This window comes from Candidatus Accumulibacter sp. ACC003, from assembly GCF_907163085.1.
Classification (GTDB): domain Bacteria; phylum Pseudomonadota; class Gammaproteobacteria; order Burkholderiales; family Rhodocyclaceae; genus Accumulibacter.
In genome coordinates this window covers 1-112,865 of sequence record NZ_CAJQTX010000011.1, presented here as the reverse complement: position 1 = coordinate 112,865, position 112,865 = coordinate 1, and the positions used below count along the sequence as shown (strand labels likewise).

Annotated in this window: 105 protein-coding genes, 1 tRNA gene, 8 pseudogenes and 1 CRISPR repeat array (1 of these 115 running past the window's edge); of the genes and pseudogenes, 57 read left to right on the top strand and 57 right to left on the bottom strand. The window is 63.7% G+C overall.

Annotated features, from left to right (window positions below; all coding sequences use genetic code 11):
* Positions 1–111 carry the 3' portion of a hypothetical protein gene (locus QZ656_RS22395; RefSeq protein WP_291991885.1) on the top strand. 90 nt of this gene lie to the left of the window's left edge, so only the last 111 of its 201 coding nucleotides appear in the window; the start codon falls outside the window, past its left edge; it ends in the stop codon at positions 109–111.
* 65 nt (positions 112–176) lie between these two features.
* Here the strand turns inward: QZ656_RS22395 and QZ656_RS22390 are convergent, their stop codons facing one another.
* A complete protein-coding gene (locus tag QZ656_RS22390; RefSeq protein WP_291995469.1) occupies positions 177–998 on the bottom strand; it encodes a ParB/RepB/Spo0J family partition protein in 822 nt (273 codons plus the stop codon).
* Between the two features lie 86 nt (positions 999–1,084).
* Positions 1,085–1,516 (bottom strand): hypothetical protein, encoded by a 432-nt coding sequence (locus QZ656_RS22385; protein ID WP_291995468.1) that lies wholly within the window; start codon positions 1,514–1,516, stop codon positions 1,085–1,087.
* A gap of 467 nt (positions 1,517–1,983) precedes the next feature.
* Here QZ656_RS22385 and QZ656_RS22380 point away from each other — a divergent pair, with 467 nt between their 5' ends.
* Positions 1,984–2,544 (top strand): hypothetical protein, encoded by a 561-nt coding sequence (locus QZ656_RS22380; RefSeq protein ID WP_291995467.1) that lies wholly within the window; start codon positions 1,984–1,986, stop codon positions 2,542–2,544.
* Positions 2,545–3,249: 705 nt separating this feature from the next.
* On the opposite strand, the gene QZ656_RS22375 is transcribed toward QZ656_RS22380, so the two are convergent.
* Together QZ656_RS22375 and QZ656_RS22370 are read right to left on the bottom strand one after the other, a co-directional pair.
* Positions 3,250–3,340, bottom strand: a tRNA-Ser gene (locus QZ656_RS22375).
* Positions 3,341–3,514: 174 nt separating this feature from the next.
* The gene (locus QZ656_RS22370; RefSeq protein WP_291995466.1) at positions 3,515–4,246 is read right to left on the bottom strand and encodes an SDR family oxidoreductase; all 732 of its coding nucleotides are present in this window, start codon (positions 4,244–4,246) and stop codon (positions 3,515–3,517) included.
* 137 nt (positions 4,247–4,383) lie between these two features.
* Here QZ656_RS22370 and QZ656_RS22365 point away from each other — a divergent pair, with 137 nt between their 5' ends.
* The gene (locus QZ656_RS22365) at positions 4,384–4,863 is read left to right on the top strand and encodes an OsmC family protein (protein WP_291995465.1); all 480 of its coding nucleotides are present in this window, start codon (positions 4,384–4,386) and stop codon (positions 4,861–4,863) included.
* A 49-nt stretch (positions 4,864–4,912) separates the two neighbouring features.
* Here the strand turns inward: QZ656_RS22365 and QZ656_RS22360 are convergent, their stop codons facing one another.
* The 3 genes from QZ656_RS22360 to ccsA all read right to left on the bottom strand — a co-directional run bounded on the left by QZ656_RS22360 (position 4,913) and on the right by ccsA (position 6,937).
* Positions 4,913–5,551 (bottom strand): SGNH/GDSL hydrolase family protein, encoded by a 639-nt coding sequence (locus QZ656_RS22360; protein ID WP_291995464.1) that lies wholly within the window; start codon positions 5,549–5,551, stop codon positions 4,913–4,915.
* A 51-nt stretch (positions 5,552–5,602) separates the two neighbouring features.
* The gene (locus QZ656_RS22355; protein ID WP_291995463.1) at positions 5,603–5,986 is read right to left on the bottom strand and encodes a VOC family protein; all 384 of its coding nucleotides are present in this window, start codon (positions 5,984–5,986) and stop codon (positions 5,603–5,605) included.
* Positions 5,987–6,097: 111 nt separating this feature from the next.
* Positions 6,098–6,937 (bottom strand): cytochrome c biogenesis protein CcsA, encoded by an 840-nt coding sequence (gene ccsA / locus QZ656_RS22350; protein ID WP_291995462.1) that lies wholly within the window; start codon positions 6,935–6,937, stop codon positions 6,098–6,100.
* A 30-nt stretch (positions 6,938–6,967) separates the two neighbouring features.
* Between ccsA and ffh the strand changes: the two genes are divergently transcribed.
* Positions 6,968–8,323, top strand: a complete 1,356-nt coding sequence (gene ffh, locus QZ656_RS22345) for a signal recognition particle protein (protein ID WP_291995461.1) — start codon at positions 6,968–6,970, stop codon at positions 8,321–8,323.
* Between the two features lie 33 nt (positions 8,324–8,356).
* Here ffh and QZ656_RS22340 read toward each other — a convergent pair whose 3' ends face one another.
* Both QZ656_RS22340 and QZ656_RS22335 read right to left on the bottom strand, forming a co-directional pair.
* Positions 8,357–8,965: a lytic transglycosylase domain-containing protein gene (locus QZ656_RS22340; RefSeq protein ID WP_291995460.1), complete on the bottom strand. Its 609-nt coding sequence runs from the start codon at positions 8,963–8,965 to the stop codon at positions 8,357–8,359.
* Positions 8,950–10,674: a proline--tRNA ligase gene (locus QZ656_RS22335; RefSeq protein WP_291995459.1), complete on the bottom strand. Its 1,725-nt coding sequence runs from the start codon at positions 10,672–10,674 to the stop codon at positions 8,950–8,952. Before QZ656_RS22335 ends, QZ656_RS22340 begins: the two co-directional genes overlap by 16 nt.
* A 222-nt stretch (positions 10,675–10,896) precedes the next feature.
* On the opposite strand from QZ656_RS22335, the gene QZ656_RS22330 reads away from it, so the two are divergent.
* The 3 genes from QZ656_RS22330 to coq7 all read left to right on the top strand — a co-directional run bounded on the left by QZ656_RS22330 (position 10,897) and on the right by coq7 (position 12,742).
* Positions 10,897–11,442 carry an RNA pyrophosphohydrolase gene (locus tag QZ656_RS22330; RefSeq protein ID WP_291995458.1) on the top strand — a complete coding sequence of 182 codons (546 nt, stop codon included), beginning with the start codon at positions 10,897–10,899 and terminating at the stop codon, positions 11,440–11,442.
* Entirely contained in the window at positions 11,439–12,059 is a 621-nt protein-coding gene (locus tag QZ656_RS22325) for a CNP1-like family protein (protein ID WP_291995457.1), read from the top strand. Before QZ656_RS22330 ends, QZ656_RS22325 begins: the two co-directional genes overlap by 4 nt.
* A 62-nt stretch (positions 12,060–12,121) precedes the next feature.
* On the top strand, positions 12,122–12,742 hold the full coding sequence (coq7, locus tag QZ656_RS22320) for a 2-polyprenyl-3-methyl-6-methoxy-1,4-benzoquinone monooxygenase (protein WP_291995665.1): 621 nt from the start codon (positions 12,122–12,124) through the stop codon (positions 12,740–12,742).
* Between the two features lie 485 nt (positions 12,743–13,227).
* Here coq7 and QZ656_RS22315 read toward each other — a convergent pair whose 3' ends face one another.
* The 3 genes and pseudogenes from QZ656_RS22315 to QZ656_RS22305 form a co-directional block, all read right to left on the bottom strand.
* Positions 13,228–14,334 carry a transposase gene (locus tag QZ656_RS22315; protein ID WP_291991620.1) on the bottom strand — a complete coding sequence of 369 codons (1,107 nt, stop codon included), beginning with the start codon at positions 14,332–14,334 and terminating at the stop codon, positions 13,228–13,230.
* Positions 14,331–15,238: pseudogene (locus tag QZ656_RS22310) on the bottom strand (site-specific integrase). Before QZ656_RS22310 ends, QZ656_RS22315 begins: the two are co-directional and overlap by 4 nt.
* Before the next feature lie 180 nt (positions 15,239–15,418).
* On the bottom strand, positions 15,419–15,838 hold the full coding sequence (locus QZ656_RS22305) for an OsmC family protein (protein ID WP_291995664.1): 420 nt from the start codon (positions 15,836–15,838) through the stop codon (positions 15,419–15,421).
* Between the two features lie 755 nt (positions 15,839–16,593).
* Here QZ656_RS22305 and rplM point away from each other — a divergent pair.
* The 4 genes from rplM to erpA all read left to right on the top strand — a co-directional run bounded on the left by rplM (position 16,594) and on the right by erpA (position 19,387).
* Positions 16,594–17,022 carry a 50S ribosomal protein L13 gene (gene rplM, locus QZ656_RS22300; protein ID WP_291995456.1) on the top strand — a complete coding sequence of 143 codons (429 nt, stop codon included), beginning with the start codon at positions 16,594–16,596 and terminating at the stop codon, positions 17,020–17,022.
* 9 nt (positions 17,023–17,031) lie between these two features.
* Entirely contained in the window at positions 17,032–17,424 is a 393-nt protein-coding gene (gene rpsI, locus QZ656_RS22295) for a 30S ribosomal protein S9 (protein WP_291995455.1), read from the top strand.
* Positions 17,425–17,516: 92 nt separating this feature from the next.
* Positions 17,517–18,545 (top strand): N-acetyl-gamma-glutamyl-phosphate reductase, encoded by a 1,029-nt coding sequence (argC, locus tag QZ656_RS22290; protein ID WP_291995454.1) that lies wholly within the window; start codon positions 17,517–17,519, stop codon positions 18,543–18,545.
* Between the two features lie 491 nt (positions 18,546–19,036).
* A complete protein-coding gene (erpA, locus tag QZ656_RS22285; RefSeq protein WP_291995453.1) occupies positions 19,037–19,387 on the top strand; it encodes an iron-sulfur cluster insertion protein ErpA in 351 nt (116 codons plus the stop codon).
* Between the two features lie 191 nt (positions 19,388–19,578).
* Here the strand turns inward: erpA and QZ656_RS22280 are convergent, their stop codons facing one another.
* The 4 genes from QZ656_RS22280 to QZ656_RS22265 form a co-directional block, all read right to left on the bottom strand.
* On the bottom strand, positions 19,579–21,285 hold the full coding sequence (locus QZ656_RS22280; protein WP_291995452.1) for an NAD-binding protein: 1,707 nt from the start codon (positions 21,283–21,285) through the stop codon (positions 19,579–19,581).
* A gap of 12 nt (positions 21,286–21,297) precedes the next feature.
* Positions 21,298–21,681, bottom strand: coding sequence for a DUF6394 family protein (locus QZ656_RS22275; RefSeq protein ID WP_291995451.1), 384 nt, complete (start codon positions 21,679–21,681; stop codon positions 21,298–21,300).
* 154 nt (positions 21,682–21,835) lie between these two features.
* Positions 21,836–24,913 carry an efflux RND transporter permease subunit gene (locus QZ656_RS22270; RefSeq protein ID WP_291995450.1) on the bottom strand — a complete coding sequence of 1,026 codons (3,078 nt, stop codon included), beginning with the start codon at positions 24,911–24,913 and terminating at the stop codon, positions 21,836–21,838.
* Positions 24,910–26,106: an efflux RND transporter periplasmic adaptor subunit gene (locus QZ656_RS22265; RefSeq protein ID WP_291995449.1), complete on the bottom strand. Its 1,197-nt coding sequence runs from the start codon at positions 26,104–26,106 to the stop codon at positions 24,910–24,912. The genes QZ656_RS22270 and QZ656_RS22265 overlap by 4 nt, the downstream gene beginning before the upstream one ends.
* A 499-nt stretch (positions 26,107–26,605) precedes the next feature.
* On the opposite strand from QZ656_RS22265, the gene QZ656_RS22260 reads away from it, so the two are divergent.
* Positions 26,606–26,944, top strand: a complete 339-nt coding sequence (locus tag QZ656_RS22260; RefSeq protein ID WP_291995448.1) for a hypothetical protein — start codon at positions 26,606–26,608, stop codon at positions 26,942–26,944.
* 334 nt (positions 26,945–27,278) lie between these two features.
* On the opposite strand, the gene purM is transcribed toward QZ656_RS22260, so the two are convergent.
* On the bottom strand, positions 27,279–28,316 hold the full coding sequence (gene purM / locus QZ656_RS22255) for a phosphoribosylformylglycinamidine cyclo-ligase (protein WP_291995447.1): 1,038 nt from the start codon (positions 28,314–28,316) through the stop codon (positions 27,279–27,281).
* A gap of 143 nt (positions 28,317–28,459) precedes the next feature.
* Here purM and hda point away from each other — a divergent pair, with 143 nt between their 5' ends.
* The 5 genes from hda to QZ656_RS22230 all read left to right on the top strand — a co-directional run bounded on the left by hda (position 28,460) and on the right by QZ656_RS22230 (position 32,886).
* Positions 28,460–29,116, top strand: a complete 657-nt coding sequence (gene hda, locus QZ656_RS22250; RefSeq protein WP_291995446.1) for a DnaA regulatory inactivator Hda — start codon at positions 28,460–28,462, stop codon at positions 29,114–29,116.
* A 19-nt stretch (positions 29,117–29,135) separates the two neighbouring features.
* Positions 29,136–29,801, top strand: a complete 666-nt coding sequence (locus QZ656_RS22245) for an HAD family hydrolase (RefSeq protein WP_291995445.1) — start codon at positions 29,136–29,138, stop codon at positions 29,799–29,801.
* Positions 29,802–29,907: 106 nt separating this feature from the next.
* Positions 29,908–31,263 (top strand): polynucleotide adenylyltransferase PcnB, encoded by a 1,356-nt coding sequence (pcnB, locus tag QZ656_RS22240; protein ID WP_291995444.1) that lies wholly within the window; start codon positions 29,908–29,910, stop codon positions 31,261–31,263.
* Positions 31,260–31,847 (top strand): 2-amino-4-hydroxy-6-hydroxymethyldihydropteridine diphosphokinase, encoded by a 588-nt coding sequence (gene folK / locus QZ656_RS22235; protein ID WP_291995443.1) that lies wholly within the window; start codon positions 31,260–31,262, stop codon positions 31,845–31,847. Before pcnB ends, folK begins: the two co-directional genes overlap by 4 nt.
* Before the next feature lie 163 nt (positions 31,848–32,010).
* Positions 32,011–32,886: a dienelactone hydrolase family protein gene (locus QZ656_RS22230; protein ID WP_291995442.1), complete on the top strand. Its 876-nt coding sequence runs from the start codon at positions 32,011–32,013 to the stop codon at positions 32,884–32,886.
* Positions 32,887–32,955: 69 nt separating this feature from the next.
* Here QZ656_RS22230 and QZ656_RS22225 read toward each other — a convergent pair whose 3' ends face one another.
* Positions 32,956–34,407 (bottom strand): NAD-dependent succinate-semialdehyde dehydrogenase, encoded by a 1,452-nt coding sequence (locus QZ656_RS22225; RefSeq protein ID WP_291995441.1) that lies wholly within the window; start codon positions 34,405–34,407, stop codon positions 32,956–32,958.
* Positions 34,408–34,451: 44 nt separating this feature from the next.
* Between QZ656_RS22225 and QZ656_RS22220 the strand changes: the two genes are divergently transcribed.
* Positions 34,452–34,937 (top strand): C40 family peptidase, encoded by a 486-nt coding sequence (locus QZ656_RS22220; protein ID WP_291995440.1) that lies wholly within the window; start codon positions 34,452–34,454, stop codon positions 34,935–34,937.
* A gap of 149 nt (positions 34,938–35,086) precedes the next feature.
* Here the strand turns inward: QZ656_RS22220 and QZ656_RS22215 are convergent, their stop codons facing one another.
* Positions 35,087–35,548, bottom strand: coding sequence for a hypothetical protein (locus QZ656_RS22215; RefSeq protein ID WP_291995439.1), 462 nt, complete (start codon positions 35,546–35,548; stop codon positions 35,087–35,089).
* Between the two features lie 160 nt (positions 35,549–35,708).
* Between QZ656_RS22215 and QZ656_RS22210 the strand changes: the two genes are divergently transcribed.
* The 4 genes from QZ656_RS22210 (at position 35,709) to QZ656_RS22195 (ending at position 40,809) form a co-directional block, all read left to right on the top strand.
* On the top strand, positions 35,709–37,454 hold the full coding sequence (locus QZ656_RS22210; protein WP_291995438.1) for a cation:proton antiporter: 1,746 nt from the start codon (positions 35,709–35,711) through the stop codon (positions 37,452–37,454).
* An 88-nt stretch (positions 37,455–37,542) separates the two neighbouring features.
* Entirely contained in the window at positions 37,543–38,442 is a 900-nt protein-coding gene (locus QZ656_RS22205; RefSeq protein WP_291995437.1) for a radical SAM protein, read from the top strand.
* Entirely contained in the window at positions 38,443–39,282 is an 840-nt protein-coding gene (locus QZ656_RS22200) for a Sir2 family NAD-dependent protein deacetylase (protein ID WP_291995436.1), read from the top strand. It begins immediately after the preceding gene.
* Between the two features lie 24 nt (positions 39,283–39,306).
* On the top strand, positions 39,307–40,809 hold the full coding sequence (locus QZ656_RS22195; protein ID WP_291995435.1) for a metallophosphoesterase: 1,503 nt from the start codon (positions 39,307–39,309) through the stop codon (positions 40,807–40,809).
* Between the two features lie 238 nt (positions 40,810–41,047).
* Here the strand turns inward: QZ656_RS22195 and QZ656_RS22190 are convergent, their stop codons facing one another.
* The 5 genes and pseudogenes from QZ656_RS22190 to QZ656_RS22170 form a co-directional block, all read right to left on the bottom strand.
* Positions 41,048–41,392, bottom strand: coding sequence for a hypothetical protein (locus QZ656_RS22190; protein WP_291995434.1), 345 nt, complete (start codon positions 41,390–41,392; stop codon positions 41,048–41,050).
* A gap of 353 nt (positions 41,393–41,745) precedes the next feature.
* Positions 41,746–41,934 (bottom strand): PLD nuclease N-terminal domain-containing protein, encoded by a 189-nt coding sequence (locus QZ656_RS22185; protein ID WP_291995663.1) that lies wholly within the window; start codon positions 41,932–41,934, stop codon positions 41,746–41,748.
* Positions 41,935–42,019: 85 nt separating this feature from the next.
* Positions 42,020–43,282 (bottom strand): DUF2254 domain-containing protein, encoded by a 1,263-nt coding sequence (locus tag QZ656_RS22180; protein WP_291995433.1) that lies wholly within the window; start codon positions 43,280–43,282, stop codon positions 42,020–42,022.
* Positions 43,283–43,529: 247 nt separating this feature from the next.
* Positions 43,530–43,907 (bottom strand): annotated as a pseudogene (locus QZ656_RS22175) (DUF2391 family protein).
* 574 nt (positions 43,908–44,481) lie between these two features.
* Complete coding sequence (locus QZ656_RS22170) at positions 44,482–45,633, bottom strand: GNAT family N-acetyltransferase (RefSeq protein ID WP_291995432.1); 1,152 nt, start codon at positions 45,631–45,633, stop codon at positions 44,482–44,484.
* 339 nt (positions 45,634–45,972) lie between these two features.
* Between QZ656_RS22170 and QZ656_RS22165 the strand changes: the two genes are divergently transcribed.
* Together QZ656_RS22165 and nhaD are read left to right on the top strand one after the other, a co-directional pair.
* Positions 45,973–47,040: an IS630 family transposase gene (locus QZ656_RS22165; protein WP_291991544.1), complete on the top strand. Its 1,068-nt coding sequence runs from the start codon at positions 45,973–45,975 to the stop codon at positions 47,038–47,040.
* A 151-nt stretch (positions 47,041–47,191) separates the two neighbouring features.
* Positions 47,192–48,655, top strand: coding sequence for a sodium:proton antiporter NhaD (nhaD, locus tag QZ656_RS22160; protein WP_291995431.1), 1,464 nt, complete (start codon positions 47,192–47,194; stop codon positions 48,653–48,655).
* Positions 48,656–48,662: 7 nt separating this feature from the next.
* Here the strand turns inward: nhaD and QZ656_RS22155 are convergent, their stop codons facing one another.
* Positions 48,663–50,024: a sigma-54-dependent Fis family transcriptional regulator gene (locus tag QZ656_RS22155; RefSeq protein WP_291995430.1), complete on the bottom strand. Its 1,362-nt coding sequence runs from the start codon at positions 50,022–50,024 to the stop codon at positions 48,663–48,665.
* Between the two features lie 236 nt (positions 50,025–50,260).
* Between QZ656_RS22155 and QZ656_RS22150 the strand changes: the two genes are divergently transcribed.
* Positions 50,261–50,617, top strand: coding sequence for a NifB/NifX family molybdenum-iron cluster-binding protein (locus QZ656_RS22150; RefSeq protein WP_291995429.1), 357 nt, complete (start codon positions 50,261–50,263; stop codon positions 50,615–50,617).
* A 46-nt stretch (positions 50,618–50,663) separates the two neighbouring features.
* Positions 50,664–51,599 (top strand): MBL fold metallo-hydrolase, encoded by a 936-nt coding sequence (locus QZ656_RS22145; protein WP_291995428.1) that lies wholly within the window; start codon positions 50,664–50,666, stop codon positions 51,597–51,599.
* A 23-nt stretch (positions 51,600–51,622) separates the two neighbouring features.
* Here QZ656_RS22145 and ybaK read toward each other — a convergent pair whose 3' ends face one another.
* Positions 51,623–52,105, bottom strand: coding sequence for a Cys-tRNA(Pro) deacylase (gene ybaK, locus QZ656_RS22140; protein WP_291995427.1), 483 nt, complete (start codon positions 52,103–52,105; stop codon positions 51,623–51,625).
* Positions 52,106–52,382: 277 nt separating this feature from the next.
* On the opposite strand from ybaK, the gene istA reads away from it, so the two are divergent.
* The 5 genes from istA to QZ656_RS22115 all read left to right on the top strand — a co-directional run bounded on the left by istA (position 52,383) and on the right by QZ656_RS22115 (position 58,928).
* A complete protein-coding gene (gene istA, locus QZ656_RS22135; RefSeq protein ID WP_291995426.1) occupies positions 52,383–53,921 on the top strand; it encodes an IS21 family transposase in 1,539 nt (512 codons plus the stop codon).
* Between the two features lie 12 nt (positions 53,922–53,933).
* On the top strand, positions 53,934–54,668 hold the full coding sequence (istB, locus tag QZ656_RS22130; RefSeq protein ID WP_291991633.1) for an IS21-like element helper ATPase IstB: 735 nt from the start codon (positions 53,934–53,936) through the stop codon (positions 54,666–54,668).
* A gap of 160 nt (positions 54,669–54,828) precedes the next feature.
* Positions 54,829–55,164 carry a hypothetical protein gene (locus tag QZ656_RS22125; RefSeq protein ID WP_291991634.1) on the top strand — a complete coding sequence of 112 codons (336 nt, stop codon included), beginning with the start codon at positions 54,829–54,831 and terminating at the stop codon, positions 55,162–55,164.
* Between the two features lie 180 nt (positions 55,165–55,344).
* Positions 55,345–56,109: direct repeats of the CRISPR family, unit length 37 nt; unit sequence GTTTCAATCCTCGCTCCCCGTCGCCGGGGAGCGTGTC.
* Between the two features lie 264 nt (positions 56,110–56,373).
* On the top strand, positions 56,374–58,074 hold the full coding sequence (locus QZ656_RS22120) for an IS66 family transposase (protein WP_291991655.1): 1,701 nt from the start codon (positions 56,374–56,376) through the stop codon (positions 58,072–58,074).
* Positions 58,071–58,928: a DUF4338 domain-containing protein gene (locus QZ656_RS22115; RefSeq protein WP_291991654.1), complete on the top strand. Its 858-nt coding sequence runs from the start codon at positions 58,071–58,073 to the stop codon at positions 58,926–58,928. Before QZ656_RS22120 ends, QZ656_RS22115 begins: the two co-directional genes overlap by 4 nt.
* A 97-nt stretch (positions 58,929–59,025) precedes the next feature.
* On the opposite strand, the gene cas2 is transcribed toward QZ656_RS22115, so the two are convergent.
* From cas2 to QZ656_RS22100, 3 genes and pseudogenes are all read right to left on the bottom strand, one after another.
* Positions 59,026–59,316: a CRISPR-associated endonuclease Cas2 gene (gene cas2, locus QZ656_RS22110; RefSeq protein WP_291995425.1), complete on the bottom strand. Its 291-nt coding sequence runs from the start codon at positions 59,314–59,316 to the stop codon at positions 59,026–59,028.
* Between the two features lie 5 nt (positions 59,317–59,321).
* Positions 59,322–60,353, bottom strand: a complete 1,032-nt coding sequence (gene cas1c, locus QZ656_RS22105) for a type I-C CRISPR-associated endonuclease Cas1c (RefSeq protein ID WP_291995424.1) — start codon at positions 60,351–60,353, stop codon at positions 59,322–59,324.
* Positions 60,354–60,355: 2 nt separating this feature from the next.
* Positions 60,356–60,649 (bottom strand): annotated as a pseudogene (locus tag QZ656_RS22100) (Dna2/Cas4 domain-containing protein); the annotation flags it as partial.
* A 101-nt stretch (positions 60,650–60,750) separates the two neighbouring features.
* Between QZ656_RS22100 and QZ656_RS22095 the strand changes: the two are divergent.
* The 3 genes and pseudogenes from QZ656_RS22095 (at position 60,751) to QZ656_RS22080 (ending at position 63,529) form a co-directional block, all read left to right on the top strand.
* Positions 60,751–61,685: pseudogene (locus tag QZ656_RS22095) on the top strand (site-specific integrase).
* On the top strand, positions 61,682–62,788 hold the full coding sequence (locus QZ656_RS22085; RefSeq protein WP_291991620.1) for a transposase: 1,107 nt from the start codon (positions 61,682–61,684) through the stop codon (positions 62,786–62,788). Before QZ656_RS22095 ends, QZ656_RS22085 begins: the two are co-directional and overlap by 4 nt.
* A 63-nt stretch (positions 62,789–62,851) precedes the next feature.
* On the top strand, positions 62,852–63,529 hold the full coding sequence (locus QZ656_RS22080; protein WP_291994115.1) for a transposase: 678 nt from the start codon (positions 62,852–62,854) through the stop codon (positions 63,527–63,529).
* Positions 63,530–63,847: 318 nt separating this feature from the next.
* Here the strand turns inward: QZ656_RS22080 and QZ656_RS22075 are convergent.
* From QZ656_RS22075 to cas5c (QZ656_RS22050), 6 genes and pseudogenes are all read right to left on the bottom strand, one after another.
* Positions 63,848–64,156 (bottom strand): annotated as a pseudogene (locus tag QZ656_RS22075) (Dna2/Cas4 domain-containing protein); the annotation flags it as partial.
* Entirely contained in the window at positions 64,149–64,520 is a 372-nt protein-coding gene (locus QZ656_RS22070) for a DUF5615 family PIN-like protein (protein ID WP_291995423.1), read from the bottom strand. The gene QZ656_RS22070 and the pseudogene QZ656_RS22075, both read right to left, overlap by 8 nt.
* Positions 64,517–64,771 (bottom strand): DUF433 domain-containing protein, encoded by a 255-nt coding sequence (locus tag QZ656_RS22065; RefSeq protein ID WP_291995422.1) that lies wholly within the window; start codon positions 64,769–64,771, stop codon positions 64,517–64,519. Before QZ656_RS22065 ends, QZ656_RS22070 begins: the two co-directional genes overlap by 4 nt.
* Positions 64,772–64,904: 133 nt before the next feature.
* A complete protein-coding gene (gene cas7c, locus QZ656_RS22060) occupies positions 64,905–65,807 on the bottom strand; it encodes a type I-C CRISPR-associated protein Cas7/Csd2 (protein ID WP_291995421.1) in 903 nt (300 codons plus the stop codon).
* A gap of 9 nt (positions 65,808–65,816) precedes the next feature.
* A complete protein-coding gene (gene cas8c / locus QZ656_RS22055) occupies positions 65,817–67,568 on the bottom strand; it encodes a type I-C CRISPR-associated protein Cas8c/Csd1 (RefSeq protein WP_291995420.1) in 1,752 nt (583 codons plus the stop codon).
* Entirely contained in the window at positions 67,565–68,077 is a 513-nt protein-coding gene (gene cas5c, locus QZ656_RS22050) for a type I-C CRISPR-associated protein Cas5c (protein WP_366522218.1), read from the bottom strand. Before cas5c (QZ656_RS22050) ends, cas8c begins: the two co-directional genes overlap by 4 nt.
* Positions 68,078–68,291: 214 nt before the next feature.
* Here cas5c (QZ656_RS22050) and QZ656_RS22045 point away from each other — a divergent pair, with 214 nt between their 5' ends.
* From QZ656_RS22045 to QZ656_RS22030, 4 genes are all read left to right on the top strand, one after another.
* Positions 68,292–69,827: a helix-turn-helix domain-containing protein gene (locus tag QZ656_RS22045; protein WP_291995419.1), complete on the top strand. Its 1,536-nt coding sequence runs from the start codon at positions 68,292–68,294 to the stop codon at positions 69,825–69,827.
* 97 nt (positions 69,828–69,924) lie between these two features.
* On the top strand, positions 69,925–71,625 hold the full coding sequence (locus QZ656_RS22040) for an IS66 family transposase (protein WP_291991655.1): 1,701 nt from the start codon (positions 69,925–69,927) through the stop codon (positions 71,623–71,625).
* A complete protein-coding gene (locus QZ656_RS22035) occupies positions 71,622–72,479 on the top strand; it encodes a DUF4338 domain-containing protein (protein WP_291991654.1) in 858 nt (285 codons plus the stop codon). Before QZ656_RS22040 ends, QZ656_RS22035 begins: the two co-directional genes overlap by 4 nt.
* A 33-nt stretch (positions 72,480–72,512) precedes the next feature.
* Complete coding sequence (locus QZ656_RS22030; RefSeq protein WP_291995418.1) at positions 72,513–73,169, top strand: putative transposase; 657 nt, start codon at positions 72,513–72,515, stop codon at positions 73,167–73,169.
* Between the two features lie 34 nt (positions 73,170–73,203).
* On the opposite strand, the pseudogene cas5c (QZ656_RS22025) reads toward QZ656_RS22030, so the two are convergent.
* The 10 genes and pseudogenes from cas5c (QZ656_RS22025) to QZ656_RS21980 all read right to left on the bottom strand — a co-directional run.
* Positions 73,204–73,404: pseudogene (gene cas5c / locus QZ656_RS22025) on the bottom strand (type I-C CRISPR-associated protein Cas5c); the annotation flags it as partial.
* An 11-nt stretch (positions 73,405–73,415) separates the two neighbouring features.
* Entirely contained in the window at positions 73,416–75,638 is a 2,223-nt protein-coding gene (gene cas3 / locus QZ656_RS22020; protein ID WP_291995417.1) for a CRISPR-associated helicase Cas3', read from the bottom strand.
* 463 nt (positions 75,639–76,101) lie between these two features.
* Positions 76,102–77,790 carry an AMP-binding protein gene (locus QZ656_RS22015; protein ID WP_291995416.1) on the bottom strand — a complete coding sequence of 563 codons (1,689 nt, stop codon included), beginning with the start codon at positions 77,788–77,790 and terminating at the stop codon, positions 76,102–76,104.
* A 241-nt stretch (positions 77,791–78,031) separates the two neighbouring features.
* Positions 78,032–78,619: a GNAT family N-acetyltransferase gene (locus tag QZ656_RS22010; RefSeq protein WP_291995415.1), complete on the bottom strand. Its 588-nt coding sequence runs from the start codon at positions 78,617–78,619 to the stop codon at positions 78,032–78,034.
* 70 nt (positions 78,620–78,689) lie between these two features.
* Positions 78,690–79,160 carry a YbaK/EbsC family protein gene (locus QZ656_RS22005; RefSeq protein ID WP_291995414.1) on the bottom strand — a complete coding sequence of 157 codons (471 nt, stop codon included), beginning with the start codon at positions 79,158–79,160 and terminating at the stop codon, positions 78,690–78,692.
* Between the two features lie 12 nt (positions 79,161–79,172).
* Positions 79,173–80,297 (bottom strand): PAS-domain containing protein, encoded by a 1,125-nt coding sequence (locus tag QZ656_RS22000; protein ID WP_291995413.1) that lies wholly within the window; start codon positions 80,295–80,297, stop codon positions 79,173–79,175.
* Positions 80,298–80,516: 219 nt separating this feature from the next.
* Positions 80,517–81,374, bottom strand: coding sequence for an amino acid ABC transporter substrate-binding protein (locus QZ656_RS21995; RefSeq protein WP_291995412.1), 858 nt, complete (start codon positions 81,372–81,374; stop codon positions 80,517–80,519).
* Positions 81,375–81,540: 166 nt separating this feature from the next.
* Positions 81,541–82,182: a hypothetical protein gene (locus tag QZ656_RS21990; RefSeq protein ID WP_291995411.1), complete on the bottom strand. Its 642-nt coding sequence runs from the start codon at positions 82,180–82,182 to the stop codon at positions 81,541–81,543.
* Positions 82,183–82,271: 89 nt separating this feature from the next.
* Entirely contained in the window at positions 82,272–83,108 is an 837-nt protein-coding gene (locus QZ656_RS21985; RefSeq protein WP_291995410.1) for a PA4780 family RIO1-like protein kinase, read from the bottom strand.
* Between the two features lie 512 nt (positions 83,109–83,620).
* Positions 83,621–84,031, bottom strand: a complete 411-nt coding sequence (locus QZ656_RS21980; protein WP_291995409.1) for a universal stress protein — start codon at positions 84,029–84,031, stop codon at positions 83,621–83,623.
* A gap of 351 nt (positions 84,032–84,382) precedes the next feature.
* Between QZ656_RS21980 and QZ656_RS21975 the strand changes: the two genes are divergently transcribed.
* The 12 genes from QZ656_RS21975 (at position 84,383) to QZ656_RS21920 (ending at position 95,948) form a co-directional block, all read left to right on the top strand.
* Positions 84,383–84,640, top strand: coding sequence for a hypothetical protein (locus QZ656_RS21975; RefSeq protein ID WP_291995408.1), 258 nt, complete (start codon positions 84,383–84,385; stop codon positions 84,638–84,640).
* A 38-nt stretch (positions 84,641–84,678) separates the two neighbouring features.
* On the top strand, positions 84,679–85,587 hold the full coding sequence (locus tag QZ656_RS21970) for a DUF4338 domain-containing protein (RefSeq protein ID WP_291992915.1): 909 nt from the start codon (positions 84,679–84,681) through the stop codon (positions 85,585–85,587).
* Positions 85,584–87,104: a transposase family protein gene (locus QZ656_RS21965; protein WP_291991619.1), complete on the top strand. Its 1,521-nt coding sequence runs from the start codon at positions 85,584–85,586 to the stop codon at positions 87,102–87,104. The genes QZ656_RS21970 and QZ656_RS21965 overlap by 4 nt, the downstream gene beginning before the upstream one ends.
* Positions 87,105–87,462: 358 nt before the next feature.
* On the top strand, positions 87,463–87,657 hold the full coding sequence (locus QZ656_RS21960) for a YjfB family protein (RefSeq protein WP_291995407.1): 195 nt from the start codon (positions 87,463–87,465) through the stop codon (positions 87,655–87,657).
* Between the two features lie 535 nt (positions 87,658–88,192).
* Positions 88,193–89,950, top strand: coding sequence for a glycosyltransferase family 39 protein (locus QZ656_RS21955; protein ID WP_291995406.1), 1,758 nt, complete (start codon positions 88,193–88,195; stop codon positions 89,948–89,950).
* Complete coding sequence (locus tag QZ656_RS21950; RefSeq protein ID WP_291995405.1) at positions 89,947–90,318, top strand: SMR family transporter; 372 nt, start codon at positions 89,947–89,949, stop codon at positions 90,316–90,318. The genes QZ656_RS21955 and QZ656_RS21950 overlap by 4 nt, the downstream gene beginning before the upstream one ends.
* A complete protein-coding gene (locus QZ656_RS21945; protein WP_291995404.1) occupies positions 90,315–91,442 on the top strand; it encodes a DegT/DnrJ/EryC1/StrS aminotransferase family protein in 1,128 nt (375 codons plus the stop codon). Before QZ656_RS21950 ends, QZ656_RS21945 begins: the two co-directional genes overlap by 4 nt.
* Before the next feature lie 10 nt (positions 91,443–91,452).
* Complete coding sequence (locus QZ656_RS21940; RefSeq protein ID WP_291995403.1) at positions 91,453–92,391, top strand: glycosyltransferase; 939 nt, start codon at positions 91,453–91,455, stop codon at positions 92,389–92,391.
* Entirely contained in the window at positions 92,388–93,353 is a 966-nt protein-coding gene (locus QZ656_RS21935; RefSeq protein ID WP_291995402.1) for a formyltransferase, read from the top strand. The genes QZ656_RS21940 and QZ656_RS21935 overlap by 4 nt, the downstream gene beginning before the upstream one ends.
* Before the next feature lie 11 nt (positions 93,354–93,364).
* Positions 93,365–94,408 carry a bifunctional UDP-4-keto-pentose/UDP-xylose synthase gene (locus tag QZ656_RS21930; RefSeq protein ID WP_291994846.1) on the top strand — a complete coding sequence of 348 codons (1,044 nt, stop codon included), beginning with the start codon at positions 93,365–93,367 and terminating at the stop codon, positions 94,406–94,408.
* A gap of 19 nt (positions 94,409–94,427) precedes the next feature.
* Positions 94,428–95,351: a polysaccharide deacetylase family protein gene (locus tag QZ656_RS21925; RefSeq protein ID WP_291995401.1), complete on the top strand. Its 924-nt coding sequence runs from the start codon at positions 94,428–94,430 to the stop codon at positions 95,349–95,351.
* Positions 95,352–95,369: 18 nt separating this feature from the next.
* Positions 95,370–95,948 (top strand): DedA family protein, encoded by a 579-nt coding sequence (locus QZ656_RS21920; RefSeq protein ID WP_291995400.1) that lies wholly within the window; start codon positions 95,370–95,372, stop codon positions 95,946–95,948.
* A 58-nt stretch (positions 95,949–96,006) separates the two neighbouring features.
* Here QZ656_RS21920 and QZ656_RS21915 read toward each other — a convergent pair whose 3' ends face one another.
* The 3 genes from QZ656_RS21915 to QZ656_RS21905 form a co-directional block, all read right to left on the bottom strand.
* Positions 96,007–96,930 carry a hypothetical protein gene (locus QZ656_RS21915; protein ID WP_291995399.1) on the bottom strand — a complete coding sequence of 308 codons (924 nt, stop codon included), beginning with the start codon at positions 96,928–96,930 and terminating at the stop codon, positions 96,007–96,009.
* Between the two features lie 23 nt (positions 96,931–96,953).
* A complete protein-coding gene (locus tag QZ656_RS21910) occupies positions 96,954–98,126 on the bottom strand; it encodes an SEFIR domain-containing protein (RefSeq protein WP_291995398.1) in 1,173 nt (390 codons plus the stop codon).
* A gap of 540 nt (positions 98,127–98,666) precedes the next feature.
* The gene (locus tag QZ656_RS21905) at positions 98,667–99,467 is read right to left on the bottom strand and encodes a hypothetical protein (RefSeq protein WP_291995397.1); all 801 of its coding nucleotides are present in this window, start codon (positions 99,465–99,467) and stop codon (positions 98,667–98,669) included.
* A gap of 79 nt (positions 99,468–99,546) precedes the next feature.
* On the opposite strand from QZ656_RS21905, the gene QZ656_RS21900 reads away from it, so the two are divergent.
* From QZ656_RS21900 to QZ656_RS21875, 6 genes are all read left to right on the top strand, one after another.
* On the top strand, positions 99,547–99,846 hold the full coding sequence (locus QZ656_RS21900) for a hypothetical protein (RefSeq protein WP_291995396.1): 300 nt from the start codon (positions 99,547–99,549) through the stop codon (positions 99,844–99,846).
* Positions 99,847–100,270: 424 nt separating this feature from the next.
* Positions 100,271–100,927: a hypothetical protein gene (locus tag QZ656_RS21895; RefSeq protein WP_291995395.1), complete on the top strand. Its 657-nt coding sequence runs from the start codon at positions 100,271–100,273 to the stop codon at positions 100,925–100,927.
* Between the two features lie 93 nt (positions 100,928–101,020).
* Complete coding sequence (locus QZ656_RS21890) at positions 101,021–101,194, top strand: hypothetical protein (RefSeq protein ID WP_291995394.1); 174 nt, start codon at positions 101,021–101,023, stop codon at positions 101,192–101,194.
* A gap of 241 nt (positions 101,195–101,435) precedes the next feature.
* Positions 101,436–102,416: a PEP-CTERM sorting domain-containing protein gene (locus tag QZ656_RS21885; RefSeq protein WP_291995393.1), complete on the top strand. Its 981-nt coding sequence runs from the start codon at positions 101,436–101,438 to the stop codon at positions 102,414–102,416.
* 304 nt (positions 102,417–102,720) lie between these two features.
* Positions 102,721–103,065, top strand: coding sequence for a hypothetical protein (locus QZ656_RS21880; RefSeq protein ID WP_291994758.1), 345 nt, complete (start codon positions 102,721–102,723; stop codon positions 103,063–103,065).
* Between the two features lie 268 nt (positions 103,066–103,333).
* Positions 103,334–104,164, top strand: a complete 831-nt coding sequence (locus QZ656_RS21875) for a c-type cytochrome (protein ID WP_291994757.1) — start codon at positions 103,334–103,336, stop codon at positions 104,162–104,164.
* 28 nt (positions 104,165–104,192) lie between these two features.
* Here QZ656_RS21875 and QZ656_RS21870 read toward each other — a convergent pair whose 3' ends face one another.
* The gene (locus QZ656_RS21870; protein WP_291995392.1) at positions 104,193–105,617 is read right to left on the bottom strand and encodes a sodium:solute symporter; all 1,425 of its coding nucleotides are present in this window, start codon (positions 105,615–105,617) and stop codon (positions 104,193–104,195) included.
* A gap of 2 nt (positions 105,618–105,619) precedes the next feature.
* Positions 105,620–105,937, bottom strand: a complete 318-nt coding sequence (locus QZ656_RS21865) for a hypothetical protein (RefSeq protein ID WP_291994756.1) — start codon at positions 105,935–105,937, stop codon at positions 105,620–105,622.
* Between the two features lie 154 nt (positions 105,938–106,091).
* Here QZ656_RS21865 and QZ656_RS21860 point away from each other — a divergent pair, with 154 nt between their 5' ends.
* A complete protein-coding gene (locus QZ656_RS21860) occupies positions 106,092–106,667 on the top strand; it encodes a VTT domain-containing protein (protein ID WP_291994755.1) in 576 nt (191 codons plus the stop codon).
* On the opposite strand, the gene QZ656_RS21855 is transcribed toward QZ656_RS21860, so the two are convergent.
* The 7 genes and pseudogenes from QZ656_RS21855 to QZ656_RS21825 form a co-directional block, all read right to left on the bottom strand.
* Positions 106,664–107,350 carry an alpha/beta fold hydrolase gene (locus QZ656_RS21855; protein ID WP_291995391.1) on the bottom strand — a complete coding sequence of 229 codons (687 nt, stop codon included), beginning with the start codon at positions 107,348–107,350 and terminating at the stop codon, positions 106,664–106,666. The genes QZ656_RS21860 and QZ656_RS21855 overlap by 4 nt on opposite strands.
* Before the next feature lie 318 nt (positions 107,351–107,668).
* Positions 107,669–109,279, bottom strand: coding sequence for a GMC family oxidoreductase (locus QZ656_RS21850; RefSeq protein ID WP_291994753.1), 1,611 nt, complete (start codon positions 109,277–109,279; stop codon positions 107,669–107,671).
* On the bottom strand, positions 109,279–110,286 hold the full coding sequence (locus QZ656_RS21845) for an aldehyde dehydrogenase family protein (protein ID WP_291995390.1): 1,008 nt from the start codon (positions 110,284–110,286) through the stop codon (positions 109,279–109,281). The genes QZ656_RS21850 and QZ656_RS21845 overlap by 1 nt, the downstream gene beginning before the upstream one ends.
* Before the next feature lie 67 nt (positions 110,287–110,353).
* A pseudogene (locus QZ656_RS21840) lies at positions 110,354–110,599 on the bottom strand (aldehyde dehydrogenase family protein); the annotation flags it as partial.
* Positions 110,600–110,732: 133 nt separating this feature from the next.
* Positions 110,733–110,945 (bottom strand): annotated as a pseudogene (locus tag QZ656_RS21835) (aldehyde dehydrogenase family protein); the annotation flags it as partial.
* A gap of 95 nt (positions 110,946–111,040) precedes the next feature.
* Positions 111,041–111,202, bottom strand: a complete 162-nt coding sequence (locus QZ656_RS21830; RefSeq protein ID WP_291995389.1) for a hypothetical protein — start codon at positions 111,200–111,202, stop codon at positions 111,041–111,043.
* A gap of 147 nt (positions 111,203–111,349) precedes the next feature.
* Positions 111,350–111,799 (bottom strand): hypothetical protein, encoded by a 450-nt coding sequence (locus QZ656_RS21825; RefSeq protein ID WP_291995388.1) that lies wholly within the window; start codon positions 111,797–111,799, stop codon positions 111,350–111,352.
* Positions 111,800–112,865 lie beyond the last annotated feature (1,066 nt).

The following is a 112,865-nucleotide window of genomic DNA, read 5'->3' as shown; positions in this document are numbered from 1 at the left end:
GTCGCTTGCGAAAGCCGCTATGCCGTACAGCTACGCCGCTACCACCAGCGGCAGATGAATCTGTACGACCCCGAAGAGCCTTGGCGGTTGCCGCTGCTGCCGCCTCGGTAGGGCCTTCATCCCACGTTGCCGCCGGGATCACTCTTCCGGTTGCAGCATGGGACTCGGCCATCGTTTCAACCTCGAAAAGCTTGGGCCGAGGAGTCTGGATTAGGGCCGGACGTAACAGCGCCCACCGCGTCGAGAATGCGGATGTCGGCCAGGACTTCGCCTTCCGGACCCTCGCGCAGGCTCTCGGCGCTCTTCTCGTCGGCTTTGGCGGTCAGCGAATTGAGCAACAGCTGTGGGGCCTCGACCATCCGCTCGCGCACCGTCCGCGAAGCGCCTTGATAGTGCGCGAACCAGGTCGCCAGCTGGCGGGTCGTCAGCGGCGTCGTGCGCAGGCTGGCCAGTAGTTGTTCGGCGTGGGCGCTGTTGGCGCGCGCCAACGGGCCGAGAATCCGGACCGCCGCCCAGGTGGAGACCTTTCCCTGGCGTACCGCCGTCAACACCGCATCCGAGAGCACCGTCACCAGTTGCAGGCGGCGACTGACCCAGCTCACGTCGCGGCCGCAGCGGCGGGCGATTTCATGCTGGCTCAGGGGGCCGCTGGCGATCAGTTCGCGCAGCAGCAGCGCTTCTTCGATCGGCGCAAACGCGCGGCTGCGGGTTCGTGCCAACACGCCCAGCAGGCCTTGCACCGGATCGCCGTCCCAGCATTCGACCTCGGCCGTATCCCGGCCGAGTTGCCGTAACGCGGCGACGCGTCGATAGCCGTCGAGCAGGATCGCCGAGTTGCCCTCGCCGGCGACCGCGATGCACGGGACGAGCTGGCCATTGACCGCGATCGACTGGGCCAGACGCGTGATCGCCGCCGTATCCAGCACGCGAAGCTCAGCGTAGCGCAACTCCAGGCGGTGCAAATCCAGAGTCTGAGCCGTAGCGGCCGTGTGATCCATGCGCTTGACCTCCTATGGCATCCAGCCTAGCGAGGCGACCGCCGCAAGGCGATCGAGTCCTCTCTTTGCAAGCCGCGGCAGGGGCCTCAGGGCGAGGCGCAAGCGGCTGAAATAACGGTGATTTCAACCATCCACGCGTCCATCTTTGCAAACGACGCGTCCACCACCGGTGACAAACGGTAAGTGCCTGAGCGCAGCGGGATTTCCGGCTTTGACGCGTCCATCTTTGCAACGCCGGCCGGGGTGGGCGCGCGTTCCCGCTGCCGAGCCCGATTGCGTGCGACGTACTCCGGATGCTGCTCTCGATACGCCCGCCAGTAGTCGGGGTGACGCTCCGCCCAGGCCTTCTGCGCACGCTTCTGGTTATCGCGATAGTCGGGATCGTTCTGGCGCTTGGCCGCCTGCCAACGCCGTCGCCGTTCGCGCTGGCAGGCGGCGGCCGAACAGAAGCATTGGTCGGGGTTCTGCGGACGCGGCCGGAACGACTGATGACACGCCTCGCACTGTCGGAATTCCATGACGGTTTCTCCCCACACGACGTCGTGCGGGAAGAATGGGCCCGTGCCGGGCTTCCTGTCGCGGAGCCGGAGAGCTGGCGAGGCTTGATCGCAACCTGGCGGCGGGCGGACTCGGCGAACGCGACGAGCTTGGCGAAGGGGCTTGACCGCGCAATCAGAAGGTCGGGCAGCCGGAGCGACGCGCGCTGCCGCGTTGCCAACGGGCGATGCCTGCCGAACCAAGCTTGGGGAGTTACGAAGTTCGCTTCCCGGGAACCACTACGGGCCTCAACACGGGCTCAATGGGTCACGCTTGATGGGTCAGCTTTGGTGAGCAAAGGCGGGTCAGTTCCGGGGAGCGTCAAGGATACGCTGGGCTTGATCGATACTCCGGGAGACGGCAGATGGCACAGCGACAGAGGAACGGTTCGACGCACATTCCATCGGTCCGGCAGGACAACAGCCGGCCCTTCCTGACGCAGAAGGCCTTGCTCAATTCGCTACACGCGCAGCAAATCTTCGACCGTGGCTACGAGATGTGCGCCAACGCGCTGTTCTCGTTGAGTGTGGTCTTGCGATTCATCGGGAGCGAAGAGCAGGCGCAGGAAGTCGATGCCTTGGTCGATACTCAGATCGACCAGACCCTGGAGGAGATTCGCAAGGAGTCGCTGCGGCTGAAGGAAGTGGCCGAGGGCAATGGCATCGAGACCGCGATCGGCTACACCAGTGCAAAGACCATCGATGTGCAGATCACCTCGCCGCGGTCGATAAAGTACCTGGCGATCATCCGCGAGTTCGACGGGATGATGACCCACCTGGATGCGCTCTGGCTGTCATGCGTCATCACCGACAGCCAATACGCGCGCGGGGTCTATGAATGGAAGCGGCGGATTTTGCGGCTGGCGGGGCAGATCCGGCAGATGGCCACGCGCGCGGTGCTGGCGGCACGGCGGAAGGAAACGGTTGCTGAAGAAACCGATGGCCCGGTGGTGGGGGTTGAGAATTCTGCGACGGAAGACGCCACCAAGGAACGCGCCGAAAGCGAGTAGAAAGCCCCCAGCCGGTTTCTGCAGGAAGCGGTTATGTTGTCCCTCTTCCAACGCTCAGTGCCCGTGTACACGTCAAGCCGAAGCTGCTTGCTTTTTTGCCCTCGGCCGCGACCTTATACAGGCACAAGCACCTCGAGCGCCAGCCAAAAACTGAGTCGACAGCCGTTGCGCCGCATGCGGCTCTGGCTCAAGCGTCCTCTGCCCGTCATCCATCGGCACACGCGGAAGGAGATCGACGCAGCAAGCCCTGGGTAGGGTTTAGCCTCCGTTCGTCGCTGAACAACTGCGGGCCTTGTGCCACCCGGTCAGCGTCACCTATGCGAACAGTCACATGCGCGTTGGCAACTAAACCGCCGGAGAATCATTGCCGGATCGCGATCATTCCCGCCTTGGCCTCGATACGCTCTGTTGTCTTCGTAGCTCACCGACGAACCAAAAACGTATTCTTTGCCGAAGATCTCGACCACCCGGCTCTTCATGGCGCCCTGTCGTTGCAGGACAAGAGCCGACCTCTGGGCTCTGCAACCTCGCACGCATCTCCGTCCGAGTCACCCTGGCAAGCTACGTACAGAATCAGACTACGTAGCCACCGTTTCCCGGCAGGGGAGCATTCGTTGGCACATGTTACTTTGTGGGTTGTTTTGTGGGTCGCCTTTGGCCACTATTCCTATTATTTTTATTTTTCAGACACTTGCTAGGCAATACTGGCGGAGAGAGCGGGATTCGAACCCGCGTTAGGATATTATCCTAAACACGCTTTCCAGGCGTGCGACTTAAACCACTCATCCATCTCTCCGCAAGACCGCGGATTCTAGCAGAAGGCAAGGCGAACACCAAACCGAAATTCCACTTCGGAGCTCGCCTGCACTTGGATCGGGCGCCGTGGGCCGGTGGCCGGCAATGCGTCCTGGACGCGGGCGGCGCCTGCGTTTCCGCCCAGGCATTTCGCCGCCTCGCCAATCGCTCGCCGTCAACGGCAATCGCTGAGATCAACGACCGGCTCCGCGCCAAATTTAGCGCTCAACAGGTATGCCACCAGACGCTCGGCACAGTCTGCCGCGTCGGCAAGTTGGCCCTTGCGCTGCAGCGCTTCGAACTGGGGGCGAAGCGGAAAACTGGCTAGCGGCGTGGCGCGGATTTCGCTCTGCATGGCGGTATCAATGACGCCCGGGGCGACACTGGCGATGCGCACGCCGGCGACGGCGTCGAGCGCTACCGAGCGGGCGTGCTGATCGAGCGCCGCTTTGCTCGCGCAATAGACGCTCCAGCCAGAGAAAGCGCTGCGCGCCGCGCCACTGGAGACGTGCAGGATGCGCTTTTCAGGCACCCCGGGTGCCAATGCGATCAGCGCGTTGGCCAAGATCAGCGGCGTCGCGACGTTCACCGTCAACGCCGCGACGATCGCTGCGCTCTGCTGACTGCCGAGCGGACCGACGGGTTGTACCGTGCCGGCGTTGTTGATCAACAGCAGCGACGAGCCAGCGGCGACGAATTCGGCCAGAGCGCCAGCGGCGAGCCAGCCTTGCACCGCGGCGCTATCGCCGAGGTCGATCGGCACCTCGCCGAGCAAGCGCGGATAGCGCTGCCGCAGAGCGGCGTTCCCCTGCCTGGCCAGCCCGAGGACGGCAATACCGCGCGCCAGGAGGTCTTCTGCAACAGCCGCGCCAAGCCCGCGGCTATGTCCGGTAACGATTGCTTTCATGTCGCTCTCCTTGATTTGGTGTTGCACGCCAACGATTGTCGCTGTGGTGGGCGAGATCCGAAAAGAGCGCCGACGCCAAGCACCGGCTGTGCTATTACTGGCGGCTGCCGATCACGCTCACTGCCGGGAGACTCGCCATGGCCGAATATTTTGCACACCTTCTCTGGCGCCGTGGTGACGAGGATTTCCTCGGCAACCGCTACAGCCGCAAACACCTGCTGCGCTTCGATGGCGGGCTCGAGATCGCCGCGTCGTCGTCGCCGCACGTCGTGCCGGTGCCGATGTCCGATCCGGCCGCGGTCGATCCCGAAGAGGCTTTTGTCGCCTCGCTGGCGAGTTGCCACATGCTGTGGTTTCTTTCGATCGCCGCCCGCCGCGGCTTCTGCGTCGATCGCTACGCCGACGACCCGGTCGGCGTCATGGCCAGGAACAGCGACGGCAAGCTGGCCATTACCGTCGTCACGCTCCGACCTGCCGTCGCCTTCTCGGGCGATCACCTGCCCGGTCGCGACGAGATCGAGCAAATGCACGACAAGGCGCACCAGGAGTGCTTTATTGCCAACTCGGTGAAGTCCGAACTGCGCTGCGAACCGGTTTTCGATCCGCCGCCTGCCTGAGCAGCTCGCCCGCCGCCAAAGCGGCCGGGCGCGCCAGCGTCCACGCCGCTCAGCGCAGGAGTCCGGCGACCACTGCTGCCAGCGCTTCGCCCAGGCGCGCGTGCTGGTCGGCGTCGAGGTGCACGCCGTCGATCGGGCTGACGGTAGCCACCGTGCCGGCGTCAGAATAGTCGCAAAAAAGGGTGGTAGCGACTTCTCGGCACGCGGCAGCGAGGCCGTGGCACTTCTGCTCGCCACCGACGAACTTCGGCGCAATTGCACCGCGCGGTGTCGCCTGCGCCGGCGGCACGACGATCAGGATCGGCGGCACCGGCATTTCGGGCTCAATCGGCGCCTGGCGGATGGCATTGACCAGGACCGCGATGCCCTGCGCCGAATGCCAGGCATTGTGCGCATGCATCGACTGAAAGTCGTTGCTCCCGAGCATCACGATCACCAGCGCCAGCGGCGAATTGATTTCGATGCGCTGGGCGAGCCCGTCGATGCCCTTGCGACCTGGCTTGAAGGGATCGTCCCAGACCGTCCGGCGGCCGTTCAGGCAGTCCTCGACGACGCGCACGCGCCGGCCTGCGGCGGTGAGGGCGTTTTCCATGACTCCCGGCCAGCGTTGGTCGAAAGACAAGCGGCGTCGCGCCTCGGGAATGAGTCCCCAGGACAGCGAATCGCCATAGAGCAGAATGTGCTGCATCGCAAGCGCTCCTCAATGGTTGCGGCGGCGCTTGGCCAACGGCCGCGTCTATTACTGCAGCGAGTGCAGGCCGATGATATTGCCTTCGCTATCTTCGACCAGCGCGATGTGACCATACTGACCGATGGCCATCTTCGGCTGGACGATCCGTCCGCCCGCCTGCGCGGCGCGCTGGGCTTCGTCGGCGGCGTCGTCGCATGCGAAATAGACCAGCGTGCCGCCCTTCCCCGGTCCCCCCATGGCGTGCCGGACGAGAGCTCCGGCAGCGCCGGCGCCACCCTCGACCCATGGAAAGGCGTACATTTCGCCACCGTCGTCAGAGTCGGGCAGAGCGATCAATTCGCGACCGAAGACCGCCGTGTAGAAGGCCCTGGCGCGTGCCATGTCGACCACGTAGATCTCGAACCAGCCGACCGGGTTGGCCGATTTTTCCATACTCGTGCTCCTCTGTGAGGTGAAAGTGGCCAACGGCCGCCCGTTGGCAGGGGCAGAGCGCCAAGTGCGCTTCTCCAGCGTGCGCGTCGACACGGCGCACGCCGCGCCGGCTCACAAGCGATGCAGCAGGACTTCGGCGACGAAGCGGCTACCGATGTAGGCCAGTAGCAGCACCAGGAATCCGGCCAGCGTCCAGCGCAGCGCGACCCGCCCACGCCAGCCGTAAATCCGCCGGCCGACGAGCAAGGCGGCGAAGATTCCCCACGAAGCGAAGGCGAACAGTGTCTTGTGATCGAGAGCCATCGCTTTGCCGAAGATCGCTTCGGAAAACATCACGCCGCTGACCAGCGCGACGGTGAGCAGGCAGAAGGCGACTGTAATCATCCGAAACAGCAAGGCTTCCATGGTCAGAATCGGTGGCAGGCTGGTCAGGCTCTTGGTGATCGCCCGCTGATGCAGCTTGCGCTCGGCAAAACCCATGAAAATGGCGTGCAGCGCCGACAGCGTGAACAGGCTGTAGGCGAGCATCGCCGTCAGAAAATGGAGCTGAAAACCCCAGGCGCCGGCGTGCGCGACGACGCGCAGTTGCGGGAACAGTGCCGGCGCGATGGCGGCCAGCGCGGCCAGCGGCAGGACCATCGGCTGCAGACCGTCCATGCGCGAACGAAAACTCTCCAGCCAGTAGATCAGCACCGCCAGCCAGAGCATCAGCGAGAGCGCGAGACTGAATGAAAAGCGCATGCCACCGGCACTGAACAGGTTTTCGTATAAACCGAAGCCCTGAACTGCCAGTGCGCCAAATAGCGCGGCACGCTCCCACTGTTGCATCGGCAGGGTGACCAGCGGGCGGTCGCTTTCGCGCCAGCGGGTATGCCAGAAATGAGCGCCCAGAGCCGCGTAGAGCAGCGACGAAACGACGTGTGGGAGAAGGTGCAGTAGAATGTCCGGCATATTTTGAGTTTACACCAAGCCGGAATCCAAATGCTCGACAACCTGACCCAACGCCTTGCCCGCGTCATGAAGACGCTGCGCGGTGAAGCGCGGCTGACCGAAGCCAATATCGGCGACGCCTTACGCGAAGTTCGCCTCGCCCTGCTCGAGGCCGATGTCGCCTTGCCGGCCATCAAGGAACTGATCGCCGCAGTCAGGGAAAAGGCCGTCGGCGAGGAAGTAATTGGCTCGCTGAGCCCGGGGCAGGCGCTGATCGGCGTCGTGCACCGTGAGCTGACCAAGCTGATGGGCGAAGCACATACCGGTCTCAATCTCGCCACGCAGCCACCGGCGGTGGTCCTGATGGCCGGCTTGCAGGGCGCCGGCAAGACGACCACCGTCGGCAAGCTGGCCAAACTGCTGCGCGAAACCCAGAAGAAGAAGGTGCTGGTCGTTTCCTGCGACGTCTACCGGCCGGCAGCTATCGAGCAGCTGAAGACCGTCGCGGCGCAAGCGGGCGTCGATTTCCTGCCCTCGACGCCGACCGAGAAGCCGCTCGACATCGCGCGCAACGCGCTCGACTGGGCGAAGCGGCACTTCCACGACGTGCTGCTGGTGGACACCGCCGGCCGCCTGGCGATCGACGAAGCGATGATGAAGGAAATCGCCGAACTGCACGCGGCGCTCAAGCCGATCGAGACGCTGTTCGTCGTCGATGCGATGCTCGGCCAGGATGCCATCAACACGGCCAAGGCGTTCAGCGAGGCGCTGCCGCTGACCGGCATCATCCTCACCAAACTCGATGGTGACGCGCGCGGCGGCGCCGCGCTGTCGGTTCGGCACGTCACCGGTCGACCAATCAAGTACGCGGGCGTCGGCGAAAAACTCACCGGTATCGAGGCCTTTCATCCGGAGCGGATGGCGTCGAGAATTCTCGGTATGGGTGACGTGCTGTCGCTGATCGAGGACGCGAAAAAAGGAATCGACGAGCAGAAAGCTGTCGAGTTCGCCAGGAAGTTGAAGTCCGGCAAGGGCTTCGATCTGAATGACTTCAAGGAGCAGATCGGCCAGGTGCGCAAGATGGGCGGACTGTCGTCGATGATGGAAAAACTGCCGGCGCAGTTTTCGCAAGCGGCCGGGCAGCTACCGGCCGGCGGCGAGGAGAAGGCGGTCGCCCGCATCGAAGGAATCATCAATTCGATGACGCCGACCGAGCGCATTCATCCGGATCTGATCAAGGCCGCCCGCAAGCGTCGCATCGCGGTCGGTGCCGGCGTTCAGGTACAGGAAGTCAATCGCCTGCTGAAGCAGTTCGAACAGACCCAGAAGATGATGAAGCAGTTCTCGCGAGGCGGTATCGCGCAGCTGATGCGTGGCGTCAAGGGGATGTTGCCGGGAATGCGTTGAGCGCTCCGCTCGGCGCGCTGTTTAGCGCGCCGTCTATCGTAATGCCAGCGCACTCCTGCTGTTATAGGTCCACTGCTTGTCCCACGCGGCACGCACCATGTTCGGGTACGCCGCCTGCCCCAGGCTGCCGTTGTAGCGGCCAAGCGCACGGTAGAGGTCACCGCGTTCGATGTCGAGGTAGTGGCGAAGGATGGTGCAGCCGTAGCGCAAATTGGTGCGCAGATGGAACAGGTTGTCGTCGCTGCGGCCGACCAGCTTGACCCAGAAGGGCATCACCTGCATGAAGCCGCGCGCGCCGGCAGTAGACACCGCGTACTTCTTGAAGCCACTTTCGACCTGAATCAGGCCGAGCACCAACTGTGGGTCGAGACCCGCGCGCGTCGCTTCGTAATGCACCGAGCGCAGGAAGTCGAGGCGCGACTCGCGGTCCGGGATGCGCTTGGTGAGGCGCGCCGACATCTCGGTCAACCAGTCGATGGCGACTGCCGAATCCTGAAACGAGCTGTTCTGCGGCGCCCGATCGGAAACCGCTCGCGACAGCGCGCCATGAACGCTGGCCGACAGCGGCTCGTACTTCTGCGCACCGGCGTACGCCATAGCGGGCGCCAGCACGAGAAGAGCAAGCGCTATTGCTCGGCGCATAGGCGGGCTCCCAGGAACTGGCCAAGTTCGCCAAGCGGCAACATCTGCGACTCGGCGTCGCCACGGCCCTTGTATTCGAGTTTACCTTCGGCAAGACCGCGCTCGCCGACGACTACCCGGTGCGGGATGCCAATCAGCTCCATTTCGGCGAACATCACACCCGGGCGCTCGTTGCGGTCGTCGAGCAAAACGTCGATGCCGGCGCTCGTCAGCTCGCCGTAAAGCGCATCGGCTGCCGCTCTTACCGCCTCGCTCTTGGCGTAGCCCATCGGCACGATAACCACCTCGAAGGGGGCGATCGCCGCCGGAAAAGTGATGCCGCGCTGATCGTGTCCTTGTTCGATGGCCGCGCCGACGATGCGCGTCACACCAATACCGTAGCAACCCATTTCCATGATCTGGCTCTGACCGCTTTCGTCGAGAAAGCTGCACTTCAGCGCCTCGGCGTACTTACGACGCAACTGGAAGATGTGGCCGACCTCGATGCCACGGCACAGCTCCAGGCGGCCCTTGCCATCGGGAGACGCGTCGCCGACGACGACATTGCGCAGGTCGGCGACGATCGTCGGCTCGGCCAGATCGCGCACGAAGTTGACGCCGGCCAGGTGAAACCCGGCTTCGTTGGCGCCACAGACGAAGTCGCTCATCACCGCCACGCTGCGATCGGCAACGACTTGCACGTCGGCTACACCGACCGGGCCGATGTAGCCCGGCTGACAAGCCAGGGCGGCGACGATCTCGTCCTCGCGCGCAAAGCGAAACTCACCAAGCGTCTTCTCGGCCTTGACTTCATTGAGGTTGTGGTCACCACGCAGCAGGATCAGCGTGAACTGCCCGGCCGCTTCCGGTGCGCCGATCACGACGGCGATCGCCTTGACCGTGCTGGTCAGTGGCGTCCCGAGCAGTGCCGCGACGTCCTCGCAGGTCGAACGTCCCGGCGTCGCAAGCTTCTCCAAGGCAGCGGACGCCGGCGCGCGTGCGACAGTCGGCGCCAGCGCCTCGGCCAATTCGACATTGGCGGCGAAATCAGAGTCCGGACAATACGCCAGCGCGTCCTCACCGGAGTCGGCGAGAACGTGAAACTCGTGCGATCCAGTACCACCGATCGAGCCGGTGTCGGCGGCGACGGCGCGGAATTTCAGGCCAAGACGAGTAAAGATGCGCGTGTAGGTTTCGAACATGTTGCGGTATTCGCGCTGCAGGTCGGCGAAACTGCTGTGGAAAGAGTAGCCGTCCTTCATCAAGAATTCGCGACCACGCATGATCCCGAAACGCGGCCGGATCTCGTCACGAAACTTCACCTGCACCTGATAGAAGTGCAGCGGCAGCTGCCGGTAGCTCTTGACGTCCTTGCGCACGACGTCGGTGATTACTTCCTCGTGCGTCGGGCCAATGACGAAATCGCGCTGGTGCCTGTCCTTGCAGCGCAGCAGCTCAGGGCCGTACTTGTCCCAGCGCCCGGATTCCTGCCACAGCTCAGCGGGCTGAACGGCCGGCATCGACAGCTCGATTGCCCCGGCTCGATCCATCTCCTCGCGGACAATCTTCTCCACCTTGCGCACGACGCGCAGCCCGATCGGCATCCACGTGTAAATGCCGCCAGCCAGTCGCTTGATCATGCCAGCGCGCAGCATCAGCTGGTGGCTGATGATTTCCGCGTCGGATGGCGCCTCTCTGAGCGTCGACAGGAAGAAGCGGGAAGTGCGCATGGGATTCAACTTGGCAACAATGGAAGCCCTGATTTTACGCGACAGATCGTCATAAGGTGCGGGCAATTGAGCTCAAGGTCCGCGCTCAAGCGCCGTTCGGCATGTCCGGCAGGACGCCGAGACGCCATCGAACACGCTACGCAACAAGGGTTATACGCCGCTTTGCAAGGACATTGAATTGTGAAAAAATGAAGGCAATCAATCGAATTGCAGGTTATAACAATGCTTGACCGTGAAGGCTATCGCCCGAACGTCGGCATCATTCTTTGCAACACCAGGAACGAGGTCTTCTGGGGCAAGCGCATCCGAGAGCATTCATGGCAGTTTCCGCAGGGTGGCATCAAGCGGGGCGAAACGCCCGAACAGGCGATGTACCGTGAGTTGCACGAAGAGGTCGGCTTGCTTCCCGAGCATGTGTTCATCCTTGGTCGCACCAAAGACTGGTTGCGTTACGACGTCCCCACGCACTGGGTAAGACGCGAATGGCGCGGCAGCTACCGGGGGCAAAAACAGATCTGGTTTTTGCTTCGACTCCTCGGCCGCGACACCGACGTTTCCTTGCGCGCCTGCGACCATCCCGAGTTTGATGCGTGGCGATGGAACCAATACTGGGTGTCTCTCGACGCCGTAATCGAGTTCAAACGCCGGGTTTACGAAGAGGCGTTGAATGAACTCGCCCGCTTTCTCGATGCCGATCATCGGCGCCCTCGTCGCCCGGCGAAGCCACCAGCAATCACTCCACCAATCGCACTGGAGGCCAAGAAATGAATACTCCGCCGCCGGCACCGGCGCAGCGCGCGTCAGATGAGTTCCGCTTGACGACCCGAACTCCGGCACGCTGTTCGCTGTCGATGCGAGGCCTTGTCCGCCGCGCCCTTATCCGCGCCGTCTTTCCACTGCTGCTGCTTGCTCCGTCCGCCGCACCGGCGGCCAGTGCCGAGCGCGATCTTGAAGCCGCCAGCGACAAGGAAACCGACGTTCAACTACCACCGTTTCCGCAGGATGAGAATCTCATCCCCTTCATCGTCAGCGCGAACACCGACAACAAGTTCCTGATCGACGGCGAGTCGCTGTCGGTAAGCCCCGACCGCGTCCTGCGCTTCACCCTGGTGATCGTCAGCTCGGCCGGTGCGCAGACCATAAGCTACGAGGCGATGCGCTGCGCCACCGCCGAACGCCGCGCCTACGCCTTTGGCCGCTCCGACAGGACTTGGTCGAAGGCGCGCAGCGATCAGTGGACGCGCATCCAGGAAAGCACTGTCAATCGACATTATGCCGCGCTGTTTGGCGACTATTTCTGCGCCATCGGCGTGACGCTGCGCGATGCCGAGGACGCCCGCCGTATCCTCCGTGCCGGCGGCGATCGCTCCAGATTGCGCCCTTAGGCCTGGCGTCACTGCCGCCTTGACGCCGACCGGAAAAACAACCATCACAGAGGCCAGAAATGATTAGCGACCGCTTGGTCATCGAGTTCGACAAGGCTCTGCGCACGCTTTTTGTGCCAGCGACAACTGCCCGTGAAGTGCCAGGAAGCAAGCACGCTGAAGCGCAGCTGTCCGATGACGAGCGAAACCATGCCGCTGCGCTGATGCGCGTCAACCACGTCGGCGAAGTCTGCGCGCAGGCGCTTTACCAGGGACAGGCGCTGACTTGCCGTAATCCCGAACTTCGCGACGCTCTACAGCAAGCGGCGTCCGAAGAAACCGAGCATCTGGCCTGGACCGAGCGCCGCCTGGTCGAACTGCGCGGACGCAAGAGCCTCTTGAACCCTTTGTGGTACATCGGCGCGCTGACCATCGGCATCGGCGCCGGCAAGCTTGGCGACCCATGGAGCCTTGGCTTTCTCGCCGAGACCGAGCGACAGGTCGAAGCGCACCTCGACCATCACCTCAGCGATCTACCATGGCAAGACCGTAAATCCAGAGCGATCGTCGAGCAGATGCGAGTCGACGAGATTTCGCATGCGGCGACGGCCGTCCGCCTGGGTGCGCGCGAACTGCCTGCTGCGGCACGACTGGGTATGCAGCTGGCGTCGCGAACAATGACCCGCACCGCCTACTACGTCTAGGACTTGCAGCGCCCGCTGCGCCGGCGGCCGCTCGCCACGGCGACCGTATAACTGGCGGCGCCGACCAAAACCCCGGAACGGAACGCTCCCCGAACCGCCACACCCATCAGGCTGTCGGCCGGAGACGACGGCGCTTGCCCGATGGCCAGACCAGCAGGCGCACCCCTAACGAATAAGGATAGATCGTGCAACGAATAAGGATAGATCGTGCGAAGCCACGATCTGATCCGTTTGTTGGACGAGCCCGGGCCGGAGCGCTGGGCGCGCCCTCTGCAAATATCTTTTTTGGATTTACCCCGCAGGCATGAATGCCGAAGGGCGGGGAGCGGGCCGTCGCCGCGCGCTGCGGCACCGTCAGCGAAGATCGCGCAAATCCGGCCGTTTTGGCGTCCCGGCCACTGAACTCCGGGCGACCCCGTCACTCAGCTTGGGGAAACTGAAGTCCCAAAGGCGGCCGGACAGCGCTGTGAAGGCGGCTTACACGATCAGGCAGCGATCGCGACGAGCGGTGGAGCAGCGACGAAGGCGGGCGATGTTGATCGAATACGCGTCCGGACAATTGACATCACGGAGCCACAGCACGGGCAAAGCATCGCTGGCCGCTCCTTGCGCGGCGGCGTGAAGCGGCTGGGATCGAACTTCAGCAAGCGGTGCAGCAAACTGATCAGGCGCTTGCAGTTGGCGTGCAGGAAGCCGAAATTGCGGGCGCGGCGAAAGCCCTTGGGTAGCACGTGCTGGAGGATCAGCCAGAGGAAATCGGCGCCGGCTAGCGAGCGCTTTTCCGACTTGCCGGTTTGTGCGTTGCGGTAGCGGAAGCTCACCCGCCCATCCTTACAAGCGAGGATGTCCTGTTCACGGATGACGCCGCGGTAGAGGTAACGACCGAGGTAGATCAGGGCCTTCTCGCCGCTGCCCACCGATTTGCAGTGCGCTACCCATTCCCGCGGATAGGACGCCGGCAGGCAAATGCCGGCCGCCTCGATCGCCGCCAGCATTTTGGCCCGGAAGACCTTGGCCATCGCCTTCTCGTTGAACAGGTAGGTGCCGTTCTTGCCGCGCCGCTTGCGTCGCCAGCGCTGCTTCGCGGCATCGATCGCTGCCGCGGGGACGACGAGATGGACATGCGGGTGGAAGTCGAGCCGACGCGAGTGCGTGTGCAGGACCGCGATGGCGCCGGGCGTGCCCTGCAACTGCCGGTCGTTCTGACTGAAGCGGTGCACCGTTTCCCAGGCACAGCGCATCAAGCCATCGAAGACGACGTCGGCGTGCGCCGCAGCGAGCCCGCGCAATTCGGCCGGCAGCGTGAAGGTCAGCAGAAAGTAGTCGGCCGGGACGAGGCGCTCTATCTGACGTTCCAGCCATTGCTGGCTCTCGTGGTGCTGGCAGTGCGGGCAAAGGCGATGGCCGCAGGAATGCGGAACGAGTTTTTGCTGATCGCAGCCTTCGCACTGGAGCTGCATCATCGGGCTGGCCGGGCCGCGGCAATCGCGCATCGCCGAGAGTGCCCGAAGCTGATCGAAGCTCAGGCGGTGGCGAAATTGCGTCATGAAGTCCGCTTCGAATTCGGCAATGACAGAGCCGAGGCGGATCATCGCGGCGTCCCCTTGCTCAGACAAAAGCGGTCCATCAGCGCGTTGATGCGGTCGATGGCGTGATGCCGGGTTTGATCCGTCAGATGGGTGTAGCGAACCGTCGTGAGAATCGAGTGATGGCCGAGAATGCTCTGCACCTCGGTGAGCTCGACGCCCGCCTCGATCAGGTGCGTGGCATAGGCGTGACGCAAACTGTGCGGCGAAATGTTTTTTTTAGCCCGCAGGATTCGACCACCGCCCGCAGTGCCTTCTGAACGCCGCTGCGATTGAGCGGTGTCCTGGCGCTGCTCGCACCTGGCAAGCCGCCGCGGCGATTGGGAAACAGCAGAACGGGATTACGGTGGCGCTGCCAGAAACAACGCAGGAGTCGGTAGGTGGCCGTCGGCAGCGGCACCAGGCGATCCTTGTTGCCCTTGGCATCGCGGATATGCACCCGCCCGCGCGCGCCGTCGATGTCGGCGACCGTCAGCCGTAAGCCTTCGCCCAGGCGCAGGCCGAGACTGTAGAGGGTGAAGAAGAAAACGCGGTAACTGAGCACCTGCGTGGCCAGAAAAATCCGCTCGGTCTCCTCGACCGTGACGATGTCCGGCAGGCGCAGCGAGCGCGGCGGCTTGATCAGACCGGGCGCCACCCAGGGTTTCTTCAGCACGTGCTCGTAGTAAAACTTGAGCCCGTACAGATCGAGCTTGAGCGAACTCCAGGAGTGCGTCTCACGCAGGTCGGCGAAGTAATCCAACAGGTCGGCCTCGCTCAGATCGTCGATCTGATGAGCGAAGTAATCTCCCACCCGGCGGACGGCGCGCGAATACGCGTCGATCGTCTTCGGCTGCAAGCCCTTGAGCTTCAGGTGCTTCTGGTGCAGCTCGTAGTTCGTGTCAAAAATCGTCGTTGCGACAGCGGACATCTCTTCCATCTTGCGGTAACCTCGCATTCGTCATGAACGTCCCTCGGATGAGGGGCGAGGTCACATCTTGAGTCAACGCGACGACAGCACCGGGGTTTCCTCCGCGTAGCGGCTTCGTCCAACACCTCGCGAGTGAGTCTTTCGGCAGACGGCGCGAGGTGTCAGCAGTAGCGCCCGCCTTCAAGCCTCGACGATCTCGAAGTCGTGCGTGATCACCGCCGTCTTGCTGAGCATGCTGGTCGCCGAGCAATACTTGTCGTGTGACAGCTCGATGGCTCGCGCCACGTGCTCCGGCTTCAGTTGCTTGCCGGCAACGCGGAAGTGGAAATGGATGCGCGTAAAGACCCTTGGCTCGACCTCCGCGCGCTCGGCCTGCAGGCTCACTTCACAGCCCTTGACGGTGTGCCGCCCTTTTTTCAGGATCAGGACGACGTCGAACGCGGCGCAGCCGCCGGCCCCGGCCAGCATCAGCTCCATCGGGCGCGGCGCCAGATTGCGCCCCCCGGCCTCGACGGCACCGTCCATCACCAGCGCGTGATTGGTCCCCGTTTCGGCGATAAAGGACATTCCGTCACCGGTCCACTTCACTTTACATTCCATGCCCTGCTCTCCCTCTGTTCTCCAATGGGCATGACAGACGTCAAAGCCCAATGATCAAAACCTGCGTACGCAACAATGATCGTACGCCGCGCTTGCACGGCACGTCGCCAAAGAGTGCTCGACGCCTTCCCGCAGAAGCAGCGGTAACTACACCATGCCCTGTCATTGTAGACGCAAGAGCGCGCACGCGAACGCCAAGAACCCCTGCTGCACCGCAGCATTTTAAGTACGCAGTCATCTTTACACGACGCTCTACAGCGTTGCTTATTGTGAAATCTATGTCTTGCTATGATTGTATACTATTGTTTTAGAGTATTTTTGTATGATAGATACGCACATGCAATCGACCAAGCAAAAAAATATGGCGCAACGCACCAAAAATACTTGACCTATGCACTAGGTCGAGGCATAATGTTTGCACCGTAAGCACTTAGCTGTTCCGCTTCACCGATGTCTCCTCCACCCTCCTCCTTTGGTGTGGATTTAGCGCGGCTCCAACGAGCCGCGCTTTTTTTTGCCCGCTATTCAGACTGAGCGTCGCTTGGCAGCGGCGACGACCAACGGCGAAAACAGCTCCCTTGCAAGGCCACTCCCCAGAGCGCCGGATGAGCGGCCGGGGTAGCCCGCCGGCGCTTTCCGAATGCGCTCCACAAGGGCTCGTCGAGCGAACAGCCAAACAGCGATTGACACGCCTTGGATACTTGCCATAAGATGCTGGGCTTTCCGTGATCAGGCAAATAAGGACGGCGTTTTAAATGAAGACTTTCTCCGCCAAGTCGCATGAAGTGCAACGCGAGTGGCTAGTTGTTGATGCCACGGACAAGGTGCTGGGTCGCCTTGCAACCGAAATCGCTCGCCGCCTACGCGGCAAACACAAGCCTGAGTTCACCCCGCACGTGGACACTGGCGACTACATCGTCGTTACCAATGTCGAAAAGCTGCGCGTCACCGGCAACAAGGCCGAAGACAAGAAATACTATCGGCACTCGGGCTACCCGGGCGGCATCTACGAGACGAACTTCACCAAGATGCAGCAGCGCTTTCCCGGGCGAGTTCTTGAACATGCCGTAAAAGGCATGCTCCCCAAGGGGCCCCTCGGTTATGCGATGCTGAAGAAGATGAAGTGCTACGCAGGCACAACGCATCCGCACGCTGCCCAGCAGCCGAAAGTTCTGGAACTCTAAGAGGTCACAATGGCTGATAACTATTTCTATGGCACGGGTCGGCGAAAAAGCGCCGTAGCTCGCGTTTTCATGAAACGTGGAAGCGGCAATTTTGTCGTCAACGGCAAACCGGTAGATGAGTTCTTCTCTCGCGAAACCGGACGGATGATTGTCCGCCAACCGCTCACCCTCGTCGAACAGCTGACCGGCTTTGACATCCTGGTCAATGTCGGCGGTGGCGGCGAGTCCGGACAAGCCGGTGCCGTGCGGCACGGGATCACCCGCGCCCTGATCGCCTACGACGCCTCGCTCAAGCCGACGCTATCCAAGGCCGGCTTCGTTACTCGCGATGCGCGTGAAGTAGAGCGCAAGAAGGTCGGTTTCCACAAAGCACGTCGCCGCAAGCAGTTCTCGAAGCGCTAAGCGAAGACTGTCTGCCAGCGAAGCCGCCTCCGGGCGGCTTTGCCGTTTTCGTGACATCGGAACCCTGATTCCGGGCTATCCAGGAGTCTCTCATGATCAAGGTTGGAATCGTCGGCGGTACCGGTTACACCGGCGTCGAGTTGTTGCGTTTGCTGGCTCAGCATCCGCAGGTTGAGATCATCGCCATTACTTCTCGTGGCGACGCTGGCACGTCTGTCGCCAGCATGTTTCCGAGCTTGCGGCGAAGGCTGGACCTGAAGTTCGAGGATCCAGCCAGCGCCAACCTCACAGGCTGTGATCTGGTGTTCTTCGCCACCCCCAACGGCGTGGCGATGACGCAGGCGCCGGCACTACTCGAAGCAGGCGTCCGGGTGATCGACCTGGCGGCCGATTTCCGTATCAAGGACCTTGCGGTGTGGGAAAAATGGTACGGGATGCGGCACGCCAGTCCAGAATGGGTGGCGAAGGCCGTCTACGGACTCCCGGAACACGATCGAGCCAGCATCCGCGACGCTCAGCTGGTGGCCAACCCGGGCTGTTACCCGACCGCCGTACAACTGGGCTTCATGCCTCTCGTCGAAGCCGGCCTGGTCAAGCTCGACGAACTGATTGCCGACGCCAAATCGGGCGTCTCGGGGGCTGGGCGCAAGGCCGAGGTCGCCGCCCTGTTCTCGGAAGCGTCGGACAATTTCAAAGCCTACGCCGCTCCCGGACACCGGCACTTGCCGGAAATTCAGCAGGGCTTGTCGGCAATGGCAGCGCAAGCGGTCACCCTGACCTTCGTGCCGCATTTGACGCCGATGATTCGGGGTATCCACGCAACGCTTTACGCCCGCGTCAACAGCGATGCCGATTTTCAGCAACTCTTCGAAGAGCGCTACAGCGGCGAACCATTCGTCGACGTCCTGCCGCCAGGGTCGCATCCCGACACACGCAGTGTACGAGCCGCCAATAGCTGCCGCATCGCCGTACACCGCCCACAGGGAGGCAAGGTTCTGGTCGTCCTGTCGGTGATCGACAATCTGGTCAAGGGCGCAGCCGGGCAGGCGGTGCAGAACATGAACATCATGTTCGGAGTGCCGGAGACCGAAGGCCTGTGGCAACTGGCGGTGCTTCCGTAAGCGTCGAATGGCTGCTTCGGGATCAATGCGCCGAAGCCGACATTCCGTACGCTGCTTCCCGGGCATCGTCGCGCCGCGACGGGGCTCGCCAGCAGGCCTGATCCCTCACGGCAAGGCTCGATCAACGGCTTGAGCTACGGCAGCGAAACAAAAATGTTATCATCGGCCTGCCATGCAGGCAGGCGCAGAATTCCCGAAGCTTCATGATAGAAATCAAGCACCATCAGCGGATTGAACGACCTTTTTCGCTACCCCCGCAGCGACGCTGAAGGCGTGGAGGCGCGATCATGACCACCGACGCGCAGGAACTCCTTCCCGGCGCACGTGTCTCAGGGGACGTTGAACACCGCCCGATCGCAACTCGGCTGCAGCGGTCGTTGAAGGATCTCTGGTGTGTCAGGCTGGCGCCAGGGCGCTAGAGATCAAACAGGCTTAAAGTGGCTGGCCTCGTTGTCAGCAATCTCAGATATCAGGTTCAAGAGGAAAAACCAATGAATGCAGAAACCGAAATGCCGATGCCTTTTGTCTTTACCGACAACGCGGCCGGCAAGGTGAAGGAATTGATCGAGGACGAAGGTAACCCGGAATTGAAACTGCGCGTCTTCGTGACCGGTGGCGGATGCTCCGGGTTTCAGTACGGATTCACTTTCGACGAGGTCGCCAACGAAGACGACACGGCGCTGCAAAAGAACGGCGTGACCTTGCTGGTAGACCCCATGAGCTACCAGTATCTGGTTGGCGCCGAAATCGACTACACCGAAGGACTCGAGGGATCACAATTCGTGATCAAGAACCCGAATGCGTCATCGACCTGCGGTTGCGGGTCGTCGTTCTCGGTTTAGCGCCCGCGGCCCGATCCGGCGAGCGCCGATCCGCGAGTCAACACGGCGCAGGCCGATGGTCGCGGCGAGGCTCTTGCCGGTACAATAATCAGCCTGGCCGGTGATAGTCGCCGTCAAAGGCGCGCAGCCAGAGTCACCCGGTACGCGAGCCGACGATCGCTACTCATACAGGCTGGCGGGCATATCCCCGGCTACTTGCAGCGCCCTCGTCTGGCGCTGAACAAGCGCCACAGCCAGCCTTGTGCGTCGTCGCCGGTCAACACATAGTCGAGCACATTGCGATTGTCGAGCGTCAGGCTCTGCGCCAGTTTTGCCGCTCGCGTGCCCGCGAAAAGCAGTTCATCGCCGGCCTCCAGCTCGATTTCATCGCCGGGCATTTCCTGGTCGCGGCCGTTACGCACCAGCAGCAAGGTCAATACCGGCAGAAGTTCCTGGCGAGCGCCAGGATTACGCCGCAAAATCCCGATGTCCATCACGGCCTGCTCGAAGCTCAGCAACTTGTGCGCTGCCGGCGCGTCCGTTGCGTTCAATCGAACGCCCCAGACCAGCGGCACGCGATGGCCACAGAGGTCCTCGAGCACCCTGGCAACGCTGCCCGCGTGTGCATCTGGCCAGGCACGAACGTGACGAAGGAATCTCGGCAACAGCGGTGAAGTGATTAGTGCCATGCACTCACGTGCCACGATCCGTGAGGGAACCATCGTGAAGTCGGCGTCGTAGGCGTCAAACAAGACCTCATTGGCGACCCGGTTCTGACGGACGACGACGAACAAATCCGGGTTGAGTTCCTTGGCCGTCATGGCCGTCGACAGGTTGTTGGTGTCGTTATCGCTACCAGCGACGATGCCCACCGCGCTTTCGATACCGGCCTGTCGGAGCGGCTCCGCCTCCATGCCGTGACCAACGATATGACGGACATTGACCGGTAGATCAGGCTCCGGCGCGATGACCGTCAGGCTCACCCCCTGGCGATCCAGATTGCGCACGACCGCCTGCCCGAAAAGGCCGTAGCCACAGACCACCCAGTCGCCAACCGGCGGATCCTTGCGCTCGGGAACGGCCTGACCCGGCAGCCGCGTCAGCAGGTCGACCAGGCGGAACCAGCTTGGCGACTGAATTGCCTGTGCCAGATAGTCAGCAAATTTCTCGAAATGATTGACGACGTAGTGGGTGCCGAAAGACATCATGTTGCGTTCGATCGATGGATTGGCGACGCGAGCGACGATCATCAGCTCCGGATTGACCAGTCGGCTGGCGATCGCCACCGCAAGATTGGCCGAATCGTCGTCGGTGATCGCCAGGACGCCACGACAGCTGCGATGTTTCAAGCCCGCCATCAACAGGTTTTGTGGCTGCGCCGCATCGGCACACATCACCAGAATGTCGGCGTCGAAATCTTCGAGTTCGATTTCCTGAACGCGCGCGTCGTCGCGTTCGAGCGCAACGACGCGGATACGGCTCCGATCGAGCGCACGCGCGATCAGCAGTCCGGTTTCGCCGCAGCCACAGACGATGTAAAAGGGCTCGCCGAGATGCTTGACGCGGCGCGCAAAGCGGCCGCTGAGCAAGACCTGCTGGAAACCTTGGTCCTGGACCAGGCCGAGCAGGCTGATGATCGAGTACGACCAGCCAATCACCGAGAGAAAGATGCACACCGTGACCCACATCCGCTGGGCGTCCGAGAAAGCACTCGGAATCTCGCCAAAACCGATCGTGCTGGCGGTGTAGCTGACGAAATAGAAGGCGTGAAAGAAGCTCATCGCAGGCGCCGGCCGACCCTGCGCGTCGATGCCGGGAATCAGCGTCAGCCCGAGCGTAGACACGGCGTAGATGACGATCAGCACGATCAGCGGCACACGCACTCGCCGCAGGGCCAGAAAGAAGACGCTGGTGTTCATCCCGCCGCGCCGTCAGCGCCGCAACATGACGGTTTCCGCAATCAACAGAACAACCGAAACGACGTTGGCGAACAGCGCGCCGCCGCTCAGCGAAACGACGCTGGTAGTAACGTCAGGCGACATTCCCTCGCCGGTCACATGCACGGCGATGCCCCACACGCAGGCCGCCGCAACCAACTGCAGGTCGGCGACCAGACTGGTCGACAAATGGACGGCGCCGATCTGTGTCCGATCACCGAACTTGAGCACCGTGGCAATGAGGTTGACGACGATGGCGGCAAACAACTCGTAGATGTGATGATGAACCGGGTTGTCGATATTGCCGATGAAAAAGCCGAAATTCAGCGTTGCCGCGAGAACAATAAAGAAACCGAAAACGACTTTTTCAAGGTTCATGAGGACCGTCTCCAGGGCCGGCGAAGGCGCCGCGCGATCGGCGACGGCATAGCGCGGAAGCATACTCGCGTGCGCGGCGAAAGGGAACCTGGCGGCGTCCTAAGGCAGCCCCTGAAGCGCCTTGACGCGACGCTCGCAACCCGCCCTCAAGTGCTCAGCCGGCCTCGACAAGCGGCTGCACGGTCGCCGTCTCCGATGTCTTGCGCCGGGCAAGCAGCGTGTAAACGGTCGGCACCACAAACAGCGTGAAGAAGGTGCCGAGCAGCAAGCCACCGACGATAACCCAACCGATCTGCTGCCGACTCTCGGCGCCGGCGCCGCTGGCCAGGGCCAGCGGAATCGTTCCCAGGACCATCGCCCCGGTGGTCATCAGGATCGGCCGCAGCCGCAATTCGGAGGCGTCGATCACCGCCTGCCTGATTTCCTTCCCCTGCTCCTGCAGCTGGTTGGCGAACTCGACGATCAGGATGCCGTGCTTGGTGATCAGCCCGACCAGCGTCACCAGCCCGATCTGGCTATAAACGTTGAGCGTGCCGCCACTGAGCAGCAACGCCAGCAACGCGCCGGTCATCGACAGGGGCACCGTCAGCATGATGATGAACGGATCGCGGAAACTCTCGAACTGGGCGGCGAGGACCAGATAGATGAAAGCCAGCGCGAGCACGAAGGTCAGGGCCAACGACGACGACGAAAGTTTGAACTCACGCGACTGGCCGGCGTAATCGATCGCGTAGCCCGCTGGCAGAACGCTGCCGGCGGTTTGCTCCAGAAAGCTCAGCGCCTCACCCATGGTGTAGCCCGGCGTCAGGTTGGCGGTTATGGTGACCGCCCGGCGCTGCCCGAAGTGGTTGAGTTCGCGCGGGCTGACCGTTTCGTTGACGGTCAACAGGTTGGCCAGCGGGATCATGCTGCCGTCCCTGGCACGGACAAAGATGTCGCGGATGTCGGAAGGCGTTGCCCGATCGCTGTCGGCGACCTGCACGATCACGTCGTACTGCTCGCCTTCGCGCTTGAAGCGCGTGACCTGGCGACCGCCGAGCATCGTTTCCAGCGTCCGGCCGACGGTCTCGATCTGCACACCGGTATCGGACGATTTGTCACGATTGACGAGCACCGACAGCTCGGGCTTGTTGAGCTTGAGATCGATATCGACGTTGCTGAAACCCGAATTCTTGGCGACCTCGTCGAGAATCTTGCGAGTCATCTGTTCAAGTTCGGCGTACGACGCCGAGGTCAGGATGACGAAGTTGATCGGCCGCTCACGCGGGCTCTGACCCAGCGAAGGCGGCTGTACGGGGAAGGCCAGCACGCCGGGAATTCCCATGAAGCGGGGGAACAACTCCTTGACCACGTCGCCGGAGCTGCGCTGGCGTTCCTTCCAGTCGGCGAGGCCGACAAAGGAGATGCCCTGGCTGACCGTCGGGTTACCGGCGACGACGAAGTAACGCTCGACGTCTTTGGTATGGGCGTAAATGTCCTCGAGCTGCCGCGCGTACTTGTCGGTATAGTCCAGCGTCGCGCCTTCCGGCGCCAGGAAGACGCCGAGAATGATGCCGCGATCCTCGATCGGCGCCAGTTCGGACTTCAAAGCCTTGAGCAGGAAGACATTCGAGCCGGCGACGACGACGAAGACCAGCATCACCAACCAGCGCCGCGCCAGCGCCAGCGTCAGCACCCGGCGATAGCCGCGCGTCAGCCCATTCAGGACATTCTCGACCCAGACGTAGGCTTTGCCGTGCCGGGTTTCGTGTTTCAGCAGCAAGGAACACATCATCGGCGACAGCGTCAGCGCGACGAAGCCCGAAACCAGGACGGCGCCAGCCAGCGTCAGCGCGAACTCGACGAACAGCTTGCCGGTACGACCGGTCATGAAGGCCACCGGCGCATAGACCGCGGCCAGCGTGATGGTCATCGCGACGACCGCAAAGCCAATCTCCTGCGCGCCCTGCAGCGCCGCCTGCCGCCGCGGCATGCCTTGTTCGATGTGCCGATAGATATTCTCGAGGACGACGATCGCGTCGTCGACCACCAGGCCGATGGCCAGGACCAGCGCCAGTAGCGTCAGCGTGTTGATCGTGAAGCCGAGCATCAGCATCAGCGCAAAAGAGCCGATCAGCGACACCGGGATGGTCACCAGCGGGATCAAAGTCGCCCGGAAGTTACGCAGAAACAGGAAGATGATCAGTAGCACCAGCAACATCGCCTCGCCGATGGTCTCGAATACCGCATCGATCGAGCGCGCGATGAACACCGACGAGTCGTACGCGATGTTCACCGTCATCCCCGCCGGCAATTCGCCGATCACTTTCGGGAGCTCGGCGCGCAAGGCCTTCGACAACTCGAGTGGATTGGCCGTCGCCTGCTTGATCACTCCCAGGGCAACCGCCGGCCGGCCGTTGAAACGAACGCTGCTGCGCTCCGACGCCGCACCGAGCTCGACACGGCCAATATCAGCGATGCGCACCGGGTAGCTGCCCTGGCCGTCGCTGGTCTGCTTGACGATGATCTCGGCGAACTGTTTCGGCTCGGACAGATCGGTCCGGGCGACCACCGAGAACTCGCGACTCTGGCTTTCGATACGGCCTGCCGGCACCTCGACGTTCTGCCGCCGCAAGGCATCCTCGACGTCCTGCGGTGTCAGTTTGAAAGCCGCCAGCCGATCGCGATCGAGCCAGATGCGCATCGCGTAGCGGCGTTCGCCGAAGACGCGCACGTCGGCGGCGCCGGGCAGCGTCTGCAGGCGCGGTTTGACGATGCGATTGGCGACGTCGGTGACTTCCAGCGCCGAGTGCTGGTCGGACGAGAAAGCCAGCCAGATGATCGGATTGGCGTCGGCCTCGACCTTGGCAATCACTGGCTCGTCGATGTCCGTCGGCAGCTTGGCGCGGACCCGGGAAACACGGTCGCGGACGTCGGCGGCCGCCGAGTCGGGGTTGCGTTCGAGCTTGAAGCGCACCGAGATCTGGCTGTTCTCCTGCCGCGAGATCGAGGTGATCACGTCAACCCCCTCGATGCCGGCCAGAGAATCCTCGAGTGGTTTGCTGATCTGCGACTCGACGATCTCGGCCGACGCGCCGCGATAGGTGGTGTCTACGGTCACCACCGGCTCGTCGATTTTCGGGTATTCGCGGACCGGCAAACGCGTGTACGAGACCAGCCCGACGAGCATGATCGCCAGCGACAGCACCGTCGCGAAGACCGGCCGACGGATGCACAGATCGGAAATCTTCATTTGGCCTGCCCTGGCGATCCGGCGGCCTGGCCGGCCGCCGCCGGCGTATCGGCGGCAGGTGGCGCCTGGCCAAGGCCGTCGCCGACGGCGCGCACCGGCGCGCCGTCACGCAGCTTCAGCTGGCCAGCGGTCACGATCTCGTCACCGACCTGCAAACCCTCGATCACCTCGACCTGCGCGCCGCGCCGCAAGCCGGTCTTGATTGGCGCGCGTTTCGCCTGGCCATCGACGACGCGATAGACGTAGGGCGTTTTGCTGTCCGGGACCACCGCCTGTTCCGGAATCAACAGCACATTGTTGCGGTGCTCGAAGATCAGGCGAACGCGGACGAACATGCCGGGACGCAGCCGGCCCTCGCCGTTTGCCAGACTGGCGCGCAGCGAGATGGCACGACCGCTGGCCTCGACCAGCGGATTGACCGCCTCCAGAACGGCCGCGAAGACGTGGCCCGGCAGCGCGTCGCTCGACACCTCGAGGGCCTGCCCGGGTCTGAGCCGCGCGAGGTAAGACTCGGGCAAGCGAAAATCGACCTTGAGGGTAGCGATGTCCTCAAGGTTGACCAACTCCTGCCCTTCCTTGACGTAATCACCGACGCTGACGCTGCGAATCCCGACGACCCCTGAAAACGGCGCCCGCAGACGCGTCTTGTCAAAGCGCGCCTGCGCCAGAGCCAGCGCGGCTTCCTGAACTTTGAGCGCGGCCTGCGTGTTGTCAAGCGCCTGGCCGCTGATGAATTTCCTGGCGAAGAGATCCTGCGTACGTTGGTAGTTGGCCTGCGCCAGAGCCAGACTGGCCTGCGCCTGATCGACTTCGGCCGCCTGCGTCGCGGCGTCGAGCGCCACCAGTAGAGCGCCCTTGCCGACCGCGACGCCGTCCTTGAAGTGGATCGACGCAATACGCCCAGCGATCTCCGGGCGCAGAACGACCGACTCGTTCGAACGCAGCGAGCCGACGGCGGTCGCGTCGACAGCGACTTCGGAGGCCTCGACGCGGGCCGTTTCCACCGGCAAGGGAAAAACACCCGGCGCCCCGGTTGGCGCTGCGGCGCCGGGCTTGGCAGCGCCAGCGGCGGGCGCCGCGGCGATCTTCGGGCCGCCTGGCGCGCGGAAGCCTGTATAAGCCAGGTAGCCGAGAACGACCAGACCGACGATCGCCGCGGCCACTACGAGAAAACGATTATTTGTGCTCGACATGAGGATCCACATCTCCCGCCGCGGCGAGTAAGTAGTTAGGCGATTTCTGTCAAAGAACATACCATCTTGCTTGTCTTTTCACCCGTCTTCGGTGTTGCGACAACAGTTACATAGTTGGACTATGCGCCTGTTGTCGCGCCTTGAAGACGACCGAAAATCCGGCGCAATCTGGTACGTCCTTTTCCGGCAATCGCCTTAAAGCGTTCAACCGGCAGCGACCGGCAGGCCAGCGCAGTGTATCGAAGGCCGCGCAAATCGCAAACTCGACGAGCGGCCGACGCGGCGAAGCGCCCCGGCAGCGCCTTCGCTAGGCTCGCCAATCGACACCGCCGACAGTTCAGGAGCGGGCGAGAACGGCGTGCAATTGGCAGCGAGCGTCCGGCCTTTCCCGCCGCGATGCTAAAGTTTGGCCGGCAGTTTGCCGTCAACCCGTTATCTGCCGATTTCCCGGCAGCCGGCGCTTTCTTTCTCTGACGGTCCCTTGCGCAGGAGTAGGACAATGAGGATTCCAGCTGAAGTCGTACCGCTGGTCAGCAATGTCGGCAAACCAGAGACCGACGAAGTCAGGAAAACAGAACCGGTCACCAGTTCGAACAGAGTTGGCGACGAGCTGTCAGCCGCCGCGCACGATCAGTCGTTGCCGGTGACCGAACGCCAGCCGCGACCGCAGCATGAAACAGCCACCCCGGACGTCCCCGAGCCGGCAGGGCAAACCGTCGCCATCGAGCGCCGGCAAGTCGAGCGGCGCTCGGAAAAACTCCCGGTGTTGCTCGACACGCGCTCGCAAAGAGGGCGGCGGAAAGCCGGCGACGACGTCAAGATCAACATCAAGGTCTGAGCCAGCGCCTGCGGAGCAGGTGCAGCACTGCGGCCCCGGCGGCACTCCTGGCACTCCTGGCACTCCTGGCACTCCTGGCACTCCTGGCACTCCTGGCACTCCTGGCACTCCTGGCACTCCTGGCACTCCTGGCACTCCTGGCACTCCTGGCACTCCTGGCACTCCTGGCACTCCTGGCACTCCTGGCACTCCTGGCACTCCTGGCACTCCTGGCACTCCTGGCACTCCTGGCACTCCTGGCACTCCTGGCACTCCTGGCACTCCTGGCACTCCTGGCACTCCTGGCGCTGCTGCAGAGTGCCCGGCCTGGCGCCGCAGCCTGGACGACCAAAGACTAGGTGACGATGGTCGGCGCTTCGCCGTCGCGGCGCGGCGTGATGCTGCCGATGACCAGCGCTGGCTCGCCCGCGTCGTGCAGGACCTGCAAGGCCTGTTGCACGCTCTCGCGGGCGACGACGACGACCATCCCGATGCCGCAGTTGAAGACCCGGTGCATCTCGCTGTCGGCAACGCCGCCTTCGCTTTGCAGCCAGTCGAACAGCGGCGGGCGCTGCCACGCCGTCTGCACGATCTCGGCCTTGACGCCGGCCGGCAGGACACGCGGCACGTTGCCGGTCAAGCCACCGCCGGTAATGTGCGCCATGCCCTTCACCGGCAGCGTCCGCAGCAAGGCCAGCAGCGGCTTGACGTAGATCCGCGTCGGCGCCATTAGCGCGTCGGCCAGCGTCTGCTCGGCGTCGAACGACGCGTTCAGATCAGCACCCGAGCGGGCGACGATCTTGCGCAGCAAGGAGTAGCCGTTGGAATGCGCTCCCGATGACGGCAGGCCGAGCACGACGTCACCGGCAATGATCGTCGACCCGTCGATGATCGCCGACTTTTCGACGACACCGACGGCGAAGCCGGCGAGGTCGTATTCGCCTTCGGGATACATCCCCGGCATTTCGGCCGTCTCGCCACCGATCAGCGCGCAGCCCGCCAGCTCGCAGCCGCTGGCGATCCCTTTCACGACGCGCGCCGCGGTCACCACATCGAGCTTGCCGCAAGCCAGATAGTCGAGGAAGAACAGCGGCTCGGCGCCTTGCACGAGGATGTCGTTGACGCTCATCGCCACCAGGTCGATGCCGATGGTGTCATGCCGCTGCAACTGGAAGGCCAGCTTGAGTTTGGTGCCGACGCCGTCGGTACCCGAGACCAGCACCGGTTCGCGATAGCGCTTCGGCACTTCGAACAAGGCGCCAAAGCCGCCGATACCACCGAGTACGCCTTCGCGATGCGTTTTTCGCGCAAAGGGCTTGATTCGTTCGACGAGTTCATCGCCGGCATCGATATCGACACCGGCGTCGCGATAGGAGAGAGATTCCTGAGTCATCTTGGAGCGCATCCCGAGCAAGGCTGGCGAACGCCGGGTAGTGCTAGAATGCGCCACTCCGACCGCCTGATGCCGAATTTTATCCGAAATGGTCCTCCCGCGTGTTGATCGCACCGCCAACCCCCAAGCCTGAACCACCCCCGATGCGCCAGCTGATCCTTGACCTGCTGCCCGAGGCCAGCCCCAGCCTGGAGAATTTCGTCGCCGGTAGCAACGCCGAGGTGCTGACCGGACTGGCGGACTGGCTGGCACCGACCAGGCACGAGCCGCTGTTCTTTCTCTGGGGCGACGCCGGCGCCGGCAAGTCGCATCTGTTGCAGGCCTGCCAGGCAAGCTACCTGGACGCACAGCTCGATGCCGATCTGTCCGGCATCTCGCCCGACAGTAGCTGGCACGCGGTCGACAACGTCGAAGCCCTCAGTGAGATTGGCCAGATCGCGCTCTTTAACCTGATCAATCGCTTGCCCGCTCACGCTGGCCGCCTGCTCGCGGCGGCCAGCGTACCGCCGCTGCGCCTGGCGATGCGCGAAGACCTGCGCACGCGGCTGGCCAGCGGCTTGCTCTACCGACTGCAGCCACTGAGCGACGCCGAAAAGCTGGCGGCGCTCGCCGAACAGGCGCGCGCCCGCGGTCTGGTCCTGCCGCCGGACGCTTTCAACTACCTTTTTTCGCGGGCGCCGCGCGACATGCGCAGCCTGGCGGCCTTGCTGGCGACGATCGACCGCTACTCGCTCGAACACAAGCGCCCGGTCACCCTGCCGCTGCTGCGTGAAATCCTGCAGACTTCGCTGAATATCTGACCTGCCCGAAAGAACAACGATGGATCTTGTCCTCTTTGACCTCGACAACACCTTGATCGCTGGTGACAGCGATTTTGAATGGGCGCAGTTTCTGATCGCCAAGGGCGTTCTCGAGCGCGGCGTGTACGAAACACGGAATATCGAGTTTTATGAGCAATACAAGGCTGGCACCCTCGATATCAACGCCTTTCTCGATTTCCAGCTGCGGCCCCTGGCACGCCACCCGCGCAGCGTCCTCGACGCCTGGCTCGGCGAGTTCATGACTCGACACATCGTGCCGATTGTCGGCGCCAAGGCACGTGCACTGGTTCGGCAACACCTCGACAGCGGCGCGCTGTGCGCCATCGTCACCGCGACCAATAGCTTCGTCACCGCACCGCTGCTCCGCGAACTCGGTGTCGCGCATCTGATCGCCACCATCCCGGCACACGAAAACGGCCAGTTCACGGGCTTTGCTCGCGGCACGCCGTCGTTCCGGGAAGGCAAGGTCAAACGCGTGGACGACTGGCTTGAAGCGATGGGGATGTGGTGGGGAAGTTTCGAGCGCAGCTGGTTCTACAGCGACTCGCAAAACGACCTACCCTTGCTGTCCAGGGTCAGCAACCCGGTCGCGGTAGACCCCGACCCGACGCTGCGGGCGCGTGCCGAAGCGGCCGGCTGGCCGATCCTGAGCCTCCTGAGCTGAAGCCGATCAGCGGACGATCAGCGCTGGCGGGCGCCATATCGGCTATCATGCGGCGCCTGACGCACGATATAACCCACAGAGTAGACTCAGGAAGTACACACCAGCGATGATCCGCAAGTTCATATCCCGCGTTCTCCGCCGAAAACCTGCCAGCACCGCCAACGAGCCGGCGATCCTCGCCGTCGCCCAACACGGTCTTCGGCGTGAGCAGATCAGCCGCGGCGGCCAGAATACCGTCACGACGCTGCAGGAAAACGGCTATCAAGCGTACATCGTCGGCGGCGCCGTTCGCGACCTCCTGGCCGGTCTGACACCGAAAGACTTCGACATCGCGACCAACGCTACGCCCGAGCAGGTGCGCCACTGCTTCCGCCGCGCACGGATCATTGGCCGCCGCTTCCAGATCGTGCACGTCAGCATCGGCGCGGAGACCCTCGAGGTCACCACTTTCCGCGGCCATCACGGCGAACACACCGGCAACAAGGCGCAAACCGACGAACAAGGTCGGGTGCTGCGCGACAACGTCTTCGGAAGCCAGGAGGAGGACGCCGCGCGCCGCGATTTCACGGTCAACGCGCTGTACTACGACCCCAGCTCCGAGATCATTACCGATTACCACCATGGCGTTGCCGACCTGCGGCAAAAGACGCTGCGCATGATCGGCGACCCGAAGACGCGTTACCGGGAAGACCCGGTGCGCATGCTGCGGGCTGTACGCCTGGCGGCCAAGCTCGGACTGACCATCGATCCGGCGGCCAGCCGACCGATCCGCGAGATGTCCGAGTTGATCGACAACGTGCCGCCGTCGCGCCTGTTCGACGAGATGTTGAAGCTCCTCACCTCCGGGCACGCGCTGCGCTGTGTCGCGCAATTGCGCGAAGAGGGATTGCACAAGGGCCTGCTGCCGCTCCTCGACGTCATTCTCGAACAGCCGCTCGGCGAACGCTTCGTGCTGCTCGCCCTGGCAGCGACCGATCGGCGCGTCGAAGAGGGCAAGCCAATCTCACCCGGCTTCCTTTTCGCGACGCTGCTGTGGCACGAGGTGCTGGCCAAATGGACTCTGTTCAAGAGCCGCGGCGAACCCGCGACGCTCGCACTCTTCCTGGCCATGGACGAGGTCCTCGATGTCCAGGCCGGCAAGCTCGCGATCACCCGCCGCATTGCCGGCGACATCAAGGACATCTGGGCCTTGCAGCCACGCTTCGAACAACGCTCCGGCAAGCGGCCCTACGGCATCCTCGAGCAACCCCGCTTCAAGGCTGGCTACGACTTTCTGCTGCTGCGCGCCGAATCCGGTGAAGTCGAGCAGGAGATCAGCGTCTGGTGGAGCGATTTTCTGCACGCCAACGACGAGGGCCGGGCGGCGATGCTGTTGCCGCCAGCGGCCGGCGAAACCAAAAAACGCCGCCGTCGTCGGCGCACGCCAGCGGCCACCCGGCAATACCCGAACGCGCCACAATGACGCGCGGCCACGCCAGCGCATCAGCCACGGCGGCGAATGCCGACCGCCAGGCGAGCGAACGGCGTGTCGATGCGTCGCCGCTGCGCGCGCTGCCGGAAGTTTCGCATCTGGCCTATATCGCACTCGGTGCCAACCTCGCCGACCCGCTGGCACAGGTCCGCGCCGCGGCAACGGCGCTGGCCAGCCTGCCGGCATCGCGACTGTTATCGGTTTCTTCGCTTTATCGCACCGCCCCGGTTGGCATCCGTGGCCAGTCCGACTTCATCAACGCCGTTGCCGCGCTGGCCACCGGGCTTGGCGCGCTGCAGCTGCTCGACGCGCTGTTCGCCATCGAACGTCTTTTTGGCCGCCACCGCGAGTATCTCAACGCCCCACGCACACTTGACCTCGACCTGCTGCTCTACGACGATGCGCTCATCGACAGCCCGCGCCTGCGCGTCCCGCACCCGCGCATGCACCTGCGCGCCTTCGTCATCGCACCCTTGCTCGAAATCGCGCCGCAGGCGAGCATTCCGGGTCGCGGCCAAGCGGCCGCGTGGCTGCCGGCGGTCAGCATGCAACGCATCGCCAGGCTACCTGACTAGCGTTCGCGCGCGAACCCGCGTGCCGAGCGTGCCAAGCGTGCCAAGCGTGCCAAGCGTGCCAAGCGTGCCAATCGTCGACGGGTGAATTGATCGCGCTGGCGACGGTCAGAGAACGCTGATTTGCGGCATCATGGCCGATCAACAATCCCGCCAGGAGACTTCCGTGACCACCAACACCGACTTCGACCGCCTGCCCCCCCTTCCCTACAGCCGCCGCAGCTTCATCGTCACCGCTCTCGGCGCCGGCTTCGCGCTGGCGGTGCAGCCGGTCGCCGCCCAGACGCTGATCACCACCGACAGCGACGGCCTGACCGCCGGCGCGATCACGATCGACAAAGCCGATGGCGCAATGCCGGCCTATCGAGCGCAGCCGGCCAAAGGTAGCGGCTGGCCGGTGATTCTCGTCGTGCAGGAGATTTTCGGCGTTCACGAACACATCAAGGACGTCTGCCGCCGCCTGGCCAAGCTCGGCTACCAGGCGATTGCGCCTGAACTCTACGCGCGTCACGGCAATCCGCAGCAGTACAGTGACGTGCAGGAGCTGCTCAAGCAGGTGGTCAGCAAGGTGCCCGATGCGCAGGTGATGGCCGACCTCGACGCCTGCGTCGCCTGGGCGCAGGCCAATGGCGGCGACACCGGCAGGCTGGGGATCACCGGTTTTTGCTGGGGCGGGCGAATCACCTGGCTGTACGCGGCGCACAACCCGCGGCTAAAGGCCGGCGTCGCCTGGTACGGCAAGCTCGTTGGCCAGGTCAACGAGCTGACCCCCAGGCAGCCGCTCGACGTCGCCGGCGAACTGCACGGGCCGGTTCTGGGGCTCTACGGCGGCGCCGACGCAAGCATCCCGCTGGCGAGCATCGAAGAGATGCGCAAAGCGCTTGCGCTGGCGCCCAGCGCCGCCAGCCGGGCGTCGACGATCCGGGTTTATGACGGTGCACCGCACGCCTTTCACGCCGACTACCGACCGAGCTACCGCAAGGACGCCGCCGACGATGGCTGGCGGCGCCTGCAGGCGTGGTTCAAGGAGCACGGCGTCTGATCGTGACGGCGGCGGCTGATCGCCGCCGCCGTCACTACAGCCGTCGCCCGCAGAGTCACCGCCGGCGTGTCAAGCGGTACTGAAGCACAGGTATTTGAGCTCGAGATACTCGTCGAGCCCGTGCTTCGATCCCTCGCGGCCCAGCCCGGACTGCTTGACGCCGCCGAACGGCGCCACCTCGTTCGAGATCAGCCCGGTATTGATGCCGATCATGCCGTATTCGAGCGCTTCGCCGACGCGCAGACAGCGCCCGACGTCACGCGAATAGAAGTAGGCGGCGAGTCCGAACTCGGTGTCGTTGGCCATCAGCACCGCCTCCGCCTCGTCGGTGAATCGAAAAACAGGCGCCACCGGCCCGAAGGTTTCTTCGCGCGCGACACGCATTTCCGGCGTCACGTCGGCGAGCACCGTCGGCTCGAAAAAGCTGCCGCCGAGCGCATGCCGGCTACCACCGGTGACCACCCGCGCGCCCTTGTTGAGCGCGTCGGCGATGTGCTCCTCAACCTTGGCCAGCGCCGCCGCATCGATCAGTGGCCCTTGCGTCACCCCTTCGTCGCTGCCTGGCCCGACCCTGAACGACTGCACCCGCCTGGCGAGGCGGGCGACGAAGCTGTCGTACACGCCGTCCTGAACCAGCAAGCGGTTGGCGCAGACGCAGGTCTGGCCGGTATTGCGATACTTGGCGATCAGCGCGCCTTCGACGGCGGCGTCGACGTCGGCGTCGTCGAAAACGATGAACGGCGCATTACCGCCAAGCTCGAGCGAGAGTTTCTTGATGGTCGGTGCGCACTGCGCCATCAGCAAGCGGCCAATTTCGGTCGAACCGGTAAACGACAGCTTGCGAACCACCGGGCTGGCGGTCAGGGTGCCGCCAATGGCCACCGGATCGCCGGTCAGCACGTTGAGCACGCCGGCCGGCAAATCGGCGTCATGCGCCAGCCGGGCCAGCGCCAGCGCCGTCAAGGGCGTCTGCTCGGCCGGCTTGACGACCACCGTACAGCCGGCCGCCAGCGCCGGCGCGACCTTGCGGGTGATCATCGCCAGCGGGAAGTTCCAGGGCGTGATCGCCGCACAGACGCCGACCGGCTGGCGGATCGTCAACAGCCGCCGATCAGCCGCCGGAGTCGGGATGGTTTCGCCATAGGCGCGCTTGCCTTCCTCGGCAAACCACTCGATAAAAGACGCGCCATAGGCCACTTCACCGCGTGCTTCGGCGATCGGCTTGCCGCATTCGGCGGTCATCAACTGCGCCAGGTCCTCGGCATTGGCGAGGATCAGGTCGTACCAGCGACGCAAGACAGCCGCGCGCTCCTTGGCCGTCCTCGCCTGCCACGCCGGCAGCGCGGCTTCGGCGGCGGCGATCGCGCGCGCCGTCTCGCCTGCGGCCATTAGCGGCACCTCGGCCAGGGTCGCGCCGCTTGCCGGATCGACGACCAGCAGCGTCCGACCGTCGTCGGCGGCTTCCCAACGCCCGTCTATGTAACAGTTGGAGCGCAGCAGGCGCGGATCACTAAGATGCATGTCAACCTCCGAAATTCCGAAAGCCGCAGTTTATACTGTGCGCCATGCGTGTACTACAGTTCCTCATCGCTGCAGCGCTGTCGCTCCTCGTCGCCGCCTGTGGCAGCACCAGCGAGCGGCGATCCGAGCTTCGCGAGCGACCCGTGCTTAGCGAGAAAAGCAGCAACGTCGTGATCTTCGCACTGGGCCTGATCGATACCGGCTACCGCTTCGGCGGCAAGAATCCCGAAGCCGGTTTCGATTGCAGCGGCATGGTCGCCTACATCTACGGACACGCCGCGGGCGTCAAGGTCGGCGGCAGCGCCGCCGACATCGCCCGCGCCGGTCGGCCGGTGCCACGCGACGACCTGCACCCCGGCGACCTGCTGTTCTTCAACACGCGCAGCTCTTCTTTTTCGCATGTCGGGATCTACATCGGCGATGGCCGTTTCGTCCATGCCCCATCTACCCGCGGCAAGGTGCGTATCGATTACCTGGCTACCGAGTACTACGCGCAGCGCTTCGAGACCGCGCGCTCGTACTTCGAGTAGCGGCGACCCGCTCGCCGCTCCGGCATCGTCACAGCGGCGAGCGGCCGTGCTCTGCGGAAAGTCACGACACCAGTGCAGCAGCGCCCTGCAGCCGCCGACACGTCATTGCCAGGAGGCGTAACCGACGCGGCAATCCAGATCTTTTTACATCAGTCGTTGCGCAGTTCGACGCGGCCGTCGACCACCCGCACGCGGTCGCCCTTGTGAACCAGCGGCGGCTCGCTCTGGGTGATGGAGGCAAAGCTGCCATCTTCGTAGCGGATCGTGAGTTCGTAGCTGCGCACCGGCGCGCGCGCCTGGCGGTCGTCCTTGACCGTACTGCCGGTGCCGATGATCGGCGCGGTCACCATATGCGCGTCGGCGGCGCCGACGTTACGCCTGGCGGCAGCGGCCGGGTCGCGCCGCCCGCTGCCCGCAGCAGTCAGCGTGCGAATCGCAAAGACGACACCGCAGAGCTGGCAAGGACCGCTGCGCTGCTCCTGCTGCAGCTGGCGATAGTCCTCATCGCCGCTCGGCAACTGCAGCGCGGTTTGCGCCACCACCAGTTGCGGCCAGGACAGGGCCAGCGATAGCGCCACTGATACGGCGCCGACGATCGTCTTGCGTTGCATGACAAGTACTCCTCTCGAAGCATGGTAACGGCCGCCGCGGCAAACGCCCAGGCCGGGCCAGAGCGGCCATCTTAGCACTGCCCGAGCCGGCGCCAGGGCGGCCAAAGCGCGCTAGTATGTGCCTGTCAGCTCACCTTGACGAGATCTCGGAAACCGTCCCATGGACCCCAAGTCCTTCGTTGACTCCGCCGTACTGCTACTGGTCGTCGCCTCGATCGCCGTCGCCGTCTTCCGGCATTTCGGCCTCGGTTCGGTGCTCGGCCTGCTGGTCACCGGCGTCGTCGTCGGGCCGCATACGATGGGCCCTTTCGTCACCGCCAACGTCGACGACGTGCGCCAGTTCACCGAACTCGGCGTCGTGCTGCTGCTGTTCCTGATCGGTCTGGAGATGAAGCCACGCCACCTGTGGGATCTGCGGCGAACGCTGTTCGGCCTCGGTTCGCTGCAGATTGTCGTTTCGGCGCTCCTGATCGCCGGCTATTTCAGACTCTTCCAGTACAACTGGGGAACGGCGCTGCTGATCGGCAGCAGTTTCGCGCTCTCGTCCACCGCTTTCGTCGTGCAAATGCTCAGGGACCAGGGCGAAATCGCCAGCCATCACGGACAGACGGCTTTCGCCGTGCTCTTGATGCAGGATCTGGCGGTCGTGCCTCTGCTGGCGCTGGTGCCGGTCCTCGCCGACGTCGGGCCGCTGGCCAGAGACACGCCCTTGTCGGAACAGATCGGCCTGGCGGCGGCGATGGTCGCGCTGGTGGTCCTCGGCGGTCGCTACCTGGTGCCACGGATTCTCGACCACCTGGCGCGCCAGAACAATCGCGAAGCCTTCCTGCTGGCGGCGATGGGCGCGGTCTTCGTCGCCGCCTGGGCGATGCACCACGCCGGCATGTCGATGGCGCTGGGCGCCTTCCTGATGGGCATGATGCTGTCGACCTCGCGTTACAGCCTGCAGATCGAGGCCGGCATGGAGCCGCACAAGGGCCTGCTGATGAGCCTCTTCTTCGTCGCCGTCGGCATGTCGCTGGACCTGCGTGCGTTGCTCCAGCACCCCTTCGAGTTCACCTCGCACGTCCTGGCGATCGTGGCCATAAAGGTCGGCGTCCTCTACCTGCTATGCCTGGCCTTCGGAACGGGTCGCCGCATCGCCTTGCGCGTCGCCTTCCTGTTGGCGCAGGGTGGTGAGTTCGGTTTCGTGCTCTTTGGCGCCGCCAAGGCGCTGGGCCTGATCGACGATCTCGTTTTCGTGATGGGCGCGGCGATCATTTCGGTGACCATGTTGCTGACGCCGCTGCTGGTGAAACTCGGCAATCACCTGGCACGGCGCGCTACCGAGGCACCGAGCGGCGTTCATCAGAGCTTCCGCTACGCTGGCCAGGGCAACGAAGCGGCCGTGCGCGTGGTGGTCGGCGGCTACGGCCGCGTCGGCCACACCGTCGGCACCATCCTGGCCAGCAAAGGAATTCCCTACGTGGCCTTCGACAGCGACGCCGTACTGGTCGCCAGATGGAACGCCGAAGGCCACCCGGTCTTCTACGGCGACCTCGCTGACCCGCAGTTGCTGATTGCCGGCTCTCTCCAGAACGTTGACCTGGTGGTGTTGACCATCGACCAGCGACCTACCGCCGTGCGTGCCGTGTCGCTGATTCGCACGCAACTGCCGCAGGTGAGCATCGTCGCCCGCGCCCGCGACCTGGCGAGCTGCGACGCGCTGCTGCGCGCCGGCGCCAGCAAGGCCTATCCCGAGACGCTCGAAGCCAGCTTGCGACTGGCCGCCGAAACCCTCGAGGCGCTGGGCGTCAGTGACAGCGAAACCGATATGTTGCTGCGCGAGGTGCGCAGCGCCGACTACGCCATGGTGCGCTCGGGCCCGGAGGGTCGACCGGCGGCGACGCGCGACGAGCAGCGCTGAGCGCGCCGTCGGCGCGGCGCGGCCACCGCCAAGAGCACCAAAGCGCTAATATGAGCTTGTTGAATCGTCACGCCGAGCGTCCGAAAACATGTCATCCGTCATCCCGATCCGTTACATCGAACCCGTCTACCGCCCACCCAGCGAGGCGGCGTCGCTGATTCTGCCAATTACCGACGGCTGTTCGTGGAATCACTGCACCTTCTGCGAGATGTACACCGCGCCGCAGAAGCGCTTTCGCGCGCGCGCCGAGGCCGAGGTGCTGGAAAGCATCGCGCGCACCGGCGAACGCTTCGGCAGCGAGATTCGCCGCGTCTTCCTGGCCGACGGCGATGCCCTGGTGCTGCCGACGAGCCGCCTGCTGACGGTGCTGCAGGCGATCCGCGAGCAGCTACCGGCGGTTCGCCGGGTGTCGACCTACTGCCTGCCGCGCAACCTGCGCCGCAAGTCGGTCGACGAACTGCACGAGTTGGCCGCCGCCGGCTTGTCGATCGCCTACGTCGGCGCCGAATCCGGCGACGATGAAGTTCTCGAACGCGTCAACAAGGGCGAGACCTTCGCCTCGACCTGTGACGCGCTCGACAAGCTCGGCGCCGCCGGCATCAAGCGCTCGGTGATGATTCTCAATGGCCTCGCCGGCCCGCAGCTGTCGCTACGGCACGCCGAAAACTCGGCGCGCCTGCTCAACGCCACGCAACCCGAGTATGTCGCAACGCTGGTCGTCAGCTTTCCGCTTGGCGAGCAGCGCTTCCGAGGCGCCTTCCCCACCTGGCGGCCACTCAGCCAGCACCAACTGTTTGTCGAAATGGAGCACTTTCTCGAACAACTGCAGCTCAAGCGTACGGTCTTTCGCAGCGACCACGCGTCGAACTGGTTGATCCTCAAGGGCACCCTGGGCGCCGACAAGCAGCGCCTGCTGCAACAGGTGCGGCAGGCAATCGCCTGCCCGGAGAACGCCGATCTGCGGTCGGCGTCGGCGCGAGGCCTGTAAGTGAGCAACGATTACGCGCGCTGCGCACAACTGATCCGCCAGGCCGACGGCCTGCTGATCACCGCCGGCGCCGGCATCGGCGTCGACTCGGGGATGCCCGACTTTCGCGGCCCGCACGGCTTCTGGGGCGCGTATCCGGCGCTCGGCAGGGCGCGCCTGGCCTTCGAGCAGATCGCCAATCCGGCCGCTTTCGCCAGCCAGCCACGCCTGGCCTGGGGCTTCTACGGCCATCGCTTGCAGCTCTACCGGCGAACGCAGCCGCACCAGGGCTTCGAGATTCTGCGGCGCATCGGCGAACAAATGCCGCACGGCGCCTTCGTGTTCACCAGCAACGTCGACGGACAATTCCAGAAAGCGGCCTTCGCCGCAGAGCGCATCAGCGAGTGTCACGGTTCGATTCACTACCTGCAGTGCAGCGACGGCTGCGACGCTTACGAAGGCTGCGACGCCGACCGGGACGGCATCTGGCCGGCCGACGACTTCGACCCCGAGGTCGACGAGGAGCAATGCCTGCTGCGCTCCGACTTGCCGCTGTGCCCGCATTGCCAGCAAATCGCCCGACCGAACATCCTGATGTTCGGCGACTGGCGATGGCGGAGCGAACGCAGCGACGCGCAGGACGACCGGCGGCGAACCTGGCTACGCCAGGTGACCAACCTGCTGACCATCGAAGTCGGCGCCGGCACCGACATCCCGACCGCCCGCCTGCTCGGCGAACGCGTCAAGGGACCGCTGATCCGCATCAATCCGGGTGCGCCGCAATTGCCGCCAGGCAAAGGCGTATCGATCGCCGCCGGCGGCCTGGTCGCGCTGCGCGCGATCGCCGCGGCGCTGGACTAGACACCGCTGAAACGGAGCGCCGCGATGCCCTCTTCCCTATTGATAGCCGAGCGGGCGGGCGCGACGAGCGTGTCGCTGAGAGCCACCTTGCTGATGGCCGTGCTGACGACGATTGCCGGCTGTGCGACACCGCCAGCGAGCCCGCACGCGCCGCTCAATCGCTGGAGCCAGCTGGGCCCGGATGGCGTCGTCAGCCTGCGGGCGATCGTTACCGCCGACGACGACTGCCCGACGGCGACCGTCGACGGCAACGCGCAGCGCCTGCAGCGCCGCGCCGAGGCGACCGCAGCGGCAAAGCCCGCTACCTCGCCCAGCAATCCGGCGTATCGACCCGAGTTTCTGGTCACCGCCTGCGAGCTCATTGTGCCAGCGAGCACGCGCCAGGCGAGCATCGCCGGCCAGCCGGTTAACTTGCCGCACGGCCACCCGCAACGCATCGTCGTGATTGGCGACACCGGCTGCCGGATCAAGGTCGCCGCGCCCAGCACCAATCCGCCGATCCAGGATTGCGCGAGCAGCAGCGCCTGGCCCTGGCAGCGCATCGCGGCGGCCGCCGCGCGCACCAAGCCTGACCTGGTAATGCACGTCGGCGACTATCACTACCGCGAATACTGCGACAACCCCACAGTGTGTGCACCAATCAGGGAGCAGCAGGTCGTCGTCGGCTACGGCTGGCCCGGCTGGAACGCCGACTTCTTCGCACCGGCGGCACCCCTGTTGACCGCCGCGCCGTGGATCATGGTGCGCGGCAACCACGAGAACTGTGACCGTGCCGGCGATGGCTGGATGCGCTTTCTCTCGCCGCTGCCCTACCAGACTTGCGACGACCAGTTGTACCGCACGGCGACGGCCTCGGTACTGGCCAACAATCGCACGGCCAACGCCTACCGCGTTGACCTCGACGAGCAACTGACGCTGGTCGTCGCCGACAACGCAGGTCAGCAGGACTACCGGCCCGCGGCGGCCACCAGCGGCGATGTCGATCTATTCAGAGACCAGTTGCGCGTTCTCCAGGAGATTCCCGAAAGCAGGCAGGTGTGGCTGCTGACGCACCGGCCGCTGTGGTACGACCTGCTCGCCACGTCGTCGCAGCCGAACGCCCTGCAGGTGGCGCTGCGCAAGACGCTCCCGAAGAACGTGCAGATGATCGTCTCGGGCCACGAACACGCCTTCGAAACGATCAATTTCGCGGCCACCGCCGACCCCGCCAGCTATCCGACGGGCCGGCCGGCGCAGCTGATCGTCGGCGTCGGCGGCACCGAGCTTGAAGCCACCGATCCGCAGTCACCGTTCTACGAAGGGAAAACCGGTGCCGGCAGCGCCGAAAGAGCGCGACCCGGCAAGCAGCTGTACGACGGCGTCGCCGCCAGCAGCGGCATCGTCCTCAACCGCTACAGCTTCCTCTTGCTCGAACGCGGCAGCGCGGGCTGGTCCGGCACGCTACTCGACGCCGACGGGCTGCCGCTCAGCCACTGCCAGTTGAACGGCAAGCGCAAGGAAATCGCTTGCGGCGTCCCTGCTCCTTGATTCGGCAAGGCAGCACGCGCACGAGTCGGAAAAGAAACAGGTCGCGATCAGGCCCTTGCCGACGGCACTTCGCCGGACGACATCCGACAGCGTCGAGGCAAAGGGTGTTTGCGGTTTGAGGCTTGCCATAAGAACGGAAGATCGGCTTAGGCCTTGGTCATGTTGTGGGCTCGGCTTTCCAGCCAGAAAAGCTCGCCACGAGCGCCGTCCCTTCGAATAGTAGGCTTCCGCTGAGAAATCACCGGGTTCGGGCGCCTTTTACGAACTCAAGTGAAGCCCGAAATAATTCGAGATCTTGCTCGTAGTCTGCTGCGTCGGCCCTATCGATTTGAATCCACTCCCTCGAACTTGCCATCCCACCGGGTTGAAATGGAACGACGTTGTTTCTCGAGAATTGCAACTCGGACGCAGTGGAGGCCGGCACACGTAGTCCGACGCCATTTCCACTTATACAAGCAAACATCTTGTCGTTGACGAAGAAGGCGTCAAGGTCGCTAATTTTTCTTGCGCTGACGCCTGGAAATTTAAGAAAAAGGGTATCGATCTGCGCCTTGCGGCTTGTTTTTTGGATACGGGTGTTCAAAGGTGCTCCATCGAGTGTGCCATGATAAAGGCGATTAAATTTTATAGTGAAATACGCTGGAGTAATTGAGGCTGCAAAAGACCGATGTCAAGGTCTGGTTTTATTGGCCGCGCCCTGTCGATTTCTTCAGTGTCGCTGTCTAACGGCTGCTTTCCAAGATTGTCAATGCGGACTCCCGACCCAGGGGCGACCTTCGTCGTCGCTGGGAGCGGACCTCCAAAAAACGGATCAGATGGTGGCCTCGCGCGGTCTATTCTCCTTCGTTAGGGAGCGCGACGCCATGCTCGTTTTCAAGTACAGACTCACTCGCAACTCCCGGCAGGACGCCTCGCAGCCAAGTGCACCTTGGCACGCTACGCGCCTCGATTACGCGGTCCAAGGAAGAACCAGAGGATCAAGCCCAGCACGGGCAGCAGCACCACTGCGACTATCCAAATCAGCTTCTTCTCGTTCGAAGCAGAGCCTTGAAAAATATTGATAATTGCCCAGATATCTCCGATCAGTATCAGGAGGCCTAAGACGCCGCTGTATTCGAAGTTCATCATTTGGGTTCCTTCCTTATTCAGTGAGAGCTGTCATTCCCTGACGCCCGCCAGGTGCACGCCTAATCGTGCAGAACTCATTCGGCTAAACAGAACTGGCGAATTTCGCCAATTTTCGCACAACCTCCAGGTCTTCAGGAATTGCCAGCACATTTTCTGCTCTAGCAAGTGCCAAGCGGGAATGGTGTATCGCGGCGCCCCGAATCTCGGCATCTCCGATCGATGCCAGCGACTCAAACGCTTTTTGTAGCCGCCCCGCGACTTCAATGGCACCCGCTCCGTCACGAGCAATCGCTGTGAAGGCATCATCAAACATGTCCCGCAAACATATTTTCGGCACCTCCACACGATCACATTCAGAAATGCGTGTGTCGTCCTCCTTGACAGGCTCACTCCAAAGCGCAAAAAGTCGCACGAACGTTCCAATAATTCCGATTGCTGTACCGGGATCATTGACAGCAGGTGACAACGCTCGACTTGCGATTTCAGAAAGAACGATAAGACCGAATCGAGGATCTTCGTCGAATTGTCTGCCATTACCGAGTATGAATGCCTGTGCTACCCGTCTTGCATCGATGTCAGACAAATCACCTGAGTCTGCAGTCACATAGGCAAGCGCTCGGCCCGGCGCAGAAAAAGTACCGGGCAAGGCTGCTACGGTGATTCGTGCTCGCGATTCTTCCGCATACGTCTGCAGCGCGGTGACATCGACGCGCTGCACATACCCGATTGACCCGCCGTAAATGGCCTGACCCTCATTCTGACACGGTCCTGCAGGGACACCGCGAAGTGTAGGGGCGCATCGCCTTCGCTGTAAAGCAGCAGCAGTCGCTGCCTCAACCTTATCGATGGTTCCCCCGAGGCGCCCAAGGCGTGCGATTCGATCCACCCAGCTCACGAACGTAATAACAACCATGGCAAGAATCATTAACGTTAGAGAAAATAACGCGAAACGACCTGCTCTATCGTAATAGCCATTTTGTAAGGCGATAAGCGCGACGATGCTGAAGATGAAGGCACCAATAAAAGTCGAGAGAGCGTTCTGGGAAACGTCGTCGGAGATGACCAGGGAAAAAGAGCGCGGCGTTGCGGTGCTGCTGGCCGACGCATAGGCCGAGACCATCGATGCGACAGCAAAGGTGGAGATCACCAACATGCTTGCGGCAATAATGTTAAGCAGGGTCTCTATCGAGCCTGGAGTAATCGCCGGAACAAGTGGGCCGATTCCGGTATTGTCCGCCGTCTTCGCAAGGAACACTACCGCCGTTGACAGCACGCACATCGCGAGAGGCCTGACCCACAGCCGCTCGCCGATGCGGTTTAGAAGGAACCTCAATCGATCACCCATTACTTCATTCCCCAGTAGTTCGGCATGACGAGCCGCTACGAAGCCCTCTTCCGGTGGTCAAATCTCCCGGCAGAAAACTTTTTTGCGTGTAGAGTTCCACAGTGCATGTTGTTTATTACGAACATCTGTTTAGGTCGGAAGCAAACTTTTTCCACTATTGACGCCAAACGCTTACATAACCGGAAACCTTACCAAAGGCTTGCTTTTTAAGCCGTAACTCAAGGTTGCCTTGCTGATTTTAGATTTACTATTTATCAACACCATCCACAATGATAACACCCATAGAAGCAGGCATGGCAATCACTATTAGGCGTTTAAATGCGACGAGCGTGTCTGTAAGCACCGGAATTTATTTAATTAAAACAGCACTAACACAACAACTATTTCCGTAATCGTATAAGCAATTGCTATACGCCACAAAAAAACAGAAATTCTGTACTTTCTATCACCTTGGAATACACTTTCATATGCGACAATTCCTAAAAATAAACAGTATCAGCAGGTTATGTGCAGGGAGTGTATCGCCTGGTTTCCAGGCCTCTTCAGAGAACGCAATTGGAACGGCCAAGGCAAAAGCACCAATATCGACTTGACTTGCGTCCTCTAAGTTAAAGCTAACGGTCATGACATGTCGAGATACCCCAGATCATGAAAGTCATGACCGCCCCCCTCTCACTTGCAGTGCGCATTCCGGCTTGCACGCCGGAATCGTTCGCCGGGCAGGGAGCGTGCTCCCTGAATTCCCCGCCTCACCCCTGGCCCTTCTCTCGCAAGGGGAGACGGGAGTTTCGAGAGTCGCGTACGCTACTTTCACATTAAAGTTCATTTCCTTTGCCTTGCTTTGTATTACGGTGCCAGATTTTCTGCATAACTTCGCCCTAAGTCGGACGCCGGAAGCCTCCCGCAGCAGGCTCGGAGCCCTATGAGCGCTGATGCCATACCGACTAGAGAATCGTGAAAGCCGGCACTTGCCAGCCTAGGGCGACAGCCTACACCCAGACCGCGTCAACGGCTGCTTTCGGCAGACTTCTTGACGGTCGGCTACTGGCCGGCTGCCGCCTGTCGCTGCAGGGTGTCCCATGGGCCAGGATGCGACTACGGCGTCATCTGCAATGCTCTCCGAATTGAGCACCATCATGACGCACAATGTGCCGCAGCACTGCTCTGCACCGCAAACTCGCGTTGAGAAGCTGCGGCAGCTAATCGTCGCGGCGGAAGGGCAGATGCGCGGCCGCTTCGTCGCGGTACTCGGCGAGCGCCTGGCCTTGCAGCGCCAGGTGGCGGCCGAGCAACTCACGCATGCCGGGATCGGCGATCCAGTGCGCCGAATGCACGACGGTCGGCGTGAAGCCGCGCGAAACCTTGTGTTCGCCGCCGGCACCGGGTTCGAAACGCCGTAATCCGTTCTGCAGGCAATACGCGATTCCCTGGTAGAAACACAATTCGAAGTGCAGGCTGTGGTAATTCCCGCGGCAACCCCAATAGCGCCCATAGAGCACCTCGTCGCTGCGAAAACAGAGCGCGACGGCGACCGGCAAGCCGCGCTCTCTGGCGATGAAGGCGACCATCCGACGACCCAGCGCCGCCGCCAGATCGGCAAAACACGCCGCCGAGAAAACGGCATGGTTGTTGAATCTGGCGAAGGTGTCGGCGTAGAGCGCGTGCAACAATGGCCACTCGGCGGCGTCGATCTGATCGCCGTGCAGCGTTTCGATGCACAGGCCGCTAGCCTGCACTCGCCGCCGCTCGGCCCTGACCTTGCGGCGCTTGGCGGCGCTGAAAGTGGCCAGATAGCCGTCGAAGTCGCCAGCGCCGCCGTCGTTCCAGTGGAACTGGACGTCATGGCTGATCAACAGGCCGGCGCCTCGCAGGAGTTCGATTTCGGCGCCGGCGGGTAATGCCACGTGCCATGACGAAACGCCCAGCCGGCTGGCCAGCGCCTGCGCGCCGTCGACCAGCGCCTGGCGAATCGTCGCCGCTTGCGGCCCTTCGGCGACCAGCAGGCGCGGCCCGGCCGCTGGCGTATACGGCAGGCAACTCATCAGCTTCGGATAGTACTGGCGACCCAGTTGCCGATAAGCCGAGGCCCACGACCAGTCGTAGATGAAGTCGCCATGCGAATGCGTCTTGACGTAGAGCGGCAGCAGACCGACGACCGAACCGTCATCGTCGCTGGCCAGCAGATGGCGAGCGGTCCACCCGCCGGCGCTCGCCGCGGCTCCGTGGCGCTCGATGATCGCCAGGAAATCGGCGTTCAGAAAAGGGTCGCCGGGCGGACAGAGCTCGCCCCACAGCGCACGCGGAAGCGCGCTGGCCGCCGAAACAATGCTGATCGAGACGCGAGACGGCAAGAGAGGCCTCCGGGTTGCCAGTGGAAATCATCATCAAGGAAACACACGCGCAGCGAGCTTCTTCTCGCATCGGCAAGAGACGCTCGCGCCGCTTGATCTTGCCACAGCGCGAGGCCTGGTGAACATCCGCACGCGCCGCCGCTGTGCTCTGTCGATCGTCGTGCTTCACCATGCTGCGCCACGACATGCCAATCGCGGTGCGTCTGTGCCGCCTATTGGGTTACTATTTCTCCCTCTGGCAAGAGCACGCGGCGTTTTTTTTGAAGCTAATGTCTAATTGCATTATTAACCGGTAGTAACTATCATGCTTCTCCATTGCTTCGTGGTGGAGGAGATGTGGTGGGACGTGTGGCGGTGGCGCTGTCTTGCACAGCGGAGGTGAAGGAGGAATTGGAGCGTATGTCACGGAGTCGCAGTGGCGAGGTTCGCTTGGCCGAGCGAGCGAGAATCGTGCTGGGTTGTTTGGAGGGTCTGCGAAACGACGAGGTTGCCCGCGCAGTTGGCGTACGTGCGAACACGGTGGGGCTGTGGCGTCGGCGCTTTGCCGAGCATGGTTTGTCGGGCTTGCGTGATGCTGCGCGGCCGGGCAAGCCGGCGAAGTACGGGCAGGATCTGCGTGACCGCATTCTGGCGCAACTCGAACGGACACCGCCGGAAGGTATGGCAAGTTGGGATGGTGGTTCGCTGGCGAAGGCGCTGGAAGTATCGGACGATGCCGTGTGGCGCGTGTTGCGTCGGGAGGGCATCCAGCTGCAGCGGCATCGCTCCTGGTGCGTGAGCACGGACCCAGAGTTCGCCGCCAAAGCAGCGGATGTCATCGGGTTGTACCTTAACCCACCTGAAAACGCGCTGGTCCTGAGCGTCGACGAGAAACCCTCGATCCAGGCTCTGGAGCGTCGGCGCGGCTATGTCCAAACCAGTAGCGGAAAGGTGGTTCAGGGACTGAAAAGCACCTACAAACGCCATGGCACGGTCAACCTGTTCGCCGCCCTCGAAGTGGCCACCGGCGTCATTCGAGGCAAGACTACCCTAACCAAGAAGCGCGCTGATTTCCAGGCCTTCATGGAGGAGACCATCGCTGATGAACCCGTCGACCGTGAGATCCACGTCATCTTGGACAACCTCAACACGCACAAGAAAAACGACGAGTGGCTCGCCGCTCACCCCAACGTCACCTTTCACTTCACGCCCACCAGCGCCAGTTGGCTAAACCAAGTGGAGATTTGGTTCGGCATCTTCCAGCGCAAGACCCTGAGAAACGCCAGCTTCTCGAGCCTGGATCAACTCGTTGCCGCCATTCACAGCTTCACCGCGGCTTACAACCAGAACGCCGCCCCATTCGCCTGGCGAAAGCGAGAGGTCAAGGGCGCGCAGCTGCGGAATACTATCGTTAATCTATGCAATTAAACACTAAGGGTCATCACACGTCGAGATACCCGAGATCATGAAAGCCATGACCGTCCCCCTCTTTCCCGGCCCCTCTCCCGCGGTGGGGAGAGGGGCGAGGGGAGATTCGGGAGTCGCGTGCGCGGCTTTCACATTTACAGGAAGGCGATCGATGATACAGCTGTCCCCCCGGGTGTTCCTGGCCATCGCGGCCGCCCTTTTGCCGTTTTCGGTTCTCGCTTCCGACGCCGCCCTGTCGACGACGCTCGACCTGACCGGCCACTGGGCCGGCTTCGCCGCGCTGGCCGTGTTCTTTATCGCTTACGGCCTGGTCATTGCCGAGGAAACACTACACCTGCGCAAGTCCAAACCGGTGATGGTCGGCGCGGGAATCATCTGGGTGCTGGTGGCGTTCGTCTACGCCCAGCATGGTGACACGCATACCGCCGAGACGGCGGTACGCCACAATCTGCTTGAATTCGCCGAACTGTTCCTGTTCCTGCTGGCGGCGATGACCTACATCAACGCCATGGACGAACGCGGCGTGTTCGACCTGCTGCGCGTCAAACTGGTGACGCGGGGCTACTCGCTGCGAACCATCTTCTGGATCACCGGCGCGCTGTCGTTCTCGATTTCGCCGGTCGCCGACAACCTGACCACCGCCTTGTTGCTGTCGACCGTGGCCATTGCCGTCGGTGGTCAGAACAAGAAATTCGTCGGTGTCGCGTGTATCAACATCGTCATAGCCGCCAACGCTGGCGGCGCCTTCTCGCCGTTCGGCGACATCACGACGCTGATGGTCTGGCAGAAAGGCCTGGTCGACTTCGCGCAGTTCTTCCATCTGTTCATCCCTGCGGTAGTCAACTGGCTGGTGCCCGCGGCAATCATGAGCCTGACCATCGGCAAAGGCGCACCTGACCCCGTTCACGAAGAAGCGACTCTCCAGCACGGCGCCTGGGTGATCGTCGGCCTGTTTCTTCTGACCATCGTCATGGCGGTCTGCGCGCACAACTTCCTGCACCTGCCACCGGTGATGGGCATGATGACCGGCCTCGGCCTGCTGAAATTCTTCGGCTACTACCTCAAGCGGCGCGCTCACTTCTTCCCGGCGTCCGAGCAACAGCTGATGAGCGACAGGGCATTGGCACTGGACGGCGCGTCGTCGACCCAGAAAATCAACGACGGTGCCAAGCAGTACAACATCTTCAAGTCGCTGGAGCGTGCCGAGTGGGATACGCTGATGTTCTTCTACGGAGTCATTCTCTGCGTCGGCGGGCTCGGCACCATGGGCTACCTGGCGCTGGGCTCGCAGCTGATGTACGGCCAACTCGGCCCGACCACGGCCAACATCCTGATCGGCTTTCTTTCCGCAGTTGTCGACAACATTCCGGTGATGTTCGCCGTCCTGGCGATGCGCCCGGATATGGACCACGGCCAGTGGATGCTGGTGACGCTGACCGCCGGCGTAGGCGGCTCGCTGCTGTCGGTGGGTTCCGCCGCAGGCGTCGCCGTGATGGGCCAGGCCCGCGGCGTCTACACCTTCTTTTCGCACCTCAAGTGGACCTGGGCGATCTTGCTCGGCTACGCCGCCAGTATCTGGGTGCACTTCCTGGTCAACGCCAGTTTGTTCCACTGAACACCGCTCAGCGCTGGCGGCTGGCCAGCGCTTGCAGGCGGCGGTAGAGCGTCCGCTCCGACAGACCGAGCTGGCTGGCCAGCTCTTTTCGGTTGCCGGAAAAGCTTTCGACCGTCTCGGCGAACGACGAAGCGTGCCGATCAGCGAGGCCGCCTCCCGCTCGCGGCATGCGTTCGGGTGCGCTGGCAAGCGGCTTGGCGTCAGCAGCCAACCCAGACTCCAAGCCAGACTGCAAAGCCAACTCCAGCGGCAGGTGCTGCAGGCGAATTTCATCGCCGTCGCAGAGCAGGCAGGCACGCTCAAGGATGTTGCGCAGTTCGCGCACGTTTCCCGGGTAGTGATAGCGGCTCAGCCAGGCGGCCGCCGCCGGCGCCAGGTGGCTGGCAGAATGCCCGGCTGAGACCCGACCGAGCAGGCTTTCGGCGAGCAGCAAGACGTCGGTACCGCGCTGGCGCAAGGGCGGCAGCCGTATCGGAAAAACATTCAGCCGGTAGAACAAGTCCTGCCGAAACTGCCCGCCGGCGACCATTTCGGCGAGTGGGCGATGCGTCGCCGAAACGACCCGGACGTCGGCCTTGAGCAGTTCCGACGAGCCGACCCGGCGATAGGTAGCGGTTTCCAGCAAGCGCAGAAGCTTGATCTGGATCGACAGCGGGATATCGCCGAGTTCATCGAGAAACAGCGTGCCACCCGCCGCTGCCTCGATCAGGCCGGTGCTGCGGCTCGTCGCGCCGGTGAAGGCGCCGCGCTCATGGCCAAACAAGCTGCTCTCGAACAGCGTTTCCGGCAGGCCCGAACAATCAACGGCAACGAAGGGCCGTGCAACGCGCCGGCTGAGCTGATGTATGGCATTGGCGACGAGTTCCTTGCCGGTACCCGATTCGCCCTGCAGCAACACCGATGCCTCCGACGGCGCCACCCGCGCGACCAGCCCCATCATCTCCAGAAAAGCCGGCGAGCGACCGAGCAGCCCCTGCACGCCAGCAAGACTGCTGGCTCCCGGCAGCGGCTCCAGCTTCTCGACGTAATAGGCGATCGCGCCGCTGCCGTCGCGGATCGGCGACAACTCGATGTTTTCAAAGCTTTCGCCGCAAGACGTGTGATGGAGGTGCAGCACCCGCTCGCGCTCGCCCGATTGCAGGCTGCGCTGCAGCGGGCACGACTCGCCGGCCTGATCACAAGGCACCGTGTAGCGATGCGAGACCTCGAAGCACTTGCGGCCAACGACTTCCAGGCGATCGAGCCAGTTCGCCCGATACGCCTCGTTGGCAGCGAGTATCCGATAGTCGCGGTCGCACAGAATGTGCGGTTCGGGAAGCGTCTCCAGGAAAGACACCAGTTCCACCAGCGATTCTTGATCAACTGCCATCGAAGGCCACCACTTCTGCCGAATTGACTGCCAAATGCTGCCATATTGGCAGCAGGCTGTCAAAAACGACGGCCGTCGTCGCCCTCATCGTCAGCCAAGCCATTGCTTTCCCGGAATTTGTTCTTTGCCGCGCCAGCTGGCACGAATCTTGATAAGCACTTACTGATACTTGCCTATTGGCGGCAGTCGGCCGCTTCGCCCTGCCCCTCTTGATCGACAGCAAAGGACACCACAGCATGCAAATCGCCGTCACCAGCCAGGATCGAAAAGTGATCACCGAGCACGCTGGAAAGTGCCGCAAATTCTGGATTTACGAGCTTGAAAAAGGCGTGCTCGTCGGCAAACGCCTGGTCGAGCTTTCCATGCAACAGAGCTTGCACGCCAGCCCCCAACAACTCGCCGAACCGCTGGCCGGAATCAATATCCTGATTACCGGCGGCATGGGTGCCGCGCTGCACGATCGCCTGATGCAGAGTGGCATCCTGCCGGTGATCACCAGCGAGGAAGATCCCGATACCGCTGTCGCGGCCTTGCTCGCCAACGAGTTGCAGCGGCTGCCCGTTTACCGGCAGCATCACGAATACAGCCATTAAGGCCGGACGCAAGCCGAAATCACCAGCGAATAGCGAGGTAAGGAACATGAGCACGACTTCTCCAACGCTCGACATTGGCGCCCTGCAGCGCTTGCGGATTCTCTGCATCTCCGAAACCGGCTGGTTCGATACCACCACCGTGTTCGACGACATCCGTGCCGCCGGCGGCGCGCAGACCGACCAGTACGCCATTCCCTGGCCACCCTTCGGAGCGCTGCACGCCGACAACGCCGCCGGTTTCTCGGCGCTGCTGGAAGCCGAGGCGACCGACGGCAGCGTCCGCCGCGTGCTCTTCGACACCGGCTGGAACCCCGACTGGATGGACCGCCGCTTCGCCGACGAGGGTATCGACCGGCTGTTGCAGGAACGCCGCATCGAAGCCCTGATCATCAGCCACGAACATTTCGATCACTTCTGGGGAATCAGCTCGACGCTCAAGCACTACCCCGGAATCCCGATTTACATCCCGGAAGGCTTCCATCCAGCCGGCCTGGCCTTCATCCGACAACAAGGCCATAGCGGGACGCTCAGCACCGTGTCGAGCGAGCAGCCGCTGCTCCTCTTCCCCGGCCTGGCAGTCGCCAGCTTCCCGATGAGCACGCTGCTGCAGGTCCAGGGAGAAAACGTCGTCTACGCCAGGCTGCGCGACCAGGGCATGGCGATGATCACCGGCTGCGGCCACGGCGGCGTCCTGAACCTGCTCGATTATTCCCGCCGGACCTTCAGCGGCGGCGAGCGCATCCATGCCATCTATGGCGGCTTGCACCTCTCGCCGCTCGAAGACTGGGACAGCCAGCGTGACCAGATCGTCAAGGCACTCAGCGACTACGGCATCGCCCGGATCGGCTGCAATCACTGCACCGGCCAAACGGCGGTCAGGAAAATGCTCGCCAGCGGCCTGCCCGTGCAGCGCGGAACGGCAAGCAAGGGCTCGCAGACCGACTTGTTCCTCGGCAACGGCGACGTGCTGCAACTCGGTTAGATGCCAGCCGCCGCCGCAGCACCTCAAACGCCGACATCGACCAAATTCGCCTTGAGCACGTCGACCAACACCTGCGGCGCGATGCCGACCAGGTAGCCGCGACGGCCGCCGTTGATGTAGATCGTGTCGAGTTCGAGAATGCTGCGTTCGAGATACACCGGCATCGCCTTGCGCGTGCCGAAGGGGCTGGTGCCACCGACCAGGTAACCCGAATGGCGATTGGCGACCGCCGGGCTGCACGGGACAATCGTCTTGACGCCGATGTGGCGAGCGAGTTGCCGCGTCGACACGTCGCGATCACCGTGCATGAGCACCAACAGCGGCCGCTTGCCCTCGTCCTCCATCACCAGCGTCTTGATCACCGCGTGCTCATCGACGCCCAACTCGCGACTACTGACCGCCGTACCGCCGTGCTCCTCGTAGGCGTAGGGATGATCGGTAAACGCCACCCGCGCCGCACGCAAGACGCGTATCGCCTGCGTGACCGGGAGTCGTTCCTGAGACATGGCGGCAATTGTACGGCCAGAGCTTGTAGCGCGTGCGTGCCGGAACACGCCAGGGTCCGCTTCGCTGTCGCTCCCCGTCGCCGGGGAGCGTGTCTATCGTGGCTGTGATGGTCATGCCTGCGTATTCCACACCAAACTGGACACCGATTCCAGACGAAACTGGACAGTGATTCCACGGCAAACTGGACACCGATTCCAGAGCAAACTGGACAGTCATTTGTAATATCGTAGCGCGCGGGATAACCGTGGCACCCTCGGGAGATTTGCCGAGGCCCACATGGCGAATAGCAGGCTATCCATGCGCAAGATTCTTGACGTTTTACGGCTGTCCCTTGAGGGCGGCCGCAGCCACCGCGAGATCGCCCGGGCGACCCACGCCTCACCGACGACCGTCGGCGATCTCCTCCGTCGTGCGAAGCTCTACGGCGTCACCTGGCCACTGCCGGCGGGAATGAGCGAGCCGGAGCTGGAGGCGCAGCTGTACCCGCCGGCGGCACCGTCGAACCAGACCCGCCCCGAACCCGATTGGCCGGTCGTGCACCGCGAACTGCGGCGCAAGGGCGTCACCCTAGATCTCCTCTGGCAGGAATACAAAACCGAACAACCGGCCGGCTACCGCTACAGCGGCTTCTGCGCCCTCTACCGTCAGTGGGTCGGGCGGCTCTCGTTGAGCCTGCGCCAGACGCACACCCCGGGCGAGAAACTGTTCGTCGACTACGCCGGCCAGACGGTGCCGATCACCGACCCGATGAGCGGTGAAATCCGGCTGGCGGCGATCTTCGTCGCCGTCCTCGGCGCCTCCAACTACACCTACGGCGAAGCCACCTGGAGCCAGAGCCTGCCGGACTGGATCGGCAGCCATGTGCGCACCTTCGAACACCTCGGCGGCGTCACCGCCCTGATGGTGCCCGACAACCTCAAGAGCGGCGTCACCAGCGCCTGCTACTACGAGCCCGAACTCAACCCGACGTACCGCGACCTGGCCACCCATTACGGCACCGCGGTTCTCCCCGCCCGGCCGCGTCGCCCGAAAGACAAGGCCAAGGCCGAAGCTGGGGTGCTTCTGGTCGAGCGCTGGGTCCTGGCGCGTCTGCGCCACCAGCGTTTCTTCAGCCTGGCTGAGCTCAACCGCAGCATCGCCGAACTGATGACCCGGCTCAATAACCGTCCGTTCAAGAAGTTGCCCGGCTGCCGCCAATCGGCCTTCATCGAACTCGATCGGCCGGCTTTACTGCCCTTGCCGGTGACGCGTTACGAGTTCGCCGAATGGAAAGTCGTCAGGGTCGGCATTGATTACCACGTCGAGCTCGTCGGCCACTACTACTCGGTGCCCTACCGCTTCGCCCGCGAGCAAGTCGATAGCCGGCTGACGGCGAGTACCGTCGAACTGTTCCATCGCGGCACGCGCATTGCCAGTCATGTCCGCAACGACGCCCGCGGCCGGCACACCACCGTCGATGCGCACATGGCGCCGGCCCACCGGGCGGTACAGGGCTGGAATGCCCCGCGCCTACTCGACTGGGCCGGGCGTATCGGGCCGCATGCCCAGGGCGTCGTGCAGAGCCTTCTGCATCAACGCCGCCATCCGCAACAGGCCTATCGGGCGTGCCTGGGCATCCTGCGCCTGGGCCAGGCCTACGGGGACGAGCGCCTGGAAGCTGCCTGCGAGCGGGCCATCGCTATCGGGGCGACGTCCTACAGCAGCCTGAAATCGATCTTGAAGAACGGCCTGGACAAGCAGCGGGTGAGCGCACCCGCCCAGACCCATTTACCTCCGGAGCACGCCAATGTGCGTGGCCCCGGTTACTACCACTGAAGGAGCTTTGCCATGCTGAATCATCCGACCGTCGAGAGACTCCACCAACTGCGCCTGCCGGGCATGGCCCGGGCCTTGGCCAGCCAGGCGCAAAGCCCCGAGATCGACCAGTTGTCGTTCGAGGAGCGCCTCGGGCTGCTGGTCGACTGCGAGGCGGCCGAACGCGAGTCGCGACAGAATGCGGCGCGTCTGAAACGCGCCGGGTTGAAACAGGCGGCGACGCCAGAGGATGTCAATTTCCGGCATCCGCGCCGACTCGACCGGGGGCTGTTCGCCCGCTTGATGACCGGGCGCTGGGTGAGCGATCACCAGAACGTGCTGATCTGCGGGCCGACGGGGATCGGCAAGACCTATCTGGCGTGCGCCCTGGCCAACCAGGCGTGCCGGCAGGGGCATTCGGTCCTCTATGTGCGTTTGACGCGTCTCTTGCCGGCGCTGGCGATCGGCCGCGGCGATGGCAGTTATCTGAAGTCGCTGGCGCAGTTGGCCAAGACCGAGGTCCTGGTGATCGACGAATGGGGGCTGGCACCGCTCTCCGACGAGAGCCGCCGCGATCTCCTGGAGATCTTCGATGACCGCCACGGGACGCGCTCGACGATCATCACCAGCCAGCTGCAGGTCGAGCATTGGCATGCGTCGATTGGCGATCCGACGCTGGCCGATGCGATCCTCGACCGGCTGGTCCATCAGGCACATACGCTGGACCTCGATGGCGAATCGTTGCGCAAGCCCGAGACGCCGGTATGAACGCCTCAGCAAGCCCAACAAGTTACCCACCGCCGCCCGCCAGCCCGCCTGCTATAGAAGGAGCGCAGCCTGGCGGGCGGCCGTGGATAACTCTGCGCGGTGCCACTCGTTGCGCCCAAAGCGCCCCACGGCCTGTGCCCTCGATTGCTGCGCTGCTGGCATGGCAACCCCTCCATCAAACCGTTACTGCGTAACGCTCAACAGGACCATCAACATGGCAAAAACTAATGCTCAACGGCAATCGGACTATCGCGTTCGTCACTTGAAAGATGTGGACGGCCAGGCCGAGCGGCTGAATCTGCTGGTCAATCTTCACGCCAAGCGTGCCTTGGAGCGCCTGGCGGCGTGTTACGCAGTAACGCAACGTGAGGTCCTTGAAAGCCTGCTTCGGGAGGCTGACCACGCCGCTTTGAAGCGCGCGGCGCGGGTTCCGAATGGAGAGACGGACTACTACGAAAAGCGCCTTCTATTGGCCAAAGAAGCCGTTACGCAGTAACGCCAAGCGGTTGCCTTTGCATGCCAAAAACTTGACCACAAGACGAGGCTCAGAGTAAAACCTTTTAACCCCGCGTCGCTACGCTCCGACTGTCCAGATTCACGTGGAATGGGTGTCCAGTTTGCCGTGGAATCGGTGTCCAGATTGCGTGGAATACACAGTCATGCCCTATTCCTCGCTGTTTCAATCCTCGCTTGCCGTCGCCGGGGAGCGTGTCCGCGCATCATCCTCGAGCGCGGCGACGACCCCGAAGTTTCAATCCTCGCTCCCCGTCGCCGGGGAGCGTGTCCCTGATCCCAAAAGTACATGGATTACTCCGCGCGGGTTTCAATCCTCGCTCCCCGTCGCCGGGGAGCGTGTCGGTCTGGCAGGATGTCGATGGAGCGCGATTCGAGCGGTTTCAATCCTCGCTCCCCGTCGCCGGGGAGCGTGTCTCGGTGTCGAGCAGGGCGGGGTTGAGGAGCTGGATGCGTTTCAATCCTCGCTCCCCGTCGCCGGGGAGCGTGTCGATGCGGTATTTGAGCGCCCAGCCGTCGGCCGCTGTTTCAATCCTCGCTCCCCGTCGCCGGGGAGCGTGTCTTCGCTGTGAGCTGATCGGCGAGGAGGTTTAACCATGTTTCAATCCTCGCTCCCCGTCGCCGGGGAGCGTGTCTGCCGCCTCAACGTTTACGATCGCGGGCTGGGTAGGTTTCAATCCTCGCTCCCCGTCGCCGGGGAGCGTGTCATGACTCGACCATGAATCCCAGCCACAAACAACTCATTCAGGTTTCAATCCTCGCTCCCCGTCGCCGGGGAGCGTGTCCTTCGTCAACACCGACCTCGGCGAAGTCTGGAAAGTTTCAATCCTCGCTCCCCGTCGCCGGGGAGCGTGTCGCGGCGATTTCCTCGTCAATGGCGGTGCGGTATTTGTTTCAATCCTCGCTCCCCGTCGCCGGGGAGCGTGTCCGTTCGCGTCCAAGTGCTTGTGCAGGCAGCGGTTCTGGATCGCTTTGCGCGAACCTCGACGCGAACGGGATGCTGCCGGCAATTGAGAATGCTGCGTTGAATATTTTCCATGCAAAAACAAGGGCGTGCATGGCGCGCGAAACTCCCGCGTTGTAAGTATTCGGTGAACCCGTAGCCCCCGCTTTTTTGGTCGGCGTGGTTCAGTCAGCGATTGGCGGGTAGACCGGAAATCTGGACTGGACACAGCAGCGGAAATCCGGCACCATGCGGCGCATGGACACGGGTGCGGACATCATTGGCGGAGGATCGGCGGCAAGTCACCGCCAAGTGGCGCCGTTCGCCGAGGTGTTGGTGACGTTGACCAAGGAGCAGGAAATCAAGCTCCGCTGGGAGGCCAGCTTCTGGCGGAGCCAACATCGACAAGCGCTGGTTCGGTTGGCGCAATCGGAGGCCGCTCATCGGGTGGAAATGGCGCAAGCGGCGGCGCGCGAGGCGGCCTTGCGCAGCGAACTGGAGCAGGCCAAGGGCAAGATCCGCGATCTGCAAAAACGCCTGTTTGGTCGCAAGTCAGAACGCTCTTCGGGAGCCGAGAAGAACCCGGCGGCGGACCAAAAATCGTCGCGAGCTCGAGGTCAGCAACCGGGAGCAGCGGGTCACGGGCGGAACCCGGAAAGTCACTTGCCGACGCAGATCGAGGTCATCGACATCGACTGCCCGCATTGCCCGGACTGTGGTCTGGGCTACGTCGACTTTCCCGGCACGGAAGACAGTGAAGTCCTCGAGATCGAGGTCAAGGCCTACCGCCGGAAGATCTGCCGGCGGCGCTACCGGCGGACCTGTCAGTGTTCGGGCGCGCGGGGTATTCTGACCGCGCCACCGCCGGCACGATTGATCCCGCGTGGAAAGTACGGCGTGTCGATCTGGGTGCACCTGCTGCTGTCGAAGTTCTTGTACGGCCAGCCGACGCATCGGCTTCTGCGAGACTTGTCCGACCACGGACTGACGCTCTCGGCAGGAACGGTGGCCGGCGGACTGCGTGCCTTGGCACCGCTGTTCGAGCCGCTTGAAGAAGCACTGCTTGGCCAACTACGCAGCGAGAAACAGTGGCACGCAGACGAGACCCGCTGGCGGGTCTTTGCCGAGACCGAAGGGAAGGTCGGACATCGCTGGTATTTCTGGGTGTTCCACGGCCCATCGGTCATCCACTTCGTGCTCGACCCGAGCCGCTCGGCGGCGGTGCCGATCCGGGAGCTCTCCGGTAGCGCCGGAGGAGTCATCATCTGTGATCGCTATTCGGCCTACAAGAAGCTCGCGCGAGTTCTTGACCACTTCATTCTGGCTTTCTGCTGGGCACATCAGCGGCGTGATTTCCTGGAACTGGCCAACGCCCATCCGGAGCTCGCGGACTGGGCACTGGCCTGGGTCGAGCAGATCGCTCAGCTCTACCACTTGAATGGACGGCGCCTGGAAGTCCGTAGCGACCCAGTACAGTGGGCCGAACGCGACCGCGCCTTGCGGCAGGCGATCACGCAAATGGCCAGTCAACGGGAAAGCGAACTGGCGAACCCGGCGCTCAAAATGCCGGCGAGCAAGGTGCTGCGAAGCATGCGCAAACATTGGTCCGGCCTGACCGTCTTTGTCGACCGCCCCGAGGTGGCGATGGACAATAATGCCGCCGAGCGCGCACAGCGCACGCCGGTGGTCGCACGCAAGAACTTCTATGGGTCGGGCAGTCTCTGGTCCGGCGCACTCGCCGCGACGATGTTCAGCTTGCTGCTGACGCTGCGCTTGTGGGGAATCAACCCGCGCACCTGGCTGACGGCGTATCTGGAGGCCTGCGCCGCCAACGGCAACCTGCCGCCGACGGACTTGAGTGCCTTTCTGCCCTGGGCGATGGCGACCGATCGACTGGCTCAGATGCGTGGCATCCCGGTCGATCAGAGCCGTCCCATCGATAGCTCGTGAAGCCTTATTGCGGGCGTCACTTTACCGACGACGAACTGCAGGCCCTCTGCCGCCTGATCGAAGCCCATCCTGGCAGCAGCCGCGCGCAACTGTCGCGCCAGGTGTGTGAGCTCTTCGACTGGCGTAAGCCCAATGGCGAGCTGAAGGATATGACCTGCCGGGTGGCCATGCTGCGTATGCAGGCCGACGGCCTGCTCACCCTGCCGGCGGCACGACGGGCCGCTCCTCGCCAACCCGAGTATCTGCCTACTCACGCCACCGATCCACAACCGTTGCTCACCCAGCCGGTGCATGAACTGCCGCCGCTGCGTCTGCATCAGGTCGTCGGTTCGGCGAACTCGCGTCTGTGGAACGAGTACATCGCCCGCTACCACTATCTCGGCCACACGCCCATGGCGGGCAGTCAGAGCCGCTACTTCGTCTTCGCCGGCGAGACCCTGGTCGCCTTGCTCAGCTTCGGCGCCAGCGCCTGGAAACTCGCCGCGCGCGAGCAATTCATCGGTTGGCACGATGAGCAGCGACAAAGGAACCTGCAACTGGTGGTGAACAATGCCCGCTTTCTGATCCTGCCCTGGATCCAGTGCAAGGGCCTGGCCTCCAAGATCCTCTCGCTTATGCAGCGGCAATTGCCCAAGGACTGGCTGGCGCGCTACGGCTACCGCCCCGTACTACTCGAAACCTTCGTCGAGACGCCCCGCCATCGCGGCACCTGCTACCAGGCCGCCAACTGGATCAAGGTCGGCCAAACCGCCGGCCGAGGCAAGAAGTGCCCCACCCGCAAGTCGATCCTCCCGATCAAGGATATCTGGCTCTATCCCCTTCACCGATCCTTCCGATCAGTCCTCTGCCGCTAACCCGCCTCGGCAATGGCGCTGGCGCGCTACGGGTTGGCCGAATACTTACCCCGCGTTTTTCTGGTCGCTGGGGGTCCGCGCATGGCTGCGGGGCAGACTACACCAGCAGCGGCGCATCGTAGTCGAGGGCACGAAAACGACCGTACTCGCGAACTTCGCAAGCGCGCGTTTCGGCGAGCCGATAGACGCGCAGGCAATCCTCGTCGACGACGATTTCAGCCAGTAAGCGGCGCTCCAGCTCTTCGAGCTGCAGGCGGTCGACCCGGCATTCGAAGACCGACTTCTGAACGCGCTGGCCGATACTCTCGCAGACCTTGGCGACTCGCCGCAGGCGGCGACGGCCGGCGCGGGTCTCGGTACTGACGTCGTAGCAGACGATCACCAACATACGATTCACCTCGATAGAAAGGGTAGATAGCTCGCCATTTCACGACGCACGGTGCGTGCCAGAAAGCGCGCCTGGAGAAGCGGCAGCAGGCCGATCGCCACCGCTTGCTGCAGCAAGGGGTGCGCCAGCTCTTCGCGCTTCTTTTCTTGCCAGGCGACGATCACCGTCTTGCGTCCCGCGTCGGCGAGCGTCACCGCACCGCCTTCGTGTTCGGTGAAATCGCCAGCCTGCAGCTGGCCACGGTTGATCAGCGTCAACGCCAGGCGATCGGCCTGGGCCCTGAACTCCTCCATCAGATCGAGCGCCAAAGCGGCACGTCCGGGCCGGACGGCATGCAGGAAACCCAATTGAGGATCGAGCCCGACGGCCTCGACGGCCGAGCGGCAGTCGTTCATCAACATCGCATACAGGAAAGACAGCAAGGCGTTTATCCGGTCGCGCGGCGGCCGGCGACTGCGACCGTCCATGGCGAAAACCGCCCGCGACTCGGGACGAAGCACCAGGTTCAGGCCGGCAAAATACTGGCGCGCCGCCTCGCCTTCGACGCCGCGCACGGTGTCGAGGTCGCCGGCCGCCGGCAGCGTGCGCAGCGCAGCCGCCAGGTCGTCGGCGCGCCGGGTCAGATGCGCCCGATCGCCTTCGTCTTTGGCCTCGCGCGCAGCACGCAGGAGGACTTGCCGCGCGTTCCTTATCTTGCCGGCGACGAAGGCGCGCGCGATCGTCAGCGTAAAAGCCTGATCCGCGGCGCAGGCATGCTGCGCCTGGCGAAGCAGGATGTTTCCCGAAACCGGCCCTTCCATCCGCGCCTTGAAGCGGCCGTTCTCGGTGAGCAGCACCAGGCTCTTGCCCTCGTCGGCCAGGCGATGAATGAGCGCCGGAGAAACCAGCACGTTGCCGAAAAGAACGACGCCACCGAGATGATGCAACGGCACGCGTAGCCTTGTTTGCCTTTCCACCTCGACGCGCAGCGTATCGTTGTCGAGATGCAGGTAGGCCATCTGCGTGCTGACGTAGAGCGTGTTGAGCAGCGTCTGCATCGTCAATCGTCGGCCACAAAGAGCTGCGCGGCGAGTTCTTGCTGACGCGCCAGCGCCGCCAGCGGTGCCGGTTGGCAAAGATCGATCAGCGAGCATTCGCGGCAGCGTTCGTCGTTGGCCGGTGCCGGCAACTGACCGGCGGCCAGCGCCTGCCGGATTGCGGCGACCGTTTCCTCGACCTGCGCGCGCAGGCCATCGTCGATGGCCACCTCGCGGCGGCGATGCGAGGTGGCGTGATAGATGGCGCCAACGGCGACGTCCCGGCCGGTCATCTCTTCGAGACAGAGCGCTTGCGCGGCTAGTTGGACGAAGCCGCTACGCGGAGGAAACCCCGGTGCTGTCGTCGCGTTGACTCAAGATGTGACCTCGCCCCTCATCCGAGGGACGTTCATGACGAATGCGAGGTTACCGCAAGATGGAAGAGATGTCCGCTGTCGCAACGACGATTTTTGACACGAACTACGAGCTGCACCAGAAGCACCTGAAGCTCAAGGGCTTGCAGCCGAAGACGATCGACGCGTATTCGCGCGCCGTCCGCCGGGTGGGAGATTACTTCGCTCATCAGATCGACGATCTGAGCGAGGCCGACCTGTTGGATTACTTCGCCGACCTGCGTGAGACGCACTCCTGGAGTTCGCTCAAGCTCGATCTGTACGGGCTCAAGTTTTACTACGAGCACGTGCTGAAGAAACCCTGGGTGGCGCCCGGTCTGATCAAGCCGCCGCGTTCACAGCGCCTGCCGGACATCGTCACGGTCGAGGAGACCGAGCGGATTTTCCTGGCCACGCAGGTGCTCAGTTACCGGGTCTTCTTCTTCACCCTCTACAGTCTCGGCCTGCGCCTGGGCGAAGGTTTACGGCTGACGGTCGCCGACATCGACGGCGCGCGCGGGCGGGTGCATATCCGCGATGCCAAGGGCAACAAGGATCGCCTGGTGCCGCTGCCGACGGCCACCTACCGACTCCTGCGTTGTTTCTGGCAGCGCCACCGTAATCCCGTTCTGCTGTTTCCCAATCGCCGCGGCGGCTTGCCAGGTGCGAGCAGCGCCAGGACACCGCTCAATCGCAGCGGCGTTCAGAAGGCACTGCGGGCGGTGGTCGAATCCTGCGGGCTAAAAAAAACATTTCGCCGCACAGTTTGCGTCACGCCTATGCCACGCACCTGATCGAGGCGGGCGTCGAGCTCACCGAGGTGCAGAGCATTCTCGGCCATCAGTCGATTCTCACGACGGTTCGCTACACCCATCTGACGGATCAAACCCGGCATCACGCCATCGACCGCATCAACGCGCTGATGGACCGCTTTTGCCTGAGCAAGGGGACGCCGCGATGATCCGCCTCGGCTCTGTCATTGCCGAATTCGAAGCGGACTTCATGACGCAATTTCGCCACCGCCTGAGCTTCGATCAGCTTCGGGCACTCTCGGCGATGCGCGATTGCCGCGGCCCGGCCAGCCCGATGATGCAGCTCCAGTGCGAAGGCTGCGATCAGCAAAAACTCGTTCCGCATTCCTGCGGCCATCGCCTTTGCCCGCACTGCCAGCACCACGAGAGCCAGCAATGGCTGGAACGTCAGATAGAGCGCCTCGTCCCGGCCGACTACTTTCTGCTGACCTTCACGCTGCCGGCCGAATTGCGCGGGCTCGCTGCGGCGCACGCCGACGTCGTCTTCGATGGCTTGATGCGCTGTGCCTGGGAAACGGTGCACCGCTTCAGTCAGAACGACCGGCAGTTGCAGGGCACGCCCGGCGCCATCGCGGTCCTGCACACGCACTCGCGTCGGCTCGACTTCCACCCGCATGTCCATCTCGTCGTCCCCGCGGCAGCGATCGATGCCGCGAAGCAGCGCTGGCGACGCAAGCGGCGCGGCAAGAACGGCACCTACCTGTTCAACGAGAAGGCGATGGCCAAGGTCTTCCGGGCCAAAATGCTGGCGGCGATCGAGGCGGCCGGCATTTGCCTGCCGGCGTCCTATCCGCGGGAATGGGTAGCGCACTGCAAATCGGTGGGCAGCGGCGAGAAGGCCCTGATCTACCTCGGTCGTTACCTCTACCGCGGCGTCATCCGTGAACAGGACATCCTCGCTTGTAAGGATGGGCGGGTGAGCTTCCGCTACCGCAACGCACAAACCGGCAAGTCGGAAAAGCGCTCGCTAGCCGGCGCCGATTTCCTCTGGCTGATCCTCCAGCACGTGCTACCCAAGGGCTTTCGCCGCGCCCGCAATTTCGGCTTCCTGCACGCCAACTGCAAGCGCCTGATCAGTTTGCTGCACCGCTTGCTGAAGTTCGATCCCAGCCGCTTCACGCCGCCGCGCAAGGAGCGGCCAGCGATGCTTTGCCCGTGCTGTGGCTCCGTGATGTCAATTGTCCGGACGCGTATTCGATCAACATCGCCCGCCTTCGTCGCTGCTCCACCGCTCGTCGCGATCGCTGCCTGATCGTGTAAGCCGCCTTCACAGCGCTGTCCGGCCGCCTTTGGGACTTCAGTTTCCCCAAGCTGAGTGACGGGGTCGCCCGGAGTTCAGTGGCCGGGACGCCAAAACGGCCGGATTTGCGCGATCTTCGCTGACGGTGCCGCAGCGCGCGGCGACGGCCCGCTCCCCGCCCTTCGGCATTCATGCCTGCGGGGTAAATCCAAAAAAGATATTTGCAGAGGGCGCGCCCAGCGCTCCGGCCCGGGCTCGTCCAACAAACGGATCAGATCGTGGCTTCGCACGATCTATCCTTATTCGTTGCACTGCAAATCGGTGGGCAGCGGCGAGAAGGCCCTGATCTACCTCGGTCGTTACCTCTACCGCGGCGTCATCCGTGAACAGGACATCCTCGCTTGTAAGGATGGGCGGGTGAGCTTCCGCTACCGCAACGCACAAACCGGCAAGTCGGAAAAGCGCTCGCTAGCCGGCGCCGATTTCCTCTGGCTGATCCTCCAGCACGTGCTACCCAAGGGCTTTCGCCGCGCCCGCAATTTCGGCTTCCTGCACGCCAACTGCAAGCGCCTGATCAGTTTGCTGCACCGCTTGCTGAAGTTCGATCCCAGCCGCTTCACGCCGCCGCGCAAGGAGCGGCCAGCGATGCTTTGCCCGTGCTGTGGCTCCGTGATGTCAATTGTCCGGACGCGTATTCGATCAACATCGCCCGCCTTCGTCGCTGCTCCACCGCTCGTGGCGATCGCTGCCTGATCGTGTAAGCCGCCTTCACAGCGCTGTCCGGCCGCCTTTGGGACTTCAGTTTCCCCAAGCTGAGTGACGGGGTCGCCCGGAGTTCAGTGGCCGGGACGCCAAAACGGCCGGATTTGCGCGATCTTCGCTGACGGTGCCGCAGCGCGCGGCGACGGCCCGCTCCCCGCCCTTCGGCATTCATGCCTGCGGGGTAAATCCAAAAAAGATATTTGCAGAGGGCGCGCCCAGCGCTCCGGCCCGGGCTCGTCCAACAAACGGATCAGATCGTGGCTTCGCACGATCTATCCTTATTCGTTGGAGGTGGTCATGCACGCCTTTCGCCGCCTTGCCCTTGCGCCCATGCTTGTACTCGACGGGGTAAGGCGTTCCGTCGGCGAGAAACTCGACGACGTCGGCCTTACCGATCAGGCCAAGCCGGTCGCACCACAGCGGCACCGCGCGCGCGACGCGAACTCCTGCCCGCGTTTCCATGCCCACCTGATCGACACGCGCATGCACCGCCTGCCCGCGCATGGTATGCACGTTCTCGGCGAATGCCTGCTCGGCGTGGATCAGCAGGCATTGGCGCGGGCAGTAACACCAGTGCTGAATGGCCGACACTGGAATCGGCTCGGCGTAGTCAGCCACCGGCGCCAACTGCCGACAGCGGCCGCAAGCGAATTTCAGCGCGCGTAATGACCGCCAGAGAACCGTCCGGCACCTCGGCCAGGACACGCAAGGCGGCGGCCACTACGTCCGCGATGACGATCGGCTGAATTCGGAAGACGAGAATGGCCGGCGGCGGAGGCACGCCCTGAAAGAAGACCAGGTCGCCAGAATCGGCGTCGAAGGTCAACAGGCAGCGGCCTTCGCGGCGTGCAAGATCAAGCACCGCTCGATCGTTGATGCCCGGGCTGCTACGCGCTACCGCCAGCACATCATAGCCAGCGGCGCCAATGCTGTTGACCGCCGGCAAGGGGAAGTTCTCGTCGGCCAGAACGCTTCGCGTCACGCTACGATCCCGGGTGGGTGAATCGCCGCGCGCATGATGTAGGTCTCGTCTTGCAGGCAATCGCGAACGAAGGCAAACACCGCCTGCAGATCTTCCGCCTGCAGGTGCGGATAGATTTCGAGTATCTGGACCTCGCTCCAACCGGACGCCAGCAGATCAAGAACGAGTGCCACGCCGATGCGTGTGCCCTTGATGCGGGGTTTTCCGAACAGCGTGTCCGGATCGGAAACAATACGCTCACGCCAGTCCATGGCCTGACTCCTTATCAAAACCCGGGAATGATTTCCGGGGTGAGGCCGCTCGTTCTCATCTCCACCCGGCCATCGCGGCATACGATCAGCGAGCAATATACCTTTCTCGCCGACGACACGCTCGGCTTGCCGTTCAACACCGCCTGATCAAGGTGACCCCCGGCAAGACCGAGAGAGACTGGCCAAGCGCGACCTCGCTGCCATCGAAGAGCACGGAATAGGCCGTGAAGGCGCGCACCACCTCGTCGCCTTGCCGTAGCACCGTCAGGCGGTCGAACAAGGCGTGTGCCGGCGCATTGCCGAGCTCGGAATCGTGCTTGAAGACGTACAAGCCGCGTGTCGCCATTTCACCTCGAGCCGCCGAACGATCTTCCTCGAACATGCTTTCCAGCGACCTGAAGAAAAGTTCCAGGTCGGCCTCGCCAAAGCCGGTTTGCCGCGCAAGATGCGCCGAAACAAAGCCGTGGGCACGGTACAAGCCATAAGGGACGGTGAACTTTCGCCCCATCGTGCGGTTGTCGCCGCTCTGCTTCTCGGCTTCGGCTTCGGTCGCGACGGCCATGCGCGTGATCGAGTGTTCGAGTGCCACCACCGGCGAAACCGAGCGCGCAAAGGTCAGCTGAACGGGGCCGCGCACCTGCCCACAGTTCACGCCGGTGGACATCACCGCGCCAAAGGTGCGGACGTCGAAGAAATTACGGCACATCCACTGGCGTGCTTCATCGACGGCGTCGCCGCCCTTGCGCTTCTTGTCGTCGCCCTTCAGCAGGTCTTTCTTGCCGATGCCTTCGTAGGCACGCTCATGCTGCCGGTTGAGGATCGCCTTTTCCTTGACGTAAATCTCGTAGGGCGGCTGCTCGCCGTGGACGATGCCGACGTAGTTGCGCACCTTGCGCTTGATGCAGACGTCAGTCACCAGTCCGTGGCCGGTTTCGGCATCAAGTCGCGGCAGGTTGCCGGCATCGGGATCGCCGTTCGGATTGCCGTCCTTGACGTCGAAGAGCAGCACGAAATCGTAGCGGTGGTTGAGGCTCATGGTCGTTCCTTATTCAGCAGTGGCGGGTTGATCGGCGGCCTGAGCTTCGGCCCGATTGAAAAACGACTGACGCTGGTGGTAGTAGCCGACGGCGAAGCGGCACTGCTCGGTCAGGCTCAGACGCGCCGGCACATCGGCCAGCCCGTCGACGATCTCGGCGAGCAGTTTCTCCAGATTGACGGCTTCGCCGCGGTTGGGAAGTTTGGCGAGGTGATGGTTTTTCAGGCGCATCAAGGTCGGCAGGACAGTCGTCGGTGTCGTCGAGAAAGCGCCGTAGTAGCGATCACGAATGCTGGCGTTGAGGTTGCCCTGGGCGCGTTCCTGGACACGCTCCAGCGCAGCGAACAAGCGTCCGAGGCGGTAGCCGGAATCGATATTTTCGGGATTGAGCGACACGGTGACCTCCTTGTCCTGGCGATTGCGAATGAGGTAGGCCTTGAGCAGGGCGGCACGCGGGAAACTCACTTCCCGCTCGGCGCGAATACGTCTGAGCGTGCTCTGCATCAAGGTTTCCGGATAGGGCAGCGCCTTGAGGATGGCGCGCATGACGTCGCCGCCGAGCTTGGGAGCGATGTTCTCGGCCTTGCCCTGCAGCGCGGTGCTGCTCAAAAGACGGTACAGCGACAGCGGCGCCGCCGCTTCGTAAGCCGGCCGATCGATTTCCAGGTCATCGAAGTGACGCTGGAAGGCGGTCGCCAGCTCGCGGATCCTCGCCACGTGCCAGAATCGGACGGCGATACGCGCGGCGTTTGGCGACAAACCCAGCACGTGAAAGCGCTGCTGGTCGTCGGTGGTGAACGGGCGTCCGTCGCGCACGCAGGCGTAGAGGCTCGCCACCGCCTGCGTTCCCCGGTCGGGATCGCGATCGTCCCGGCGCGCGTCGAGGAAATCCAGAAAAGCCGTCTCGAATGGCGCACCGCTTTCCTTTTCAGCCCAGAACACCGTCGACGCGTCGCCGACCTGGATTCGTTGTCGGGAGCCCTTGCCGAGCAAGTGGTTCAAGGCCGTGGTATAGGCGAAAGCGGCGCGGCTGCCGATCGGCGCGTTGAAGCTCTGCGCCTTGCCGTACGAGCAGAAGGCATAGAGGTTAAAGGAAACGATATTTCCCCCCGAGGTCTGCGCACCCCAGACGCCCTTGATCGATGGATGCAGCCGTTCAATGACATCCGCCTCACCGGAAACGAGGCAGATGCCGTCTGCCGGCGCGCCCGGCCCGCCTTGCCCGGCCTGCAGCGCAGCGACCACGGCTGGCCGCTGACAAACGAGTACCGGGTCGGTATGCAACTCGAAGCTGAGCAGGGGGTTTGTTTCCATGATTTCCGCGCCGGCGGGATGGGACGACAGTTCCTCGCGGGTCGACGGCACGTGCTTTTCGAGAAAGGCCTTGACGGCACGAAGGCCAGCGTCCTCGGGATCACCGCCAAAAGCGTCGACAAAGCGCTGGACGAAGGCCAGATGTTGCTCGGCAACGCGCTCGGGTTTGCCGCGCGTGTCGACGCCGAGAACGTACTCGGCGGTGTCCCACAGCAGATTCGCTGCCACGCCTGAAGTCTTCTTTACGCCCTGGGGAACCAGTTCGGCTTTACCCTCCTTCTTCTTGCCCACCCCCTCGCGCCGGTCCGCCAACTGCAGCAGGCGGCCGCCCGCGTCGATCACCAGAACGAACGGAATCGCCTTGACTTCAAACCCCTCGGGCGCCAGGCTGGTCCGCGGATCGGTGGCCTTGCGCGCGTAGTAGTCGGTGAGCGCCTGGAGAATCATCGTCTCACCTCCGGGTCATTCCAGTCGGGAACTGCGAGGACACCGCTTTTCAACTCGGCACGGAAGAAGCGGGGCTGTGGATCGGCCGGGTTGTCGAAATCGAGATCGTGCAGCATCCAGCCAAGATCGCGGCTTTCGACGATCGGCGCGGACGCTGCCTGGAGGTCTTCGACCAGACGAAAATCGCAGGCGAACTCGCGACAGCCCAGATAAGGCTGATTGACGCACTGACCCTTGCGTGCTCGGCGCTCGAACATGGCCATGAACTTGGGCATGTTGTTGGCCTCGTCGGCAGCGCGCTGCTCGTCGGCATCCTTGATCGGCTGCCTGACGAGGTGAGGAAAGTTCGACCGATGGCGCGAGCCGTCGCGAAGTTCAAGGCCGGCATGGATTCGGTAAGCGACGTCGCGCAGGAACAGCCCCGCGCGCTGTTGGCGAACGTCTTCGACGTACATCCCGAGCTCACCGCCACCTCTGTTCATCGCACTCTTGACGCTGTTGATCGGCACGACGGTGCCAACCTCGTTGCGACGAAGTGCAGATTTCCTGATCCCGGCCGGGAATGTAGGTAGAATTCCGGAATTGCACGTGGCACTTTATTTTGACGGCCATGATTTTCTTATGGCATAAACCAAGCTTCGCTAGGAGTGCAAGGAGGAGCAGACGTTGAGGCAATCGTGGCTTCCAGGGTTTCCGGATGGTGCGCAGAAAGTGGGAGAAGGGTTGGCGATTCTGGAGAAGGATGGCCAAGCGATCTACTTTGTTGGGGGAGACAATTACTTCTCGCACCCCGTAGGAGACGACGCTGGCCGCAGGTTCGCTCTGACCAGCCTGATGGAGAACGGGCACGTCAAGGCGGTCGAACTGGAAAGGCCACCGCTGTGCATCCCGCACCGCACGCTGATGAACTGGGTGGGACAAAGCCGCAAAGCCGGGCCATCGTCTTTCTTTCGACCGGCGGCGGCGAGCCGGCCGCGGATCATGACGCCGGACAAGAGTGCCGAATGCGCGCGGCTGTTGAGCGAGGGAAAGCGTCCTGCCGAAGTGGCACGGCAGGTGGGCGTCCAGGAGTCGACGCTGCGCAAGGCGATCCGGCGCCAGGGCGTGCCGCAGTTGGCCGCCTTGCCGCAAGAGGCAGGGGAGTTGGAAGCGGCGAGCACCAAGAGTGAGCGCAGCCGGGCGGATGCGGAAGCCGCCGCGGGGATGGGCACCGCCTGCACGCGCGCCGACGAGCGGATCCAAACGGCGCTGGGATTGGCGACCGGTGCGACGACGCGCTTCGAAGCGAGCCACGATGTGGCGATGGGGGGGCTGTTGGCCGGCTTGCCGGCCTTGTGCGCGAACGGGCTACTGACCGGCCTGGATCGCCATCTCAAGCTGCCCCGGGGATTCTACAGCGCCTTGCACATCCTTCTCGTCCTCGGCTTCATGGCCCTGGGGCGAATCAAGCGGCCGGAACATCTGCGACAAACCTCGCCCGGAGAACTCGGCAAAGTCATCGGCCTGGACCGGGTACCGGAAGTCCGCACCCTGCGGGAAAAGGTCCATCTGCTGGCCAAGACGGGTGACCCGGCAGCCTGGATGCGGGATCTCGCGAAGCTCTGGATGGAAAGTGAGCCAGAAGAAGCGGGTTACCTGTATGTCGATGGTCATGTTCGGGTGTATCACGGCGAGCAGGCCAGGCTGTCGAAGCGCTACGTCTCGCGCGAACGCCTGTGCCTGCGGGGCACCACCGACTACTGGGTTAACGATGCCCTGGGTCGCCCGTTCTTTGTGGTTTCGCAGCCGCTCAATGACGGACTCGCCGAGACCCTGCTCAAGGACATCGTCCCCCAACTGCTGGAGATTGTCCCGGGACAGCCGACGCCGGCCGAACTGGACGCCGACCCGACCCTGCACCGGTTTGTCATGGTCTTCGATCGGGAAGGGGCCACCCAGAGTCTCCTCGGCAGACTCTGGAAACAGCGCATCGGCGCACTGACCTACCGCAAGAACGTCAAGGACCTCTGGTCCGAAGAGGTGTTTCAGGAACAGGAAGTCCATCTGCCGGCAGGCGGCAGCACCGGGATGAAACTCGCCATGCGCGAAACCCGACTCGGCACAGGCGATAGCAGCCTGGCCGTGAGCGAAGTTCGTCGGCTGACCCAGACGGGACATCAAACAGCCGTGATCACGACCGCCCGGCAACTCGGAAACACCACCATCGCTGGGCGGATGTTCGCCCGTTGGTGCCAGGAAAACTACGTAAGTATTCGGTGAACCCGTAGCCCCCGCTTTTTTGGTCGGCGTGGTTCAGTCAGCGATTGGCGGGTAGACCGGAAATCTGGACTGGACACAGCAGCGGAAATCCGGCACCATGCGGCGCATGGACACGGGTGCGGACATCATTGGCGGAGGATCGGCGGCAAGTCACCGCCAAGTGGCGCCGTTCGCCGAGGTGTTGGTGACGTTGACCAAGGAGCAGGAAATCAAGCTCCGCTGGGAGGCCAGCTTCTGGCGGAGCCAACATCGACAAGCGCTGGTTCGGTTGGCGCAATCGGAGGCCGCTCATCGGGTGGAAATGGCGCAAGCGGCGGCGCGCGAGGCGGCCTTGCGCAGCGAACTGGAGCAGGCCAAGGGCAAGATCCGCGATCTGCAAAAACGCCTGTTTGGTCGCAAGTCAGAACGCTCTTCGGGAGCCGAGAAGAACCCGGCGGCGGACCAAAAATCGTCGCGAGCTCGAGGTCAGCAACCGGGAGCAGCGGGTCACGGGCGGAACCCGGAAAGTCACTTGCCGACGCAGATCGAGGTCATCGACATCGACTGCCCGCATTGCCCGGACTGTGGTCTGGGCTACGTCGACTTTCCCGGCACGGAAGACAGTGAAGTCCTCGAGATCGAGGTCAAGGCCTACCGCCGGAAGATCTGCCGGCGGCGCTACCGGCGGACCTGTCAGTGTTCGGGCGCGCGGGGTATTCTGACCGCGCCACCGCCGGCACGATTGATCCCGCGTGGAAAGTACGGCGTGTCGATCTGGGTGCACCTGCTGCTGTCGAAGTTCTTGTACGGCCAGCCGACGCATCGGCTTCTGCGAGACTTGTCCGACCACGGACTGACGCTCTCGGCAGGAACGGTGGCCGGCGGACTGCGTGCCTTGGCACCGCTGTTCGAGCCGCTTGAAGAAGCACTGCTTGGCCAACTACGCAGCGAGAAACAGTGGCACGCAGACGAGACCCGCTGGCGGGTCTTTGCCGAGACCGAAGGGAAGGTCGGACATCGCTGGTATTTCTGGGTGTTCCACGGCCCATCGGTCATCCACTTCGTGCTCGACCCGAGCCGCTCGGCGGCGGTGCCGATCCGGGAGCTCTCCGGTAGCGCCGGAGGAGTCATCATCTGTGATCGCTATTCGGCCTACAAGAAGCTCGCGCGAGTTCTTGACCACTTCATTCTGGCTTTCTGCTGGGCACATCAGCGGCGTGATTTCCTGGAACTGGCCAACGCCCATCCGGAGCTCGCGGACTGGGCACTGGCCTGGGTCGAGCAGATCGCTCAGCTCTACCACTTGAATGGACGGCGCCTGGAAGTCCGTAGCGACCCAGTACAGTGGGCCGAACGCGACCGCGCCTTGCGGCAGGCGATCACGCAAATGGCCAGTCAACGGGAAAGCGAACTGGCGAACCCGGCGCTCAAAATGCCGGCGAGCAAGGTGCTGCGAAGCATGCGCAAACATTGGTCCGGCCTGACCGTCTTTGTCGACCGCCCCGAGGTGGCGATGGACAATAATGCCGCCGAGCGCGCACAGCGCACGCCGGTGGTCGCACGCAAGAACTTCTATGGGTCGGGCAGTCTCTGGTCCGGCGCACTCGCCGCGACGATGTTCAGCTTGCTGCTGACGCTGCGCTTGTGGGGAATCAACCCGCGCACCTGGCTGACGGCGTATCTGGAGGCCTGCGCCGCCAACGGCAACCTGCCGCCGACGGACTTGAGTGCCTTTCTGCCCTGGGCGATGGCGACCGATCGACTGGCTCAGATGCGTGGCATCCCGGTCGATCAGAGCCGTCCCATCGATAGCTCGTGAAGCCTTATTGCGGGCGTCACTTTACCGACGACGAACTGCAGGCCCTCTGCCGCCTGATCGAAGCCCATCCTGGCAGCAGCCGCGCGCAACTGTCGCGCCAGGTGTGTGAGCTCTTCGACTGGCGTAAGCCCAATGGCGAGCTGAAGGATATGACCTGCCGGGTGGCCATGCTGCGTATGCAGGCCGACGGCCTGCTCACCCTGCCGGCGGCACGACGGGCCGCTCCTCGCCAACCCGAGTATCTGCCTACTCACGCCACCGATCCACAACCGTTGCTCACCCAGCCGGTGCATGAACTGCCGCCGCTGCGTCTGCATCAGGTCGTCGGTTCGGCGAACTCGCGTCTGTGGAACGAGTACATCGCCCGCTACCACTATCTCGGCCACACGCCCATGGCGGGCAGTCAGAGCCGCTACTTCGTCTTCGCCGGCGAGACCCTGGTCGCCTTGCTCAGCTTCGGCGCCAGCGCCTGGAAACTCGCCGCGCGCGAGCAATTCATCGGTTGGCACGATGAGCAGCGACAAAGGAACCTGCAACTGGTGGTGAACAATGCCCGCTTTCTGATCCTGCCCTGGATCCAGTGCAAGGGCCTGGCCTCCAAGATCCTCTCGCTTATGCAGCGGCAATTGCCCAAGGACTGGCTGGCGCGCTACGGCTACCGCCCCGTACTACTCGAAACCTTCGTCGAGACGCCCCGCCATCGCGGCACCTGCTACCAGGCCGCCAACTGGATCAAGGTCGGCCAAACCGCCGGCCGAGGCAAGAAGTGCCCCACCCGCAAGTCGATCCTCCCGATCAAGGATATCTGGCTCTATCCCCTTCACCGATCCTTCCGATCAGTCCTCTGCCGCTAACCCGCCTCGGCAATGGCGCTGGCGCGCTACGGGTTGGCCGAATACTTACAAAACTACTTCGCGTACATGATGGAACACTATGATATTGATGGACTTATCGAGTACGGAGACGACTCTCTTCCCGGCACTCACCAGGTCGTCAACCCCCGCTGGCGGGAACTCGACAAGGCCGTCAGGCAAACCCGCCAGAGCGAAAGAAAACTGCAGGCCGCAATCGCCAGGACGGCCTTGAACGACGGCGGCGAAATCCAGAAAAACGCCGAGTCTGTCGAAGCACTGCAGGCCGTTCAGGAGGAGCTCAAGCGACTTTGCGCGGCGCGCAAGGCAAGCCCCCGAAAGGTGACGATCGACAGTCTGCCCGAGACCGAGCGACCGACCCAACTGCCGCCGCTGAACAAGATGCTCTGCGATACCGTGAAAATGGTCGCCTACCGGGCCGAGACCGCCATGGTGGCGCTATTGCGCCGCCACTTGAAGAAGGAGGACGACGCACGTGCGCTCATTCGCGAATTGTTCGTTTCTTCCGCTGACATCGAACCGAACGCGCTAGCCAACACCCTGACCATCAAAATTCACCGGATGGCCAGCCCAGCTCATGATCGCGCTATCGCCGCGCTCCTCGAGGAACTCACCCTGCAAGATTTTCCGCATCCGGAAACCGGGGCAAGAATGACCTTCACTCTTGTCTGAAGTGCCAACCCGGTTTCCTCCGAGATCAGGAAATCTGAAGTGAAATCCAGCGAATCGGTTTCAGCACCTCGATCCGGGTCACCCGCCAGCGAATCGCCGGCTTCCAGAGGATCGATTCGAAGATCGCCCGGGCCGCCGACGGCGTCATGACGTCGTAGCTCACCCGCTCGACCTTCATTTCCGGACGGGTGAAACAGGCGAAATCGCCACTTACTTCAAGACAATAATCTTTCAAGACCGCTCCTTTCACACAACCAGGCTGGCTGGCGCGTAATTCGGCACTTCCGGCATCAAGCCAAGCACGGCGTCGTACAGCGCGTCACTTTTTTGCATCAGAAAGTCTCCATGCCACTCCAGATCGCCGCTGGCGAGCAACCGCTTCCACTGGTACTCGTAGAGTGAAACGGTATGGCGTTGCAGCTTGCGCAGCAAATCGCGGTTCGGCCCGATCTGCTTGAGCTGCTCGACCAGCGTCCGCCCCTCGCCCCAGCTGACCATCACCTGCCGCTGCCCCTCGTCGGCAATCAAGCGGAAGGCCTGCGCGGCCGAGCGAAACTGAATTTCCCCCCTGGCAGCGTCGCGCTGCAAAAGCTCCATGACACGTTCCTTGTCGTAGCTATTCACTCCGCCGTAGAAACGATCGAAGTAGCGAGTGAATTGTAGGGGGGTGAGGGGCTCACCAGATGCGCCCGCCAGAACGATTTCTGCGGCTTGTTCTGCTTTCACCAACAGCCCGCTTGGCGAAGGCTTCGGTGGGTTGAAGACGACCACCCGCCCCTTCTGCGGCAGACGGCCCTCGCGATTGCAGCGACCTGCTGCCTGTGCGATCGAGTCAAGGCCGGCCATCGCCCGATAGACGACCGGGAAGTCCAGATCGACGCCCGCTTCGACGAGTTGGGTGCTGACCACCCGCACCGGCTCCAGATTGCTCAGGCGACGTCGGATTTCGGCAATCACTTCGGCACGATGTGCGCCGCACATGCGGGCCGAGAGGTGCAACGCGCCCTCGGGCAGGAGGCCCCAGAGAGTCGCCGCGTCGTCGCGCCGATTGACGATGCACAGCACTCGCTCGTGTTCGGCCAGCTCGCCGGCGATCGTTGGCCAGGTGCAGCGCTGCCGCGATGATTCGGGTAGGCTGACGCTGACGCGCTCGAGTTGCCGGTAGAGGCGTGCCGGATCGGGAGCAAGCTCGCGCGCTTCGCCCAATCCCTGCAATAGCACACGACCGAAGACATCGGAGCGCGTCTTGTGCAGCTCGGGCTGGGTCGCGGTGGACAGCACGACCGTCACCCGATAGTGCTTGAGCAGTTGCCGCAGCGCGTCGAGGATTGGCGCCATATGCTCGGGCGGCAACAGTTGCGCCTCGTCGAGAACGACGACGCTGTTGGCGATGTTGTGCAATTTCCGGCAACGCGAGGGCCGCGCGGCGTAGAGCGATTCAAAAAACTGGACGTTGGTCGTCACGACGATCGGCGCGTCCCAGTTTTCGCACGCCGTGCGACTCTTCGCCGTCTCGTTTTCCGCTTCGATGTTGCTGTGGTGTTCGATGACCGGCGAAGGGTCGATACCCTCGAACAGCTCGCGGAAAACGTCAGCCGTCTGCTCGATGATGCTGGTGTACGGAATCACGTAGATGACGCGCCGCAAACCGTGTCTTTGGGCGTGCTGAAGGGCAAAGCCGAGCGAGGCCAGCGTCTTGCCGCCACCAGTCGGCACGGTCAGGCTGAAAAGACCCGGTGACTGTGTGGCGCGCTCGACGCAAGTCGCGAGTATCTCGCCACGCAAGCGCTTGACCGGCGTGTCGGCAACCGCGAAACGACTCGCCATGTAGCGCTCGAAAGCTTCACGGAGCAGCGGGATGTCAGGGTAAGCGCCACGCATTTCAGCCCGCCCGTCGGCCATAAACGCCTCGGTGTCTAGAAAGTCGGCATCGACCAGACAGGAAAAGAGCATTCGCAGCCAGAAGTGCAGATCGTCGCTCGTGCGAATCGTCGGCGTGCCTGGTGCGATGGCAGGCGCGAGAATCGCTTGCGGCGCGCCACCAGCTAGCGCCTGCGCCAGCGTCGCCGCCTCCGCCTGCAGCTCCTGCGAAAGCGCCGCACCGGCAGCTGCCCCCGGATGCCAGTCGGGCAAACCGGCATGGTGACCGGCGATCAGGTAGGCGAGCAGGCGGCCATGGTCTTCGCGCAGCTCTCTCGTCGCGTGAATCGCGCCGGCAATGGCATGCTTGACCCTGCCGGGGGCCTCGATGTGCGCGTCGAGGCCACTGGCAGAAGCGATGTACCTCTGGAATCCCGGCTGGTACTTGCCGAGGTCGTGCCAGACGCCGGCAAGCTCTGCCCACGGCCCGGCATCGATCGCTTCTGCAAAACGCCCGGCAATCCGGGCGACCGACCACAGATGAGCGTCAAGCGGGTGGATGACAAACTCGCCGCCAGCAAGCTGGCGCACGTGCGCAGCAGCGATCATCGAAAAGCCCCCTCGGTCGGTGCCGACGAATCGTCAAGACAACGGATTCTTGCGGAAGCGGCCATTCTCCACCGTTGCCCGAAGAGCATGCAAATCTATTTCCATTGCGGACAGAGGGAAAACCTGCTGACACCGTTACCAGGCGCCAAGCGATACGCGGCAGGTCCGCTGTCAACGATGATTGCGCCGGAGCTACTGGCAGCTCTGTTAATCCCGCAAGACGCGCTGAACAAAGCTTTGCCAGCGTGTGGACGCCGCGCCGGAAAGCTCGCCAACCACCGGCACCGCGCCGCGCGCCAGACGAGAATGGCCTGCGTGACGGGGAGCCGTTCCTGAGGCGTGGCGGCTGCTTTCCTGCTCCCGACGCGCCTATTCGTCGCTGACCGGGTGGCTCGCAATCGCCGCGACAAGGCGACCGACCGGGGGTCTTCGCGACAGTCGCTTGCTGGTGGAAATTTGCGGACTAGCTGGCCGCTGCGTCCCTCAATTCACGGCGCAGGATCTTGCCGATGGCTGTCTTCGGCAAGGTGTCGCGGAACTCGATATGGCGCGGACGCTTGTAGCCGGTCAATTGCGCGTGGCAATACTTGACGACGTCGTCTTTGCTCAGCCTGGGGTCTTTCCTGACGATGATCAGTTTGACCGCCTCACCGCATTGCTCATCGGGCACGCCGACGACGGCGCATTCCTCGACGCCCGGGTGCATGGTCACGATGTTCTCGATCTCGTTGGGATAGACGTTGAAGCCGGACACCAGAATCATGTCTTTCTTGCGGTCTGTGAGGGTGATGTAGCCACGGGCGTTCATGTGGCCGACATCACCGGTCTTCAGCCAGCCATCCTCGATGACCTTCGCCGTCTCCTCCGGCTTGTTCCAGTAGCCGCGCATCACTTGCGGGCCGCGAACACAGATCTCGCCGGTGTGTTGAGCGATATCGCCTTGGCCATCCCACAGCGGCAATGTCCTGAAGTCGTCGTCGCGGATGCTGACTTCGGTCGACGTGACCGGCAAGCCAATGCTGCCGTTCCAGGGGTCGCCCAGCGGTGTGCAGCAAACACCCGGTGAGGTTTCGGTCAGGCCATAGGCTTCGGTAAGGTGGCTGCCGGTCACTTCTTGCCAACGCCTGGCGACGCTTTCCTGCACCGCGGCGCCGCCACCGACCACCACTTTCAGCGCCGAAAAATCGAGCTTTTCAAAGCCAGGGGTATTCAGCAGCGCATTGAACAAGGTATTGACGCCGGTCAGGACGCTGAACTGCCATCGGCCGAGTTCCTTGACCAGGCCCGGGAGGTCACGCGGATTGGCGATCAGCACCGTCAGGCTGCCCCACTTCATGAAACCCAGCGTCGCGGTGAGACAGAAGATGTGGTACATCGGCAAGGGGGCAATGGCAATCTCGCGACCTTCCCTGAAGCTCGCCGAGATCCACAGGCTGACCTGCTCGAGATTGGCCAGCAGGTTGCCGTGGGTGAGCATTGCCCCCTTGGCAATGCCGGTGGTGCCGCCGGTGTATTGCAGGAAGGCGAGGTCATCCGGTGCGATCGTCACGGACGCAAATTCCGACCTGGCGCCATCGGCGAGCGCCTCGTTGAACGAGCAGGCCTTGTCGATCCGCCAGGCGGGCACCATTTTCTTCACATGCTTGACAACGAAGTTGACAAGCCAGCGTTTTGGCGCCGGCAAGAGGTCGCCGATCTGCGTCGTGATGACGTGCTCGATCGCCAGGCCGGGCAAGGCTTCCTGCAGCGTCCGGGCAAAGTTTTCGACGACGATGATCGCTTTGGCGCCTGAATCCTCCAACTGGACTCGCAGTTCGCGTGCGGTGTACAGCGGATTGACGTTGACCACGGTCATGCCGGCGCGAAGGATGCCGAAAAGCGCAACCGGATATTGCAGGAGGTTGGGCAACATGATGGCGACGCGATCGCCTCGCGCGACGCCGGCGAGTCCTTGCAGAAACGCGGCGAAATCACGCGACAGGCGATCGAGTTCGGCGAAACTCAGCGTCTGGCCGAGGTTGCTGAAGGCCGGCTTGTCGGCGAACTTGCGAACCGTGGCATCGATCAGTTCGGGTAAGGATGAGAAAGGGCAGCCGTCGATTTCTGCGGGAATATTTGCCGGATAGCTGTCAAGCCAGACTTTTTTGCGCATGCTCGGGTCGCCCTTGCTTGTTGAGATCCTTGATTCGGAATAGCCAGCATCTTGCGTCCTGGAAGCTCCCTCTGCTCGCCACGAAGGTATGCTCCGTGCCGGGTTTTCAGATCACCCGCTAGGGCGTCAATGGCCGCCGGAGACTTGTGCCTGCCGGCGATCGTACTGCACAGCGGCCAATTCTGAATTCTGCCTTCCCCGATGAAGCCGCTGCTGTTTGTGGTGGCCTGCTGCGGCGCGGCTATTTCCGCAAGACTTTGCGAACGAAGCCTCGCCAGCGGGTCGACGCCGCGTCGGGAAGCTGGCGAACGATCTGCACCACACCGTCGCCCTGCTCGCCGTCGGCCAGCGCAAAGTGTAGCGAACGCGCCAGCTGCAACATCGCTCGGTTGTCGGCGAGGACGTCGCCACGCATCGTCCGCAGACCGCGCAGCGACGCCTCGCGAACGAGCGCCTTCAACAGCCGCCGGCCGATTCCCTGACCTTGCCACGCGTCGCCGATGAGCAGCGAAAAGCTGCACTCGGCTTGCTCGTCGTCTTCGACGAAACGACCGCCGGCGATCGGAACCTCGCCTTCGCCTTCGCCCTCGCCCTCGCCGGCGCGCCGGACGACGACCAACACGTACTCTTTTTCCAGGTCGACGACGACCAGTCGGCGCACGGCGGCGTCGGAAAACTCGGCGATCGAGCCAAAAAAGCGGTTGCGCCTGGCCTTGGCCGACAAGGTATTCAAGGACTGCTTGACGCCTGCTTCGTCGTCCGGCCGCATTGGCCGCATTTCAAGCCAGCTACCGTCTGCGGCCTGCCAGCGGTCAATGGTGTCGTTCATTGCTGCAAGCCTATCAGGGAAGGTGGCGAGAATCAGGCGTCGACTTTTGTCGCGGCGCGGCGCAGCGTCTTCAGCAAGCGGGCAACTGACAGACATCGACCCACTCGCCGTCGGTCACGGCGAGCAACTGTGCCGGGCTGATCCGTACGGCGGTGTGGATCGCGCCGGCGGCGGGCAGGACCTCGTCGAAATCCTGCAGCGATGTATCGAGATAGATCGGCAGTGGCTGCGCCAGACCGAAGGGGCAAACGCCACCGATCGGATGCCCGGTCAGCTCGACGACCTCTTCCGGCGGCGACATTTTTCCCTTGCCGAAGACCGCCTTGAACTTGCGGTTGTCGATGCGCGCGTCGCCGCGTGCGACGAGGATGACGACGCGCGCATCGGCCAGGCGAAAAGCGAGCGTCTTGGCGATCCGGCCGGGCTCGACGCCGTGCGCCTCGGCGGCCAGCGCGACGGTCGCCGTGCTGACCGCCAGTTCGATGATCGGCATCTCGAGATCGCGGGCAGCAAAGAAGTCACGTACCGATTGCAGGCTCATTGCGGTCAACTCTCAGGCGCTGTAGGGGACGGTGAAGCTGAAACTTGCGCCGTCGGGCGGCGTGCTGTCGACCCAGATGCGGCCACCGAGATGGTCGACGATACGCCGGCAAATCGCCAGCCCGAGGCCGCTGCCAGGCGGCCGACTGCCGCTGGCGCTGAGCACCTGGCGAAATTCCTCGAAGACCTCGCCGTGTTTCTCCGCGGCGATTCCCGGACCGTTGTCGACCACCGAAAACCGGACTTCGTTGCCATCGCCGGCGAGGCGAACGGACACGCGACCGACGTTCTCGGGAGCGAATTTCAAAGCGTTCGCCAGCAGGTTGATGAGCACCTGCGTCAGTCGATCGTGGTCGCCGACGATCCGCAGCGGCTGCGCTGGCAGCGTCAGTTCGAGCGCGACGCGCTTGTCGGCGAAAACCGGCGTCATCGACGTCACTGCCGACTGCACGAGCTCGGCCGCGTCGAGGTCGGCGATGCACCAATCCATACGACCGGCGTCGATCTTGGCAAAGTCGAGCAGGTCATTGATCATGCGCACCAGCCGCAGGCATTCGCTGTTGATGATGCCGAGAAATTGCTGGCGTTGCGCGGCGTCGATGGCCGCGTCGTCGCCGAGAATCTCGGCGAACGAGCGGATCGACGTCAGCGGTGTGCGCAGATCGTGGGTGACCATGTTGAGGAACGCCGACTTCGCGTGGTTGGCCTCTTCGGCTTTGTGCTTTGCCGCTTGCAGGCTTTCTTCCCAGGTCTTGCGCTCGGTGACGTCGCTGTAGGTGGTGACGAAGCCGCCGCCCGGTAGCGGCGTGCCACGAATTTCGAGCACCGTGCCGTTCGGTCGCACGCGCTCGAAGCAATGCGGCTCGGCCTTGCTCGCCAGCGCGATGCGCTCCTTGACGAGTTGCTCGATGTCACCGGCACCGTAATCGCCACGCTCGGCGTTGAAGCGGAAGAAATCGCCGAGCGGCCGGCCGATCGTCCCCAACTCGGTGGGAAAGTCGAGCAAGTCGAGAAATTGCCGGTTGCACGCCACCAGGCGCAGTTCGCCGTCGAAAAGGCTGAAACCCTGCGCCAGATATTCGAGTCCGCTGACGATCAAATCGACCTGACTCTCCTCGACAGCATTGCACGACGACATCGGTGAGTTCCTCCCGGGCCGGCAGCGGCGGCCCCATTTGATGGTCAACGACTCTCGCCGGCTGCTGCCGGCGAGGGCCGGTCAGCCGGCGCTTGCACGCCGGCATCGTTCGACCGCCAGGGAGCATGCTCCCTAAATTCGCCGCCGCACTTCCCGGCCCTCCTGCCGCAGCGACGAGAAGGGTCCCTGGTGGGTCGCGGAGGCGGCTTTTACAGTGACTTACTCGGGCAGGCCGTTGAGCAGGACCATCACCGCCAGCGCGTCACCCGGCTTGCCGAGCGCACCAAACCAGTGCTGCATGATCGGTCCGATCTCGCCGCTGCGATACAACTGCGCCAGCGTCCGATCGGTGGCCAATCGCAGATCCGCGTCGCGACGCATCATCAGGCCATAGGGCTCGTAGCTGAACTGATTGTCGGCGAGGGCGTAGGACTTGCCATCGCCGCTTAGCAGCGCGGTGGTGATCAATACCGTGCGATCGGCCGCATAGGCCATGGCCTTTTTGTCCTGCAGCGCCGCCAGTGCCTCCTTGTGGCCCGTGACCTTGAGCAGCCGCAGGTCGAGCTTGTCGGCCGCCGACAGCTTGTCCATCGTCGCCTCGGTGGTCGTCCCGGCGACGACGACCACGGTCTTGCCCTTGAGGTCTTCGCTCGACTTCGGATTATCGCCGCTGCGGAAGAGCAGGCTGGCGCCATCGACAAAAGTCATCAGGCTGAAGTCGAAGTCCGCACGACGCGACAGCGTCTGCGTGCTGTTGCCGCACTCAATATCGATCTCGCCCTTTTTCAAGGCATCGAAGCGACTCTGCGCGCTCACCGCTACCCACGTCACTTCCAGTTTCGCGATGCCCAATTGCCGGGCGATGTCCCTGGCGACCAGCGTGCACAGGTCAACGCTGTAGCCCTGCGGCTTCTTGTCGTCGGAGAGGAAGGAAAACGGCGGCGAGTTCTCGCGGTAGCCGAGCTTGATCGTCGACGTCTGCTTGATTTTGGCCAAGGTCGACTCCTCGGCTACCGCCGGGATCGAAACGAGAAACGAGGCGGCAACGCCGGCAGCGATGAGGGTACGGAAAATCATTTTCAGTCCTTTGCTAGATGGCCAATTCGACCGTTCAAAAAGCATCAAAAAAATCAGGATACGAGACGCTTGCAGCGCTCATCAGAGGGTTCAAGGTCAGGAAAGCGCCGGCAATGATGGCAGCGAAACGACCGCCCGCAGGGGGCTCGGAATCACCGACGAGCATTCAGCCGCCAATAAAGCCCTGCTTCTGCAATTCGCTGTCAATGAGGCGCGTGACCTCCTTGACCAGTTGCTGGCGGGAATCGGGATTCACCGATGAAGTGGTCATTGTCCACAGCATCTTGCCGCCGGGGATTTCGTAGAGAATCGTTTCAATCAGATACTTCGAATGCTGATAGGTGTAACCCGACAAGGGGTAGCCGGAGGTGTTGGCATAAGCGGCGTAGGCGTAGAAAGAACCATCGGGACCGATCGCCTGCGGCGCCAGAAGGCTCTGCGGCGCCAGATACACCTGTTGCTTGTCGACCGAGAGCAGCCGGGCGGTCAGGGCGCCGTCGAATCCTTGCCGTTCGAGACGCGCGCTGATCATTTCCCGGTTTTTTTCGTTGATCTCCTTCGGATCCGGAAACACCGTGTAGCTCGGCACCCCCAGAGTCGCCTTGGGAAACGACGCCGCCACACGATCCTCGAGCACGCGCCGGCTGGCATCGTCGTCGGCCACGACGTAAACCACGACCTTCTTGAAGGGCGCAGCGCGATCGCCCGGGTCGCGCCATTCCGAGACCACCGACGTCGAAACACAGCCGCCAAGCAGGGCGGTGAAGATCACTGCAAGCAGCATGCCACGGAGCGAATTCAAGGTCATGAGGGGTTCCCGGAATGAGGCGAAGTACCAAAAAGTATAGTCGAAGGCCGCTGCCGGCGGGATTCGTCGAACGCGCCCGGCGATTGGATTTACCGGCACATGCGCCGTATTTCATCTTCCTTGATGGCCAGCTCAACGTGTTGCAGGACGTCGTCGACGTCGGCCAAACGTTCGTCGACTTCGACACGCCCGGTCAAATCGACGTCTGGCGTCAGCGAGCCATTTTCATAGTGCGCCCAGATTTCCTTGCCGAACTGGCTGTCGGTCAGCGACGGCGCGAAAGTGCTGAAGTAACTGCGCAGATTGCGCACGTCGCGTTCGAGCATTTCGGCAGCGTTGCTGTTGCCCGCCGCGTCTACGGCTTGTGGCAGGTCGATGATCACCGGTCCGCTGCCGCCGACGAGGATGTTGTACTCCGAAAGGTCACCGTGGATGACGCCGGCGCAAAGCATGCGCACGACCTGCCTGACCAGCATGGCGTGAAACTCCAGCGCCAGTTCTTCGCTGAGTTCGACATCGTTGAGCCGCGGTGCCGGAGAACCTTCGGCGTCGACCACCAGATCCATCAGCAACACGCCCTGGTAGCAAAGATGCGGCTGCGGCACACACACACCGGCAGCGGCCAGCCGATACAGGGCATCGACCTCGGCGTTCTGCCAGACCTCTTCCTGCATCTTGCGCCCGTAGCGGCTGCCTTTCTCCATGGCACGCGCCTGCCGGCTGTTTTTTACCTTACGGCCTTCCTGATACGAGGCATTCTTGCGGAAGCTGCGTTGATTGGCGTCCTTGTAGACCTTGGCGCAACGAATCTCGTCGCCGCAGCGAACGACATAGACGGTGGCCTCCTTGCCGCTCATCAGTTGGCCAATCACCTCGTCAACGAGGCCTTCTTCAACGAGTGCTGCGAGTCTTGTTGGGGTTTTCATGGGGTGTTTTCGTTTTCTCCTTGCCGTTGCAGTCGCCTTTGCGACCGGTGAATGAGGGAATCTGAGGGGTTCTACAGAGGGTCCAGGAAGGCTTTGCATGGCGCCGCAGGCCTCCGAGCGCGCGCTGCGTCGGGGCAGTCAGCGAAAGCGGTGGAATGAGCGTCGGCAGGCACGCATCGTGCCGAATTCCGCCGGTCCCGGCCAGTGGCCGACACGGTGACGCGATCGAAGACGCCGCTGCTCGAGCGCCCGGATTACGGTTGGCGGCCGACTTGTGCCGGCAGCGGCGCGTTGACCGCCAGAACCCCGTCGTAAGCCTGCGGATGTCGGCGCGGTGCCGAAATCAGCGCCGCCCGAGCCCCGATCAGTGTGAGCCGTGTGCGCATCGCGGTGAAAGGCAAGCGCAGGAACTTGCGCGCCCGCAAGAGCAAGACAGCAAACCGGGCTCCCGACTCCAGTAGCTCGCGAGCCGCCTAGCGAGTTCCACTGTCGACGCCAAGCGAAAAACAGTTCTAGCGAACGACCAGTACGGAACAGTTAGCGTGTCGCACGACCTTGGCCGCCGTCGAGCCGAGAAAATAATCCTGAAAGCCGGGTCGATGTGAGGCGATGAGGATCAAATCGACCTTCTTCTTCTTGGCTACCTCGAGAATGGTATCGTAGGAATGGCCGATTCTTACCTCGACCTCCATCTCCATGCCGCTGGCTTTGGCTATCGCTTTCAGTTCCGCTTTCGTCGCTTTGACTGATTTATCGAGCAGACCTTCCGGCAGGTCAACCGCTGCCCAGTTCGGAATGTCGTCCACCACATTCAGCAAAATGACCTTCGCGCCCTGCGCACCGTAGCTTGCGGCAAGATTGACGTTGGCCTTGCCTTTGGCGACGTGCGCCATGTCGATGGGTACCAGGATAGTCTTGTACATGTTGATATTCCTCTGCTTTTCGGCCTGAATGAACCTGCGAACGAACTAGCAAACTGACGCTATCGGCAAGTATCACCGAGGCAACCGCCACAGTCAATCGCCGATTCAGGCGATGAAAGTGTCAGGAAACCGTCGGCCAGCCTGCCCTGTCGCTCTTGGCACAGCCTGCAGCCCGAAGAGCGACTGCCGGCACGAGTCACCCAAGGACGAGCGGTCGCAGGCCTCGATCTCTCGGCGACCCGTACCGAGCAAGCGATACGCGGATCGAATTCGTACGCCGACAGTGGATCGGGCTGCGGTTTCGCTTCGCCCGTGGCGGCATCGAGCATCTCCCCCGCCCAGACCATGACCATGACTCGCGCCGATCATGGCACGCCCAACAAGCTCGCGGAATGGAACTTCGCGCGCTTCCGCCGTTTCCAGATCGGCCAGATCGACAAGCTTGCTCCGAAGTACCTCGACAAAGACGCCAGCGTTGCCGGGTGGCCATGGAAGACAGCGCTGAAGCATGACTGCGCCAGCCCAGTACTGGCAAGGCGTTGCGGTGGGCAGGCAAAAAAGGTTTCGCACAAGGGAGCTAGACAGCCGGGGGGACTTCTGGCAGGATAGGTGGAGGGTCATTGGTCCACGTTTCAGCCGGAGGTATCGTGGTGGTTGCAACGAGCGAAGAGGAGTGGGTGCACTGCGGTCGCGTATTCAGCGCCGCGGAGATCGCCGAGGTGTGCGGGACGGTGGCGTGGCTGCCGGGATTGGCGCGCAAGGAGTTGGCGGCGACGGTCTGCGAGCACCTGGGGTGGACCACTCTGACAGGGACGGCGAAGATCAGCGCCTGCCTGGAGTTTCTGGAGCGTTTGCAGGCGGCCGGGCTGCTGACACTGCCGGCGATAAGGCCGTCGTCAGCACGCCGTTGCGCGCCGCCCGCGGCACCCGTAGATACGGTCACCGGGGAGCTTCCCGTGCACTGCGCCCTGTCGGCACTCGCACCGGTCTGCCTGGAAGTCGTTCGCGACGCGGCGTTGGTGGCGCAGTGGGATGCGCTGGTGGCGCGCTGGCACCCACTGGGTTTCCAGGGGGCCTTCGGCTACCGCCTGCGCTACTTCATCACGGCGGGCGACCGGCGGCTCGGCAGCGTCCTGCTGGCCGGCGCTGCCCGCGCGGTCGCCGTGCGCGACCGCTGGATCGGCTGGACGGCCCAGGCCCGCCGCGAGAACCTGGCGCGGGTGGTGAACAACAGCCGCTTCCTGATCTTTCCCCACGTCCGGGTGCCGCATCTGGCCAGTCATGTGCTCGGACAACTCGCGCGCCGCGCACGCGCGGACTGGCTCGATCACTGGGGCTTCGAGCCCCTGTTGCTGGAGACTTTCGTCGATCCTCGTCACTATACCGGCACCTGTTACCGCGCGGCCGGTTGGCAGTTGCTCGGGGCAACCAGCGGGCGCGGGCTGGCCCGCCCCGGCCAGTCGTATCGCAGCACGCCCCGCCAGGTGTGGCTCAAACCGCTGAGCGCCGATTGTCGCGACCGGCTGTGTGCCGCCCCTGGGAGCTCCCGGCCATGAGCAAACCCTGCCGTCGCCCGACACGCGCTGCCCTCAAGGAGCTGCGCTCAGAGAAGAAACGGCAGGAAAAGGCACTGAACGCGAAACGGCGCGCGAGTGGACAAGTCCTCCACTCCCCCACTTCTCTGCCCAACCGATGCTCAGCCTTCGCGACCGTCGGCGAGGAAAGGGAGGCCCGCGAGGACGCCGTGAGCAAAAAGACGCGTCTCCTGCGCAAAGAGCTACCCGCCTTGCTCGAGCAACTGGAACAAATTCCCGACCCGAGAGACCCCAGGAAGCGCCGCCACAAGCTGACCGCGCTGCTGCTTTACGGTCTGCTGATGTTCGTCTTTCAGTTCTCCTCTCGGCGCGAGACCAACCGCGAAATATCCCGTCCCCAGTTCATGGCCAACCTCCACCTGCTGTTCCCGGAGATCGAGACCCTGCCACACGCCGACACCCTGTTTCGGCTGCTGCGCGACATCGACCTTGACCACCTTGAGCAGGCCCACGTCGATCTGGTGAAGCGGCTGATCCGCGGCAAGAGCTTCCGCCGCTATCTGATCAACCACTGCTACCCCATCGCCATCGACGGCTCGCAGAAGGTCGCCGGCGACACCCTCTGGGCGGAGGAACTCCTCCAGCGCACCGTCGGCAAGGAGGAAACCCGCCACACCCAGTACTTCGTCTACGTCCTCGAGGCCAGCCTGGCTTTCCACAACGGCCTGGTCGTCCCACTGCTCAGCGAGTTCCTCGAACACGCGCTGGGCGATACCGAAGCGCAAAAGCAGGACTGCGAGCTGCGCGGCTTTGTGCGCTTGAGCGACCGGCTCAAGACGCTGTTCCCCCGCCTGCCGATCCTGCTCCTGCTCGACGGCCTTTACGCCAACGGGCCGGTGATGCAGCGCTGCTTGCGCGCCCACTGGCAGTTCATGATCGTGCTTAAGGACAAGGATTTGTCCACGGTCTGGCAGGAGTTCCGCGCACTCCACGCCCTGAAGCCACAAGCCGTGCAGCGCGCTTGGGGAAGGCGCCGACAACACTTCAGCTGGGTCAACGACATCGACTACGCCTTCGCGGCCAACGGGCGTCAGCGTCTCAAGCTGAACCTGGTGGTCTGTGAGGAAAGCTGGGAAAAGATCGATGAACAGGCCAGGACCGTCACCGAAACATCGCGCCACGCCTGGCTCTCCAGCCAACCGCTCAGACAAGACAATGTCCATGAGCGCTGCAACCTCGGTGCCCGCCACCGTTGGGGCATCGAAGCGGGCTTCCTCGTCGAAAAACATCAGGGCTACCACTACGAGCATGCCTTTGCCCTCGACTGGAATGCCATGAAAGGCTATCACCTCCTCATGCGCCTGGCGCATGTGTTCAATACCCTGGCACGTTTCACCCGGCAGTTACGCAACCTGTATCAAGAACTCGGTGTGCGCGGCGCCATCGCCTTCATCCGTAATTCCTGTGCTGCGCCCTGGCTTGACCCAGCACGCCTGCGTCTGCTTCTCGCCGAACCGTTCCTGCTGCAACTCGAATAACCTTGCCCAGGCCTGCCCAACACATCTTCCCAAGCGCGGCGCACCCCGCGCCGGGAAAGGCTCGCCTGGCGATCGTAACGGAGCTCCCTCGACCTCTCCTGTCCCACTGACTGAACACCAAACCCCCGCGCCGCAAGCGCTCCCTTGCCGCTAGCCAACCCCCATCTGGCCGCCTCGGCGGCGAAAGTGGGCGTAACCGGCAAGTGCTGTCGATTCGGGGAGGTCATGCGTCAGGGCTGCATGGAAGACAGTCCCATTGACTGTTTGCATTCGCTCCGTCACCATGACCAACGTCGCCTGCCGCAGAGACCGCCGCAGAGACAGGTTCCGGAAGACCAATCACAGGAGGCTCGTGAGAATGGAAATATCAGCCATTGCCGCTGCGGCGACCGAGATGAACCAGATCAGGACCAGCGACACGGTGCAGACAGCCGTGCTGAAGAAGACCCTGGATATTCAGTCACAACACGCTTCGCAACTGATCGAGGCGGCTGCCAACGTGATCCCCAACAACCCACCAAACCTGGGCAATCGCGTCGATACCGTCGCCTAGTACAGCACCAATAGGGCCCGCCTGATCGGCCAGCAGCGCCCGGCGGCAAGGGTTGCCGTTTTGGCGCCCTCGCCCGCCCCCGCGCCGACGCGAGTTCGCTGAGCCGCGGGCCGCAAGGCCGCCGCCGGCCAGGGCAAGCAGGGGCTCGTCACCAGCGCTGTTCAGCCCGCTTTCCCTGCCGCCTTATCGCGCAACCTTATCGCGCCACCTTATCGCCGCCGATTCCAGGCAGCCGGGCAGGCGCTTGTCGCGGCGCGTAGTGCCGGCCGGAAAAGCCCAGACGATTGCCCTGACACGGCCGATCGCCGGACCGGCGCTACCGGTGCGCGCGGATGCGCCGTCGCCTGCCGCGCTCAGGAGTGGCCCCGGCGAGCGTGTATAATGCCGCCCGATACACCGAACGCAGCACTTCTTCCCCTCGCCTCGCACAACACAAGCCCTTCCCCGATGAACCTTCGCCTCACCAGCGGCTGCGGCTGCAGTTACCGCGCCGCGCCCGGCGAAGCCCAGACGCGACCAGCGTGCTGAACGGCGGATGAGCAGAGCGCTGATCCTGATCGTCTGGATCGCCTTTACCGCGGTCTGGTTCGGTACGCTCGGGCAGCGCGCGCTGGTTCGCCCCGACGAAGGCCGTTACGCCGAAATCCCGCGCGAAATGCTGGTCAGCGGCGATTGGCTGACGCCACGGCTCAACGACTTCAAGTACTTCGAAAAACCGGCGCTGCAGTACTGGGCGACGGCAAGCGGCTACCAGCTCTTTGGGATCAGCGAATGGACCGCCAGGCTGTGGCCGGCGCTGACGGGTTTCCTGAGCGTCGTCCTCGCCTGGTGGACCGGACGACGGCTGTGGGGAGCGCCGGCCGGACACCTGGCAGCGGCGATCCTCGGCAGCTCGCTGCTGTTCGTCGTTCTCGGCCACCTGATCACCCTCGACATGGGCTTGTCGTTTTTCCTGCAGGTGGCGTGGACCGGTTTTCTCTTCGCGCAGCAGGGTGAGCGCGACGCCAGCCGCCGCTGGATGCTGCTGGCCTGGACCGGACTGGCGCTGGCGGTGCTCTCCAAGGGCCTGGTGGCGCTGGTGCTGGTCGGCGCCGCGCTGCTCGGCTACACCTTGCTCAACCGCGACGTGTCGCCGTGGCGGCGGCTCGCACCCTTAAGCGGACTGGCCTTGTTCCTGGCGATCACGGCGCCGTGGTTCGTCGCCGTTTCGCTGGCCAACCCCGAGTTTCCGCAATTTTTCTTCATCCACGAACACGTCGATCGCTTCCTGACCGAAGTGCACCGCCGCGACGAGCCGGGCTGGTATTTCCTCGCCGTCTATGCGCTCGGCGCGCTGCCGTGGACGCTGCTGCTGGTGCACGCGCTGGTCAGGTCCTGGGGCCGCAAGGTCGCCGGCGGCTTCAATCCCGAGCGTTTTCTGCTGCTGTGGATCGTCGCCACCTTCGCATTCTTCAGCGTTTCGAGTTCGAAGATGGCGCCTTACATCGTGCCGGTCTTCCCGGCGCTGGCGCTGCTTGGCGGTCGCCAGATCGCCAGGCTGTCGCGACGCGCCTGGCTGCTTCATCTCGGCGTGCTGGCGATCGTCGCGCTCGCCGCGCTGGCGATGGCGCCGCGCGTACTGAGCCTGGCTGGCGAGTCGTACTCGCTGGAAATGCTGCAGGGCGTCCTCAAGTGGCTGCTCGCCGCCGCCGCGCTGGCGCTGGCGAGCATCGTCCTGGCCGGCTTGCTGGTCTGGAAACGGCGCAACGCCGCGGCGGCGGCGCTGCTGGCCATCGGCGGTTGCCTGAGCACCAGCGCCGCGCTGCTCGGCCACGAGCACGTGTCGACCTACAGCTCGGCCAAGAGCCTGGCGGCGCAGGCGCTGCCGCGCCTGAAGCCCGGCCTGCCCTTCTATAGCGTGCTCTATTACGAGCAAACGCTGCCCTTCTATCTCGGCCGTACGCTGACCATGGTCCAGAACGAGAACGAGCTGTCGTTCGGCATCGAGCAGGAGCCCGAAAAATGGATTGCCACCGTCGCCGAGTTCGAGCGCCGCTGGTACCAGCACCCGGAGGCCTACGCGGTGATGACCATCGACGTCTTCGAGCGGCTGCTGGCCGGCGGTCTGCCGATGACCGAAATCGCCCGCGACCGGCGCTACGTTCTCACCGAAAAGCCCGCCGGTGCAGCCGCACCGGCGACCGACACCAAGGGCGACTGTCCAGGTGTACCGGCCATACCCGGCGCACCATCGCCTTCCTTGAATGGCCCCGCCAGCGGCGCGGCCTGTACCGGAGATGCAAAACCCAAATGACTCCTATCGCCTTCGCCCTGGTCCTCACCGGGGTGCTGCTCAACGCCGCCGCGCAGCTGCTGCTCAAAGCCGGCACCAACGCCATCGGCCACTTCGACTTTTCACTCGCCAACGTCGTGCCGATTGGCATCAAGATCGCCGGGCAGCCGCCGATCATCGGCGGCCTGGCGTGCTACGCGATCAGCGTCGTGGTGTGGATCATGGCGCTGTCGCGCGTGCCGGTGAGCATTGCCTACCCGATGCTGTCGATCGGCTACGTGGTCAACGCGCTGATCGCCCACTACTGGTTCGGCGAGCTACTGGTGCTGCAGAAGATGCTCGGCATCGGCTTCATTATCGTCGGCGTCGTCCTGGTGGCCAACTCATGATCGCGCCGCCGCTGCTGCCGATCACCCGGCCGACGATCGACGAGGAAACGATCGCCGCGGTCTGCGAGGTGCTGCGCTCGGGCTGGATCACCAGTGGCCCGCAGGTGCAGGCTTTCGAAGCGGCGCTCTCCGAGCTCTGCGGCGGCCGCCCGGTGCGCGCCTTCAACTCCGGAACGGCGACGCTCGAAGTCGCTCTGCGCCTGGCCGGCGTCGGTGCCGGCGACGAGGTGATCACGACGCCGCTGACCTGGGTGGCGACGGCCAACGTGATCCTCGAAGTCGGCGCCACACCGGTGCTGGTCGACATCGACCCGAGAACACGCAACATCGACCTGGCGGCGATCGAAGCGACGATCACGCCGCGCAGCAAAGTGCTGCTGCCGGTCGACCTGGCCGGCGTGCCGGTGGACCGCGACCAGCTTTATGCCATCGCCGGACGCCACCAGCTGCGCGTCGTCGAAGACGCCGCGCAATCGATCGGCGCGTCGTGGAACGGCCAGCCGATCGGCGTTGGCGGCGACTTTGTCTCGTTCAGCTTCCACGCCAACAAGAACGTCACCAGTTGCGAGGGCGGCGCGCTGGTACTGCCGGCCGATATCGACCCGGCGCTCTGCGAGCGACTGCGCCTGCAGGGCGTCAGGCGCTTCGCCGACGGCGGCATGGACGTCGACGTCCTCGGCGGCAAGTTCAACCTCACCGACGTCGCCGCCGCGGTCGGTCTCGGCCAGCTCAAGCGCCTGCAGGAATTTACCGCTCGCCGCCGCGCGCTGGCGCGCCTGTACTTTGAGCACCTCGATCGGGTGCTGTGCCTGCAAATGGGCCTGGAGTTGCCGCCAGCCGAATTCGAGAACGGCAACTGGCACATGTTCCAGGCGCTGCTGCCAGCCGACAGAGACCGCGGCGAGTTCATTGCCGCGATGCGCGAGATGGGCATCGCCGTCGGCGTCCATTACCCGGCGCTGCACCTGTTTACGCTCTACCGCGAGCTCGGCTTCCACGACGGGCAGTTCCCGCACGCCGAGAGCGTTGGCGCGAGAACCGTGACCCTGCCGCTTTTCCCAACCATGAGCGACGCCGACGTCGACCGCGTGTGCACCGCGCTGACGATCGTCCTCAGGTCTTGAGGTAGCCGCCATGATCTCCCCCGAAATCTCCGTCGTCATCCCGATCTATAACGAAGAGGACGGTCTGCCGCCGCTGTTCGCCCGCCTGTACCCGGCGCTCGACGCGCTCGGCACTCCCTACGAGGTGATTTTCGTCAACGACGGCAGCCGCGATCGCTCGGCGGCACTGCTGCGCGAGCAGTTCGAGCGGCGTCCGGACGTCACCCGCGCGATTCTGCTCGCCGCCAACGCCGGCCAGCACATGGCGATCATGGCCGGCTTCGAGCACGCGCGCGGCCAGATCATCGTCACCCTCGACGCCGACCTGCAGAACCCGCCCGAGGAAATCGGCAAGCTGATCGCCAAGATGCACGAAGGCCACGACTACGTCGGCAGCATCCGCCGCAAGCGCCAGGACAGCGCTTTTCGCAGCGGCGCGTCGAAGGCGATGAACTACCTGCGCGAGAAAATCACCCGCATCCGCATCACCGACCAGGGCAACATGCTGCGCGCCTACTCGCGCAAGGTGGTCAATGCCATCAATTCGTGCCAGGAAGTCAGCACCTTCATCCCGGCGCTGGCCTACACCTTTGCCATCAACCCGACCGAGGTGGTCGTCGAACACGAGGAGCGCGCCGCCGGCGAATCGAAGTATTCGCTGTACAGCCTGATTCGCCTGAACTTCGACCTGATGACGGGTTTTTCGCTGGTACCGCTGCAATGGTTCTCGATGCTCGGCATCATCCTCTCGCTCGCTTCGGCGGCGCTGTTCGTGCTGCTGATCGTTCGCCGGCTGATCGTCGGCCCCGAGGCCGAAGGACTGTTCACGCTCTTCGCACTGATGTTCTTCCTGATCGGCCTGGCGCTGTTCGGCATCGGCCTACTCGGCGAATACGTCGGCCGCGTCTACCAGCAGGTTCGCCACCGCCCGCGCTACCTGATCGACGCCGTCCTGGAAAGCAAGGAATGAGTGCCGCGTCGCCAGCGCCAAGAGCGGTCGTCTTCGCCTACCACCAGGTCGGCGTACGGTGCCTGCGCGTGCTGCTGGCGCACGGCGTCGACGTCGCGCTGGTGGTGACGCACCACGACAACCCGAGCGAAAAAATCTGGTTCGAAAGCGTCGCCGACCTGGCCAGCGACTACCGCTTGCCGGTGGCGACGCCCGACGACCCCAACGCGCCCGACTTCGTCGCCCGCGTGCAGGCACTGCGGCCCGACTTCTTCTTCTCGTTCTACTACCGGCTGATGCTCAAACCGGCGCTGCTGGCCGTGCCGACGCGCGGCGGCTACAACATGCACGGCTCGCTGCTGCCCAGCTACCGCGGCCGCGTACCGGTGAACTGGGCGCTGATCCACGGCGAACGCGAGACCGGCGCGACGCTGCACCGGATGGTCGAAAAGCCCGACGCCGGCGAGATCGTTGGCCAACAAGCGGTACCGATCCTGCCCGACGACACCGCCGGCGAAGTCTTCGCCAAGCTCACCGTCGCCGCCGAAATGACGCTCGACCGGGTCTTGCCGGCGTTGCTCGCCGGCAGGGCGCCGCACACGCTGCCCGAGCCCGGTGCCGGCAGCTATTTCAGCGGCCGCCGCCCCGAAGACGGACGCATAGACTGGCAGCAGCCGGCCGCCGTCGTGCACAACCTGATTCGCGCCGTCGCACCGCCCTACCCCGGCGCCTTCTTCGACTTCGCCGACCGGCGCGTCGTCATCACCCGCAGCGCCTCGCAGACGCAGGTGCCGCGCGGACCGAGCGCTTGCCCCGAGCTGTTTATCGATGACCAGCAACTGCTGGCGCGTTGCGGCGACGGCGGCGTGCTACGCATTCTCGCACTCGAAGTCGACGGTCAAGCGCTCGCACCGACCGCGCTGCCTGCGCGTCTCGGCCAGAACCCTGTGCCGCTGCTGCCACCCCTCCCACCCATCTCCTGAGACTGGCCCCCATGAAAAAAATCCTGATCCTCGGCGTCAATGGCTTCATCGGCCATCACCTCTCCAAACGCATCCTGGCAACCACCGACTGGGAAGTGCACGGCATGGACGTCAACCGCGAGCGCGTCACCGACCTGCTCGACGATCCGCGCTTTCACTTCTTCGAAGGCGACATCATGATCAGCAAGGAGTGGATCGAGTATCACGTCCGCAAATGCGACGTGATCCTGCCGCTGGTCGCCATCGCCACGCCGGCGACCTACGTCACCGAGCCACTGCGCGTCTTCGAACTCGACTTCGAGGCCAACCTGCCGATCATCCGGCACGCCGTCAAGTACAAGAAACGCGTCATCTTCCCATCGACCTCGGAGGTCTACGGCATGAGCCAGGACCCCGAATTCGACCCCGAGACGTCGCCGCTGATCTACGGCCCGATCAACAAGCCACGCTGGATCTACGCCTGCGCCAAACAGATGATGGACCGCGTGATCCACGCCTACGGCCAGCAGGAAGGCCTGCAATACACGCTCTTCCGGCCGTTCAACTGGATCGGCCCCGGCCTCGACTCGATCCATACGCCGAAGGAAGGATCGTCGCGGGTGATCACCCAGTTCCTCGGCCACATCGTCCGCGGCGAACCGATCAAGCTGGTCGACGGCGGCGCGCAGAAGCGTTCCTTCACCTACGTCAGCGACGGCATCGACGCGTTGATGAAGATCATCGCCAACGTCGATGGCATTGCCGACGGCAAGATCTACAACATCGGCAATCCGGCGAATAACTACTCGATCCGCGAACTGGCGACGCTGATGCTCGACCTCGCCCGGCAGTACCCCGAATACGCCGACTCGGCGGCCAAGGTCAGCGTCGTCGAAACGACGTCGGCCGCGTACTACGGCAAGGGCTACCAGGACACGCAGCACCGCGTGCCAAAGATCACCAACACCATGGCCGACCTCGACTGGGCGCCACAGGTCGCTTTCGAGGACGCGCTGCGCGGCATCTTCGACGCCTACCGCGGCGACGTCGCCAGCGCCCGCCGCCTGATGGACTGACGGCGCGCCCGCCCGATTCATGCCCGCACTCGTCCTCAAGATCGACGTCGACACCTACCGCGGCACGCTGATCGGCGTGCCGCGGCTGGTCGAACTGCTGCGCCGGCACCACGCCGACGCCACCTTCCTGTTCTCGCTCGGTCCCGACCACACCGGCCGCGCGATCAAGCGCGTCTTCCGCCGCGGCTTCATGCAGAAGGTGTCACGAACGTCGGTGCTCGAACACTACGGCTTGCAGACGCTGCTCTACGGCACGCTGCTGCCGGGACCCGACATCGGCCGCCGCTGCGCCGACATCCTGCGCGGCGTCGCCGCCGCCGGTTTCGAGACCGGCATCCACTGCTGGGACCACATCCGCTGGCAGGACGGCGTTCGCCACGCCAAGGTGCGCTGGACCGAACGCGAGATGGAACGTGCCAGCAAGCGCTACCAGGAAGTCTTCGGCGAGCCGGCGAGCGTCCACGGCGCCGCCGGCTGGCAGATGAACGCGCAAGCGCTGCGCCTGACGCAAGGCCTGGGATTCAGCCACTCCTCTGACTGCCGCGGCCGCCACCCCTTCATGCCGGTATGGAACGCCGAAGTCGTCGCCTGCCCGCAACTGCCGACGACGCTGCCGACGCTAGACGAGTTGATCGGCATCGACGGTCTCAACGAAGACAAGGTCCACCAGCACCTGCTCGACCTGACGCGCACAGCGCCCGCCGCCGGGCACGTGTTCACGCTGCACGCCGAACTAGAAGGAATGAAACTGCTGCCAGTGCTCGAAAAGCTCATCCTCGGCTGGCAGCAGCAAGGCTATACGCTGAGCACGCTACGCCAGCTCCGTGCCGGCCTCGACGCCTACCACCTGCCACGTCACGAAATCGTCTGGGGGACGCTGCCGGGGCGCTCGGGTGAGCTGCTGCTGCAGGGTCGGGAGTTTCTGGCCAGAACGCCGGCCTGACGGCGGCCACCGCCGCCGATGATCACCGCCTTCGTCGCCTCCTACGGTTATCTGGCGGTCTTCGTCGGCACGCTCTTCGAAGGCGAGACGATTCTGCTCGCCGCCGGCTTTGCCGCGCATCGCGGCCTGCTCGACTGGCGACTGGTGGCGCTGCTGGCGATGCTCGGCGCAACCATCGGCGACCAGCTCGCCTTCCTGCTCGGTCGCTGGAAGGGTGCGGCGCTGCTCGCACGCTTTCCGGCGCTGGCGCAGCACAAGCCGCGCATCGACGCGCTGCTGCAGCGCCGGCACGTGCTCCTGATCCTCGGCGTCCGCTTCCTCTACGGCCTGCGCATCGCCGGCCCCGTCCTGCTCGGAGCCAGTGGCGTCCCGCCACTGCGTTTCGCACTGCTCAACGCCGTCGGCGCCGCGCTGTGGGCGACACTAATCACCGGCGCCGGCTACGCCTTCGGCGCCGCGATCAACGCCATGCTCGACGACATGAAGACCATCGAAGAGGCGGTGATGGTGGTGATCGTCGTCTGTGGTCTGGCGTTCTGGTTGTGGCGGCGGCATCGGTCGCGGGCGCTGCAGCAAGCGCCAAGGCAGAAACGGTGACCGGCCAGACCACTGGCGTCAGGCGCCTCATCGGCGCGCCGGGCGCCACACCCCACCGCTAATCGTCTGACAGTCGTCGCCGCAAGGCGTCCACGCAGCAGCGCGAAGCAAGCAGATCATCTCGCCATAGCGCATTCGACGCGTCGCGAGCGGCGAGGCGCTCGGCGATTGCCAGATCTACTTCGTATGCCGCGAGCTCACGCTGCCACTCGAGTCTGGCCGGATCGCTGCGCACCAGATTACTGGCAATCTGCTGGCACTCGCGGTAGGCCGGCAACGCGCCCTGAAGATTGCCAAAACTCTCGGACACGTCGCCGAATTGATCGCGCGCGGCCATCCGCCCTTCCGGATCGCCGCTGGCGTCAAAGAGCTCGAGCGCCTCACGAGCCATCTTCTCGGCGTCGCTCAACGGCAGTCGCCCTTGCCTGATGCAGCCGACGCAGACCAGGGCCCGCGCGCGCGCATTACCGCTGAGCAGGTCGGCGCGCAGCAGATCGTCCAGCGCGACCGCCAGCGCCTGCAAGGGCTCGTGGCGTCCAGAACGATGCCACTTCTTCCATAGCGTATCGAGTTCGGCCGCGCCGCTTTCGGGTTCGGCGAGCAAGCGATGGTAAATCTGCTCGATGCGCGATACCTCGTCGTCGTCTGTAAAACACGCCGCCGCGCTCGCCGACAGCTCCTGCAGGCGCACGAGTTCATGGCGCGCGAGGCGCCGCCGTACGGCCAGGCGCGTCGTTTCGTGTACGTTCCAGCCGCCGCGTGCGGCAAAGGATTCGACCATCGGCAGCGCCTGCAGGCGTGTCACGTAATCGGCCGCCGTGGCCTCGTCTACCTCGAGCAACGCCGCCAGGATGCGAGCGTCGAACCAGCGCGGTACCGCCGCCGCTTCGAACGCCAGACGAAAGTCGGTGCGCTGCCCTTGCAGGACGATGTCGAGCGTCACTAGCGCCAACTGGTCGGGATCGCCCCGCGCCCCCTGCAAGCGCTGGATGGCGTCGTCGAAGCTCAGGCGCCACGCCCCTCAGTCGGTGAAGCACTCTGAGCCAACTTCGACAGCAGTGCGCTAAGCGGCCCAGGAACGCCGTCCGTGACGACGGTGAGCGTCTCTACCTGCAGCCGTTGAATTCCAGGGCATTGCAAGCGCTCGCGCGCGAAAGCCAGCCAGTCATCGACGCTGAGGATCGACGACAGCGGACAACTCGCGACAGCGCTGGCCCAGGCGCGGCCGGCGGCGTCCGGAACACGCTGCCCGGCGATTACCACGACCACCGCGGGCGCCTTGTCGATCCGTGGCAGGAGCTGCTTCTCGATCCAGTCCTGTGCTTCCGCCGACGCCTGCTCCCAGGTGTCGAGGATCAGCAACAGCGGCGCGGCGAGTTGCTGCAGGTCGGCGATCAGTTCGTAAAGACGCGCCGTGCCGGCCGCCCGGCAAGCCTGCGGCAGGATCGCCGGGCCCAGATCGAGCTTCAGCGAATGAAACAGATCGTCGACCGTCGGGCAGCCCTTGAAGTTGAAGTGCACAGCGGCAACGCCGAGATGCTGTGCGTAAGCGTACAGCGCCTCGAGCAGCGCGGTCTTGCCGCAGTTGCTCGGGCCGTCGACCAGCAGGATGCGCTCGCGGCTGCTGCCGGTGATCGCTTCCTCAAACCTGCTGCAAGACGGACGGCGGTCGGCCAAGGGCCACACGTACGAACTGTCGGGGAGCGACGGCCACTTCAGGCCGGCTGCCGACGAAGGCTTGCCGTGCAGCCAGTCCACGAGTGCGGCCTGGTCTCTGGGCGAGACGAAGAAATGGTAGCGCTTGAGCTGGGTAGGGATGTGTTCGTCGTCGATGGCGTCGAACAGCACGACCCTGATGTAGTGATTGCAGCCGGCGCGCTCGTAAAGCGACTGCCGGATCGCCGCCGCTTCGCACACCGCCCCGAGGCCCTCGCCGAAGGGCTGATTGCCCTCGTAGCGCTGACCATAGGGAGCGGTGCACGCGACCAGTACCAAATCGGCTTCGATTACCTGCCTCTCGGACCACTGCGGCCAGCCCTCGGCTGGTCCGCCCGGCAGCATGTCCCAATCGATCACCACCGCTACGCCGGGCTCGCCGCGCAGTTGCTCGGCGAGCGCACGGACACGTCGGCAATGCGCGTCGCTGTCATGACTGTAGCTGATGAATACGCGTTTCATCGCGCCGCACTCCCTTGTTCGTCTGCCGGTCAGCGTGTGATGGCGGCTCGGCCCTGATTATAGCGCCGTGTCTTGCCGCCGCAGCCCGGCCGCCTGTGTAGTGTGATACGCCGTATTGAACAGATGAAGTCCAGCCACGACAGGGTTTGCGCACGGCTTTCAGGCCCCCCCTGCCGAGGGTCGCGGACAATGCCGCCGCACGGCAGCCACCGACGCGTCATTGCGAGGCGGCGTAGCCGACGTGGCAATCCAGAGATCTTGCTCCTGGCGTCGGCGATACGTCGGCCGTGAAGAAGTCAGAGGGTGGTGCTGGATTGCCGCGTCGGCTTTGCCTCCTCGCAATGACGGCGAGGGGGCGTGCCGCGGTGTCGATGCGTGCCGCGTGTCGGCGGTGGCGCCCGGCGACACTGCCGAGCGGGACGCTTTCGTTAAAAGGTGGCCGCAAGCGCTTTGGCAAAGGCCTATGCCAACGACCACCGGGCTTCGCTCTAGCCTTGCTGCCAAGCTTGCGGAAGCTCTCGTCAAGAATGCAACACGCCACTAGCGCTGGTAGAAGCGCAGACCCTGCTGGTCGAATTTCTTTTCCCAGGGGTCGAAGGGCTGCGCTGGTGGCGGGTTCGGCCTGGGCTGGTCTACGGGTAGTGGTTTCGGCCGCGGCCGGTGGCCGGGCCCGTACCATGGCGGCGGATACGCGCCGGCAATGTAGCGGACGATGAACGTCACCGGCGGCGCGTCCTTGAGCACTTCGCCGCCGCGGTCGACGATCGCCGCGTCGAGCTGATAGCGCTGATTGCCCGCTGGTAGCGTGTCGCCCCAGAATTCTGGCGGGATGGTGAATTCGCTGGCGGTGAAGCGCTGGCCGACCGGCTGGCCATTGACGCTGACGACGATGGCGTGCCCGGCGCCGAGCTGCAGCGGCGGGTCGAGCGCGACGCGCACGTCGAAGAGCGCGCTGTTGGCGGCGACGCTGCCGTTATCCTGCGGCGAAACGATGCTGAAGCGGCGGTACGCGGGCGCCGCGGCGACCGGCCTGGCGGCTTCGTCGGGGGCTCGATGGACGGCGCTTTCTTTCGCCACCGGGACGGGCTCGACGACGTTGAGTGGCGGCAGCGACAGCGCCTTGCTGCCGCTCTGCGGCTTGTCCGAATAGACCGTACCGCCAGCGCCGCGCGTGACGAAGACTTCCTGCGCCCAGCCGGCTGCCGGTAGCGCCAGCAGCAGCGCCAACAAGGGGGCTCGCCGCCAGGGCAAGCCGCGTGGCGATGAAACGAGCGGCGAGCGCGCGCGCTCCGCGAGCGCTGCGTCGAACCTACGCGGCAATGGCAGATTGGGCATTGACATGGCGAACGCGCCCCGCGGACTGAAGAGATTCAGAGTATTGAGCAGCGCTGGCGTGCTGGCAAGCGCTGCGGCGCCAGCCATGATGCCAGGCACGCTGCTCGGTCTGCACCGGCGTCTGACAGCGGCCTGCTCTGGCGATCACGACGCCTGCTATTACGATCATCACGCCTGCTACCACGATCACGACGCCCGCTCTTGCGATCACGACTCCTGCTACTACGATCACCACCACTGCTCTTGCTATCACGCCGCCTGCTATTACGATCACGCCGCGTCGTATTGCGATCACGCCGCGTCGTATCAGGATCACGACGAGGCAAGTTTCGCCTCGTCGAGCGGCGATCGCCCGCATCGGCGCCACGTTTCGCCAGCGCCTTGAAAAATCCTGATTGCCTGCTATAACTTCCTCATTGGCGCGCGTCGATCGCGCGCCAATTTGCTCCTGCGGGGGGAAGCCATCAACTGCTTTGTCACTTTCCTTGAGAGCCGCTGCTGGCAGCAGCGGATCGGCTGCGCGCCTTTAAAGCCGGCTAGCGCTCGGCTCATCATCAAGGTCGTGCAGACGCTCGTGTGGATGCTTTCTGCCGGCTTGATCGTCGCCATTCCGCTGGCGTCACTTTCCGGGCGGCGCGAAATTGCCGCCCGGAGCGCGGTGGCCGTCGCGGCACAAAACAGTCATTTTCAGCACGCTATGCTTTGCTGGTATTGCTTTCGCTCTCGCACACCGGGCGCTGGCAGCCGAGTAGTCCGCAGCCGATCGTCGCGTGCGCATTCTTTTGCCCATTTCTTATAGGAGATTTGCGATGTTCGGAACACGCCCCCTGGTATACAGCCTGCTATCGGCCGCCTTCTTCCCACTCACCGCCGCCGCCGAAACGCCGGCAGTCGCCGAACTGCCGGCGCCCACGGTCGGCGACGTATGGAAATTCAGGAAGATCGACCTGTGGAACAACAGCGAGCTCGAGTCGTATCAGCGAGAACTCGTCGAGATCCAGCCAGACCACCTGGTATATCGTGGCAAATCGGCGCCAAATGCCAAGCCGAAGACCTTTTATCACGGTCGCAGCCTGGCCACCTGCCGGCGTATGCGCGACAGCGAAGAAGAGCATTGTGCGGGTGCGCTGGCCTTCCCTCTACACGTCGGCGACAAGAACAGCTATACAAAGCGACCCTGGACCAAGGGTGATGGTTACTTGTCGGCCGACTGCGAAGTCAAGGGAATCGAGTCGGTGACCGTCCCCGCGGGAACTTTCGACGCCTTTCGCGTCGATTGTGACGGCACCTGGCAGCGCGTATTCGACATCACGCCGACCACGGGCGATAAGGGTCGCTTCGAGGAAAGCTTGTGGTACTCGCCCACGGTCGGTCACTACGTCAAGTTCACCTACATCGGTTACAGACCCAGCGGCGGCGTTTACACCAAGGAGCAGACCGAGCTGATCGAGTTCGTTCCGAAGTGAGCAATTGGCCGCGCCGCGCGACCGGATCACTCGGCCGCGCTTGCGGGCATCGCCGACGCGCTGCTGACACAGCGCAAGCTGGCGACCGACCTGGTGAAGCGGCAGGCCCACTATCACTGCGACGAGAACCGCAGCCGTATTCGCACGGCTTACGGACCCGCGAACATCTCATGCCTGCGCCGCTTTACCGTCGGAATCCTGCAGCACTTCTCCGATGGCAAAACCAGCCTTGCCGAAAAAATGCGCCCGCTCAAGCGCAACATCTGATGGGTCTGCGACTGCCTGCGCCTGGCCAAAAATTCTACCGGCCACGTATCACCTTGATCACAGAACGAGAACAAATTTACCGCGACGGCAGCGGGGCGCGCCGGCGAATTGCTGCTGCAGGGCGGGGAATTTCTGGCTGCCATCGTCGCCTGGCGCCCAGCCCACCACACCGTTTCTTGATGTCCTATACTGGTGCTCTGGTTGGCGTCGTCATTACACAAAAAAACAGGAGGAGAATGCCATGCACGCTGTCCGAACCTTTAGCTGCGCGGCTGCCGCGCTGGTCTGCCTCGCCACGGCGGCACCGGCGAACGCCGCCCCGCTCCCGGTCACCCTCGCCGACCTGCTGGCCGGCAACACGATTCAGGTCGACGGCCTGACCTTCTCGAACTTCAAGCCCTTGCTGGCGCCAACGCTGCCCTCGGGCGACGCGCTGCTGAATGCTTTTGTCAACAATCCGGCCTTGCTGAGCAGCATGCCCGTGATCGACCCGACGGGCGGCGGCGTCTTCTCGCATGCCTTCGGCAACGCGACGGTGGCGCTCGCGGGCGGCGTCACGGTCGTCCCCTTGCCAGACAATCCGGGTGGGGAAGTGGACCCGGGGCTGCGCTTCGATGGTGCGCCAACCTGGTCGGTCACCGCCGGCAATATCCAATCCTTGCAGCTCACCGGCTTCTTCTACGACGTGACTCGGGATTCGTCGCTGCTGGGGCCCATTCGCAGCGCGGACCTGTTGCAGGCCGCCGCCGCAGCGGTCACCGTCGGTCCGGACAGCTTTCCCACGGACGGCCTGCCCGATATCGCCCTGGGTTCCGCGCTGCAATTCGTTTTCGACGCCAGCGGCAAGTTCATCGACGGCAACCTCACCGGCGACTTGTTTGCGCGCATGGACTACTTCGGACTGCTGAATTTTTCAAGCCTGGCGTCCGGCTTCACATTTTCAGATCAGGACTCGATCCGGGTATACAACCTGATCGCTGTCGGCGCCAGCTCGGGAGGTGCTTACACGCTCGGCTCGCTGAGCGAGCGTTATGACCCGCCCGGGTATGGCCCTGGCGGCGGCAAGCTGCCCGCACCCGGCATAGCCGCCGTACCCGAGCCGGGCACGCTGCTACTGCTCGTCCTTGCTCTCGCCAGCCTCGGTTTTTTCGGCCGCCGCGAACAAACGTTGACGGTCATTGCCACAAGACCAGCAAGCGCTGCAGACCGACGATACCGGTAATTCAGTGGATAGCGGCGCTGCATACCGCTTGCTCCTGGCGCGGACAGAAGCGCAATCCCTCCTTCGCGAATTCCCTCGCGCACTGGTCGAACGGCTACGCCGCTCGTGGCTTCGGCTTTTCGATCGGCAATCGCGTCGGCCGCGGCCTGTTCCCCAGCCGCTGATAGACGCCAGAGACGCCGCGCAGAATGCAGATCACCGGCTTGGCCTTTTCGATCTCCTCGCCGTTGCGGTCGACGATCACCGCAGCGCGTGGCGGTCGCCCGCATCGCCGCTGCGCCCAGCCGCGGATCGGCTGAGCGCTTTGCAGCCGGCGAACGCTCTGCTCGTCGTCAAGCTGACGCATACGCTCGTCTGGGCGTTTTTTGCCGGCCTGATCGTCACCATTCCGCTGGCGTCAATTCAGGGCAAGCACGCGCTTGCCGCCTGGAGTGCGGCGGCTGTCGCTGGCGAGGTGCTCGTCCTGGCGGCGAACGGCTTTCGCTGTCCGCTGACGGCAATCGCCGCGCGCTACACCGACGACCGGCGCGACAACTTCGACATCTACCTGCCGCAGTGGCTGGCCCGGCACAACAAGCTCATTTTTGGCACGCTGTACCTTGCCGGCATGGCCTTTGCCGTCGTCCGCTGGGCGCTTGCTGGCGAGTAGCCGGCCGTAGATCGAGCTGACCAAGCTTGCGCCGAAGTGAGCGATCGAGCGGAGTTAATTCTGGCGCGTTCGTCGCCGTCACGATGGTGCCTGGCACGGCCTACACTTCCAGCCAGATCAGCAGGTACGCTTGGCGCCAAATCGGTCGATCATCGATTCTCGCTTATCATCGACGAAGCGAAGTCCCGGACCACGCGGTTTGCCGCCGCAAGCGCGGACCGCCAGCGCCGTCGGCGCACCGCTTCTTCAAACACTGGAGGACGCACGAATGAACAGACGAGCAGCATTGATCGCGGCATCGCTATTGATCGCCACTGGCCCGATTCCTCTAGCCGCTGCGGCCGACCCAACGAAGGCCTGGCCGTTCAAGGTACCCGACGAGACGAGCATTCCTGCCGGAGCGATGGGCGAGGCGATCGCGCTCGGACGCAAGGTCGTTACGCAAACGCAGACCTACGCCAAGGCCTACGTCGGCAACGGGCTCAATTGCTCGTCGTGCCATCTCACGGGTGGCACGGTCGCCTGGGCAGCGCCTTTTGTCGGCCTGTGGGGCGTCTTTCCCGAATACCGCTCGCGCAGCGCCAGCGTCAACGCGCTGCAGACGCGAATCAACGACTGCTTCCAACGTTCGATGAACGGCCAGGCTTTGCCGAACGATAGCCCCGAGATGCTCGGCGTCCTGTCGTACGTGTGGTGGCTGTCGCAAGGCGTGCCGACCGGCATGGACGTCGACGGGCGCGGCTTCAGGAAAATAACCGCGCCGGCGACGCCGGACAAGGCCAAGGGCAAGACGATCTACGCCGAGAAATGCGCGTCGTGCCACGGCGCCGAAGGCGGCGGCATCAATAACCCGGACGGCAGCTACCTGTTCCCGGCGCTGTGGGGCCCGCGGTCGTTCAACATCGGCGCCGGCATGGCGCGCTTGAATACCGCCGCCGCTTTCGTCAAAGCCAACATGCCCTTGGGCCAGGGTGGCACACTCAGCGATCAGGAGGCCTTCGACGTCGCCGCCTTCTTCACCACACAGCCGCGCCCCGACCTTGCCGGCAAGGAAGACGATTGGCGCCAGGGCGGAAAGCCGAAGGACGCGCGCTATTAGACCCGCGCCGCGAGCGCGCCGGCCAGCGTCAAGCCGGGTTGGCGCAGCCGCGCAGGCGGTGGCGGGGCAGCAACAGCGGCAGCAGGAACGCTGCCGAGCAGAGCAGCAGGCCGTAGAGATTGGTGCCGAGCAGGATCGCGTACTTGCCGTCGCCGATCGCCCAGCTGGCGGGGATCAGGCTGATCGCCTGCAGGACGCCGAGCAGCATGCCGGTCCAGAACGCGAGATGGAAGGACAGCGGTGAATAGCCGACCAGCTGCGAGAAGAGGAAGATCGGCGCCAGGCCGATGACCATCGTGCCGCTGATCGTCGTCGCCTTGAGGATGTCGGTGCCGGCGAGCATCGGCAGGTTGCCGAGCAGCGCAAAGACGATCATCGCCAGCGCGCCGACGCGCATCGCGCGCGGCAGGGGCGCGCGGCCGGCGAGCAGCGGCAGCTCGTAGGCAACCGACTTCGACAGCGACGAGAAGGTCGAGTCGAGCGTCGATGCCGCCGACGAGATCATCACTGCGATCATCGCCAGGAAGCCGGCGAAGCCGAGTCCACGCGCGACCTCGGCGGGGACGTTGCTGCCGGCGCTGATCGCTTCGAGACGGGCATGGACGCCAACCAGGCTGAAGGCGACGATGGCGACGAAGCCGAGGACACCGGCGACGACGAACGCACGCAACATGTTTTTTTCGTTCGAGATGAAGCCACGATCGGTCAGCACCGGGTCGTGGAAAGGATACGAGAGCACTTGCAGCAGCGCCACCAGCAGCAGGTCGACGCCGCCAGCCAGCGTGAAGCTGCCCTGGCTCAGCAGCTGCGCCGGCGCATGCGCCGGCAACACCAGCGCGACGACGACGCCGAGGAAAACGACAAAGACGACGGCCTGGACGACGTCGGTGAAGATCGAACTGCGCAAGCCACCCTTGAGGCTGTAGAACAGCACCACGGCGGTGAACAGCAGCGCCGCGCCGATGAAAGCCGCCGACCCGGCGTCGCCGTAATAGCCGCCGACGACGGCGGTGTTGCTCCACACTTCGTTGAACAGGCGGACGAGAATCGCCGCCGAGAACGCCAGCGCGGCGCCGCGTCCGTACTTGCCGATCAGGAAGGGGACCAGGCCGCTGGCGCCTTCGCGCGTCCGCAAGCGGTAGATCACCAGCCCGGCGACCGGGATCGACAGCCAGTAGGTGGCGTAGGCCAGGCCGCCGACGATGCCGTAGGTCGCGCCGAGGTTGGCGGCGTTGGTCACCGACTTGGCGAAGATCCAGCTGATGAAAACGCTCATCATCAAGGCCCACTCCGACGGCGGCCGGCCCTGTTCGTCGTGGCCGCGGAAGAAACCCGCGTCGTCGCGCGTACGCGGCGAGATCAGGTACATCAGGGCGCCGAAGAACAGCAGGAAGCCCCAGAAAAACAGTCCCTGGAACTGGCTGAGGTCGTTGCTGGCGGTGCTCGCGTTCATCGTCATTCTTTCGGTTTGGAAGTTATGGATCGGCCGCAGCGCCTGGCGACGCCGCCGTGAGCACGGCGCACGGCGTCGGCGCGCCCAGGCATCGGCAAGCAGGGTGCGCCGGCGAGCGACGCGACGACGATCGCGAACGCCGCGACGATCATTTCGACGGCACGCCGGTAGGGCGCGTTAGCATGCGCGTGTTTGCCGACGCGTCGGCAGCAAGGCCAGCGGCGGAGCGGCGGCAGCAGCAGCGGCGATCGTCGCGCGGCGGCGCGCCGGCCGGCGTACGGCAGCTCGGCGCGAACGGGCAAAAACAGACGAGCGTACATGGGCTGACTCCTGCGCGGTATCGGGTTCGTGGAAATGGCACTGATATCGTCGTCAGGACCCGGCAAAGGCTTACACTGGCACCGAAAAAACGAGCATGAAACCGATCATTCCAGGCCTCTTCCCGACGATGAAAAGCGCTTGCCCGTCCGCTGCATGTTGAAGCTCACTAGCTTTCCGTACGCGCGGCTGTTGGCGGTGGCGCTGTTTCTCGGCGTGCTGTTTGCGGTCTTCGAGCTGTCCGGGCTGCGTGAGCATTTCAGCCTGGCTTTCCTGCGCGAGCGCTTCGCGCATAACCAGCTCAGCGGCGCGCTGATCTTCGTGCTGCTGTTCTCGCTCGGCAACCTGATCCAGATCCCCGGCTGGATCTTCCTCGCGGCGGCGGTGCTGGCGCTCGGCCGGCTGTCGGGCGGCGCGCTGACCTACGTCGCCGCGAGTACGTCTTGTGCGCTGACTTTCCTGAGCATCCGCCTGCTCGGCGGCGACGCCTTGCGGCAGTTGCCCGGCCGCTTCGCGGTTCGCTTGCTGGCGCAGCTCGACGCGCATCCGATCCGCAGCATCTTTTTCCTGCGCGTCGTTTTTCAGACGGTGCCGGCGCTCAACTACGCGCTGGCCTTGTCGGGCGTTCGCTTTCGCCAATACATGCTCGGCACGCTACTCGGGCTACCATTGCCGATCGCGCTGTATTGCCTCTTCTTCGACTTCCTGGCCGGCTTCTTGCACCTCAGTTAGCCTTCGGCCGCGGGCGTCGCTTCGCCGCCAGCCCCGGCGACGCCGCGCTCATCGAGCGCCGCCAGCAGCACCTGCACGACGCGTGGCGAGTAGAGCATCGCCAGATGCCCGACGCCGTCAATCGTCTCGCTCCTCGCGCCCGGCAATTCGAGCAGCGACGGCGGCATCACGAAGTTGTCCTGCGGGCTGTAGATGGCCAGCGTCGGCAGCGCCGGGCCGGGCTTGGCGAGCGCCTGCAGCCAGCGGCTGTGCGGCCGCATCTGACGGCCGTTCTCGCCGATTCCCAGGCGCGCCAGTTCGCTCCCCTGGTGCGGTGTGGCTAGCGTCAACAGCCGCGCTAGCCGCTTCTCGCCATAGCGCTGCAGATAGGCGCGTGCCACCAGCCCGCCCATGCTGTGGCCGACCAGGATCAGTCGCTCGGCGCCGGTCGTCGCCAGCACCGCGTCGATCCGCCGCGCCAGTGGCTCGACGTAGTTGTCGATGCTGGTGTAGATCGGCTCGAGGCTGATCGTCGCGACGCTCCAGCCGGCGGCTTCCAGCCGCGCCCGTAACCACCACCAGGCGGCGCGCGAACAACCGTAGCCATGCACCAGCAGGATCGGCGGCCGCTGCTCTGGCGCGTCGCTGCCCTCCCCCTGGCGCCGTTTGCCGCCGGCCGGCGACGGCAGGCGATCGTCGCCCATCCACCAGGCTTCGAAGGCGAAAGGACCATGAAGGTGAACAACATCGCCGCGTACTCGCCAAGGACCATCATGATCGCCTGGCGCGGTGAAAGACGCCGTGCAGCATTCGGCGAACGATCGCGATACGCCCAGGCGTAGCCGTAGGTGACGGCGATCACCCCGGCACGCACGCCGAGCATCGCCAGCAGCGCCAGGAAGACCGCCGGTGCCAGCGACGCATCGGCGAAGTTCATGGTCAGGGCGGCGTAGAAAATGATTTCCAGGAGCAGGGAAAGGCGGAGCGCAAAGGCGAGCATGGGCGGTCTGGTCTCGATTCGTTCAGGGGGTGGCGGGCAATAATGGCTTGCCAGTCAGTTCGGCGGCCAGCAGACTGGCATTGCGGGCGATCAGGCCGTAAATCGACAGCTGCGGATTGACGCCCAGGCTGGTCGGGAAAAGCGAACCGTCGAGCACCGACATATTATCGAGCCAGAAATGCCGGCCACGGTGATCGACGACGCCACGATGCGGCGCGTCGGCCATGCCGCAACCGCCCATCACGTGCGCGCTGACCAGTCGGCACAGCAATGGCTTGAGCGGCAAGGCGGCGATCCCCTGGCGGGCCGCGTCCCAGGTCGTATAGCCCGGCGCGCTCTCGTGCACCGGGTTGACCCAGCGCGCGCCGGCGGCGAACTGGATTTCGGCCATCGCCAGCAGCGCCCGCCGCGCCGCTTCCCAGATCACCTCACCGAGCGGATAGTCGAGCACCGGCAGGCGATCGCTGCCGAGCCGCACCTGACCGCCGCGGCTCTCGGGATTGAAGCCATCGCGCAGCAGCGCCAGAATCACGTTAGCGCGGGTGAATTCGCGCATCAGGCGCGCGTGCGCCTCGCCGTAACCCTGCAGCGTCGTCGAGTAGAGCACCGGATGCAGTGGCGGCGTTTCGAGTTTGAAACCCAGCGGTCCGTCGATCGCCGCCTGGTGCAGGAAGTGATCGCTATAGATCGATTGCGGTGCGCCAGCGTAGGCGTCGACGCGCTCGGGCATCAGCGCCGACGAAATCACCACCGGGTGCAGGAAGGTGCGCTTGCCGAGCAGGCGGTAAGGGTCAGGGACGCTGCTCCGCAGCAGCAGCGCCGGGCTGCCGATGGCGCCAGCGGCGATAACGAAGTGGCTGGCGCGGATCTGCAACTGCCGCCCCGAGGGATGAATGCCGTCGGCCTGCAGCGCGCTGCAGTCGAGCGCCGAGACGCGGCTGCCGGCGAAGTGCAGGCGCTCGGCGCGCAAGCGCGTGTACAGGGTGGCGCCACGCTCGAGCGCTGCCGGAATCGTCGTCAGCAGCATCGACTGCTTGGCGTTGGTCGGGCAACCCATGCCGCAGTAGCCAAGGTTCCAGCAGCCCTTGACGTTGCGCTTGATGGCGCCAATCGAGAAGCCGAGTTTTTCGCCGCCGAGCGCCAGGACCTTGTTGTTGGCGTTCGGCGGCGTCTCCCAGGGGCGCACCCAGAGCTTCTGTTCCATTACTGCAAACCACGAACTCATCGAACTGGCGCTGAGTTCGTGCAAGCCGTAATGGCTTTGCCAGAAGTCGAAGACTTCCGCTGGCGTGCGGAAGCTGCTGGTCCAGTTCACCGTCGTCGAGCCACCGACGCAGCGTCCCTGCAGGATATTGATCGCCTTGTCGGCGGTCTTGCGCGCCGCCGACTCCTGGTACAGCTCGGGGTAGGCATCGCTCTCGCGCATCTTGAAGTCGGTCGACGAGCGCAACGGCCCCTCTTCGACGAGCACGACGCGCAAACCGGCGGCGCTGAGCAGGTCGGCGCTCACCCCGCCACCGGCGCCGGTGCCAACGATCAGCACGTCGGTGTCTATCACCTGGCTCTTGTCCAGCGTCGACGCGTCGATATGCTTCCAGCCGGCCGCCAGCCCGAGACGAATCGGATCGTCCATCAGAAATACCCCCGTGGTGGGCCCGGATAGGCAATCGCCGGCCAGCTGTCGGGACGCCCGTACCAGGCGCCGAAGCTCAGATCATGCAACGCGCCGTAGGCGCTCTGCAGCAGGCGCAGCCGACTCGCTCGCCAGGACTCGAGAAACTCGCTGACTTCGCCGACGCTGGCTTCGCGCCACGGCTTGCTGACACCAGCCAGCAGCAGCCTTGCCGGCGCCATCAGCAATAGCCCGAACAACTCGCCGAGCTCTTTCTGCGTCGCTGCAGAGAGCCCCGAGACCGCCGTCGCGACGCCGTCTACGGTCAGCGCGACGAGCCGCAGCCGTTCCGGATGGTCCTTCGGCAGCACCCCATCGAGCATCGCGTTGACCACCGCGGCGAGCATCTCGCGCTCGCCAGCGCTCAGCGCGCGCGGCCCGGCGGCGTTCAGCCAACCCGCGCACGACAGCAACACGCTGCCGGCCAGGCCAGTCTGGATGAAGCGCCGACGGCTGACGATCATCGCATGATGATCCGCGTCAGCCGCTCGAACAGCGCGCCGTAAGGCGGCTTGAAGAGGCCGATTCCCGACCAGCGTGATTGCCGGAAGACCGCCTTCCTTGCCGAGAAGGTCTGGAAGCCTTCGAAAACCGTGATAGCAACCCATGCCGCTGGCGCCGACGCCGCCGAAGGGCAGATCGTCCTGCGCGATGTGCAGGATGGTGTCGTTGATCGTCACGCCACCGGAAACCGTTTCGTTGAGTACGCGGTCGATGTTGCCGCGATCGCTATCGAAGTAGTACAGCGCCAGCGGCCGTGGCCGGCTATTGACGAAGGCAATCGCCTCGTCGAGATGCTGGTAGGTCCGGATCGGCAACAGCGGCCCAAAGATCTCCTCCTGCATGACGCGCAGGTCGTCGCCAAGCTCGAGCAGCGCCAGTGGCGGCAGCCGGCGGGTCAGCGGATCGGCGACCGCGCCGGGCGCCAGGTCGACGATCCTGGCGCCACTCGCCCGGGCTTCGTCCACGTAGGCGCAGGAGCCGTCTGAAATGACGCTGATCGACGATCGTCGAGTAGTCGTCGCTGTTGGCGATGCCCGGATAGCACTTGCCGACGACGCGGCGAGCGCGGGCGATGAAGGCCTGTTCCTGACCGGCCGGCAGCAGGACGTAATCCGGCGCGATGCACGTCTGGCCGGCGTTCAGGCACTTGCCGATGACGATGCGCTCGACGGCACGCGCGAAATGCGCCGTTGACGCCAGCCCGGGGCCGATGATCGCCGGCGACTTGCCGCCGAGTTCGAGCGTCACCGGCGTCAGGTTGTCGGCGGCGGCGCGCATCACGTGCTGGCCGACTGGCGTCGAGCCGGTAAAGAGCAGGTGATCGAAGGGCAGCCTGGCGAACGCCCTGCGCGACGCTGGCGTCGCCCTCGACGACCGACACCTCGTCCTCGGCGAAGTGCTTGCCGACCAGCTCGGCGAGCAGCGCCGCGCTATGCGGCGACATCTCGGACATCTTGAGCAACGCGCGATTACCGGCGGCAAGCGCTGCGGCGAGCGGCGCGATGGCGAGAAAGATCGGGTAGTTCCAGGGGACGATGATGCCCACCGCACCGAGCGGCTGGTAGCGCACTTCGGCGCGCCCGGGCTGGAACCACAGCGACACCGAGCGCGCTTGCGGACGCATCCAGCGGCGCAGGTGTCGGCGCGCGTGGCGGATCGCTTCGTAACTGGGAAAAAAGCTCCAGCAAGCGCGTTTCGGCCGGTGAGCGATGGCCGAAGTCACGGCTGACCGCCGTCGACGATCGCCGGCGCGTTGTCGCGCAGCAAGCGATCAAGCGCCACCAGGCGGCGCTCGCGGAGCGCCGCGTGCGGATTCGGATCGCACCGCACGGCGTGCTGCTGGCGGGCAAAGCGCTCGGCCAGCGAGTCGGGATGAAGCATCTTTTTCTCCTTCCTGAGTCACGAGTGATCTTTCGCGGAGTGGTTTGTCCAGGGCAGTGTATGCCGCGCGCCCGCTTGCCGTTAGGCGAAGCCCTCTAAACGAAGTCCAGCGCGCGAGGCATAATCCCCGACAGATTCGGGGAAAACTCATTGCCATGGACGAATACGACCAGCTCGATCGAAAAACAGCAGCACGTCAAAGCACTGCGTCGGCACCTGCAAGCCGCCAGGTGCCTGCGGGCGCGAGTCAATTTCGACCCGCCGGCGGCGCGCCAGCGGCTGCTGCTCCGCGAATGGCAGGCGACCAGACTGACGCGAACGCACGCCGACCTGCTCGCCAGCCCGCGCTTCGGTCGCGCCGCGCAGTTCTTCATTTCGGATCTCTACGGGCCCAAGGACTTTAGCAGCCGCGACGAAGAAGTCGAGCGCATCCTGCCCTTGCTGATCAAGATGCTGCCGGCGTCGGCGCTGCGCACCGTACGCACACGCTGGCCGTTCGAGATAGACCGCGCTGACCGAGCAGATCGACGCGGCACGCCCATCCGTGACCGCCCGACCTCGCCGCGACGGCGAGATCGAATCATTCCTCTGCAACACGAACCGCCACCAGCGCATCTACGACGAGCGGCCTACGCGCCGTCGTCCCTACCGGGGTTTTACGACGACGGCTCAACGACAGATCGGCTGTTAGCTAGCCGACGCCTGAGATCCAGCGACCCTCCAGAAGCATCCTCGAAAGACTCGCTACGAAAGCCGGTGCTTGAGCGGCTGCTCAACCGTGATGGACCCGGCCGGCCGCAGCTCGCCGGCATCCGGTTGCTGAATCTGCCACCCGCATTTCTCGAACAACGCGGCTTCAATGCCTTTCAGCGCAATGGGTTCCGCGACCGACACTACTTGGGGCCGTCGATTCACGATGCGCGGGAACAGCAGGCTGGTCGAACAATATATTCACCGACCGCGGGCCTAAGCCCATCTCGCGCCTCGCTAGTCAATCAACCACACAATTTACCATCAGATGGAAGGCTGGCGTGCGAGACCTAGGGACAGATATAAGAGTCGCCCGGCTGCTCAAAATAAGGGTGCTCAACGCTTTGCCGCAAGCAGGGATGGCTTGGCGCCTGCGACGAACGCTGTGCCAGCTGAAGCACGCCGCCGCTACGTTTGTCCTCGACTGCTGTTTTGCCGCCCCCATTCCGGCCATTGTACAGGCATTCATGTTAATGCCCTGCCACCAGAGACGCCGTTTCGCTCAATCGAGACTGCAGCCGGCAGCTATCAATAGGGATTCTAGATTGGACGTGTGGTCCACTGCATGTACTACATGAAGGAAAGCGTCGTGATCGGAGTCTCAGTATTGGTATCGGATTTACGAGAAGTATTTAGAGTTGACTCCACAAAGATTAATTTTCTCGCGCACGCTCCTCGGCAAGATGCTAACCCAGGTGTTCTGGCTTTATGGACGATGACCGGATAGAGCGAGCTGCATGGCACGATACTAGAAACCCGCTCCCCGGGCGACGCCACTTGCGGTACGACAACCGCGGGCGAGGCTTTTCGAAGGGCACGGCTCCCACTAGGACCATTCGTTGTTCTAAGATATGAAGCACTCGGGGTGAAAACTTTCACTCACGGTTGCGCTCGTCGGCTGGCCACCGCAGAA

What these genes read in the sequence shown, in the direction of transcription:
- QZ656_RS22390 (WP_291995469.1), bottom strand. Translation starts at nt 998, where the DNA reads ATGGATCACACGGCCGCTACGGCTCAGACTCTGGATTTGCACCGCCTG.
- QZ656_RS22385 (WP_291995468.1), bottom strand. Translation starts at nt 1,516, where the DNA reads ATGGAATTCCGACAGTGCGAGGCGTGTCATCAGTCGTTCCGGCCGCGT.
- QZ656_RS22370 (WP_291995466.1), bottom strand. Translation starts at nt 4,246, where the DNA reads ATGAAAGCAATCGTTACCGGACATAGCCGCGGGCTTGGCGCGGCTGTT.
- QZ656_RS22365 (WP_291995465.1), top strand. Translation starts at nt 4,384, where the DNA reads ATGGCCGAATATTTTGCACACCTTCTCTGGCGCCGTGGTGACGAGGAT.
- QZ656_RS22360 (WP_291995464.1), bottom strand. Translation starts at nt 5,551, where the DNA reads ATGCAGCACATTCTGCTCTATGGCGATTCGCTGTCCTGGGGACTCATT.
- QZ656_RS22355 (WP_291995463.1), bottom strand. Translation starts at nt 5,986, where the DNA reads ATGGAAAAATCGGCCAACCCGGTCGGCTGGTTCGAGATCTACGTGGTC.
- ccsA (WP_291995462.1), bottom strand. Translation starts at nt 6,937, where the DNA reads ATGCCGGACATTCTACTGCACCTTCTCCCACACGTCGTTTCGTCGCTG.
- ffh (WP_291995461.1), top strand. Translation starts at nt 6,968, where the DNA reads ATGCTCGACAACCTGACCCAACGCCTTGCCCGCGTCATGAAGACGCTG.
- QZ656_RS22340 (WP_291995460.1), bottom strand. Translation starts at nt 8,965, where the DNA reads ATGCGCCGAGCAATAGCGCTTGCTCTTCTCGTGCTGGCGCCCGCTATG.
- QZ656_RS22335 (WP_291995459.1), bottom strand. Translation starts at nt 10,674, where the DNA reads ATGCGCACTTCCCGCTTCTTCCTGTCGACGCTCAGAGAGGCGCCATCC.
- QZ656_RS22330 (WP_291995458.1), top strand. Translation starts at nt 10,897, where the DNA reads ATGCTTGACCGTGAAGGCTATCGCCCGAACGTCGGCATCATTCTTTGC.
- QZ656_RS22325 (WP_291995457.1), top strand. Translation starts at nt 11,439, where the DNA reads ATGAATACTCCGCCGCCGGCACCGGCGCAGCGCGCGTCAGATGAGTTC.
- QZ656_RS22315 (WP_291991620.1), bottom strand. Translation starts at nt 14,334, where the DNA reads ATGATCCGCCTCGGCTCTGTCATTGCCGAATTCGAAGCGGACTTCATG.
- QZ656_RS22305 (WP_291995664.1), bottom strand. Translation starts at nt 15,838, where the DNA reads ATGGAATGTAAAGTGAAGTGGACCGGTGACGGAATGTCCTTTATCGCC.
- rplM (WP_291995456.1), top strand. Translation starts at nt 16,594, where the DNA reads ATGAAGACTTTCTCCGCCAAGTCGCATGAAGTGCAACGCGAGTGGCTA.
- rpsI (WP_291995455.1), top strand. Translation starts at nt 17,032, where the DNA reads ATGGCTGATAACTATTTCTATGGCACGGGTCGGCGAAAAAGCGCCGTA.
- argC (WP_291995454.1), top strand. Translation starts at nt 17,517, where the DNA reads ATGATCAAGGTTGGAATCGTCGGCGGTACCGGTTACACCGGCGTCGAG.
- erpA (WP_291995453.1), top strand. Translation starts at nt 19,037, where the DNA reads ATGAATGCAGAAACCGAAATGCCGATGCCTTTTGTCTTTACCGACAAC.
- QZ656_RS22280 (WP_291995452.1), bottom strand. Translation starts at nt 21,285, where the DNA reads ATGAACACCAGCGTCTTCTTTCTGGCCCTGCGGCGAGTGCGTGTGCCG.
- QZ656_RS22275 (WP_291995451.1), bottom strand. Translation starts at nt 21,681, where the DNA reads ATGAACCTTGAAAAAGTCGTTTTCGGTTTCTTTATTGTTCTCGCGGCA.
- QZ656_RS22270 (WP_291995450.1), bottom strand. Translation starts at nt 24,913, where the DNA reads ATGAAGATTTCCGATCTGTGCATCCGTCGGCCGGTCTTCGCGACGGTG.
- QZ656_RS22265 (WP_291995449.1), bottom strand. Translation starts at nt 26,106, where the DNA reads ATGTCGAGCACAAATAATCGTTTTCTCGTAGTGGCCGCGGCGATCGTC.
- QZ656_RS22260 (WP_291995448.1), top strand. Translation starts at nt 26,606, where the DNA reads ATGAGGATTCCAGCTGAAGTCGTACCGCTGGTCAGCAATGTCGGCAAA.
- purM (WP_291995447.1), bottom strand. Translation starts at nt 28,316, where the DNA reads ATGACTCAGGAATCTCTCTCCTATCGCGACGCCGGTGTCGATATCGAT.
- hda (WP_291995446.1), top strand. Translation starts at nt 28,460, where the DNA reads ATGCGCCAGCTGATCCTTGACCTGCTGCCCGAGGCCAGCCCCAGCCTG.
- QZ656_RS22245 (WP_291995445.1), top strand. Translation starts at nt 29,136, where the DNA reads ATGGATCTTGTCCTCTTTGACCTCGACAACACCTTGATCGCTGGTGAC.
- pcnB (WP_291995444.1), top strand. Translation starts at nt 29,908, where the DNA reads ATGATCCGCAAGTTCATATCCCGCGTTCTCCGCCGAAAACCTGCCAGC.
- folK (WP_291995443.1), top strand. Translation starts at nt 31,260, where the DNA reads ATGACGCGCGGCCACGCCAGCGCATCAGCCACGGCGGCGAATGCCGAC.
- QZ656_RS22225 (WP_291995441.1), bottom strand. Translation starts at nt 34,407, where the DNA reads ATGCATCTTAGTGATCCGCGCCTGCTGCGCTCCAACTGTTACATAGAC.
- QZ656_RS22220 (WP_291995440.1), top strand. Translation starts at nt 34,452, where the DNA reads ATGCGTGTACTACAGTTCCTCATCGCTGCAGCGCTGTCGCTCCTCGTC.
- QZ656_RS22215 (WP_291995439.1), bottom strand. Translation starts at nt 35,548, where the DNA reads ATGCAACGCAAGACGATCGTCGGCGCCGTATCAGTGGCGCTATCGCTG.
- QZ656_RS22210 (WP_291995438.1), top strand. Translation starts at nt 35,709, where the DNA reads ATGGACCCCAAGTCCTTCGTTGACTCCGCCGTACTGCTACTGGTCGTC.
- QZ656_RS22205 (WP_291995437.1), top strand. Translation starts at nt 37,543, where the DNA reads ATGTCATCCGTCATCCCGATCCGTTACATCGAACCCGTCTACCGCCCA.
- QZ656_RS22195 (WP_291995435.1), top strand. Translation starts at nt 39,307, where the DNA reads ATGCCCTCTTCCCTATTGATAGCCGAGCGGGCGGGCGCGACGAGCGTG.
- QZ656_RS22185 (WP_291995663.1), bottom strand. Translation starts at nt 41,934, where the DNA reads ATGAACTTCGAATACAGCGGCGTCTTAGGCCTCCTGATACTGATCGGA.
- QZ656_RS22180 (WP_291995433.1), bottom strand. Translation starts at nt 43,282, where the DNA reads ATGGGTGATCGATTGAGGTTCCTTCTAAACCGCATCGGCGAGCGGCTG.
- nhaD (WP_291995431.1), top strand. Translation starts at nt 47,192, where the DNA reads ATGATACAGCTGTCCCCCCGGGTGTTCCTGGCCATCGCGGCCGCCCTT.
- QZ656_RS22155 (WP_291995430.1), bottom strand. Translation starts at nt 50,024, where the DNA reads ATGGCAGTTGATCAAGAATCGCTGGTGGAACTGGTGTCTTTCCTGGAG.
- QZ656_RS22150 (WP_291995429.1), top strand. Translation starts at nt 50,261, where the DNA reads ATGCAAATCGCCGTCACCAGCCAGGATCGAAAAGTGATCACCGAGCAC.
- QZ656_RS22145 (WP_291995428.1), top strand. Translation starts at nt 50,664, where the DNA reads ATGAGCACGACTTCTCCAACGCTCGACATTGGCGCCCTGCAGCGCTTG.
- ybaK (WP_291995427.1), bottom strand. Translation starts at nt 52,105, where the DNA reads ATGTCTCAGGAACGACTCCCGGTCACGCAGGCGATACGCGTCTTGCGT.
- istA (WP_291995426.1), top strand. Translation starts at nt 52,383, where the DNA reads ATGGCGAATAGCAGGCTATCCATGCGCAAGATTCTTGACGTTTTACGG.
- istB (WP_291991633.1), top strand. Translation starts at nt 53,934, where the DNA reads ATGCTGAATCATCCGACCGTCGAGAGACTCCACCAACTGCGCCTGCCG.
- QZ656_RS22125 (WP_291991634.1), top strand. Translation starts at nt 54,829, where the DNA reads ATGGCAACCCCTCCATCAAACCGTTACTGCGTAACGCTCAACAGGACC.
- QZ656_RS22120 (WP_291991655.1), top strand. Translation starts at nt 56,374, where the DNA reads ATGCGGCGCATGGACACGGGTGCGGACATCATTGGCGGAGGATCGGCG.
- cas2 (WP_291995425.1), bottom strand. Translation starts at nt 59,316, where the DNA reads ATGTTGGTGATCGTCTGCTACGACGTCAGTACCGAGACCCGCGCCGGC.
- cas1c (WP_291995424.1), bottom strand. Translation starts at nt 60,353, where the DNA reads ATGCAGACGCTGCTCAACACGCTCTACGTCAGCACGCAGATGGCCTAC.
- QZ656_RS22085 (WP_291991620.1), top strand. Translation starts at nt 61,682, where the DNA reads ATGATCCGCCTCGGCTCTGTCATTGCCGAATTCGAAGCGGACTTCATG.
- QZ656_RS22065 (WP_291995422.1), bottom strand. Translation starts at nt 64,771, where the DNA reads ATGGACTGGCGTGAGCGTATTGTTTCCGATCCGGACACGCTGTTCGGA.
- cas7c (WP_291995421.1), bottom strand. Translation starts at nt 65,807, where the DNA reads ATGAGCCTCAACCACCGCTACGATTTCGTGCTGCTCTTCGACGTCAAG.
- cas8c (WP_291995420.1), bottom strand. Translation starts at nt 67,568, where the DNA reads ATGATTCTCCAGGCGCTCACCGACTACTACGCGCGCAAGGCCACCGAT.
- QZ656_RS22040 (WP_291991655.1), top strand. Translation starts at nt 69,925, where the DNA reads ATGCGGCGCATGGACACGGGTGCGGACATCATTGGCGGAGGATCGGCG.
- cas3 (WP_291995417.1), bottom strand. Translation starts at nt 75,638, where the DNA reads ATGATCGCTGCTGCGCACGTGCGCCAGCTTGCTGGCGGCGAGTTTGTC.
- QZ656_RS22015 (WP_291995416.1), bottom strand. Translation starts at nt 77,790, where the DNA reads ATGCGCAAAAAAGTCTGGCTTGACAGCTATCCGGCAAATATTCCCGCA.
- QZ656_RS22010 (WP_291995415.1), bottom strand. Translation starts at nt 78,619, where the DNA reads ATGAACGACACCATTGACCGCTGGCAGGCCGCAGACGGTAGCTGGCTT.
- QZ656_RS22005 (WP_291995414.1), bottom strand. Translation starts at nt 79,160, where the DNA reads ATGAGCCTGCAATCGGTACGTGACTTCTTTGCTGCCCGCGATCTCGAG.
- QZ656_RS22000 (WP_291995413.1), bottom strand. Translation starts at nt 80,297, where the DNA reads ATGTCGTCGTGCAATGCTGTCGAGGAGAGTCAGGTCGATTTGATCGTC.
- QZ656_RS21995 (WP_291995412.1), bottom strand. Translation starts at nt 81,374, where the DNA reads ATGATTTTCCGTACCCTCATCGCTGCCGGCGTTGCCGCCTCGTTTCTC.
- QZ656_RS21990 (WP_291995411.1), bottom strand. Translation starts at nt 82,182, where the DNA reads ATGACCTTGAATTCGCTCCGTGGCATGCTGCTTGCAGTGATCTTCACC.
- QZ656_RS21985 (WP_291995410.1), bottom strand. Translation starts at nt 83,108, where the DNA reads ATGAAAACCCCAACAAGACTCGCAGCACTCGTTGAAGAAGGCCTCGTT.
- QZ656_RS21980 (WP_291995409.1), bottom strand. Translation starts at nt 84,031, where the DNA reads ATGTACAAGACTATCCTGGTACCCATCGACATGGCGCACGTCGCCAAA.
- QZ656_RS21975 (WP_291995408.1), top strand. Translation starts at nt 84,383, where the DNA reads ATGACTCGCGCCGATCATGGCACGCCCAACAAGCTCGCGGAATGGAAC.
- QZ656_RS21965 (WP_291991619.1), top strand. Translation starts at nt 85,584, where the DNA reads ATGAGCAAACCCTGCCGTCGCCCGACACGCGCTGCCCTCAAGGAGCTG.
- QZ656_RS21960 (WP_291995407.1), top strand. Translation starts at nt 87,463, where the DNA reads ATGGAAATATCAGCCATTGCCGCTGCGGCGACCGAGATGAACCAGATC.
- QZ656_RS21955 (WP_291995406.1), top strand. Translation starts at nt 88,193, where the DNA reads ATGAGCAGAGCGCTGATCCTGATCGTCTGGATCGCCTTTACCGCGGTC.
- QZ656_RS21950 (WP_291995405.1), top strand. Translation starts at nt 89,947, where the DNA reads ATGACTCCTATCGCCTTCGCCCTGGTCCTCACCGGGGTGCTGCTCAAC.
- QZ656_RS21945 (WP_291995404.1), top strand. Translation starts at nt 90,315, where the DNA reads ATGATCGCGCCGCCGCTGCTGCCGATCACCCGGCCGACGATCGACGAG.
- QZ656_RS21940 (WP_291995403.1), top strand. Translation starts at nt 91,453, where the DNA reads ATGATCTCCCCCGAAATCTCCGTCGTCATCCCGATCTATAACGAAGAG.
- QZ656_RS21935 (WP_291995402.1), top strand. Translation starts at nt 92,388, where the DNA reads ATGAGTGCCGCGTCGCCAGCGCCAAGAGCGGTCGTCTTCGCCTACCAC.
- QZ656_RS21930 (WP_291994846.1), top strand. Translation starts at nt 93,365, where the DNA reads ATGAAAAAAATCCTGATCCTCGGCGTCAATGGCTTCATCGGCCATCAC.
- QZ656_RS21925 (WP_291995401.1), top strand. Translation starts at nt 94,428, where the DNA reads ATGCCCGCACTCGTCCTCAAGATCGACGTCGACACCTACCGCGGCACG.
- QZ656_RS21920 (WP_291995400.1), top strand. Translation starts at nt 95,370, where the DNA reads ATGATCACCGCCTTCGTCGCCTCCTACGGTTATCTGGCGGTCTTCGTC.
- QZ656_RS21910 (WP_291995398.1), bottom strand. Translation starts at nt 98,126, where the DNA reads ATGAAACGCGTATTCATCAGCTACAGTCATGACAGCGACGCGCATTGC.
- QZ656_RS21905 (WP_291995397.1), bottom strand. Translation starts at nt 99,467, where the DNA reads ATGTCAATGCCCAATCTGCCATTGCCGCGTAGGTTCGACGCAGCGCTC.
- QZ656_RS21900 (WP_291995396.1), top strand. Translation starts at nt 99,547, where the DNA reads ATGATGCCAGGCACGCTGCTCGGTCTGCACCGGCGTCTGACAGCGGCC.
- QZ656_RS21895 (WP_291995395.1), top strand. Translation starts at nt 100,271, where the DNA reads ATGTTCGGAACACGCCCCCTGGTATACAGCCTGCTATCGGCCGCCTTC.
- QZ656_RS21885 (WP_291995393.1), top strand. Translation starts at nt 101,436, where the DNA reads ATGCACGCTGTCCGAACCTTTAGCTGCGCGGCTGCCGCGCTGGTCTGC.
- QZ656_RS21875 (WP_291994757.1), top strand. Translation starts at nt 103,334, where the DNA reads ATGAACAGACGAGCAGCATTGATCGCGGCATCGCTATTGATCGCCACT.
- QZ656_RS21870 (WP_291995392.1), bottom strand. Translation starts at nt 105,617, where the DNA reads ATGAACGCGAGCACCGCCAGCAACGACCTCAGCCAGTTCCAGGGACTG.
- QZ656_RS21865 (WP_291994756.1), bottom strand. Translation starts at nt 105,937, where the DNA reads ATGTACGCTCGTCTGTTTTTGCCCGTTCGCGCCGAGCTGCCGTACGCC.
- QZ656_RS21860 (WP_291994755.1), top strand. Translation starts at nt 106,092, where the DNA reads ATGTTGAAGCTCACTAGCTTTCCGTACGCGCGGCTGTTGGCGGTGGCG.
- QZ656_RS21855 (WP_291995391.1), bottom strand. Translation starts at nt 107,350, where the DNA reads ATGGGCGACGATCGCCTGCCGTCGCCGGCCGGCGGCAAACGGCGCCAG.
- QZ656_RS21850 (WP_291994753.1), bottom strand. Translation starts at nt 109,279, where the DNA reads ATGGACGATCCGATTCGTCTCGGGCTGGCGGCCGGCTGGAAGCATATC.
- QZ656_RS21830 (WP_291995389.1), bottom strand. Translation starts at nt 111,202, where the DNA reads ATGCTTCATCCCGACTCGCTGGCCGAGCGCTTTGCCCGCCAGCAGCAC.